Source organism: Sphingomonas sp. G5 (genome assembly GCF_052660795.1).
Window position 1 is genome coordinate 1,476,951 of the sequence record NZ_CP109660.1, and the last position, 115,343, is coordinate 1,592,293.

Genomic DNA, 115,343 nt, shown 5'->3' on the forward strand with positions numbered 1-115,343 from the left:
CAGGTGAACGAACTGAACGGGGCGAGGTTCACGGGCTCCCGCCCGCTCGTCACCCACGCGATCGGGCGAGGCACGACCGATCCGACCAGCAGGCGGTACGTGTCGGCGGGGGAGAGCCCCGCGGCGTCGATGAACATCGAACGTTCCTTCCGGGTCAGGATGCGGTGAGCTCGGCGGACCGCTCGGCGACGAGACGTTCGCGAAGGGCCTTTTTGTCGATCTTGCCGACCTTCGTCAACGGCAGCTCGGTCACCGTCACGAGGTGGTCGGGGCGTTTGAACGCCGCGACGCCACAGGCGTCGAAGTGCGCCCTCACCGCGCCGAGATCGAGGTCGTGTCCGTCGGACAGCACGGCGAACAGGCACACCGTCTCACCCAGGGTGTCGTGCGGCATGGCCACCGCCGCGGCGAGGCGCACCCCCGCCAGGGCGTAAGCGAGGTTCTCGACCTCTTCGGCCGAGATGTTCTCGCCGCCGCGGTTGATCATGTCTTTACTGCGTCCCTCGACGACGAGGTTCCCGTCGGGACGCCGGCGCACGATGTCGCCGGTGATGTAGTAGCCGTCGGGGGTGAAGGAGCGCGCGTTCGTCTCCGGAGCGTCGTAGTACCCGCGCGGCGTGTAGGGGCCTCGGGTGAGCAGCACGCCGGGTGCGCCCGGGGCGACGTCGAGCCCGCTCGTCTCGTCGACCACGCGGAGCTCGTCGCGGGGCGACACGGGACGCCCCTGCGTACCGACGACGACCTCGACCGGATCGTCGAGCCGCGTGACGTTGATGAGCCCCTCGGCCATGCCGAACACCTGCTGCAGCGTGCCCGGCAGCCCCCGCACGACGCGCTCGGCCAGTTCGTCGGCGAGGCGCGCTCCGCCCACCTGCAGCACGCGCAGGCTCCCGAGTGCGTCGAACCCCACGGCGCCGGCGTGATCGAGCCACGAGGCGACCACCGCGGGCACCGCGGCGGTGTGGGTGACCCTGTGCCGCTCGATGGCCGCGAATGCGCGCTCGGGCCGCGGAGAACCCAACGGCACGACAGTGCCGCCGGCGAGCAGGGTGCCCAGGATGCCGGGGCACGCGAGCGGGAAGTTGTGTCCCATGGGCAGCGTCGCGAGGTATACCGTGTCGCGATCGACCGCCGAGGGCGGCGAGGTCAGGACGATGTTGCAGAGGTAGTCGTCGTGCGTGCGGGCGATGAGCTTGGGAAGGCCCGTCGTGCCGCCCGAGAGCAGGAACACGGCGACGTCGGCGGCATCCGGCCTCGGCAGCGCCCGACCGCGGATCGAGTCGTCGGACGGTGTGCACAGGGCCCTGAGGCTGACGGCGTCGGGAGCGTCGTCATCGTCGCTCAGCACGATCAGGTGCCGCACGGTCGGGCTCGACGCCCGCAGAGCGCGGCCGAGCGCCAAGTGATCGAAGTCGCGCAGGATGTCGGGAGTGACGAGCGCGACGGCCTCGGATGCCGAGACCAGGTGTCGCAACTCGTGCTCGCGGTGGGCGGGCAGCGCCATGACCGGCACGATCCCGGCCCGCAGGCACGCGACCGTCAGAACGACGAACGTCCAGTGGTTCGGCAGCTGCACGACGACGCGATCGTCGGGGACGAGGCCCAGATCGATCAGGCGCGCCGCGCACGCCTCGACCCGGTCGTGCAGCTCGGTGTAGGTCAGGGAGACCTCGTCGTCGACGAGAGCGACCCGGTCGGCGTGCACGTGTGCGGCTTCGGCGAACGCGTCACCGAGCGTGCGGCCCTGCCACAGCCCCTCGGCGCGGTACCGCGCGGCGACGTCGGCGGGCCAGGGCGTCGTCCCCTCGCGCGTCTTCATCGCAGCACCGCATCCGCGCGGCCCGAGAGCACAAGGGTCATGGCGCGATCCTCGTCGCATTCGGGCTCGTCGATGATCGCCGCCACGCCGTGTCGCAGGCGAGCGGCCTCGGCGGTGAGCTGGCGATCGAGCGCGCTGCCGCCCGTGACGAGCACGGCCGAGGCGTCGGCGTGACCGGCGAGGGCCTCGCGCACGGCGTCGTCGGGACGGATGCCGTCGCCCGCCGCGACCGTCACGACCGGGGGCAGCTGGTCGCGGTCGAGCACACGTCTGTCGAGGAGCCCCGTCACCGCCGACTCGAGGGGCGGGGCGCCGTGCCTGTTCTGCCACTGTCGCAGGGCACGGTCCACGGCATCCGGGTCGCGGCGCGCGATTTTGGCCGCGGGGAGGGCGCGCGAGAAGAAGTGGAAACCGAACTGCCAGGGCTCGAACGCGTGGAAGTACGTCCCGAAGTTCTCCCACCAGGACAGGCTCGGCCGCGCCGCGCCCTGAATGCGGGCGACCTGCGGCTGCCGCACGCCCTCGTACGCCAGGAACGCGGCCTCGACGTCGTCGGGGTGCGCCGCGAGAGCGTCGGCGAGGGCGATGGCGTCTTCGAGCGACATCTTCGTGCCGCTGCCGACCGAGAAGTGCGCGGTGTGCACGGCGTCACCGAGCAGAGCGACGTTGCCGCGGTGCCAGCTGCGCGCGCGGATGGTGCGGAAGTTGCCCCACCGGGAGTTGTTGCCGATGAGGCGTGCGCCGCCGATGAGGGGGGCGAAGATCTGCTCGAGCCGGTGCTGGCTGTGCTCGTCGCTCGGGCCCGGGGGAGTGGCGGGGGCGAAGGCGTCGAGACCGGCGGCGCGCCAGGTGTCTTCGTCGGTCTCGACGATGAAGGTCGACAGGCCGCCGCCGATCGGATAGGCGTGCGCCGCGAAGACGCCGGCGACGTCGTCGGGAAGACCCTCGGCGTGGGTGTGCAGGAACGTCAGGCCCTCGAAGGGGGCGTCGGTGGCGAACCAGATGAACTTCGCCGCGGCCGTCTCGTACGTCACCCCCAGGGTGTCGTCGCCGATCGCGGCGCGCGTCTGCGAGTTCGCTCCGTCGGCGGCCACGATCACGTCGTAGTCGCCGAGTTCGTCGATGCATCGCGGGGCGGAGAAGTGCAGATGCGCCCCGGCGGCGACGGCCCGCTGCTGGAGGGCGGCGAGCAGATCTTTGCGCAGCACGGCGCCCATGCCGTTGCCGGCGAAGGTCATGGTCTCGCCCTTCGCGGTGACGCGGATGGCGTCCCACCGCACCCCCGACGCGTCGAGGGTCTCGCGCAGCGCCGAGTCGGCGGCATCCACTCCGCTCTGCGTCGCGTTCGAGAAGACGACGCCGAAGCCGAAGGCCTCGTCGGCGCGATTGCGCTCGAACAGGTCGACGTGAGCCCCGGGGATGTTCCGCGCGGCCAGGGCGGCGAAGAGCAGCCCGCCCGGGCCGCCTCCGATGATTGCGATACGCATGTCAGCCTCCTCGCTGAGAATGTCGAACCGTCACGACGCAACGAGTATGCAACATAAAAACGTTCGACGCCAGCACTTCGTTACATAATGGTCGGGTAACGTTCTCGCATGCGCCCCCGCTCTCTCGTCTTCACGCTCTTCGGGGACTACTTCCGTTACTGCGGCGACGGCGAGGCTCCGCTGCGCGGACTCAGCGACGTACTCCAGCTCTTCGAGGTCGAACCGGCCACCACCCGCGTGGTGATGTCGCGCCTGCGGGCCGAGGGGTGGTTCGAGACCCGCCGTGACGGTCGCCTGACCACCTACGTGCTCTCGCCCAAGGCCTGGCAGCTGCTCGACGAGGGACGCGAACGCATCTTCCGGCACGTATCCGGCGAGTGGGACGGCCAATGGACGCTCATCGCGACGCGCGCGAGCGACCGCTCGGCCCGCGACGAGGTGCGCAAACAGCTCACCTGGCTGGGCTTCGGGCAGCTGCAACCCGCGATCTGGGTCGCACCCGGCGACCGCATGGCCGCGGCGCGCGATCTGATGGAGACAAACGGCGTGAGCTCCGACGTGTTCCTCAGCCGCAGCGGCGACCTCGACCACGACCGATCGATCGCCGCACGCGGGTGGGACCTCGACGCGCTCGACGCGCTGTACGGCAGGTTCGTGGCGCAGCACGACAGCCCGGTCGACGGCGGGACCCACGACGATGCCCTGGTGGCTCGCGTGCGCCTCACCGACGACTACCGCCGCTTCCCCTTCACCGATCCCGACCTGCCGGCCGACCTGCTGCCCACGGGGTGGAACGCCCCCCGCGCCCACGAGGTCTTCGTGCGCCGCCACGACGAGCTGCGCCCCGGGGCGACCTCCGCGATCGAGCGTCTCACCGGCATGACCGTGCGCGGGGCGCACCGGGCGTTCCTCGACGGCGGAGCAGTGGGCTTCACGCGGGAGCGGTGACGGCGGTGGGCGCGGCACCGGATGGCGCGGGACGCCTCTCCCGGCGGGCGCGTGCGGCTGCGGTGTCGTCGCGCGATCACAGCGTCGCCGTTCGCCGGGAGGTCGCTGCGCGAGAGGAGCCGAGCCTCAGAGCAGAGCCGGCAGCCGGTCGGCGAGGGCGCGCAGCACGTGCGTCGTGCCGCCGTCGATCTTGACCGCCGCTCGCTGGTCGGCGCGGGTCTCTCCGCGGTTGACGATGACCACCGGGAGGCGCCTGCGCCGCGCCCGCTCGACCAGTCGGATGCCGGAGTTGACCACGAGCGACGAACCGGCGATGACCAGAGCCTCGCTCGCATGGACCAGCTGCTCGGCCTCGCGGAACTTCTCGACCGGGATGAACTCGCCGAAGAACACGACGTCGGGCTTGAGCGTGCCCCCGCACACCGAGCACACCGGGACGACGAACCCGTCGGCCGACGCCGGGGTCACGTCACCGTCGGGGCCCAGCTCGACGTTCTCGGGCAGCGAGATCCACGGGTTATCGGCTTCGACGCGCTTCGCCAGATCGCGGCGGTCGAACACCTGCCCGCACTGCAGGCAGCCGACCCGGCGCATGGTGCCGTGCAGCTCGACCACCCGGCCGCTGCCCGCCCGCACGTGCAGACCGTCGACGTTCTGCGTGATGACGCCGTTCGCGACTCCCGCGGACTCGAGGTCGGCGAGGGCACGGTGGCCGTCGTTCGGCTGCGCGGCCGCGAACACCTTCCAGCCCAGGTGACTGCCCACCCAGTAGCGGCGACGGGCGTCGGCGCTCGAGAGGAACTGCTGCGCCGTCATCGGCGTGCGTGTGGGTGCCCCCTTGCCGCGGTAGTCGGGGATACCCGAGTCGGTCGACACGCCCGCCCCCGTCAGCACGGCGATCTTGCGACCCGCGAGGACGTCGACGGCGCGATCGATGGATGCCGAGAACCCGGCCTCCTCCGTCGTGTCGATCATGCGCACCTCCGTCCGTTCGAGTCTATGGCGGGGCGCCGACACCGGCTCGCGCCGCGAGCCCCCGCGACCGCTGCGCCGAGACGGGCGGCTCCCGTCATCACCCGCGAACGACGTCGCGCACCCGGCGCGGATCCTCGCTACGCCAGCAACCGCGTACCCGACGCGCCCGGCGCCGCACACCCCCGTCGTACGGAGAGCCACGGCGCCGATACTGGGGGGATGAGCTCCTTCCCCCGGCCCGCCATGCTCGACGTCACCTCTCTCCGCCGCGTGCGGCCGTGGGGCGGCGACCTCGTGGACATCGCCATCGACGAGGGACGCATCACCGCGATCACTCCCGCCGCCACCGAGCCGATCGGCATCCGCGAGTTCGACGGGCGCGGTCTGCTCGCCCTGCCGGGCATTGTGAACGCCCACGCGCACGTCGACAAATCCTGGTGGGGACTGCCCTGGCAGCCGTACGGCGGCGAGGGATCGACCGAGGGGCGCATCCGCCACGAGCGGGAACAGCGCGACGCGCTCGGCATCCCCTCCCTCGAGCGGTCCGCGTTCGTGCTGCGCGAGCTCGTGCGCCACGGCACCACGGCGATCCGCACGCACGTCGACGTCGATGACGGCGTGGGGCTGCGCGGGATCGAGGCGGTCGAAGAAGCTGCGGCGGCCTACGGGGGCGCTCTCGACGTGCAGATCGTCGCGTTCCCGCAGGACGGGGTGCTGCGTCGCCCCGGCGTGCTCGAGCTGCTGCGCGAGGCCGCGGGCCGTGAGAGCGTCACCGCGATCGGCGGTCTCGACCCCGCCTCGATCGACCGCGACCCCGTCGGCCAGATCGACGCCCTCACCGCGCTCGCCGCCGACACCGGCGTCGGCCTCGACATCCACCTGCACGACGCGGCCGAGCTCGGCGCGTTCCAGATCGAGCTGCTCGTGGAGCGCACACAGCGCCTCGGCCTGGGCGGCCGGGTGAACATCGCCCACGGGTTCGCCGTCGCCCAGCTCGAACCTGCTCGCCGCCGCGACCTGCTCGCGGCGATGGGCGAGGCCGGGGTCTCGATGACCACCGTCGCGCCTCTGCGCCTCGCTCAGCTGCCCCTCGCCGAACTCGACGCGGCCGGCGTCCGGTTGGGTCTCGGCACCGACGGCATCCGGGATCTGTGGAGTCCCTTCGGAACCGGCGACACGCTCGGTATCGCCTGGCAGTACGCCCGCGCCGGCGGCCTGGTGCACGACCATGACCTGCTCCGCGTCGTGCGGCTCGCGACCAGCGCGGGCGCGTGGGCCGTGGGCCGAGAGGTGCACGACCTCGTCGAGGGGGCGCGCGCCGACATCGTCCTGGTGGATGCCGAGAACCCCCTGGACGCGCTCGTCCGCCAGCCCGAGCGGGCCCTGGTGATCGCCGGAGGGCGCGCGCTGCACGTGGCGTGAGGGCCGGGGTCCGGCATCCCGTCGCGCCCCTGCGTTCCCACGCTCACGCGCCCGCCACCGCTCCCGCGGCCCGCAACCGCTCCGTGCTCTCGTTGAGTGTCCAAGAAACCCGGACGCTTTTTTGAAACGCCCGGGTGTTCTGGACACTCAACGCTCGGGGCGCCGCCGCGCCGGCCGCGTGGTCACGACACTCCGCGCGGGAGGACGGGGGAGCGGTGTGCTCGGACACTCGACCGGGGGACCGGGCCGCACCGGGCCGGAGTGTGCTGGCACGATGGGACGATGCCCGTCATTCCCCTCGAAACCGCCGACGACCCTCGTCTCGCCGACTATCGCGACCTCACCGACGTGTCGCTGCGGCGGGTGTCGGAGCCCGCGGGCGGGCTGTACATCGCCGAGTCGTCGAAGGTGCTCGACCGCGCACTCCGCGCGGGGCACCGACCCCGCTCGGTCCTCGTGCAGGAGAAGTTCCTCGCCGATGCCCTCGCACTGGTCGGGGATGACGCAGACGTCTACGTCGTCCCGGCCGAGATCGCCGAGCGGGTCACGGGATACACCGTGCACCGGGGCCTGCTGGCGTCGATGCATCGTCCGGCCCTGGCATCCGTCGAGGAGGTCGTCCGCGACGCGCGGCTCGTCGTCGTGCTCGAAGACATCGTCGACCACACCAACATCGGTGCGGCGTTCCGTTCGGCGGCGGCTCTCGGAGCGGATGCCGTGCTCGTCACGCCCCGGTGCGCCGACCCGCTCTATCGCCGCAGCGTTCGCGTGAGCATGGGAACGGTGTTCCAGGTGCCGTGGACGCGGCTGCCCGAGTGGTCGGAGGCCGCGCCGCTCTTGCACGAGGCCGGATTTCACCTCGCCGCGCTGGCCCTTTCGGACGACGCGGTGACACTCGATGCCTTCTCTGCTGCCGGGCACGAGCGCGTCGCCCTGCTGCTCGGGGCCGAGGGCGACGGCCTGAGCCGCGGCGCGCTGGCCGCCGCCGACACGGTCGTGACGATCCCGATGGCCGGGGGAGTGGACTCGCTCAACGTCGCCGCCGCGAGCGCGGTGGCGCTGTGGGAACTGGCGCGAGGTCGCCGGGGCTGACGCCCGGCGCACAGACTCACACGGAGTCGTGCGCGTAGATGTCGCGGTACAGCCGCAGAGCCGACGTCTCGAGGTCGTGCGCCGGGGCGTCCTCGAACCGGTCGCAGGCGAGCGCGGCGGGAAGGGCGAGCTCTCCGCACAGAGCGCGAGAGAGCGCGAGAGCGGCGCCGCCCGCATGCGTGACCCAGATCGCCTGCGCGATCCAGGCTCCCTCCGCGCCGGGCACCGGGCCGAGGAAGGGGAGGTTGTCGGGCGTCATGGCGAACACCCCGTTCACCCGTGCCGCCGGGGTGAATCGGGCGTCGGGATGGAGGCGGCTCTGCGCCGACGCGATCGGAGCATCGAACGCGGGGTCCCAGGCCAGGCCGGCGCCGCCGTCGAGAGCCGCGGGGGCCACGGGCACGGGGCGGTGGTCGTAGCTGCCGATACCGAGGGTGTCGCCGTGCGCTCGCGCGTAGACGTGGTGCTCGGGCCACCTCACGAAGGGACCCGGGTCCACGCGGGGTGCTCTTGGTCGTGCGTACACGTACGGATGCGCGACCGGGTAGAGAGGCAGACGTCGTCCGAGCATGCCCGCGAGACCGGGGCCCCAGATTCCCGCCGCGAGAACGACCTGATCGGCGGTGAGGGTTCGTCCGTCGGCCGTGCGCACCGTCCATCCGCCGCCGCGCGGTCGCACATCGACCACCTCGGCGGGAGCGACGAACTGCGCGCCCGAGCTCTCGGCGACAGCTCGCAGCTGGGCTCTCAGCAGATGAGGCGTCGCGACTCCGTCGTCGTCGTACCGCGCGACCGCCACGACCTGCCGGTCGTCGACGAACGAGGGGAGACCTCGCGGCGCGTCGAGAGTCGCGCGGAGTCCCGCGCGCTGGGCGGAGCGGACACGTTCGGCGAGAGTCTCAGCACCTGCGCTGCTCGTCGCCAGCTCGAGGCCGCCGCTGGGGGCGAACGCGGGCAGCTCCCGGTAGACGTCGACCGACGCGCGCGCGAGTTCCGTGAGCACGGGTGCATCGTTGTAGACCCCGACGAAACCGGGGGCGAAGGCCGTCGACCCGCGTTGCTTTCCGCCATCACGGTCCAGCACCGTGACCGCGACACCGCGCCCGGCGAGAGCGCACGCGACCGAGACGCCGACGATGCCGGCCCCGACGATAACGACGTGCATGGGGTTCTCCTTGAGCTCTTTGGGGGAGGGAGGTGCTCGGGCGCTCCGACGTCACTCCGCCGGCTGAGGTCCGCCGAACGCCTGCTCGCGAATCCAGCGTTCCGACTCTGCCGCCGCACGCACGCGCGGGTCCGGATCATTCTCGAGCGCCTCGACCACGTCGGCGGGGAGGTCGCGCTCGCCGGCGAGATACCACCTGTCGACCACGGATCCTTCGCGCAGCACGCGCCGTGCGCGGTCGTCGTCGCGGGGGAGGCCCTCGGACGGGGTATCGACGCGACCGATCGAGAGCTGCAGGTGCGCCGGGAGTGTTCCGGGGCCCGCGGGGGTCTCGCCGGCGGTGAACAGGGTCACGGAGACATCCGTTCCTTCCCACACGAGCCAGTCGATGTCGTCCGAGCCCCAGCGTTCGTCGTCGACGGACCAGGTGGACCAGTCAGGCCCTTCGGAGTCGAAGGTCCACCGGTGCGGCTCGGCCTTCATCGCCGCGGCGACGGCCAGGGCGGCCTCGCGCACCGACCGTTCCGACCCGTCGAGGAATACCGAGACGCTCGGCGCCCATGCGGACGACAGCACATCCCACCCGTCGGCGCCGAAGCGCCCGCTCTCGACCTCGGGGGTCCACCCCGCCTCGCTGAGTCCCGCGGCGAGGTGTTCGGCGTCGCGCAGCAGTGTGACGGCATCGGTGGCGCTCAACAGCGCGGTCACGGGGTCGGGCAGCGGAGTCACGCCCGTCAGACCTGAGTGTCGCGGGAGGCAGCGGCATCCGGCCCCGGGGCGAGGGTGACGACGGGCAGCGGCTCGGGCCGCTTCGCCTGGATGTGATCGCCCGACGACTGGTGCCGCAGGCGCCGCAGCACCCAGGGCACGAGGTACTCGCGCGCCCACACGAAGTCTTTCTCGCGCGCGGCGCGCCAGGTCGTGATCGCCTGGGTTTCGGCCTTCATCGGCTCGAGGTCGTTCGGCACGTTGAGCGCGCGCAGCACCATACGGGCGACCTCGTGGTGGCCGAGGGAGTTGTAGTGCAGCCGGTCGTCGTCGAAGAAGCGCATGTCCTGCACCTCTTTCAGGCCCCATTGGTCGGCGACGACGCAGTCGTAGCGATCGGCGATCGAGCGGATGTTCTCGTTATAGATCGCGACCTTTCCCCGGATGCCGCGGAACACCGGCGTGAACTCGGTGTCGATCGCCGTGAAGACGACGATGGTGGCCCCGCTCGCGCGCAGACGTGCGACGGCGTTCTCGAACTGCCGCGACACGGCATCGGGATCGCTGCCCGGGCGGATGACGTCGTTTCCGCCCGCAGAGATGGTGATGAGGTCGGGCTTGAGTGCGAGCGCCGGCTCGATCTGGTCGGCGACGATCTGCGCGATGAGTTTTCCGCGCACCGCGAGGTTGGCGTAGGCAAAATCGTCGACCTGCGCGCCGAGCACCTCGGCGACCCGGTCGGCCCAACCGCGGTGGCCGCCGTCGGGCAGCGGATCGCCGATCCCCTCGGTGAAGGAGTCGCCGAGGGCGACGTAGCGGCGCCACGGGTGCGGACCGGGGTTGTCGGGCGTGGGCGAGGTGCGGGGCGAGTGCGGATCGAGTGTCATCGAAACCTCCGGCTTCCACGGTACCCCCGGCCACCGACACGGCGAGTGAGCTGGGTGCGAGCGGCCGCGGCATCCGTATTGGGGGCGGCGTAAACGCGATCCGCGCGCAGAAACGCCTGCTGCTCGGGTTTCTGGGCGCGGATCCCGGTTTCGGGTACACCGTCGTCTGCGAAGCTCCGAAGCGCCGCGGCGAATGCCGCACCCGCTCGCACCACGCCGTCACCGCCGCACCCTGAGACGTGTTGGCTTCGACGCTTCACGACGTCGAGCCGCGGGGCGAACGGCCTGCTCAACGATCACCGGGTTGGCGTCTGAGCTCAATGGTTCCCAGCACTCCTCCCACTGCCACGACGCTCCCGGCGGCGACGAGCGCTCCGGATTGACCGGAAAGCGCCAAGCCGGCTGCACCGGCAGCGAATCCGATGCTCTGACCGGCGAAGGCCAGGGTGAGGCCCGTCTTCCGGTGGGCGGCGGCGCCGGAGTCGAACACGTGCGATCGCAGTCCCAGAAGAGCGGCCGTAGGGAGCCCCACGAGCAGCAACCCCGCGAGGGCCGTCAGCCACTGCGGTTCCCACGTGAGCAGGACGGCGCCGGCGAGGAAGAGGGCGACGAGCAGGGGGAGTCGTCGTGCCGGATGCCAGCGCTGGAGCCAGACGATGTCCAGCCACGCTCCGACGGCGCTCGATGCGCCCAGAACCAGGAATGCGAGCCACGCGTCCTGCACCTCGAGGTCCAGTTGGAGCGAAAGGCCCACCGCTCCCGCCTCGACGGCGCCGAGCAGCATGCCGACTCCCACGCTGAAGACGGTCCAGGTGAACCATCGGAACGACGGTCGCGGTGTCGCGCACACCGCGTCCTCGGGGGCATGCGCGTCGGACGGCGTCGACGCTGAGTCCATCGTCTGAAACTGCACACCGATGACTGCCGCGAGCGCGAGTGCCGAGACAGCCACTGGCGCGCCGACAGCTCCCGCGCCGAGGGCGACGGCGACGAATACCGGCGCGAGGAAGACGAGCACGTCCTGTGCCAGAGCGTCGAGTGTCGATGCTCGAGCCTGTTCCCGCGCTGGCACGGCCGCGGACAGGGTGGAGCGGATGAGCCCCGCTGATCCAGCCATGCTCACGCCGGCGACAGCCGAGATCGCCATCCAGACGCCGAAGGGACGGTCCAGGCTGAACGCCAGTGCCAACCAACTCGCAGAGCACAGAAGGAGCTGGATGGTCAGCAGCCTCCGCGTCGAGAGGAGGCGTTGAGCGACGATGCTCACGGGCGTGCCGGCCAGCATCCCGACGACACTCGCCGCCGCGAGGAGTCCGCCCCGGTCCGGGTTCTGGAGCACGAGAGCCGCAATGGCACTGAATGCGACAGCAGACATGAGAACGGGAGACCTCACGAGCGAGGCAACCCCGAGCCACACCCAGAAGGAACGACCCATATTGCCGGGATGATTGCGCATCGCGTTAACGTAACGCATGCGATCGAATCAATGCGTTACATTGTTGAGGTGGATGACGTCACCCTGCAGGGAGCCGATCGCACTCTGTTGCTCGCACTGCTCGACACCCGGCCGGAGCCGGGTTTCTCCGACGAACTGACGACCGTCGGGCAATTGCACGCTCTGTCTCCGAACGGCTGGTCCGCCGACCTGACGACTGTCATCGCCGTCCGTGACGACCTCGTGCGCATCTTGCTCGGTCCACGAGAGGGTGCATCCGAGGCCCTGAGCGACCTTGGCCGCAGGCTGGGGCTGACGCTCGCATTCGGTGCCAACGGTGGAGTGAGCCTGAGATTGATCGAGGCCGGATCGTCTGCTCCGTTGCTCGAACCGGTCGTCGCCGCAGCTATCGAGCTGTGGTCCGCCGGAGACCTCGACAAACTCCGAGTGTGCCGCTCGTCGACGTGCATCGTTCCGTTCGTAGATACCTCTCCGCGAGGACACCGGGAGTTCTGCAGTCCCCGGTGCGCCACGCGAGAGCGCGTGCATCGACACCGCGCCGCGGCTCGTCGGTAGACGCTCGTCTCGGACGGCTGCTCGTGGCCGACCACGACAACAGGTGCGCCGACGACACCGACGAGCGTGGACGACCGGTCTTCTGTCGCCGCGAGTCACGCGTGAAGCTCACACAACACCGCGATCCGCACCCAGAAACACGCTCTTCCCGCGTTGCTCGGCGCGGATCGCGTTTATGGCCGGTGGCGCGCCGTATCGGCCTTCGGTCCGGGCGTGGCGGCCTCCGAGGTCGCCTATCGTGGATGTTCGCGCTCGCGAAGGATGGAGGTTCGATGCTGGAAGAAGAAGCCCGCCCCTCGGCCCTCCCGCACACGAGCCCGGCCGCCGAAGCGGCGACTCCGCGCATCGCCTCTCCCGGCCCGGTCGCGAGCCCCGGCCCGGTCGCGAGCCCCGGCCCGGTCGCAAGCCCCGGCCCGGTCGCGAGCCCCGGTCCGATTGCGAGCCCTGGGCCCGCCGCCCGCACGGCCCTGCCGGTCCCGGCATCCACCCCCGCGGCCCCCGAAACCGCCTCGGAAGGCGGCGCGGAAGCCGTCGCCGACCCGTCCCACGCCACCGCCCCCGTCGCCGACGAGCCCGCGCCCGGGGCGATTCCCGACCCGGCTCTCGACGGGGTCGAGCCGCACTTCGGCTCCTTCGCCGCCGAGCACCTCTCGCCGTCGTTCCCGCAGCGCGCGCCGTGGGGAACGGCCCAGCGCTTGCGCGCCTGGCAGGCCGAGGCGCTCGACCTCTACTTCGGTCTCGACGGACCCGACGGCGAGGGAAAGGGACCGCGTGACTTCCTCGCCGCGGCCACCCCTGGCGCCGGTAAGACCACCTTCGCCCTCCGCCTCGCGTCCGAGCTCATGCGTCGCCGCGTCGTCGACCGCATCGTCGTCGTGGCCCCCACCGAGCACCTCAAGACCCAGTGGGCCGAGGCGGCCGCGCGCGTCGGCATCCGTCTCGATCCGTTCTTCTCCAACCGGCATGCGACGCCCTCGCGGCAGTATCACGGCGTCGCGGTCACCTACGCCCAGGTTGCGGTCAAGGCCGAGGTGCACCAGCGTCTGACGATGGATGCCAGAACACTCGTCATCCTCGACGAAGTGCATCACGGTGGAGACGCGCTCAGCTGGGGCGACGCTCTGCGCGAGGCCTATAACCGCGCGACCCGGCGCCTGCTTCTGTCGGGGACGCCGTTCCGCAGCGACACCGCGCCCATTCCGTTCGTGGAGTACCACCCGAATGCGAAGGGCATCCGCCTCTCGCGCACCGACTACGCCTACGGCTACAAACGCGCCCTCGAGGACGGCGTCGTGCGTCCCGTCTTCTTCCTCGTCTACGCCGGGCAGATGCGCTGGCGCACCAAAGCCGGCGAAGAGATGGAAGCCCAGCTCGGGCAGGACAACACCAAGGACATCACCTCGCAGGCCTGGCGCACCGCGCTCGACCCGAACGGCGACTGGATCCCCGCGGTCCTCCGCTCCGCCGACCGGCGCCTGACCGAGGTGCGCGAGACGGTCCCGGATGCCGGGGGCCTGGTCATCGCGACCGATCAGACCGCGGCGCGCGCGTACGCGGCAATCCTCGAAGACATCAGCGGCGAGAAGGTCACCGTCGTCCTCTCCGACGAGGCGGAGGCGTCGGGGCGCATCGAGACCTTCTCGAAGGGCACGAGCCGCTGGATGGTCGCGGTGCGCATGGTGTCCGAGGGTGTGGACGTTCCGCGCCTCGCCGTCGGCGTCTACGCCACGAGCGCCTCCACTCCGCTGTTCTTCGCCCAGGCCATCGGCCGTTTCGTCCGCGCGCGCCGTCGCGGTGAGACCGCGAGCGTGTTCCTCCCCAACGTTCCGCAGCTGCTCGCCCTCGCGGGCGAGATGGAGGCGCAACGCGAGCACGCCCTCGACCGCGACAGCGACGCGGAAGACCAGTGGAACGCCGAAGAAGACATGATGGATGCCGCCGAGCGCGAGGACAAGGCGTCCGACGCGCTCGAGCAGGAGTTCGAGTACCAGGCCCTCGGTTCGCTCGCGCATTTCGACCGCGTCATGTTCGACGGGCAGGAGTTCGGTCAGCTCGCGGTTCCGGGAACCATCGAGGAGGAGGAGTTCCTCGGCATCCCGGGCCTCCTCGAACCCGAGCAGGTGCACGAGGTGCTCATGTCGCGCGCCACGCGGCAATCGCGTCACCGCTCCACCCGTGAAGCGACCGAGAAGGAGAGCGGTGTCGAGCCGCCGTCCGTCGACGACGGGGGGCTCCCGGCTCCGCTCCACCGCACCCTGAAGGAGCAGCGCCAGCTGCTCAACACCATGGTCGGCCTGTACGCGCGCCAGAGCGGCGAGCCGCACGGCCTCGTGCACGCCGAGCTCCGGCGGATCTGCGGCGGCCCGGCGGTATCGCACGCGACCGTCGCGCAGCTGCAGGCGCGCATCGACGTGCTGCGCAAGCGCGTGCATTCCTGAGGCGCGCAAGCCCCGGCCCCGCGTCGCCCGGCCCCGCCTCGGGGCCTGCGCCCGGCCCCGCGCCGGCCGGCCCGCTCGCAGCCGCTCGAGGCTGCCGCCCCCGCGAGAGGGCATCTCGCTGACATCCCGGTGACAAGCTGCGACCGCGTCGTCAGCGATGTGCTGCGCGAAGCCCGACGAGAAGGCCCGACCGGTGTGCGGGAGCGATGCGCCGACGCGCTCCCACGACCCGCTTTCGCGATGCCGAAATGCTGGCACCGAAGCCTCGGCATCCGCGGGATCACGCTCTTCGGAGGCCCGAAATGCTGTCAGTGTGGGCCGACGCGCCCGAGAGGGCGAACCCGCCTCACTACGGTTGGGGGCGACCCGAAGGAGCCCCCGTGACCCCCGCCACACCGACCGCCCGCGATCGCCACCGCTGGGCGCGCTATCTCGTCGACGAACGCGCGGAGGCGCGCGTGTACCGCGAGCTCGCGTCGCGTCGCACCGGCGAAGAGCGAGAGATCCTCCTCGCTCTCGCCGAGGCCGAGGGGCGCCACGAGCAGCACTGGATCGACCTGCTCGGCGAGCAGCCGCCGCGACTGCCGCAGCCCGGCATCGGGACACGTCTGCTGGCGTGGATGGCCCGCCGGTTCGGATCGATCTTCGTGCTGGCCCTGGCCCAGAACGCCGAGGCCCGCTCGCCCTACGCCGACGAACCCTATGCCACCCCCGCGATGGCGGCCGACGAGCGTGTGCACCACGAGGTCGTGCGCGGCCTCGCCGCCCGCGGGCGCCGTCGCCTCTCGGGGACTTTCCGCGCGGCCGTGTTCGGCGCGAACGACGGCCTCGTGTCGAACCTCGCCCTCGTCATGGGAGTCGGCGCCACCGGCGTCGCCCCGAGCTTCGTGCTGTTCAGCGGTATCGCAGGCCTGCTCGCGGGAGCCCTCTCGATGGGCGCCGGCGAGTTCGTCTCGGTGCGTTCGCAGCGCGAGCTGCTCGAAGCCACCGAAGAGAGCGACTTCGCCGACTCGGCCCTTCCCCATCTCGACCTGGATGCCAACGAGCTCGCGCTCGTCTACCGCACCCGCGGGATGGATGCCGATGCCGCCCTCGAACGGGCCCGCGAGGTCGTCACCGCGGCTCGGGCCGGCACCGCACCGGCAGCAGCAGCCCCGGGCGAGTCGTCTCACGACGTCGTCGGCAGCGCGTGGGGGGCGGCCCTGTCGAGTTTCCTATTCTTCGCCTCGGGCGCGATCATCCCGGTCCTGCCGTGGATCTTCGGGATGTCGGGCTTCGCGGCCGTCGCCCTGGCCCTCGGCCTGGTCGGCATCGCCTTGATCGGCACCGGGGCGATGGTCGGTCTGCTCTCGGGCGCTTCACCCCTCAAGCGCGGTCTGCGTCAGCTCGCGATCGGCTTCGGCGCCGCCGCGGTCACCTATGTGCTGGGTCTGCTGTTCGGGGTGTCGGCGGCCTGATCGGGCCCCGCGGCGCTCGCGTCCGCGGCGCGCAGAAACGCGATCGACGCGCAGAAACGCGGGGAGAGAGCGTTCATGGTCGCGGATCGCGTTTATGCGTGCGGGCGCGAGCCCCGCCCGTCGCCGCGCGCCGACCCGGCTCAGCCCCGTCCGGCAGCCGTGACCCGCGCCGCCTCGCGGCGTGCACCCGTGTTCTTGCGGCCCGCGCGCGACCCCGCGAGCTTCGCCGTGATGTGCTCGCGCACCGTCACCGGGTCGTACAGGGCCGGAGCCTCGTCCGAGACGAAGTGGGGCAGCGGGGCGATGACCGCGTCGGCGTTGCCGTCGTGGAAGAAGGCGGCGGATCGGCGCCGCTCGATCGTCCCGTCGACGACGGGTGGCTTCACCCGGTGCAGCGTCGACATCCAGCGGTCGTTGGTCAGGCGGGCGGCGACGTCGCCGAGATTGACGAGCAGCGCTCCGCGAGCGGGGGAGACGTCGTTCCACGAGCCGTCCTGTGCCAAGACCTGCAGGCCCGCGACCTGATCCGCCCACAGCACCGTCACGAGACCGAAATCGGTGTGCTCGCCCATGCCGGTGAGCTCGGCGCCGAGCTCGATCTCGCCGGGCGGCAGGGCGTAGTTGTTCATGCGCAGCACGTCGATCGAGTGGCCGGTGACGCCGTCGAAGAAGTCGTCGGGCACGCGAAGGGCCGACGCGAAGATCCGGGTCAGGGTATGCGCGACCCGGCGCGCTTCGTCGTAGTACTCGCGTACCGCCGGCTCGAAGATCCGGGTTTCGAGGGGCCAGGTGTTCTCGGCGTAGTCCGCTTCTGTCGCGGTGCTGCCGGGGTACTCGGCGGCGGAGGTGCCGACGTTGAACGCCTCGAAGAAATCGTTCATCCGCGTCACCGGGTCGACGCCGAGGCTGTAGCTGAGCGATTCGCTCTTCGGCGGGCTGTACCCGCGGTTCTCCGCCGCGGGCCGCACGTACGCCTTCTTCACCTCCAGCGGCAGGGCGAAGAACTCGTCGAGCCCCTCGGTCAGCTCCGCGATCACGGCATCGGGGATGCCGTGACCCACCACCTGCATGAAGCCCACCGTGCGGCACGCGTGGTCGACCGCGGCGACCACCGCTGCACGCGCGTCGGAGGACCCGGGGCCGACCCAGGCGGAGATGTCGATCGTCGGGACAGTGAAAGCGGGCATGCCCCGACGCTAAGCGGCGGATGTCACACGGGTGTTTCTGCGGAGTCACGGAAGGCGCGGGGGCGCGCATCGGCTGCACCGCGCGCTGGCGATGTCAGGGTCGCCGCCTCGGCGCCGGGTTCGCATATCCGGATCATCTCAGCCGGCGGTGACGTGACCGCGCCGCGCCGCGAGCGCCCGCGTACAGCAGTGCACCGATCGCCGTGGCGAAGAACCCGATCGGCAGGTCGGTGGTCACGGCGAGCGCGATCGATGCCCACACGGTGACGAGCGTGAGGACGATCGACAGCGACAGGCCCCGACCGGGCGTCCGCGCGAGCACCTGCGCGGCGGCCGGGGGGCCGATGAGCAGCGCGAACATCAGCAGCGCCCCCACCATCGGAACGCTCACCGTCGTCGCGGCGGCGATCACGAGCGCGAACACCAGGTCCACCCCCGTGATCGGTACTCCACGCGCAGCGGCGAGGGCGGGGGAGACGGATGCCAGAAGGAGAGGCCTCGCGATGAGCGCGACCAGCCCGAGGCACCCGAGCCCGAGCAGGCTCATCGTGACGAGCTGACCGGGCGAGACACCGAGGATCTGACCGAACAGCAGGGCGAACACCTGCGCCGAGTACTCGCGCGAGCGGCTGAGGAACAGCGCGCCGAGGGCGAGCATGGTCACGAGGGTCAGGGCCGTGACGACGTCGTGTCGAGCCCGGCGTCCCAGCAACACGATGCCCACCGCCCCGCCCGCGGCGAAGACCCCGAGGCCCACGAGCGGGTTCGCCCCGATCAGCACCGCCCCGGCCGCCCCGGCGAACGCGCCGTGCGGCACGGCGTGGGCGAAGAAGGCGTTGCCGCGCAGCACGACGAAGAAGCCGACGACGCCCGCGACCACCGCCACGATGGTCCCTCCCGCCCATGCGGTCATCAAGTATGCAGCGAACATCACGCCACGGCCGTTCGGTGGACGAGGGGACGGAGGGCGTCGACGGCGCGCGCGCCCATGTAGGTGAGGAACACCGCCGCGACGATCGTGAAGCTCACGGGCCAGCTGTTGCCGCCGAACCAGTCGTAGCTCGCGAACGACACCAGGCAGCCGACCCCGACCTGACCCACAGCGATGACCGCGGCCAGCGCGGCAGCGGTCCCCAGCCGCCGTGTGAACAGCAGGGCGGTCGCCGCCGGGCCGATGAGCAGCGCCGTCGAGAGGATCGCTCCGATCGACAGCGACGACAGTTGCACGGACAGAGCGAGCGCGATCAGGAACAGCGTGCTCGCCCCACGCGTCGGCACCCCGCGCGCGGCGGCGAGATCGCGATCGAGCGTCTCGAGACTCACCCACCGCCAGACCGCGGCGACGATCGCGAGGGTGGCGGCCCCCAGGGCGACGATGACCGGCACGAGCCGTGAGTCGACCGAGAACAGTGAGCCGAACAGCACCGAGATCGCCGCGTTGCTCGAACCGCCGATCAGGGTGTCGAGCGTCAGGAACAGAGCGGTCAGCCCCATCCCCGCGCCGAAGACGACCCCCGTGGCGACATCGCGTCCCTCGAGGCGACGTGTCCCGATCGCCTCCATGGCCACGGCGGACACCACCCCCGCCAGAACGAACCCCCACAGCTGGCTGACCCCGAGAAGGAACGCGCCCGAGCCCCCGACCGCCCCGAGGTCGGCGAGCGCGTGCCCCGCGAACGACTGTCCGCGCGTGATGGTGAACACCCCGACGATGCCCGACACCACCGCGACCACCGTGCCCACCACGAGGGCCGTCTGCACCGTCGGGCTGACGAAGAACGCCGAGAGCACGGCGCTCACGCGTTCGTCACCCCCTCGTCGGCGACGACGAAGGTGCGTCCCGCCGCCTCGATCACCCGCATTGGACGGCGGTACAGCTCACTCAGCACGTCGTCTCGCACCACCTCCGCCGGCGTTCCCACCGCCGCTCGACCGCCCGCGAGGTACGCGACACGGTCGAGCACGGGCAGCAGCAGGGTGAGATCGTGTGCGGTGACCACGATCGCCACGCCGCTCTGCCGGCGCAGCTCGTCGAGCAGCACGACGACGTCGCGCGCGCTCACCGGGTCGAGACTCGCGAGCGGCTCGTCCAGCAGCAGCAGGGCGGGGCGGCTCACGATCGCGTGTGCCAACAGCACGCGCTGCTGCTGCCCGCCCGAGAGCTCGCCCACGCGCGCATCGGCGAACCCCGTCGCCCCCACGCGGGCGAGAGCCTCGTCGACGACGCCGCGCAGCCGCCCCCGCCCGAGCGGAATCCCGAGCCGCGCTCCGTCGAGACCGAGCATCACGACATCTCGGGCGCGCAGCGGCGCGTGCGGGTCGAGGCTGATCTTCTGCGGTACGTATCCGATGCCCGCGCGCCGGTCCGGGCGGTGTACCCGACCGGAGTGCGGACGCAGGATGCCGAGCAGCACCTGCAGCAGCGTGGTCTTGCCCGCGCCGTTCGCCCCGATCAACCCGACGATCGCACCCGGCGGAACGTCGAGATCGACATCTTCGAGCACGGGAGCACCGCCGAGACGCACCGCGATCCCGCGTGCCCGGAGGACGACGTCGGGATCGCGGTGCGGAAAATCCTCGCTCACAGGTGCTCGGTCGAGGTGCCCTGGGTGACAGCCGTCTCGAGCGCCTTCACCTCGGCCAGCATCCAGTCCTGGTAGTGGTAGTTCGCCGGCATCGTCTCGTACACGCCGACCACCGGGATGCCGTTGTCCTTCGCCAGCTGCAGGTACTTGTCGGTCGTGTCGTCGGTGACCTGCTGGTTGTACAGGAACACCTTCACCTGCTTGCCGGTGAACAGGGCGTCCTGCGTCGCGGTGTCCTGGGCCGAGGGGTCTGTGTCGTTCATGATGGCCGCCTGCAGGTTCCACGGCGTCTTGACGTCGGCATCCGCCGCCTGCAGCATGAAGTCCGCGACGGGCTCGGTCACGGCCACCGGTGTCTTCGGGTGGTCTTTCGCGAAGGACGAGAGAGCGTCGGTCCAGTCGCTCAGAGAGGCCGTGAAGGTCGCCAGGTTCGTGCGGAACGCGTCGGCGCTCGCCGGGTCGAGTTCGCTGAGCTTGTCGGCGACGGCGCTCGCGACGGCGGGCATGGTCTTCGGGTCGTACCAGAGGTGCGGGTTGTCGGTGCTGTCGGGAAGGCCCAAGACGTCCTGGGCGACGATGACCGAGCGGTTCGCGTCGGGGGAGGCCTTCTCGAGATCGGTCATGAAGTCGTCGTATCCGAGACCGTTCTGCACCACGAGCTGGGCGCCGGCGATCTCCTTTGCCACGCTCGCACTCGCCTCGAAGGTGTGGGGGTCGGTGTTGGGATCGCTCATGATCGCCGAGACATCGACACGGTCGCCGCCGATCTGCTGCACGACGTCGGCGTACTCGTTCTCTCCGGCGACGACGGTGATCTTCGGGCTGGAGTCGGTGGCCGCGGCGGGAGCGGCGGACGACGCCCCGGTCGAGCATCCGGCGAGGATGAGGGTGAGGAGAGAAACGGAGGCGGTGGCGGCGACGACGGTGCGCGCAGTCTTCATGGAGGTCGGTGTCCCTTCGGCGATCGGCTCTCTGCGAATGAGAACCGTTATCGGCAAGGAAGATAGGGACGCGGCCTATGTCGGCAGACAGTGGGGGCTATCGGTTGGCTGTACGGCTGCCGACGCAGACAACGAAGAAGGCCCCGGACGAATCCGGGGCCTTCTTCATTCTGTGCGCGAGGGGGGACTTGAACCCCCACGCCCGTTAAAGGGCACTAGCACCTCAAGCTAGCGCGTCTACCTATTCCGCCACCCGCGCATCTGGGTGTTTTGCTGCTTTCGCAACGAAGAACGACATTACCACGCTCCAGAGGCCGCCTCGAATCGTCGTCGCCGCCCGGGCGCGTCCCGGGGCGACACGAGGCGGGGGAACGCACTCGCCCCCGGTACCGTAGAGCGCATGCCCGAGCTCGACACCGATATCCCCGAGGTCGCCCGCGTCGCCCGCGACCTCATCCGGTTCGACACCTCGAACTACGGCGGGGGGCGAGCCGAGGGCGAGCGCGAAGCGGCCGAGTACGTCGGTGCATACCTCGAAGCCCTCGGCCTCGAAGTCGAGTACTACGAGCCCATCGAGCGTCGCACGAACGTCTGCGCCCGCATCCCCGGACGCAACCCCGACAAGCCCGCCCTGATCCTGCACGGCCACCTCGACGTGGTGCCGGCCGTCGCCGCCGACTGGAGCGTCGACCCCTTCGCGGGCGAGATCCGCGACGGCGTGCTCTGGGGTCGCGGGGCCGTCGACATGAAGGACATGGATGCCATGATCCTCACCGCCGTCGCCGACGTGCTGCGCGCGGGGGAGCAGCCCGAGCGCGACATCATCGTGACGTTCTTCGCCGACGAGGAGAACGGCGGAGTGGAGGGCTCGGCGCTCGTGGTCGAGAACCGCCCCGAGTGGTTCGCCGGCGCCACCGAGGCCATCAGCGAGGTCGGCGGGTACTCCATTTCCGTGGGCGACCGCCGCGCGTACCTGCTGCAGGTGGGCGAGAAGGCCCTCGTCTGGATCAAGCTCGTCGCGCGCGGTCGCGCGGGCCACGGCAGCGGCCTGCACCCCGACAACGCCGTGACGAGGCTCGCCGAGGCCGTCGCGGCCCTCGGCCGCACCGAGTGGCCGATCCGCCTCACCGACACCACCAGGCAGTTGCTCGAGGGCCTGGCCGAGATCACCGGCGACGACGCGGGCGACCCCGACGCTCTCGCCCTGCGCACCGGCGCGGCATCCAGCTTCATCCGTTCCACCCTGCGCACGACGACGAATCCGACCGGCCTCACCGCCGGCTACAAGCACAACGTCATTCCCGACCGCGCCGAAGCGCTCATCGACGTGCGCGTGCTCCCCGGCACCGAAGACGCGGCTCTCGCCGACATCCGCCGGATCGTCGGACCCGACGTCGAGATCGAGATCGTCCACCAGGACATCGGCCTCGAGGTGCCCTTCTCGGGAGACCTCGTCGACGCGATGATCGCACAGCTCGGTCGGCACGATCCCGGCGTGCCGGTCGTGCCGTATCTCATGGGCGGCGGCACCGACAACAAGGCCCTCGCCGGCCTCGGCATCGCCGGTTACGGATTCGCACCGCTGCGCCTTCCCGCCGATCTCGACTTCACCGGGATGTTCCACGGGGTCGACGAGCGCGTCCCCGTCGACGCGCTCCAGTTCGGTCAGCGAGTCCTCGCCGACCTCATCCGCACGTACTGAAGGACCGCATGCATATCTTCGAGGTCATCGTCCTCGGGCTCGTCCAGGGCCTCACCGAGTTCCTCCCCATCTCCTCGAGTGCCCACCTGCGCATCGTGGGGGAGTTCCTCCCGTCGAAGACCGACCCCGGCGCGACGTTCACCGCCATCACCCAGATCGGCACCGAGCTCGCGGTGCTCATCTACTTCCGCAAGAAGATCGTCCGGGTCATCTCTCGATGGTTCGGCTCGCTCACCGGCAAGGTGCCCCGCACCGACCCCGACGCCCGCATGGGCTGGTTGGTCATCATCGGCACGCTGCCGATCGCGCTGCTCGGCGTGCTGCTGCAGAGTCTCATCCGTGACAACTTCCGGAGCCTGTGGATCACCGCGGTGGTGCTCATCGTCTTCGGCATCCTGCTCGGTCTCGCCGACCACTACGGAAAGCGTCGTCGGGAGCTCGACGACCTGACCTACCCGCACGGTATCGCGTTCGGTGTCGCGCAGGCCCTCGCTCTCGTCCCCGGCGTCTCTCGCTCGGGGGCGACCACGACCCTCGGCCGCGCCCTCGGGTACACGCGCACGGCGGCCGCGGAATACTCGTTCCTCCTCGCCGTCCCCGCGGTCTTCGCGAGCGGGTTCTTCGAGCTGTACAAGAGCTTCGACGAGGGCACCGGCCCGTACAACCTCGGTGAGACGGCGCTGGCGACCCTCATCGCGTTCGTCGTCGGCTACGTCGTGATCGCCTTCCTCATGCAGTACCTCAAGCGCGGCAGCTTCCTGCCGTTCGTGATCTACCGCGTGGCCCTGGGGGTGCTGATCATGGTGCTGCTCACGTTCGGCGTGCTGCCGGCGTACTCCGCCATCACCGGTTGATCCCGGATGCCGCGAAGGCGTCGTCCCGTTCGGGGCGGCGCCTTCGTCGTGCAGACGAGGGTCCCGGCGGTGCGGCCAGACTCCGCCCCGACCCGGGGTGGTGGCGCTCAGGCAGAGAGAGGTACGCGAGCCCGTCGAAGGGACCGGGGGAGGCGTCGGCGAGTCCTCGTCAGCGCCGGGGCGGGTCGTCGCGACCGGGCTTGGTGGGGCCGTCGCCGCCGCGGCGGAGATAGCGCTCGAACTCCTGGGCGATCGCGTCTCCCGAGGCTTCGGGAGAGTCCCACGTGTCGCGGGTCTGCTCGAGCTGGCGGATGTACTCGCTCATCTCGTCGTCGTCGGCCGCGGCCGCATCGATCGAGGCCTCCCACAGGCGCGACTCGTTCTCGAGGTCTCCGCGCGGCACGGCGATCCCCGTGACGGACTCGAGTTTCTCGAGCAGGGCGAGGGTGGCCTTGGGGGAGGGTGTGTGCCCGGCGACGTAGTGCGGCACGCTCGCCCACAGGCTCGCGGTCGGGATCCCCACCGTCTCCGACACATGGCCGATGGCGCTCAGGATGCCGACCGGCCCCTCGTACAGGCTCCGCTCGAGCCCCAGCGACTGGCGTACGGCCTCGTTGTCGCTGCCGGCGAACACCGAGATGGGCCGCGTATGCGGCACGTCGGACATCATCGAGCCCAGCGCCACGAAGCCCGAGACGTCCTCGCGCAGGGCGACGTCGATGAACTCGGCCGCGAACGCCTGCCAGGCGCGCGCGGGCTCGACCCCCACGAGCAGCCAGATCTCGGCCTCGTCGGATCGCTCGACGGGACGCAGCAGCGTGGCTTCGGGCCAGCTGAGGGTGCGGCGCCCCTCGGCATCCAGTCCGACCTGGGGGCGCGTGTACTGGTAGTCGAAGTACAGTTCGGGGTCGACCGTGTGGACGACCTCGTACTCCACGTCGGCCCGCAGCATCGCTGCGGCCGCCGACGCGGCTTCTCCGGCATCGTTCCATCCGTCGAACGCGGCGACGATGATCCGGCGACCCAGTGCGTCCACGCAACCTCCTCTGCCCCGTCGGGGCTGGCTTCCAGAATAGGCGCACCCGCGCGCACCGAGCCGGTCCCGGCCCGCGCGGGCCTCGCGTCGAACGGGGCGGAAGCGGCGCCCTCAATAGGATGGAGCGATGACTTCCCCCGCTCCCGCCGCCGTCCTCTGGGACATGGACGGCACGCTGGTCGACACCGAGCCGTACTGGATGGCCGCGGAGACCCCGCTCGTAGAGCGCTTCGGCGGCTCGTGGTCGCACGAGCAGGCGCTCGGCATGGTCGGGCTCGCCCTGGAGGATTCCGCGCGCTTGTTGCAGAACGCGGGAGTGCCCTGGGGCGTCGACGAGATCATCTCCTACCTCACCGACGAGGTGCAGCGTCAGCTCGCCGTCACGGGCGTGCCGTTCCGCCCGGGTGCCCGTGAGCTGCTCGCCGACCTCCGCGCCCACGGGGTCAAGACCGCCCTCGTGACGATGTCGATGCGCCGCATGGCGCTGTCGGTGGTCGAGCTCATCGACTTCCCGGCCTTCGACCTCGTGGTCGCCGGCGACGACGTCGAGCGCCCGAAGCCTTACCCCGATCCCTACCTGCAGGCCGCCGCCGCACTCGGCGTCGACATCCGCGACACCGTGGCGATCGAGGACTCCCCGAACGGACTGCGCTCGGCGATCGCCAGCGGCGCCGTCGCGCTGGGAGTGCCCCTCATGGTGCCGCTCGAGGGGGTCGGCGCGCACGAGCTCTGGCCGAGCCTCGAGGGTCGCGCGACCTCCGACCTGCGGGCGCTCCACACCGCGCACGCCCCGACACACCCCGAAGAGACACGAGTCACCCGATGAGCGAGACCCCCCACCTGAGCGGCCCCTTCCGGGTCGGCGATCGGGTGCAGCTGACCGGCCCCAAGGGGCGCATGCACACGATCACCCTGCGCGAGGAAGGCGAGCTGCACACCCACAACGGCGTGCTGAAGCACTCGCTCCTCGTCGGCGAGCCCGACGGCAGCGTGGTGACCAACAGCTCCGGCCACGACTACCTCGCCGTCCGCCCCCTGCTGCGCGACTTCGTCATGTCGATGCCCCGCGGTGCGGCGATCGTCTACCCGAAGGATGCCGCGCAGATCCTCGCGCAGGCCGATATCTTCCCCGGCGCCACCGTCGTCGAAGCCGGCGTCGGTTCGGGCGCGCTGTCGCTGTGGCTCCTGCGGGCGATCGGCCCGGCGGGGCGGCTGCTCTCGTTCGAGCGCCGCGAAGAGTTCGCCGAGGTCGCTCGCGCCAACGTCGAGACGTTCCACGGCGAGCTGCCCGCGACCTGGGAGGTCGTCGTCGGCGATCTCGTCGAGAGTCTTCCCGACGCCGTGGCCCCCGCCTCGGTCGACCGCATCGTGCTCGACATGCTCGCGCCGTGGGAGTGCATCGACGCCGCGGCCGACGCCCTGACCCCGGGCGGCGTGGTGCTCTGCTACATCGCCACCGCCACACAGCTCAGCCGTGTGGCCGAGTACATCCGCGCGACGGGACTGTTCACCGAGCCGGATGCCAGTGAGACCATGGTCCGCGGGTGGCACGTCGAGGGCCTCGCGGTGCGCCCCGACCACCGCATGGTGGCGCACACGGGCTTCCTCATCACCGCCCGCCGCCTGGCGCCCGGTGCTATTCCTCCCGAGGTGAAGCGTCGCGCGTCGAAGTCGAGCTACGGCGACGAAGACGTGGAACTGTGGACGCCCGGTGCGGTCGGCGACCGTCAGATCACCGACAAGAATCTCCGCAAGCGCGTGCGCGAGGCGCAGAAGTCGGCCGAGGGTGTTCGGCAGTCCGTCGCGGGCGCCTCGTCGGAGGACCCCGGTTCGACCGCCTAAACTGATCCGGTGCGTAGACTCCCCGCTCTCGTGGCCGTGACCGCCCTGGCCGGATTCGGCCTCGTCGGGTGCTCGGCATCCGCCGCTTCGTCGTGCCCGACGCCCACCGACAGTGCCATCGCCTCGGTGGTCGACGCGAGCGGTGACTTCGGCACCGCGCCCACCGTGTCGGTGCGCTCTCCCTTCGTTCCCGAAACGGCCGGGACGCAGACGCTCATCGAGGGCGACGGCCAGCGCATCACGAGCGATAACCAGCTCTCACTGGTCGATGTGACGGTGTTCGACGCCGCCACCGGCTCGCAACTCGTCGCGACGACCTACGCTTCCGACGTGAAGTCGGCGACGCCTCTGCCGCGCCTGACGCAGGCGATCCCCGCGATCGCGCCGCTGCTGCACTGCGTGGCCGAGGGCTCGCGCGTCGCGGTCGCCATCCCCGGCTCCGAGCTGGGCACCCAGGGTGCGCAGGCCCTCGGCGTCAACGAGGGCGACGGGGCGGTCTTCGTCTTCGACGTGCGCAAGGTCTTCCTCCCCGCCGCCGACGGCGCCGACCAGTACAACGCCGACTCGGGCATGCCCTCGGTCGTCCGCGCCCCCGACGGCACGCCCGGCGTGGTCATCCCCGCCGGCGACGCACCGACGCAGACGCGGTCGCAGACCATCAAGAAGGGCGACGGCGACGTGCTGACCGCCGACTCCTCGGTGGTCATCCACATCCAGGGTGTCGCCTGGGGCGCGACCACCACCTTCGCCTCGACGTGGAAGAACGGCGCGCCCGGACAGGCGACCGTGTCCCAGCTCCCGCCGGCCCTCGCCTCGGCGCTCGAGGGGCAGACCGTCGGGTCGCAGGTGCTCGTCGTCGTGCCCGCCGACCAGACCGCCCAGGACCAGCAGATCCTCAAGGCTCCCGCCAATTCGGCTCTCGTCTACGTCGTCGACGTCCTCGGGACGGTCAGCTGATCGGCATCCGCTGATCCGATCGGCGTCAGCGCGGTCGACGAACGCACCGCTCTGCACCGGCTGGACGCTCGACGCCTAGGATGGGCGGGTGCCCGCCGCCGTCTCCCGCAACGCTCCAGAGGAGCGTCTGGTGAACCTCGTCGTCGCCCTCATGGCGACCGAGCAGGGGCTGACGAAAGACACGATCCTGTCGTCGGTGGCCGGTTACCGGGAGCAGCTCGAAGCGGGCGCGTCGAAGGACGCGCTCGAGAAGATGTTCGAGCGCGACAAAGAGAGCCTGCGCGGTCTCGGCGTTCCGATCGAGACGATCGGCAATCGTGCGGATCCCGACGACCTCCGCGAGGCGCGCTACCGCGTGCCGACCGCCGAGTACGCCCTCCCGGAGGACATCACCTTCAGCCCCGCCGAGGTCGCGCTGCTGAACATCGCGGGCGGCGTGTGGGGGACCGAGTCGCTCTCGGCCGATGCGCGCAGCGGTCTGCGCAAGATCCGTGCCCTCGGCATCGCCGTCGACGAGCCGATCATCGGGTACTCCCCGCGCATCCGCGTGCGCGACGCTTCATTCGCCGCTCTGCAACGGGCGATCGAGCAGAGCCGCGTCGTGACCTTCACCTATCTGCGCCCGGGTGAGGCGCGCCCGCGGGAGCGACGCGTGCAGCCTCTTGCGCTCGTGGAGTACGAGGCGCGGTGGCACGTCTACGGCTACGACCTCAATGTCGACGCCGACCGCACGTTCCTTCTCTCGCGGATCGTCGGCGAGGTGACGATCCTGCGCAAGAGCTTCCCCGCCGCGCTACGCGAGGGCGCGGGCGAACGAGCGCTCGACGGTCTGCGTGCCGTCGCCGCCCGTCAACGCGCTCTGCTCGAGGTGCACCCCGGCACGGAGGCCGCCCTGCGCCTGGACCGCCGCGCCGAACAGGCGCCCCAGGGGATCCGCGTGCCCTACGTGGATCTCCACGTCTTCGCCGACGAGCTCGCCTCGTACGGCCCCGAGGTGCGCGTGGTCGAGCCCGCCGACCTGCGCACCGAGGTGATCCGCCGACTCGAGGCGACGTTGGCCCTGCACGGGGGTGCTCCGTGAGCGACGATCGTCCTGTCGCCGCACTCGACCGCGCGGCGCTTCTGCTGCAACTTGTGCCCTACCTGCTGGGTAAGGGCGAGGTCTCGGTGACCGAGGCCGCCGCCGAGTTCGAGGTCGCTCCCGAACAGATGCGCGCGATGGTCGAGCGTCTGACGGTGATCGGCCTCCCGGGCGAACGGGGGTACTGGCAGCTTCCGCACGACCTCTTCGACATCGACTGGGATCTGCTCGATCGCGACGACGTGATCGCCATCACGAACACCGTGGGGTTGGAGCGGTCCCCGCGCCTGACCGCCCGCGAGGCGGCCGCTCTGCTGGCCGGACTCCAGCTGGCGCGAAGCCTGCCGGGCTTCGGCGACAGCGAACTCGTCACGGGGCTTCTGTCGAAGCTCGCGCGGGGAGCAGCAGCCGCCCCGGCGGCGGTCATCGTCGCCCCCGGCCCCGTCGACGGCGTCCGCGACGTGGTCGACGAGGCTCTTCGCTCCCGCGTCGCGGTGACCTTCACCTATCGCGCCCCCGGCGCCGAGCCCATCACCCGCACGGTCGACCCGATCAAGGTGCACATCGCGAACGGCCAGTGGTACCTGCAGGGCTGGGATCATCTTCGTCAGGCCGTGCGTACTTTCCACCTCGACCGTGTGAGCGAGGCCCGTGTCACCGACATCCCGGCCGTACACGGCGCCGACCCGGTGCCCGAGCTGTTCGCGCCGGCCGACGACGAGGTCGTCGCGCGCTTCCGTTTTCCGCGCGAGGTGGCGCCCCTGCTGTCCGACTACCTCGAGCGCGCCGAGGTCGAGGAGGCCGACGGCGGCCGGGTCGTTGCCTCGCTCCGTCTGGCCGACGAGCAGAGCCTCAAGCGGCTCGCGGCGCGTCGCGGGGGAGAGGTCGAGCTGTTGGAGCCCGCGGGGGCGCGGCGCGCGGCCGCAGCCTGGGCGTCCGCGGGGCTCGCGCAGTACGCGCACGAATCCTGACCGATCCCGCAGGGTTCCCGCGCGTCGGAGCACAGCACCATCGCCCGGGTTAGACTGAAGAACCGCCCGAACGAGACGAGGAGTCGACATGTTCCAGGGTTTGACCGGATGGCACCTGCTGATCGTTCTCGCTGTCATCCTTCTTCTGTTCGGTGCCGCCAAGCTCCCCGCTCTCGCCAAGAGCATGGGTCAGTCGGCACGCGTCTTCAAGAGTGAGATGAAGGAGATGAAGCGCGACGACGAGGTCGCCGCCGCATCCGAAGCCCCGCGCGCCACCGACATCGGCACGACGCCGACCGTCGCCCCCGAGCCGCGCAGGTCGACCGACCCCACCGTCTAACCCGTGGCGACGGCAGGACCGCCGCGGATCGACGTGCCCGAAGGACCGCGGCGCGACAAGCGCATGTCGATCGGCGCGCACCTGGTCGAGCTGCGCAAGCGGCTCATGATCGCGGCGCTCGCGCTCGTGGTCGGCATGGTGGTGGCCTTCATCATCACCGACCCGATCATCCACCTCATCACCGAGCCCATCCGCGTGATCGCGGAGCGGCGCGGCGACGACTTCTCGGCGCTGAACTTCACCTCGGTGACATCGGCGTTCGATCTGCGCATGCGCATCGCGTTCTCGATCGGCATCTTCCTGTCGGCGCCGGTGTGGCTCTGGCAGATCTGGGCGTTCATCATGCCCGGGCTCACGCGCAAAGAGATCCGTTACACGGTCGGGTTCGTGGCATCCGCGGTCCCGCTCTTCTTCGTGGGCTGCTGGGTGGGACTGCTGATCGTCCCGCACGTGATCGAGCTCATGTGGGGCTTCACCCCCGAGGGCGGCGTCAACTTCTACAATGCGGTCGACTACTACGACTTCGTTTTCAAGCTGATGATCGTCGTGGGCGTCGCCTTCGTGCTTCCGGTGTTCCTGGTCGCGCTGAACGTCGCCGGCATCATGAGCGGCAAGGCGATCCTCAAGGGCTGGCGCGTCGCCATCCTCATCGCGACCCTGTTCTCGGCGCTGGCTACCCCCGCGGCCGACATCATTAGCATGCTGATGCTGGCCGGCATCCTGACCGTCCTGTTCTTCGCTGCGGCCGGGGTATCGATGCTCTTCGACCGGCGCAAGGCCCGCCGCCTCGCCGCGGCCGAGATGCCGTCGGGGCCCATCGCGTGAGTTCCCCCAGTCCGGCCGAGCGTTTCGCTCGCGCCGCCGCCCGGTCCACGCACCCGCACACGGCGGACTTCGCCGAGATGCAGCGCTTCGAGCTCGACGACTTCCAGATCGCCGGATGCCACGCCCTCGAGGACGGCCGAAGTGTGCTGGTGGCCGCCCCCACCGGGGCCGGTAAGACGATCGTCGGCGAGTTCGCCATCCATCTCGCGATGCTCGAGCCCGGTGACAAGGCGTTCTATACGACCCCCATCAAAGCGCTGTCCAACCAGAAGTTCCACGAGCTGCAGGAGGTCTACGGCGACGACGAGGTGGGCCTGCTGACCGGAGACACGAACATCAACGCCTCGGCACGCATCGTCGTGATGACGACCGAGGTGCTGCGCAACATGCTCTACGCCGATTCGCCGGCCCTCCGCGGCCTGCGCTTCGTCGTGATGGACGAGGTGCACTACCTGGCCGACCGTTTCCGCGGGGCGGTGTGGGAGGAAGTCATCATCCACCTCCCGCCGTCGGTGAAGCTCGTGTCACTGTCGGCAACCGTCTCGAACGCCGAGGAGTTCGGCGATTGGCTCGACACCGTGCGCGGCGACACCGAGGTGATCGTGTCGGAGACCCGACCCGTGCCGCTCGAGCAGCACGTCCTGGTCCGGGGCGATCTGCTGCCCCTGTTCGACGATCGCGCGGGGGTCGCCACGGCCCAGGTGAATCAGGAGCTCCTGCGCATCCGCGGAGGCAACGCCGGCGGGTACGAGAACAACCGACGCGCCCAGGAGTATCGCTCCCAGCGTCACGCGGGCGGCCCGCGCCACGCGCACCAGCGCCGCGGCGGCCACAAGCCTCTGCGCGCCCAGCAGGGGCCGCGCATCGAGCGCATCGACCGCCCCGAGGTCGTCGAGCTGCTGCAGCGCAACCACCTTCTCCCCGCGATCTTCTTCATCTTCAGCCGTGCCGGATGCGATGCGGCGGTGCAGCAGCTGCGTCGCGCGAACGTGCGCCTGACCTCGGCCGAAGAGCGCGTCGAGATCCGCCAGATCGTCGACGAGCTGACCTTCACGCTCAAAGACGAAGATCTCGCCGTTCTGCACTTCTGGGAGTGGCGCGACAACCTCGAGCGCGGCATGGCGTCTCACCATGCGGGACTGCTCCCGGCATTCAAAGAGGTCGTCGAGGAACTCTTCCGCCGCAAGCTCGTGAAGGTCGTCTTCGCGACCGAGACCCTCGCCCTCGGCATCAACATGCCCGCGCGGACGGTCGTGCTCGAGAAGCTCGAGAAGTTCAACGGCGAGGCCCGCGTCGCTATCACGTCGGGGGAGTACACGCAGCTCACCGGTCGCGCCGGTCGCCGCGGCATCGACGTCGAGGGCCACGCCGTCGTGCAGTTCACCGAGGGACTCGACCCCCAATCGGTCGCCGCCCTCGCATCTCGGCGTACGTATCCGCTCAACTCGAGCTTCCGGCCCACGTACAACATGGCCGTCAACCTCATCGATCAGTTCGGCCGCGCCCGTGCCCGCGAGATCCTCGAGTCGTCGTTCGCGCAGTTCCAGGCCGATCGTTCGGTCGTCGGCCTCGCCCGCCAGGTGAAAGAGGCCGAGGAGTCGCTCGCCGGCTACGAGAAGGCCATGACGTGCGACCGCGGCGACTTCCGCGAATACTCCACGATCCGCCGCGAGCTGAGCGACCTCGAGAAGATCAATCGACGGGATGCCACGGCGCCCCGCCGCCTGCGCGACGAGCGCCAGCAGCAGATCCAGTCGCTGCGCAAGCGGATGCAGCGGCATCCCTGCAATTCGTGCCCCGATCGCGAGTCGCACGCGCGCTGGGCGGAGCGGTACTGGAAGCTCAAGCGCACCACCGACAAGACCCGCCACCAGATCGATCAGCGCACCGGCACGGTCGCGCGCGTGTTCGATCGCGTGGTCGAGGTGCTCACGACCCTCGAGTACGTGGCGATCGAGGACGACGGCGCCACCGTGCTGACGCCCGCCGGGCGCACGATGCGCCGCATCTACGGCGAGCGCGATCTGCTCGTGGCGGAGTCGCTGCGCCAGGGTCTGTGGGAGGGGCTGGACGCTCCCTCGCTCGCGGCCCTCGCGTGCTGTCTCGTGTACGAACCGCGGCGCGACGAGGCCGGCCCCGGGGAGCGCGGTCTGCCGCGCGGTGCCTTCCGGGTGGCCCTGGATGCGACGCAGACGTTGTGGCAAGAGCTCGACGACCTCGAACGCGACCACCGTCTGCCGGGCTCCGAGTCGCCCGCGTCGGGTCTCGCGCCGGCGATGCACGCGTGGGCGAAGGGTCTCCCGCTCGACAGCGTGCTGACGCTCGCCGACATGGCGGCGGGCGACTTCGTCCGCTGGGCGAAGCAGACGATCGACCTGCTCGACCAGATCTCGCTCGTGGCCGAGCCGAAGCTCGCCAAGACCGCTCGCACGGCGCTCGACGCGGTTCGCCGCGGCATCGTGGCGTACACCTCGGCATGAGCCGCTCCTCGGCGACCGCTGACGCGACGGCGACCCCGGCGCCGCTGCTGCGTCTGGCGTTCGCCGCCCCCCTGGCCGTGGTGGCGGGACTGCTACTCGTCACGGCGTTCCCCGCGCTGGCGTGGTGGCCGATGGCGTTCCCCGCCGTCGCTCTGGCGCTCGTGACCCTCATCGGTCGACGGTTCTGGTCGGCCGTGCTGATCGGCTTCCTCTTCGGGGTGGCGTTCTTCTCGGTCAACCTCCTCTTCACCGCCCGCTACCTCGGGCCCGTGCCCTGGGCGGCGTTGTTCGTGCTCGAGGCGCTGCTGACGGCCGTTCTGGCCGTCCCGATCGCGCTGGCGTACCGCTGGCTGCCGCGGGTTGCACCCGGGCGCGTGGGGCGCCTCGTGCTTCTTCCGGCGCTCGTGGCGGCCCTGTGGACCCTCCGGGAGCAGATCGTGGGCTCCTGGCCCTACGGCGGCTTCCCCTGGGGACGCATCGGCGTCTCGCAGGTGAACGGGCCCTTCGCCGAGGTCGCGTCGTGGGTCGGCATGTCGGGATTGTCCTTCCTCGTGGTGCTCTTCTGCGCGATGGTGATCGAGTTCGTCCGCGCTGGGCGGCTGCGCCGCCCGGTCGCCGCTGTTCCGGCGGCGGCGGTGCTCGTGGTGCTCGCGGGGCTTCCGGCGTTCCCGACCACCGATGCGGGCTCGATCCGTGTGGGGGCGGTGCAGGGCAACGGCCCGGCGGGGTACTTCGACCAGCGCACGCGCAACGCCGTGCTGAACGCGCAGCTCGCGGCATCCGCTCCGCTGTTCGGCCAGAAGATGGACGTGCTGCTGTGGCCCGAGGGGGGCGTCGACTCCGATCCCACCTCGAACCCCGCGACGGCGGCCGCGCTCTCCGAACTCTCTCGACGCATGGACGCGCCCCTGCTCGTCTCGGCCGTCACCGAACGCGGCGCGGACCTCTTCAACTCGTCCCTTCTGTGGACGGCTTCCGGTCACGAGGGGGCGACGTACGACAAGCGGCACCCCGTGCCGTTCGGCGAGTACGTTCCCGACCGCTCGTTCTGGGAGCCCTTCGCGCCCGACTTGATCGGGCTCATCGGGCGCGAATACACGCCCGGCACGGCGCCGCCGTTGGTCGACCTGAACGGGGTCGGCGTGGGCCTCGCGATCTGCTTCGACGTGATCTACGACGATGTCGTGTGGGACGGCGCCGACGAGGGAGCCGAGGTCTACATGTTCCAGACCAACAACGCGGACTTCCGGGGCACCGACGAGAACCTTCAGCAACTCGCGTTCGCGCAGATGCGCGCGATCGAGACCGGCCGCGCGGTGGTCAACCTGTCGACCGTCGGCACGAGTCAGGTCATCGCCCCGGACGGGTCGACGCTCGACGCTCTGCCGCCCGACACCGCCGGTCACATGCTGACCGACGTGCCGCTGCGTACCGGGCTCACCCCCGCGGTCGTGATCGGACCGGCCGTGAAGATGGTGCTCGGGTGGGGTGGCCTCGCGGCGCTCCTCGCTGCCGGACTGATCGCCGGTGTGCGGGCGCGACGCACGAAGAAGACGCCGGCCCCCGAAGGGGCCGGCGTCTGAATCAGCGGGTCAGCGTCAGGCGCTGAGCTTCTCGTTCCCCGCGCCGCGACGAGCACGGACGAAGGCGAGGCGCTCTTCGAGGAGTTCCTCGAGTTCGGGGATGGTGCGACGCTCCAGGAGCATGTCCCAGTGCGTGCGGGCCGCCTTGTCGGCGCTGTGGTCGACGGTCGCCGTGCCGTCGCCGATGCGAAGAAGGGCCTCGGCGCCGCAGGTGCGGCACTCCCAGGCGTCGGGAACCTCGGCGTCGGCAGCGAAGGTCAGGACGGTGTCGCGTCCGCAGGTGCTGCAGGAATAGGTGTGTTGTGCACGGTCGTGGAACACGACGCCGTCTTCGCTCTGGAGGCTTTGGGCGCCGAGTCGGATGCCGCGGAGACTGCGGTCTGCCATTTTGTGGTCCTCTCGTCGGTCCCCATGTATAACGTTCGCACCTGTGCGCTTTATTCGAACTGCGCGCGTCCTGACGAGTTTCACAGTGGATGCTCAGACAGATGCTGTTCCCCGTCTGTTCACGAGCGCGAGGGCGACGTCCGCGCGGTCGGTGACCAGACCGTCGACACCGAGGTCGAGCAGGCGCGACATGTCGTCCTCGTCGTTCACCGTCCACACGTGTACTTCGACACCGGCCGCGTGCGCGTCGCGGATCAGTCCTCGAGAGACGACCCGGATCGGTCCCTGGCGCTCGGGGATCTGAAGGGCGTCGATGTCGTCGAGGATGCCGCGGACACGCCCTGTCCGGCGCAGGGCGCGAGCGGCCAGGAGCCGCGCGATCGTCCCGGATCCGGGGGAGGTGGCGGGTCGCGTCGTGGCGCCCGCCGCCCGGGTCGCGGCCAGAGTGTCGAGGCGTCGCTCGTCGGAAAAACTCGTGATGAGAACGCGCTCGGTGTGCGGGGCGACGAGCCGACCGACCTCGGCCGCCGCGGCCGCGGCCTTCACATCGAGGTTGAAGCGCACCTCGGGGAATGCCTCGAGCGCTTGGGCGAGCGTGACGAGACCCCCGCGCTCGGCCATCAGCTCCTCGATCTCGTGCAGGCGCACGTCGGCGATCGCCCGGGGGTCGCCGGCCACCCGCTGCAGGTCGTCGTCATGGAACAGCACGACCTCGCCGTCGGCGGTGAGGTGGCAGTCGGATTCGACGTAGTCGGCCCCGGCCGCGTGGGCCTCGGCGACTGCGGCGAACGAGTTCTCGACGACGCCCTGGGTGGCGGCATCCGGGGTCACCAGTCCGCGATGGGCGAGCACGCGCGGGGTGGAGCGGGACAGGTAGGGATGCCGTGTCATCAGGGGGCCGAGTCGCTCGAGCCGGGCGCGACGATGGGGGAGTCGTCGCCACCGGTCCGCGAGGCGAATGCTCCCGAGATGCCCTTAAGGGCCTCGGTGAACTCGCTCGGGATGATCCACAGCTTGCTGGAGGAGCTGTCGCTGATCTTCGGCAGCGTCTGCAGGTACTGGTAGGCGAGGAGCTTGTCGTCGGGGCGCCCCTCGTGGATGGCGGTGAACACCGAGTGGATCGCTTCGGCTTCGCCCTGCGCGCGCAGAACGGCCGCCTGCTTGTCTCCCTCGGCCTCGAGGATCGCGGCCTGGCGCCGACCCTCGGCCTCGAGGATCTGGGACTGCTTCGAGCCCTCGGCGGTCAGGATCGCGGCACGGCGATCGCGTTCGGCTCTCATCTGCTTCTCCATCGAGTCCTGGATCGAATGGGGAGGGTCGATCGCCTTGAGCTCGACACGTCCGACCCGGATGCCCCATTTTCCCGTGGCTTCGTCGAGGACGACGCGCAACTGGCCGTTGATGTTGTCGCGGCTCGTCAACGCCTGCTCGAGGTTCAGCCCGCCGACCACGTTGCGCAACGTCGTCGTCGTCAACTGCTCGACCGCTCCGAGGTAGTTGGCGATCTCGTAGGTGGCGGCGCGCGCGTCGGTCACCTGGAAGTACACGACGGTGTCGATCGAGACGACGAGGTTGTCTTCGGTGATGACCGGCTGCGGAGGGAACGAGACCACTTGCTCGCGCATGTCGATGAGCGGACGCACCCGGTCGACCAGCGGGACGACGAGGTTCAGGCCGGGCGTGAGGGTCTTGTGGTACCGCCCGAGGCGCTCGACCACGCCCGCCCGCGCTTGCGGGATGATGCGGACGGCGCGGAAGAGGACGACGACCACGAAGACCACCACCGCCGCCGCGAGGATCCATCCGATCGTGACGGGGATGATGTTGTCGGCGTTCATGTCGCGACCTCCTGTTCGTGCGCGCGCGGAACGACGGCGCGGACGACGGCGGTGGCGCCGTCGATGCGGACGACCTCGACGCGCGTCGCGGGGTCGAGTCGGATGCCGGTGTCGCTGCGCGCGGTCCACACGTCGCCGTTGGTGAGTTTGACCTGCCCTGGGACAGAGGGCGACACCCGCGACAGCACGAGACCCTGGAGGCCGAGCAGGGCGTCGACACCGGACGGGCGTTCGTCGGCGCCGCGGTGCAGACGCCGGAGCAGCGGAGGCCGCAGGAAGGTCAGCAGGGCGACGGCGGCCAGTGCGGCCACGATCGCCTGCATCCACAGCGGCGCGCCGAACAGGTCGGAGAGGAGCCCCGCGGCGCTGCCCCCCGAGAGCATGAGGAAGGTCAGTTCGCCCGTCAGCATCTCGATGACGACGAAGACGAGGATCAACACGATCCAGCCGATCCAGGCCCACGTGTCGGGAGTGGAGAGAACGTCCATTTCGTGCCTCCTGGCCCGAACGTAGCACCGGGTCGCGCCGCCGGGGTCGGTTCTCATCCAGCACACAGGCTGCCCGCCCCCGGGAGGTGCCGGGTCGGTCGGTAGGCTGGGGAGTCGATCTTTCGAATCGTCAGGAGAACTTCCGTGTCCCAGACCCTTCCGTCCGGCTCCCTGAGCGGCAAGACCGCTCTCGTCACCGGCTCGTCGCGCGGTATCGGCGCCGACACCGTCCGCTACTTCGCCGAGGCCGGCGCGAACGTCGTCATCAACTTCCGCAACAAGGCGCCGCGCGCCGAGAAGCTTGCCGCGCAGCTGCGCGAGCTCGGCGTCGAGGCTCTCGTCGTCGGTGCCGACCTCACCGATCCCGAATCGGTGAAGGCGATGTTCGACGAGGTCGAGCGCACCTTCGGCGGTCTCGACATCCTCGTGCTCAACGCCTCGGGCGGGATGGAGTCGGGCATGGCCGAGGACTACGCGCTGCTGCTCAACCGAGACGCGCAGGTCAACGTGCTCGAGACGGCCCTGCCCCTGCTCACGGCCGAGGCCCGCGTGGTCTTCGTCACCAGCCACCAGGCGCACTTCATCCGCACCACCCCGACCATGCCCGAGTACGAGCCGGTCGCCCTGTCCAAGCGCGCCGGCGAAGACGCTCTGCGCCAGAAGATCCCCGCCCTCGAGGAGCGCGGCATCGGCTTCACCGTCGTCTCGGGCGACATGATCGAGGGCACCATCACGGCCACCCTGCTCGAGCGCGCGAACCCCGGCGCGATCTCGGCCCGCCGCGAAGACGCCGGCAAGCTCTACAACGTCTCGGAGTTCGCGGCCGAGGTGGCCCGCGCCGCGGTCGACCCGGTGCCCGCCGACAACACCCGCCTCGTCGGAGACACGGGTTCGTTCGGAGGCGAGTGATCATGCGGCCGACCGACATCCAGACACTGATCGGGGTCGGTCGGCCCGCGATCGCTGCTACGGGGGCGTTCGCGGTCTTCGCGACCTCGCGCCCCGATCTCGCCGCCGACCGGGCGGTCGGTCAGCTGTGGCGGGTCGACGTGCCCGACGGCTCCCCGCGCCGCATCACGCGCGGGGTAGCGGACCGCGCGCCGCGGCTGTCGCCCGACGACAGCACCATCGCATTCCTCCGTTCCGATGAGAAGGGCCGCGCCCAGATCTTCGTCGTCGCCGCACAGGGCGGCGAACCCGTGCAGGTCACCGACCAGCCCGGGGGAGTGACAGACCTCGCATGGTCGCCCGACGGCTCGCGCCTCGGCTTCACCGCGCGCGTTCCCGAACCCGGGCGGTACGGCACCGTGGAGGGCCGGGATGCCGCAGCCGAACCGCCGCGCCGGATCACCGGCATCCGCTGGCATGCGAACGGTCTCGGCTATCTCGATCGACCCGCGCACGTGTTCGTCGTGGACGCGCCCGCCACCGATGCGGAACCGTTCTACGAGCCGGCCCCCGGACTCGACGCACCCGAGAAGACGGTCGTCGCCGCTGCGTCCACCGCGCTGACGCACGGGGAGACGAGCTGGAGCGGCGTGGTCTGGACGAACGACGGCGCCGAACTGCTCAGCGTGCCCGACGTGATCGAGACGGCGCGCCGCGACCTGCGCGATCGGATCGTCGCGATCGCGGTCGACAGCGGCGAACAGCGCGAGATCCTGGGCCGCGCAGAGAACCTCTCCGTAGCGAGCGTCGACGTCGCCCCCGACGGCACCGTCTTCCTGCTCGCGAACGACGTGGGCGACGAGGGCACCGACTTCGTCGCTCCCGGCGTCGCGCTCTTCGCGCTCGACGCCGACGGCCCCCGTCTGCTCACCGATCCCGAGTCGATCGACCTCGGCGAGGTCGGCAGCCACCTCTCGTTCGACGGCGACGACGTCCTCGTGCAGGACCGCACCCGCGGGCGCCTGAGGCTGCTGCGGGTGTCGCGCGGCGGGCGGGTCGATCAGGTGCTGGGTGGCGACCTCGAGGTCTCGGGGCACGCGGTCGCGCGGGGGCGGGTCGTGGCATCCGTGGCGTCTCCCGAGTCTTCCGGCGAGCTCGTGACGATCGACGGGCCCGAGGTGCGGGCGCTCACCGCGTTCGGCGGAGCCGCGCGCGAGACGGGCATCGCGGTGCCGGTCGAACACGAGATCGCCGGCCGTGACGGCTATCCGGTGCACGGGTGGGTCGCGGTGCCCGAGGGGGAGGGGCCGTTCCCCGTCATCCTGCAGATCCACGGCGGGCCCTACGCCTCCTACGGCGTGCACCTGTTCGACGAGACGCAGGTCCTCGTCGACGCCGGCTACGCCGTGGTCTACAGCAATCCGCGGGGGAGCGCGGGGTACGGCCGTGCGCACGGGCGGTCGATCCGTCGCCGCATGGGGACGCTCGACTTCTTCGACGTCATGGACTTCTTCGACGGCGTGGTCGGGGCCGACCCGCGGCTCGACGCGCAGCGGGTCGGCGTGATGGGCGGCTCCTACGGCGGCTACATGACCGCCTGGATCATCGCGCACGACCACCGCTTCGCCGGAGCGATCGTCGAGCGCGGATTCCTCGATCCCGCCGCCTTCCCGGGATCGAGCGACATCGGCTCGTTCTTCGGCGACGAGTACGTCGGCACCGACCCGGCGCTCGTGGCCGCCCAGAGCCCCATGGCCGTCGTCGACCGGGTCGCCACGCCCACGCTCGTGCTGCACTCCGAGCTCGACTACCGCTGCCCGCTCGACCAGGCGACCCGGTATTACGCGGCCCTGAAGCGCAACGGCGTCGACGCCGAGATGCTCGTCTTCCCCGGCGAGGATCACGAGCTCACGCGTTCCGGCCGCCCGCAGCACCGCGTGCAACGCTTCGAGGCGGTCCTCGACTGGTGGAGCCGGTACCTGCCCGTGCGGTGACAGAAGAAGGGGCCCGGATGCCGTGGCATCCGGGCCCCTTCTTCTGTCGGCGTCAGACGGCCTTGCCGAACTGGATCGCGCGCACGATCTGGAAGGCGCCGAGGATGACCAGTGAGATGCCGATCAGCAGGAACAGCGTCACCGCGCCCAGCAGCGGCGAGAACAGCAGAACGATTCCGGCGACGATGCTGACGATCGCGAAGAAGACCGTCCACGCGCGCGCCTTCGAGGCGTGACCGGCGGTCGTGAGCGAGACGACGCCCTCGATGATCCACAGGATGCCGACCAGGGTGCCGATGAAGACACCGAACCACGCGGTCGTGGCCGAGAGGTTCGCGAACGAGAAGATGCCCGCGACGATGAAGAGCACGCCGAGGACGAGGTAGCCGATGCGGGCCCAGCCGGAGCGCCAGAACAGGCCGATGCCGATGTTCACCAGGCCCGCGATGATCACGTAGACCGAGATGATGCCGACGGCGACCTCGGCGGTGCGGCCGGGCCAGATGAGGATGAGAAGACCGATGACGAGCGAGAGCGCTCCGCTGACACCGAGCGCGGTGCGCACGGCCCCGACGGCGGGACTGGTCGTGGAGGGCGACATGGCGAGCCTTTCTGTGTAAAAGCTGAGAACAACTCTCACCTTAGACCCGAGGGTTGTCGAGCGCGACGGGTGCTACGCGGGGGAGTGCTCGAGCAGAAGCGCCACCGTGAACAGCACCGGCAGGCAGCCGAGGGTCGAGATGAAGACGACGTCGCGCGACAGGATCTCGCCGACGCCGTAACGCTGCGCGAAGTTGAAGACGTTCTGGGCCGTCGGTAGAGCCGCGAGCACGACGACGATGAAGACCTGATCGGCGGGCAGGGCGAAGAGCGTCGCGACCAGCCACGCCAGCGCCGGCATCGCCACCAGCTTGAGAGTCGAGGCGATGACGACGTCGACGCGGCGTCCCGGCTCGGTCAACACACGCTGGCCGTACAACGACATGCCGTACGACATCAGCAGCACCGGCACGCAGGCTCCCGCGATGAGGTGCAGCGGGTCGAAGACGATGGGCGGCAGGTCGACATCGAGGAGGGCCACGAGGACACCCAGAGCGGAACCGATGAGCATCGGGTTCTTCGCCGTCTGCAAGAGGATGCGCCCGATGTTGCGGGATCCCGAGGTCGCGGCATCCAGGATCGACAGCGCGATGGGCATGAGCACCAGCAACTGGAACAGGATCACCGGAGCCGAGTACGCCGCGTTCCCGAGCATGTACAGCGAGATCGGGATGCCGATGTTGTTGCTGTTCACCTGGCCCGCCGACAGAGCGCCGATCACCGTCTCGCCCACGCGGCGACGCAGGACCAGGGCCGAGAAGAGGGCGTAGACGCCGATGATGACCGCGGCGGTGATCATCGACACCGGGAGCAGTGCCGAGAACAGGGTTGCGACGTCGGCCTTCGCGAGCACCGTGAACAGGAGGAAAGGCGAGAGGACGAAGAACGTCAGGCGGCTGAGAACGTGTCGTGCGTGCGGACCGAGCAGGTCGATGCGGGCGATGATGTAGCCCACGACGACGGCGAGACCGACGACGGCGAACCCGGTGAAGACGCCGCTCATGCGCCGGGCTTCCGATCGAGGGCGCACAGGGGAGTCATCGGTTCGAGCGTAGCGGGGGTCTTGGCCCGGCTCGTGACGGCGTGATGGGATGAGGCGCATGTACTCGGATTTCGCACCCTTCTACGACGTCGTCCAAGGGGGCGCGGCCGAGGCCTTCGCCGGATGGATCGAGCGGCATTCGGGGGAGTCGGGACCCTCGCGCCGTTCGGTGCTCGAGCTCGGCTGTGGCACCGGAGCCGTGCTCGAACGGCTGCCCGCGAACTGGACCAAGGTCGGCGTCGACGTCTCGCCCGAGATGCTCGAGATCGCCCGGATCAAGAAAATGGATGCCGAGTTCCTCACCGCGGACATCCGCTGGCTGTCGCTGGACCGAACCTTCGATGTGGTCGCCTGCGTCTACGACACGATCAACCACCTGCCCGGCAGCGATTGGCCCTCGGTCTTCGCCACGGCCGCGGCGCACCTGGCGGATGGCGGGGTCTTCCTGTTCGACATGAACACCCTCGGCCGCTTGCGGGCGGACGCCGGCGAGGAGCACACCACCGAGGCCGACGGGACGACGGTGTCGATGCGGATCCGTGATGTCGGTGACGATCGTTACGACTGGCATGTGCGGATCGAACGCGAGGGCACCGTCGTCGAGGACACGATCTCGGAGTATGCCATAGCGCTGTCCGAGGTGCGCGCGATGCTGGAGGACTCCGGATTCACGCGAGTCGAGGTGAGCGGCGGGCGCGATCAGCCGGTCGGCGACGACGCGCGGCGGCTGTTCTTCGTCTGTCGGCGCTGAGGCGCAAGGCCCGGCTGCCTCCCGAGTCGAGGGTCTAGTCTCCCCAGCGACACGATTCCTCACCTCCGGGAGCACCGCATGACGACGTATTCCGCAGACCTCACCGGCATCCTCGACCGCGAACCCCTCCCGGCATCCGGGATCGACTCCGGCGAGGTCGAGTACCACGTCGACGGGGTCGACTACCGCGGTTACCTCGCTCGTCCGGCAGGGGAGGGGCGGTACCCGGGAGTCCTCGTCGTGCACGACTGGCTCGGGGTGACCGACTACGTCCGGATGCGCTGCGACATGCTCGCCCGGCTCGGCTACGCGGCCTTCGCCGCGGACGTGTACGGCGCCGACGTGCGGCCCGCGCCGGAAGAGGCCGCGGGCGTCGCCGGTGGCTTCTACCAGGACCGGCCGCTGTGGCGGAAGCGCATGACCGAGGCGTTCAACCACCTGGTCTCGCAGCCGTCGGTCGACTCGCAGCGCACCGCGGCGATCGGCTACTGCTTCGGCGGTTCGTCCGTGCTGGAGCTCGCGCGCACGGGCGCCGCGGTCGATGCGGTGGTGAGTTTCCACGGCGGGTTGCTGACCGGACCGGCGGGCGAGGCGGAACGAATCACCGCCAAGCTGCTCGTCCTCCACGGTGCCGCCGACCCCGTCGTTCCCGACGACGCCCTGCTCGCCTTTGAGAACGACCTGCGCACCGCGCCGTCGGTGGACTGGCAGGTGGTCTCGTACGCCAACGCCCTGCACGCGTTCACGCTTCCGGATGCTGACGCCCCCGAGCACGGAGCGCAGTTCCAGGCCGTCGCGGAGCGCCGGAGCTGGACGGCGATGAAGGCGTTCCTGGCGGAGGTTCTCGGCTGAAGGGCCGGCCGACGCACGCATGAACGCGATCCGCGCACATGAACGCGCTGTGCTCGTGTTTGTGCGCGCGGGAAGCGTTGATGGATGCCGTCGTCGCGCCATGGGGTGGGTGCAGGGTCGAGGTCGATCAGCGGGCTCCGCCGAGGCATGAGCCGCGCCGTCGGGCCCTGATCCCGACGCATAAACGCTCCCAGCGACCGAAAACACGCTGTGCTCGCGTTTCTGGTCGCTCGGAGCGTTTATGCGTCGTCGCGGGACGGCCGGTGGCGCGATGCGTGTGAGCCGATAATGCACATTATGTCAGTTTAACGTCGCGCGCCCGCCTCGAGTGCTCCCGTCGCTGCGGCTGCAGGCGCTGCGACGGACTGTGGCGCGAGCGATACGCTTCTTCCGATTTGGTCTATTTTGTCCCGTTCTGGCCCGATCTGTGAGGAAGGGCGGGCCGCGAATGTGTCGACCCACTGCACGACGAGGCGACGGCCCAGCGGCGGCGAAGCTGCGCAACCGCTCAGCGGACGACTGAAGGAGTTGAAATGCGACCGCCCACCCATCGGCGATTCGGACTGTTCACGGCCCGGAAGCTTCTCGCGACGACGCTGATCGTCGTGGCCGTGGCTGGTGTCATCTCCCCCACCTCCGCCACGGGCGCCTGGTTCACTGACGCGAAGTCGGTGTCGGGCAATTCCCTGACGTCGGCAACGCTCGACGCGCCCCGGAATTTGAAATGGCCATCGAGCACCAGGTTGTAGCGGAGTACGCCGTTGTCGTCGTCGATGTCGTACTCGACGGATCAATCCACCAGCGGATTGAACTTCTGGACCATCTCCAGTTCGGGCAAGCAGTCGGATGCAGGGGTCGTCTGGTCGCCCGTGATTTGTCCGTACATGACACGGAAAGCCTCGGACGGCTCCTGTGTCTGGGATGGGCAGCTGAGCTACTCCGTCGATTATCGGTACGGGCCCTGGCGTTCTGACTACAGCGGTCTCGTCCTATAGGGCAAGCTGCACCGGAGGCAAGCGCCCACGGGCTTCGGCAGGTGAGCGAAGCCGGCTGAGACGCCCTGCGGCGTTGCTGTGCTCGATGCTGGATGTGGGCGAACGGTGTCAGAGGCCGAGAACGGCCAGCGCGACGGTCACCGTGATGTCGTCGGCCGGCGCGTAGGACTCGCTGCCCGAATCATCGTGTCGACCATCGTGCAGCTCGATCGACACACCGGGGACGTACACGTTCGAGTATCCCGGGCTGTCGGCGGCGCCGTCCGTGGTCCACCGGATGCCGAGACCACCGACGCCGTCGAGGCGGGGGTCGTCGATGGGGGTCGCGGTGAGGTGGAGCATCTTGCCCAGCATCGCCAGCGCATCGCGGGTCGGGATGTCGTCGGCGGCGCTCACGGTCACGCTAGCGAAGGGTCCGTCGTCAGGTGCCGACCACTGGCAGAGGACTCCATCATCGGCGATGCTTTCGCCGACGAGCGTCATCCCGCTCACGAAGGACGGGATCACGCCGGTCACCTGCTCGCAGCTCGTGATGTGCGGGAAGGGTCTGGTTGAGTCCGTCGCTGCGTCGTCGGAGGTGCCCGTGTCATCGGTCGACGCGGCGTGATCCGGGGCGAGGCTGTCCCCCGTGTCGTCCACGGCGGTCGCGCACCCGGCGAGGAGGGACGTTGCGATCACACAGGTGACGAGGCCGGCCGTCGCTCGGCCGATCGGGTGATGGCGGAAGGGGGTCAGGTCGAGCGTCATCGCAGTCCTCAGAGCAGGAAGTGGTGTTATCGGTCGATAACACTACGGCAGGCTCTTCGCCATCCGCACGGCGTGTTCATTAAAATTCGATGAGTGATTGCCGCCCCGCACAAAGCCCCCCGCAGCCTTCCGGTCCCCGCGAATACCGGCCATCTTTTGCGTGCCGAAGGCGGCCACGTCGACAGCCCCCGGCCCTGACGGAGATCGACGAGATGCGTCCTTCACGCGTGCACATCCTGGGTGCGAGCGGTAGCGGAACGACAACCCTCGGTCACGCGCTGGCCGCACGATGGGCGGTGCCGCATGCCGACGCGGACGACTACTTCTGGATACCGACCACTCCCCCGTTCCTCCTCAAAAGGGACGAGGCGCACAGGGTGGCGTTGATGCGCGAGATGTTCGTATCCCGTCCCGCGTGGGTGTTGTCAGGGTCGATGCTCGGGTGGGGTGAGTCGGTCGTCGCCGAGTGCGACGCGATCGTCTTCGTCACGTTGGACCCGGCGGAACGCCTGCGCCGGCTGGAAGAGCGCGAGATCGTCCGTCGCGCAGGCCGACCTCACGACGACGACGCGTGGCGCGTCTTCAAGACGTGGGCGGAGGGATACGACGACCCCACCTTCGACGGCCGTAACCGTGTCGAGCACGACAGGTGGCTCGCGGCGATCGGCAAGCCGGTGCTCCATCTCGATAGCCGGTCGACGGTGGAGGAGTTGATGAATGCCGTGTGCGGGTGGGAACCCGCTGGCGCGACGTCCTAGCGTTTCGTCTGGTCGACGTCGACGAGCCACCCTCTGCGCACGCGCACCCGCTGTTCACCGGGCTCGGGCCCGTCGGGGCCGTCAACGGAGACCGGACCATGCGACTCGTGCCGCTCACCCGGAACCGCATCGGTGGGAATCAGCTCGACCGCGTGCGGCACGGGCTTGGACACACGCATCCATCGTGATGGGCGCAACCCGAGGAAGACCGCGCCTCCGCGGTCGCCGAGTGAGGACGGCGGGAGGCCCACGTCCACGGGATTCGCGTCATCTCGCGGTGCACCGTACCCGGGATGACGGGGACTCGAACGGGTCACGGTGTCTTGCAGGACGATCTGGATGCGCGTGGCGCGGCCTTGGACGCGATCGTTCGTGGTGGCCTGGGGATGCCGCCGCTCGAAGGCGCCGACCGTCGCGGCAAGCTCGGCGCCGAGGTCTCGGACGAACTCGTCGGAAGGCGTCCGTCTATGAACCACGAAGTCCACTTCGTCACTCAGGGTGAACGGGTCACCGCAACAGTCCCACTCCGTCGAATCCAGCCAGACGCGCGTCATACCGTCCACGCCCAGGGCGCGGGTGTCGCTCAGTCGCTCCGCACCCACCCTGCCGTCACGCCCAGCACGCGCGAACCGTCCAGGTCGCCCAGCGAGAGACCTGCGAACTGGGTCGCAGCGTCCGAGGTCTGCCAGCGGAAGCGCGGCGCCGACGTGGTGGCCGCCTCGACGACGGTCTTCGCGGCATCTGCCGCCGACTGCGCCGACGCGAATGACGTGGCCGCGCGATCGAGGTACGCCTGCTGCAACTCCGCGTACGGGCCGGGGGCCGCGCGGTGCACCGAGTCGACGAACGACGAGGCGACGGCAGCCGGTTCGACGATCGATACGTCGACACCGAACGGCGCGACGACGGGGGCGAGCGACTGCATGAGCCCCTCGACGGCGAACTTCGCGGCGCAGTACGCGTCCGAGAACGGCTGTCCGACCGCTCCCCCGACGCTCGTCACGGTGACGATGCGGCCGCTCCCCCGCTCGCGCATCCCGGGAAGGACCAGACGGGTGAGACGCGCGACGGAGAGGTAATTCGTCTCGAGCTGCTCCTGCAGCTGGTCGTCGCTCACCTGCTCGAGTGTGCCGACGGCACCGCGTCCGGCGTTGTTCACGAGGATGTCCACGGGTCCGGCGGCATCGATCAGGGCGCGTGAGGCCACGGCATCCGTCACATCCAACGCCCGGATGTCGAGTTCGACGCCCGCTTCGGATGCCGCGGAACGCAGGGCGTCGGCACGCCCGGTGTCGCGGACCGTGGCGATGACCGCCACCCCCTGCTGCGCGAGCTGGATGGCGGTGTGCAGGCCGATGCCGCTGGTGGTGCCGGTGACGAGTGCGAGAGTCATGGTTTCATCATGCGCCTCGGATCCCATGTGTGCGGTGTGCGGGGGTTGTCCGGAGGACGATGCCAGGGTGATCGCGTGGAGGTGACAAAACGACGGGTGCCTCAGATCGTCGTGACAACGGCGTCGTGCGCCTCACGGTGAGCATCGACGGGTAGTTGCCGCTCGGCAGGTGAGGGGAATGAGCGGATGCCAAGACCCGGTGTTCTGGGCACGAGGTGACTCAGCCGCGCGGCATGAGCTCCACCCACCCGCCGCCGAACTTCGCCTGGCGGCCGTCGCCGGAGGAGGTGCCGGTGAGGCGGCGGCGCACCCACGGGGCCACGTGCTCGCGGTAGTACGCCGAGCCCTTCAGCCGCTGCGTCTCGGGAATCTCTTGCAGGTGCCACCACTCCGCGGGCGGGGTGAGGCCGACCGACTCGATCACGCGGGCCGCGACCCGGTGGTGGCCGCGGGCGTTCATATGGAGACGGTCGACCGACCAGAACTCGCCGCCGGCCAGGTCGCGGTCGAACCAGTTGTAGGCCGTGATCACGTCAGGTCGGGCCTCGAGACGCTTCTCGACGGCGTGCGAGAGGCGATCCCCGCGGGCTTCGATGACCTTGCCGAGCGGAAGCCCCGCCGTGGGGTTCGCGCCCGAGAGCACGATGAGCTGCACGCCCTCTTCATCGCAGCGGCGCACGACGTGGTCGAAGAGGTCGACGATCCGGTCGATGCCGGTCCGCGGGCGCAGCATGTCGTTGCCGCCGCCGTTGAACGACAGGTGCGTCGGCTTCAAGGCCAGCGCCGGCTCGAGCTGCTGCGCGACGATCGGCTCGATCAGCTTGCCGCGGATCGCGAGGTTCGCGTACTCGATCGGCTCGCCCGCGGCATCCGCCCATCCCTGCGCGGCCAGGTCGGCCCACCCCCGGACGGTTCCGTCGGGCAATTCGTCGCCGACGCCTTCGGTGAACGAGTCGCCGATCGCGACGTAGCGGACGGATGCCATGGCTCGAGCCTACGCCGGACGCGGTGGGGGCCGGTCGCGGCAGGCCCCCGTTCGGCACGGCGGCGACCCGCCCGGGGTGCGGAGGATCGGACGTGGCCCGTGGACGCCGACATCGCGGGGTTCGGGGCGCTTTCGGTGTCCCGGGGCGACCGTTTTCCGCCCGGGAGGGACGGATGTCGCCCCGACCGGCTTGTTCCGCCCGAGACGGGTCTACGCCAGTGCCCGCCCGCGCTGCTCCCGCAGGAACAGCGCCGCGACCACGGCCACGGTGAAGAATGCCGCGAACACGACGAACAGCAGCGGTGCTCCACCGACTGCGAGCAGCGGCGGCACGGCGAGAGGGGCGACGATCGACGCGATCCGCCCGATCCCCGCGGCCCAGCCGGACCCGGTCGCCCGAAGCGGCGTGGGGTACGTCTCGGGCGTCGCGGCGTACAGAGCTCCCCACGCGCCGAGGTTGAAGAACGACAGCGCCATACCCGCGGCGATCACCGCTGCTTCGCCGGTCGCCGTACCGAAGAGCACCGCGGCCACCGCGGAACCGGCGAGGAAGGCTGCCAGCGTCGCGCGCCGCCCCCAGACTTCGATGAGCCAGGCGGCGACGGCATAGCCGGGCAGCTGCGCCAGCGTGATGACGAGGGTGAAGCCGAACGAACGCACGAGGTCGTACCCCTGGGCGACGAGGATGGTCGGGATCCAGATGAACGCCCCGTAGTACGAGAAGTTCACGCAGAACCACAGCACCCACAGCGCCGCCGTGCGCGCCCGCAGCGCCGGGGACCAGAGGGCCCTCACGCGGGGACGGGGGGCGGGAGCGGATGCCGGGACTCCCTCGGTCGACGCCTCGAGGGCGATCCGACCGGCCGCGGCCTCGAGATCCCGCACGATGACGATCGCCTCGGAATTGCGTCCGCGCGAAGCCAGCCAGCGCGGCGATTCGGGCAGACCCCACCGCACGATGAGCGCGTACACCGCGGGGATCGCACCCAGTGCGAATGCCCAGCGCCAGCCATCGGCGGACGACGGCACGACGAGGTAGCCGATGAGCGCGGCCGCGGTCCACCCGACGGCCCAGAACGCCTCGAGGAAGACGATGAGCCGACCCCGCATACGGGCGGGCGCGAACTCGCTGACGTAGGTCGAGGCCACCGGAAGTTCGGCCCCGAGGCCGAGACCGACCACGAAGCGGAGCACGAGCAGCGCGGCCAGACCGCCCACCAGCGCACTCGCCCCGGTGGCCACGCCGTACACCAGCAGAGTCAGGGCGAAGACGTGACGCCGACCGAACCGGTCGGCCAACAGTCCGCCGACGCTCGCCCCGATCGCCATGCCGGCGAAGCCCGCCGACGCGATCCACGACGCCTGCGTCGGCGCCAGTTGCCACTGCACGCTGAGGGCCGCGATGACGAACGAGATGAGCCCCACGTCCATGGCATCCAGGGCCCAGCCCAGACCCGACCCGCCCAGGATCCGGCCGTGACGACGGGTGAACGGCAGCGCGTCGAGGCGTTCGGACACCCGGATGGTGTCGGTCGTCGTGGTCACCGGATGCCGGGAGCGTCGACCGACGCCGGGGTGTCGGCGAGCATCTCCTCGACGAGGGGACGCACCTTCGTGCCGTACAGCTCGATGCTCGACAGGAGCCGGTCGTGCGAGATCGACCCGCTCGCGATCTTCATCTGGAAGCGGGAGTTGCCGAGCGCGCGGACGGTCGCGGCGATCTTGCGAGCGACGGTCTCGGGCGACCCGACGTACATCGACCCCTCGGGTCCGACGTCGTGCTGGAAGCGCATGCGGTTGTACTCGGGCCAGCCCCGCTCGCGGCCGATGGTGTTGTTGAGTTCGGCGACGCCTTCGAAAGCCTCGTCCCACGCCTGCTCGTCGGTCTCGGCGACGTGGCCGGGAGAGTGCACCGAGATCGGCATCTGCGGCTTGCCGAGCTCGGCCAGCGAACGTCGGTACAGGTCGGCGTAGGGGCGGAATCGGGCCGCCGAGCCGCCGATGATCGCGAGCACGAGACCGTAGCCGTAGCGAGCCGTCCGGACGACCGACTCGGGAGAGCCGCCGACGCCGACCCAGGCGGTCAGGCCCTTCTCGGTCTTCGGGTAGACATCGGCATCCTGCAGCGCGGCGCGCGTGCGGCCCGACCAGGTGACGGGCTTCTCGGTCAGTAGGTGCGAGAACAGCTCGAGCTTCTCCTCGAACAGCTGCTCGTAGTCGGCGAGGTCGTAGCCGAAGAGGGGAAACGACTCGATGAAGGAGCCGCGGCCGAGGATGACCTCGGCACGTCCGTTCGAGATGGCATCCAGCGTCGCGAAACGCTCGTACACCCGCACCGGGTCGTCGCTCGAGAGGACGGTCACCGCGGTTCCGAGGTGGATGTCTTTCGTGCGCGCGGCGGCGGCGGCCAGGACGATCTCGGGGCTGGTGACCGCGAAGTCCTTGCGATGATGCTCGCCCACCCCGAAGAACGACAGGCCGACTTCGTCGGCGAGGACCGCCTGGTCGACGACGTTGCGGATGGTCTGCGCATCGGACAGGAGCGACCCGTCGGGCGCGCGCGAGATGTCTCCGAAGGTGTCGAGGCCGAGCTCGAGGGGACGGGCGTCCATGGGATCTCCTTGCATTCGGATGAATGAACTTTACGCGACGGCGGAGTATTCCCCGCATCGTCGAGGGGCGCCCGTTCAGCGGACGCCCCTCGGGGAGATCAGGCGGATGCCAGGGCTGCGCGAAGGGTGTCGAGACCCACGCCGCCGATGTCGAGCGCACGCGTGTGGAACTGCTTCATCGAGAAGTCGGCACCGCGGCGCTCCTGCTCTTCGTCGCGCACCTGCTCCCAGATGCGCTGACCGACCTTGTACGACGGCGCCTGTCCGGGCCAACCGAGGTAGCGGTTCACCTCGAAGCGCACGAACTCCTCGCTCATGTTGACGTTCTTCAGCATGAACGCCAGCGCGTAGTCGTGGTCCCACACGCCGGTGCCGTCCAGGCGCGGCTTCTGCAGGTGCACGCCGATATCGAGCACCACGCGGGCGGCGCGCATGCGCTGACCGTCGAGCATGCCGAGGCGGTCGGCGGGGTCGTCGAGGTAGCCCAGCTGCTCCATGAGGCGCTCGGCGTACAGCGCCCAGCCCTCGGCGTGGCCGCTCGTGCCCGCGAGCAGACGCCGCCACGAGTTGAGCTGGGCGCGGTTGTACACGGCCTGTGCGATCTGCAGGTGGTGGCCCGGAACGCCCTCGTGGTACACCGTCGTCAGTTCACGCCAGGTGTCGAACGTGTCGACACCCTCGGGCACCGACCACCACATGCGCCCCGGCCGCGAGAAGTCGTCGGTCGGACCGGTGTAGTAGATACCGCCCTCGTTCGTGGGAGCGATCATGCACTCGAGATTTCGGATGGGGGCGGCGATGTCGAAGTGCGTGCGGCCGAGTTCTTCGACGGCCCTGTCGCTCGTGCGCTGCATCCACTCCTGCAGGGCCTTCGTCCCGCGGAGCTTGCGCGACTCGTCCTTCTCGAGGAACGCGACCGCTTCCTCGACGCTCGCGCCCGGAAGGATCTCGTTCGCGATGGCCTCCTGTTCGGCGACCATGCGCGCGAGTTCTTCGACGCCCCACTCGTACGTCTCGTCGAGGTCGATCTCGGCACCGAGGAAATGGCGCGAGTGCAACGCGTACAGCTCGCGGCCGACCGCGTCGGACTCACCGGCAGCGGGAGCGAGCTCCGACGACAGGAACGACGCGAGCGAGTCGTACGCGACCCGCGCGGCGTTGGCGTTGGTGGAGAGGTCACGAGCGAGGGATGCCGGCAGCTGACCCTCGTCGGGAGCAGCCTCGCTCACGAACTCGGCGAAGAACCCCGTGTCCGAGGTGTAGCGGGCGATCTGCGTGACGACCTCCGTCACCTGGCGGCGGGCGGGAACGACGCCCTCGCTGATGCCTCGACGGAGGGTCGAGATATAGCCGTCGATGGCACGGGGCAGGTCCTTCAGTCGCGCCGAGATGGTCGACCAGTCGTCGGCGGTCGCCGTCGGCATGAGGTCGAAGGTCGAGCGGATGTCCTGCGCGGGAGACGCGATGACGTTCAGGTCGCGCAGATGCGTCTTCGCCTCGTGCTGCTCGATCATCAGGTCGAGCTCCCGGACCAGGTCCATCTTGGTGACGGTGTCGATCGCGTCGACCGTGTCGGCGCCGTCGAGAGCCGTCCTCGCCGCGCGGGCGTCGGCGATGAGGGCCTCGGCACCCTCGGGGCTGTAGTCGCCGAAGCGTCCGTTGTGCTCGAAACGCCCGATGTAGGTCGCGAGCGTCGGCTCTCGCTCGGCCAGTGTGTCGACCCACGCGTCCGCGATCGTGTCGATCGGCGTGGGGGTGCGTTGTGCGTCAGTCATCCTCCGAGCCTAGGGAAGCCGCGACCCGCGCGCACGCATCGCTGGCCTGAAGCGGCTCAGAGGGGGCTCACGGGGGGAGATCTCGGCAGCGGAGGAGCCCGAGGCTCGTGCGGGTCTTCACCTTCCGGATCCTCCTCCCTCGGCGCGTGGGGCAGGGTGCGTCGCGCATGGTGCGTGGCGCGTAGCGCGAGGGTGGCGCGTGGGACGTGACGCCCGGCCGCGGGCCCGGGGCGTTGCGCGCGGCACGTTCGCGGCCTCGGGCGACACCACGTCAACCGTGGCGGCGAACGGATCGGCGCTTAGTGTCCCGCCTCGTCCCAGTCGCCTCCGCGCCCGATCTGCACGTCGAGCGGAACCGACAGGTCGGCGGCGTCGGCCATGCGCGCGCGCACGATCTGCTCGACGGCATCCCACTCCCCCGCCGCCACCTCGACGACGAGTTCGTCGTGGATCTGCAGCAGCACGCGCGAACGCAGGCCCGCGGACGCGAGTTCGTTGCGGATGCGGAAAAGCGCGACCTTCATGATGTCGGCGGCGCTGCCCTGGATGGGGGCGTTGAGAGCTGCGCGCTCGGCGTTCTCGCGCAGCACGCGGTTCATGCTCGTGAGGTCGGGGAACGGCCGGCGCCGGCCGAAGATCGTCTCGGTGTAGCCGTCTTGACGAGCCTGCTCGACCGATCCGCGCAGATAGTCGCGCACGGCGCCGAAGCGGGCGAAGTACTCGAGCATGAGCTTCTTGGCCTCGGACTGCTCGATGCGCAGCTGCTTCGAGAGGCCGAACGCCGACAGACCGTAGACCAGTCCGTAGGACATCGCCTTGACCTTCGTGCGCATGGCCGGTGTGACGTCGGCCGGCTCGACGCCGAAGACACGCGCCCCCACGAAGCGGTGCAGGTCTTCGCCCGAGTTGAAGGCCTCGATAAGCCCCGGGTCCCCCGACAGGTGCGCCATGATGCGCATCTCGATCTGCGAGTAGTCGGCGGTGAGCAGCGTCTCGTAGCCCTCGCCGACCTCGAATGCCGCGCGGATGCGACGGCTCTCCTCGGTGCGGATCGGAATGTTCTGCAGGTTCGGGTCGGTACTGGAGAGGCGCCCGGTCTGGCTGCCGGTCTGCACGTATGTCGTGTGAATGCGGCCGTCGGCGCCCGTCGCGGTGTCGAGGGCGTCGATGATCTGCTTCAGCTTCGTCGCCTCGCGGTGGCGCAGCAGGAGATCGAGGAAGGGGTGGGCTGCGCTCTCTTGCAGGTCGGCGAGGGCGGCGGCATCCGTCGTGTACCCGCTCTTGGTCTTGCGCGTCTTCGGGAGCTGCAGCTCGTCGAACAGCACCTCTTGCAGCTGCTTGGGCGAGCCCAGGTTGACCTCGTGGCCGATGGCGGCGTACGCATCGCGTGCGAGCGAGTCGGCGCGCGCCCCGAGCTCGGCCGAGAAGCCCGCGAGCTTCTCGTGCGAGACGGCGACGCCGGCGAGCTCCATATCGGCGAGGGCCGTGAGGGTGGGCAGTTCGATGTCGTCGAGCACGCTCGCGACCGTCTCGGGCATGTCGGCGCGCTGCGCCTCGGCGACGCGGCGGGTGAACCACGACAGCTGGCTCGGGGTCGCGCCCTCGGTCTCGGGTACCAACTGAGTCGGGTCGGCCACCGGCAGCTTCTCGTCGAGCATGCGCTCGACGAGGTCGCCCAGCGTCTTGTCGGGGAAGCTCGGGCGCACGAGCCACCCGGCGAGGATCACGTCGAACGCCACACCGCCCACGGTTACACCCTCGCGCGCGAGAGCCTTGATCTGGGGCTTGGCGTCGGCGAAGACCTTGGGGGCGTCGGATGCCAGCCACGCTGCCAGCGCGTCGCGCACGGCCGGCGTCCACTCGGCCTCGACCGCGGCGTCGGCCGAGGCGAGTCCGACCGCGGTGGGCACGCCACCGGCCAGTGTCACGGTGACCCCGATCTCGCCGGTCGCATCGGCGGCCCACGCCGCGAGAGCTGCTGCGTCGAGCTGCGACGGTGTCGGGGCCGTGGCGGTGGGGCGCTGTTCTTCGACGATGCCCGCATCTGCGCCGAGAGCGTCGAATACGCGAGGCAGCAGGGTGCGGAACTCGAGACGCGCGAAGATGTCGCGCACAGCCTGTGCATCGAGCGGGTGCATCTTGAGGTCGCCGGGGCCGACCGGCAGCTCGACGTCGCGCAGCAAGCGGTTGAGCGCGCGGTTGCGGCGCACACCGTCGATGTGCTCGCGCAGGTTACCGCCCACGACGCCGGTGATCTTGTCGGCGTTCTCGAGAAGGGCGTCGAGCGAGCCCCACTGCGTCAGCCATTTGACGGCGGTCTTCTCTCCCACCTTGGGCACGCCCGGCAGGTTGTCGCTGGTCTCGCCGACGAGGGCCGCGATCTCGGGGTACTGCGCGGGCGGAAGGCCGTACTTCTCGATGACGGCGGCGGTGTCATAGCGCTTGAGCTGCGAGACTCCCTGCACGTTCGGGTAGAGCAGCGTGACGTCGTCGGTGACGAGTTGGATCGTGTCGCGGTCGCCCGAGCACACCAGCACCTCGAAGCCCTGCTGCTCGCCCTGCGTGGCGAGAGTCGCCAGGATGTCGTCGGCCTCGAAATCCTCTTTCGCGAGCACCGGCACGCCCATGGCGCGCAGACAGTCCTGGAGAAGAGGGATCTGGCCCTTGAACTCGGCCGGCGACTCGCTGCGGTTCGCCTTGTACTCGGCGTACTCGCGCGTGCGGAACGACTGTCGCGACGTGTCGAAAGCGACCGCGAGGTGCGTCGGCTTCTCGGCCTTCACGAGGTTCACGAACATCGACAGGAACCCGTAGATACCGTTGGTGTGCTGGCCGTCCTTCGTCGAGAAGTTGTCGACCGGCAGGGCGTAGAACGCCCGGTACGCCAGCGAATGGCCGTCGACGACGAGGAGAGTAGGCTTTTCGGCATCCGTCACCCCTCCAGCGTAACGAGAACCACGGACACTCCCCCGGCCCCGGCCCGATCGAAGGCGATGATGACCTCCACGACTCCCGACACGACCTCCGGCCTCGACTGGGCGAAGGAGCGCGGAATGGGCGCCCTGGCCGAGAAGATGGGCATCGAGTGGGTCGAGTTTTCGGTCGAGCGCAGCGTGGCCACCATGCCGGTAGAGGGCAACACGCAGCCTGTCGGTCTGATGCACGGCGGTGCCTACGTCGTCCTGGGCGAGTCGCTCGGATCGATGGCGGCCAACCTCTACGCCGGGTCGGGCAAGCTCGCCGTGGGCATCGACATCAATGCCACGCACACGCGCTCCGCGACCTCGGGCGTCGTGACGGGCGTCTGCACGCCGATCCACCTCGGCCGTTCGCTGACCGTGCATGAGATCGTCGTGTCCGACGAACAGGGCCGCCGCTGCTCGACGATCCGCATCACCAACATGATCAAGGACGCCTCGCGCTCCTGACACGCCGAGGGACCCGGGCTTCGGCAAACCCGCGGGGCCGCGCGATGGCCCGCGGCCGCCGAGGTGCGGCGCCACCCGATCGCACCGCAACCGGGTGCACAGAGACGAAAAATGGATGCCACCGCAGTGGCATCCATTTCACGAGAAGTCCCGCTCAGCCCTTCTTGGGGGCCAGCTGCTCGATGATCGCCTTCGCGACGTCCTGCATGGTGAGGCGGCGATCCATCGACGCCTTCTGGATCCAGCGGAAGGCCTCGGGCTCGGACAGGCCCATCTTCTCGTTGAGCAGGCCCTTGGCGCGGTCGACGAGCTTGCGGGTCTCGAAGCGCTCGACCATGTCGGCGACCTCGGCCTCGAGCGTGATGATCTGTTCGTAGCGCGCGAGGGCGATCTCGATCGCCGGAAGCAGGTCGTTCGGGGTGAAGGGTTTCACGACATACGCCAGGGCGCCGGCTTCGCTGGCGCGCTCGACGAGCTCTTTCTGGCTGAACGCGGTGAGCAGCACGACGGGAGCGATGTGGTTCTTGCTGAGCTTCTCGGCAGCGCTGATGCCGTCGAGCTGCGGCATCTTGACGTCCATGATCACCAGATCAGGGCGCAGCTCGGTGGCGAGCTGAACGGCAGTCTCGCCGTCACCGGCCTCGCCCACCACGTCGAAACCGTTGTCGCGGAGGATCTCGACGATGTCGAGGCGGATGAGCGACTCGTCTTCCGCGACGACGACACGGCGGGGGGCTGCCGGAGCGTTGGCCGGAACGGCTTCTTGATCAGTCACGGAACCATCCTAGGCCGGGAACGGTTCTGTGTCGGTCCGCATGCTGGATCTCCGGCTCTGACAGTGTGGGTTGGACACAGCAGCCGGTGCTCTGTGGCGTTGCGCCGGGGGAAGCAGGTCTCGTGTCGCGGGTGGTGAAGAACAGAAGTTCCGCCGTTTGGCAGCGACTGGAATTGATCGACGGTCTCGTCCAGCGGTTCGATGTCGAGTCGTCTCCTGTGCTGGCCCCCGGGTCGATCGAGCTTCGACGGTTCACCGCCTTCGCGGGAATGCATGGCGCAGGCAAGAGCTATCTCCTTGCGGCAATCGGGGATGGCCTGCCGGGCTGGCAGACCACGCTCGGCTTACCGATAGAGAACGACGGCAGTGACGCTCGACTCAGCGGCTCGTATCGTCTCCATCTCGAGCATCTCGCAGTTCACGAGATCGCGTACTCGCGCCCGCTCCACTGGGAGCAGCGTCGCAGCGAAGATGAACGCCACGAACCACTTGTCGTGACACGTCTGACGGCATACGTCGCAGAGAGTGAGCGCGCCATGGCCGCTCAGGAAACCGTCTTCTTGCGGCGCTTCAGAATGATCGAGCGGGATGAGCTCACCCGGAGCGAGATCGACATCGTCGGTCTCATCACGGGGCACGTTTACGAACGCGTCGTATACGGAGTACTCGGCGAAGGGCATGACATGTTCCCATTCGTTGAAGCGATGCGTGACGGACGAGTGGTGAACTCCTGGTCGATGAGCGCGTCGGAGTATTGGGTGCACTTCGTTCTCCAGCATCTACGCGGCGCAGACGCGAACGAGCTCGTCTTGATCGACGAGCCTGAGACGTCGCTCGCGCTGCCCGGCCATCGACCGTTCATCGACGAGATCGCTCGGCTCACCCTTTCCACAGGATGCCAAACTCTGATCGCAACGCATTCGGAGACCATGCTGGAACGTGTCCCGCCCGCATTGATCCGTCATGTCGGTGCCTCGGAGGACGGAAGCGTCGTCACTCCCATCACCAACGCTGCATCACTCCTCAGTTCGCTCGGGCGGTCACCGAGGCCGGTTGCATGTCTCCTCTTCGTGGAGGACGACTTGGCAATGCAGATCCTTCACGAAATCCTTCGCATCTTCGCGGCGGACGAGCTCGACAGGTTCGACGTCGTCGGCAGTGCCGGGAAGGACGAGGCTATCCGCGCCGCCAAGTTGGTCGCTCGATCGCGACGGTTGAGTGCGATGGCTGTGCTCGACGGTGATCAACGAGAGTGCGGAGCCGCCGACGACGTTTCGTTCCTGCCCGGCACTCAAGAACCTGAGTTGATGCTTGTGAACGCGCTGAGGAGCGACGTCGATGAGTCCTCGAACGCTCTCCGCGTGGACCCCGTCGATCTGCGCGTGGCGTTCGACGCTGTCCGGTTCTCCACGCACCAGCGAGTGTTCGTCGCGATAGCCGAATCGCTGAATGGCGTCAGCGCTGAAGAGCTACGCTCACACGCGATTCGGCTCTGGCTGTCGGACTCTGCTGTGCTCGCCGAAGCGAGGGCGTTGGCGGAGCAGCTACTCGGGCGCATTTCTCACGCCAGATCGTTCGTCTCTCGCTGACCGGCTCCTTCGCTGCGCGAGGAGCCGACACGAGACTCGGTCAAACAGGAGTACCGGTGGTGGGACTCGAACCCACACGTCTTTCGACAGAGCATTTTGAGTGCCCCGCGTCTGCCATTCCGCCACACCGGCAGGTGTTGCTTTCCAACCTACCGGCGGTGACGCCGGGGTGGGAACGTGAAGACGCGCGCCGGGCGAACCCGGCGCGCGTCACCGAGGGTCAGACCTCTTTGTACACCGGGGCAGCACCGTGCACGGCATCGCCGACACGGTGTACGCGCAGGTCATTCGTCGAGCCGGCGATTCCGGGAGGGGAACCCGAGATCACGACGACCTTGTCCCCCACCTCGGCCAGCTTGTTCGAGAGCAGGTACTCGTCGACCTGCAGGAACATCTTGTCGGTGTGCGACACGTGCTCCACGAGGGTGGAGCGCACGCCCCACGTCAGTGCCAGGCGGCGGCGGATGCCGGGCTCGGGCGTGAACGCGATCATGGGGATGGTCGAGCGCAGGCGCGACATACGACGCGCCGAGTCTCCCGACTCGGTGAAGACGCAGAGGAACTTCGCCTCGACGAAGTCGGCGACCTCGACGGCGGCGAGGGTGATGGCGCCACCCTGCGTGCGGGGCTTGTTGGTCAGGGGTGCGATGCGCTCCAGGCCGTGTTCCTCGGTCGAGGCGACGATCCGGGCCATGGTCTCGACGACCACGACCGGGTAGTCGCCGACGCTCGTCTCGCCCGAGAGCATGACCGCGTCCGCGCCGTCGAGGACGGCGTTGGCGACGTCGGAGGTCTCTGCACGCGTGGGCACCGGGCTGGTGATCATCGACTCGAGCATCTGCGTCGCGACGATGACCGGCTTCGCCATGCGGCGGGCCAGCTCGACGGCGCGCTTCTGCACGATCGGAACAGCCTCGAGGGGCAGCTCGACGCCGAGGTCGCCACGGGCGACCATGATGCCGTCGAATGCGTCGATGATCTCCTCGAGGTTGTCGACCGCCTGCGGCTTCTCGATCTTGGCGATGACGGGGACGTAGCGTCCCTCTTCGGCCATGATCTCGTGCACGCGCTCGATGTCTTTGGCATCGCGGACGAACGAGAGGGCGATGAGGTCGGCGCCGGCGTTGAGACCCCAGCGGAGGTCCGCCTCGTCCTTCTCGCTGAGCGCGGGGACGTTGACGGCCACACCGGGCAGGTTGATGCCCTTGTTGTTGGACACCGGCCCGCCGACGATGACCTTGGTGGTGACGACGGTGCCGTCGGTCTCGACGACCTCGACGCGGACCTTGCCATCGTCGATGAGCAGGAAGTCGCCGGGGCGGACGTCCTGGGGCAGGCCCTTGAACGTGGTGCCGACGATCTCCTTGGTGCCCAGGATGTCTTCGACGGTGATCTTGAAGATGTCGCCGGGAAGCAGGTCGTGAGGGCCGTTCTCGAACTTGCCGAGGCGGATCTTCGGGCCCTGCAGGTCGACGAGGGCCGCGACCGGTCGGCCGGCGTCCTCTGCCGCCTTGCGCACGTTGGCGAAGTTGGCGTCATGCACGGAGTAATCTCCGTGGCTCAAGTTGAGGCGGGCGACGTCCACCCCGGCGTCGATGATGGCGCGAACCATCTCATACGACGACGTGGCGGGCCCGAGTGTTGCGACGATCTTGGCGCGTCTCATCCGTTTTCAAGCTCCGTGAGGATTTCGGGAAGTGGCCGATCGGCCCTTGCCAGCTTAGGCGGGCAGGAGGCCGATGGCGACATCGGTCGGGCGCACCGGCGCGGGCAGCACCGTCTCGCCCATGAGGAACGTGTCGACCTCGGCGGCGGCCGCGCGGCCCTCGGCGATGGCCCACACGATGAGGGACTGTCCGCGACCGGCATCTCCGGCGACGAACACGCCCGGGGTGGTGGTGGCGTAGGTCGCGTCACGTTCCACGTTGCCGCGGTTCGTGAACTGCGTGCCGAGCTGGCTCTCGAGGTGCTCGCGCTCCGGGCCGGTGAAGCCCATCGCGATGAGCACCAGGTCGGCCGGGATCTCGCGCTCGGTGCCGCTCTTGGGGACGCGTCGTCCGTCGACGTACTCGGTCTCGGCGACGCGCAGAGCACGCACCTCGCCCGCGGCATTGCCGAGGAACTCCACGGTGGAAGCGAGGAACGTCCGCTCCCCGCCCTCTTCGTGAGCGGATGCCATCTCGAACAGGTTCGGCATCATCGGCCAGGGCTGCTCGGCCGGCCGTTCGGACGGCGGCTGCTTGCCGATCGCGAGGTTGGTCACGCTCAGCGCGCCCTGACGGTGCGCGGTGCCGATGCAGTCGGCTCCGGTGTCGCCGCCTCCGATGACGACGACGTGCTTGCCCGCGGCGCTGATCTGGTGCGGCACCTGGTCGCCCGCGACGGCCTTGTTGCCCTCGACGAGATACTCCATGGCGTAGTGCACGCCGTCGAGGTCGCGGCCCGGGATCGCGAGGTCGCGCGGAACGGTGGAGCCCGTGGCCACCACGACGGCGTCGTACCGGGCCCGCAGGTCGCTCCACGAGACGTCCTTGCCGATCTCGACGCCGGCGCGGAAGCGCGTGCCCTCCGCCTGCATCTGGCGAAGGCGCAGCTCGAGGTGGCGCTTCTCCATCTTGAAGTCGGGGATGCCGTAGCGCAGCAGGCCGCCGATGCGGTCGTCGCGCTCGAACACCGCGACCGTGTGGCCGGCGCGCGTGAGCTGCTGGGCGGCGGCGAGGCCGGCGGGGCCGGAGCCCACGACGGCGACCGTCTTGCCGGTCAGTCGCTCCGGCGGCTCGGGCTCGACCCAGCCGTTGCCGAACGCCTCGTCGATGATCGAGACCTCGACCTGCTTGATCGTCACGGCCGGCTGGTTGATGCCGAGCACGCACGAGCTCTCGCAGGGGGCGGGGCAGAGGCGCCCGGTGAACTCCGGGAAGTTGTTCGTCGCGTGGAGGCGCTCGATGGCTGCGCGGCCCTCACCTCGCCACGTCAGGTCGTTCCACTCGGGGATGAGGTTCCCGAGCGGACAGCCCTTGTGGCAGAACGGGATGCCGCAGTCCATGCACCGACCGGCCTGGCGCTTGATGACGGCCGAATCCCCCGGCTCGTACACCTCTTTCCAGTCCATGATGCGCACCGGCACCGGCCGGCGCGGCGGGAGCTCGCGCTCCGTCGTCTTGAGAAAGCCCTTCGGGTCAGCCACCCGTCACCTCCAGAATGCGCTTCCAGACGACGTCGCCGTCGGGGTCGAGCCCCTCGGTGACCGCCTCCTGGCGGGTCTGCAGCACAGCGGCGTAGTCGCGCGGCAGCACCCGGACGAAGTTGTCCACCTCGGCCTCGAAGTCGTCGAGCAGACGACGGGCCAGCGTGGAATCGGTCTCTGCGACGTGCTTCTCGAGCAGGTCGCGGACGATCTCGGCATCCCCCGATCCGAGGGAACCGAGTTCGAGCTCACCGGATGCCATGGCCTCGCGGTTCACCAGGTCACGGTCGAGCTTGTAGACGTAGGCCTGACCGCCCGACATTCCGGCGCCGAGGTTACGACCGGTGGCGCCGAGGATCACGGCGAGGCCGCCGGTCATGTACTCGAGCGCGTGGTCGCCCACGCCCTCGACGACCGCGGTGGCACCCGAGTTGCGCACGAGGAAGCGCTCCCCCACCACACCGTTCAGGAACATCTGCCCCTGCGTGGCGCCGTAGCCGATGACGTTCCCGGCGATGACGTTCTGGGACGCCTCGAACGTCGAGCCGCGCGGCGGGCGGACGACGATCGTTCCGCCCGACAGGCCCTTGCCGACGTAGTCGTTCGAGTCGCCCTCGAGCCGCAGCGTGATACCGGCGGGCATGAACGCGCCGAACGATTGTCCGGCCGAACCCGTCAGGCGCACGTCGATCGAGTTCTCCGGCAGACCGTGCTCGCCCCGCGCCTTGGTGACGTGGTGTCCGAGCATGGTCCCCACCGCGCGGGCGGTGTTGCGGATCGGCAGGTCGATCGTGAGCTGACCGCCGCTGGCGATGACGTCCTGCGCGCGCTCGATGAGCTGCACGTCGAAGTGGTCGTCGAGCTCGTGGTCCTGGTTGCGGGCGTGGCGGCGCGGTTCGTCCTCGGCGAAACGGGGCCCCTCGAGGATCGGCGCGAGGTTGAGGCCCCGTGCCTTCCAGTGCTGGATCGCCTCATTGGCATCCAGCAGCTCCGAACGACCCACGATCTCGTCGATCGAGCGGTAGCCCATCGCGGCGAGGTACTCGCGTACCTCCTGGGCGATGAACTCCATGAAGTTGACGATGTACTCCGCTTTGCCGGTGAAGCGTTCGCGCAGCACCGGGTTCTGCGTCGCGACACCCACGGGGCAGGTGTCGAGGTGGCACACGCGCATCATGATGCAGCCCGACACGACGAGCGGGGCGGTGGCGAAGCCGAACTCCTCGGCGCCGAGCAGCGCGCCGATGATGACGTCGCGCCCGGTCTTCATCTGCCCGTCGACCTGCACGACAACGCGGTCGCGCATGCCGTTGAGCATGAGGGTCTGCTGCGTCTCGGCCAGGCCCAGCTCCCACGGGGTGCCCGCGTGCTTGAGCGAGTTCATCGGGCTCGCGCCCGTGCCGCCGTCCTGGCCCGAGACCAGGATGACGTCGCTCAGCGCCTTGGCGACTCCCGCCGCGACCGCACCGATACCCGACTGGCTGACGAGCTTCGTGTGGATGCGAGCCGAGGGGTTGGCGCGCTTGAGGTCGAAGATGAGCTGCTTGAGGTCTTCGATCGAGTAGATGTCGTGGTGCGGCGGCGGCGAGATGAGCCCGACGCCGGCGGTCGCGTGACGCGTGCGCGCCACCCACGGGTACACCTTGGTCGGCGGCAGCTGACCTCCCTCGCCGGGCTTGGCGCCCTGCGCGAGCTTGATCTGGATGTCGTCGGCCTTGGTGAGGTACAGGCTCGTCACTCCGAAGCGACCGGATGCCACCTGCTTGATGGCACTGCGGCGCTCGGGGTCGAGCAGCCGGTCGACGTCTTCTCCGCCCTCGCCGGTGTTCGACTTGCCGCCGATGCGGTTCATCGCGACGGCGAGCACCTCGTGCGCCTCTTTGGAGATCGAGCCGTAGCTCATGGCACCGGTCGAGAAGCGCTTGACGATCGCCGAGACGGGCTCGACCTCGTCGATCGGCACCGCGGGACGCGTGCCGGTGCGCAGGCCGAAGAGGCCGCGGAGCGTCTTGAGCTCGTGTGCCTGGTCGTCGATCAGCTGCGTGTATTCGCGGAAGATGTCGTACCGGCGCTCGCGCGTCGCGTGCTGCAGGCGGAACACCGTGTCGGGGTTGAACAGGTGCGGGGCCCCGTCACGGCGCCACTGGTACTCGCCACCGGTCCACAACCGCTCATGCGCACGCGCCGCCGCGTCCTGCGGGTAGGCGTACTCGTGGCGCGCGGCGTTCTCGGCCGCGATGACGTCGAGGCCCACCCCGCCGAGCTTGGTCTCGGTGCCGGTGAAGTAGGCGTCGATAAAGTCGCGCGACAGGCCGACGGCCTCGAACACCTGGGCGCCCGCGTACGACGACACCGTCGAGATGCCCATCTTCGACATGATCTTCAGCACGCCCTTGCCGAGCGCGTAGATCAGGTTCTTGACGGCCTTCTCGGGCGTGACGTTCGTGATGAAGCCGGCGCGCACGAGATACTCGACGGTCTCCATCGCGAGGTACGGGTTGACCGCCGACGCGCCGTAGCCGATGAGGGTCGCCACGTGGTGCACCTCGCGCACGTCGCCGGCCTCCACGACGAGACCCACCTTCATCCGCGTCTCTTTGCGGATGAGGTGGTGGTGGACGGCTGCCAGCATGAGCAGCGACGGGATCGGCGCCAGGTCTTTGTTCGAGTCGCGGTCGCTGAGCACGATGAACTCGGCGCCGTCCTCGATGGCCTGGTCGACCTCGGTGCACATCTGCGAGAGGCGCTTCTGCAGGCCCTTGTGCCCCGCCTCGACGCGGTAGAGACCGCGGATCGTCACCGAGGAGCGACCCGGCAGAGCCGTGTCGATGTGCTGGATCTTGGCGAGCTCGTCGTTGTCGATCACGGGGAAGTCGAGCGTCACCGTGCGGGTGTGCTCGGGCCCCCAGTCGAGGAGGTTGCGCTCGGGACCGAGACCCAGTGACAGCGAGGTCACGACCTCTTCGCGGATCGAGTCCAGCGGCGGGTTGGTGACCTGCGCGAACTGCTGCGAGAAGTAGTCGAACAGCAGGCGTGGCCGATCGCTGAGCACGGCGACGGGAGCATCGCTGCCCATCGCGCCGAGGGGCTCGGCACCGGCCTGACCCATCGGGGTCAGCAGGATGCGCACCTCTTCTTCGGTGTAGCCGAAGGTGCGCTGACGACGCGTGATCGAGGCGATGGGGTGAACGATGTGCTCGCGCTCGGGCAGCTCGCTGAGCTTGACCCGGCCCTTGTCGACCCACTCGCCCCACGGGTGCAGCGCTGCGAGTTCGGACTTGATCTCTTCGTCCTCGACGATGCGCCGCTGGGCCGTGTCGACGAGGAACATACGACCGGGCTGCAGGCGTCCGCGGCGCTTGATGCGCTCGGGAGCGAAGTCGAGCACGCCGGTCTCGGAACCGATGACGACGAGACCGTCGGTCGTCTCGGTCCATCGACCCGGGCGCAGGCCGTTGCGGTCGAGGGTCGCGCCGACCAGCGTGCCGTCGGTGAAGATGAGCGCGGCGGGTCCGTCCCAGGGCTCCATCTGCATGGAGTGGAAGTCGTAGAAGGCGCGCAGCGCGGGGTCGATCGTCGCCTGCTTCTCGTACGCCTCGGGGACCATCATCATGATCGCGTGGGGCAGGCTGCGGCCGGTGAGGGTCAGCAGCTCGAGGACCTCGTCGAAGGACGCCGAGTCGCTGGCACCCTCGGTGCAGATGGGCAGCAGCGGGCGGACGTCGCCGATCAGCTCGGATTCGAGCTGCGACTGGCGCGCGCGCATCCAGTTGCGGTTGCCCTTGACGGTGTTGATCTCGCCGTTGTGCGCGAGCATGCGCAGCGGCTGCGCGAGCGGCCACGACGGGAACGTGTTCGTCGAGTAGCGCGAGTGGACGACGGCGAGCTCGGACGCGAAGCGCTCGTCCTGCAGGTCGGGGTAGAACGGCTCGAGCTGGAGTGTCGTGACCATGCCCTTGTAGCCGAGCGTGCGACTCGACAGCGACACGAAATACGCCTCGAGCTCGTGGCGCGCGCGCTTGCGCAGGCGGTAGACGCGGCGGTCGAGCTCGATGCCCGAGAGTGCCGGTCGATCGCCCGTCGCGGGACGCGAGACGAACAATTGCTCGAAGGCGGGCCGTGCTTCGTACGCGAGCTTGCCGAGGTTCTCGGGCTCGACCGGCACCTCGCGCCAGCCGAGCACCTCGAGGTTCTCGTGGCGTGCGATCTCTTCGATCCCCGCCTTCATCGCGGCCCGCTCGTCGTGGCCGAGCGGCAGGAACACCATGCCGGCCGCGTACTCCCCCACCGGCGGCAGGTCGAAGTCGACCACCGCGCGCAGGAACGCGTCGGGCATCTGGGTCAGGATGCCGGCACCGTCGCCGGTGCCCGCGTCGGAACCGATGGCTCCGCGGTGCTCGAGGTTGCGCAGCGCCGTCAGCGCCAGATCGATGATGTCGTGACCGGCTTCGCCGCGGAGAGTGGCGACCATGGCGAGGCCACAGGCGTCTTTCTCGAACGACGGGTCGTACATTCCCTGACGGGCGGGGAATGCGCCTCCGACGGTGTCGGAACGCAGGCTGGAAGCCATATCAACCGTCCTCACGTTGATGCTTCGAATGGGACGACGTCGGCCCAGGAAATTAGTTCGTGGCGGGGCTGCTTGTGGCGCTGGTGCCGACGGTGTCGCTCGTCGCGGGCGGCTCGCTCACGTCGACGAAGTCAGAGGGGTCGCCTGAGTCTACAGCCCCCGGAGCCTTCGACTCGCGACCCGGCGCGTACGGCGACGGCTCGTAGCCGTGGTGGCGACGCGACTGGACGACGAAGATGACGATGCCGAGGATCACGCCGAAGATGGCAGCCCACACGTTCGTGCGCAGGCCCAGGATGATGTCGCTCGGGTCGACGCGGATCGATTCCCAGACGATGCGGCCCGCGGAGTACCAGACGAGGTAGATCGCGAACTGCTTCCCCCACTGCAGCGTGAAGCGCTTGCCGACGTACAGGATCACCGCGGCGCCGAGCAGGTTCCAGATGACCTCGTAGAGGAAAGTCGGCTGGAAAAGGGTGCCCGATGGCAGTCCGACCGGGATGGCGGGGTTTCCCGAGGCGATCTCGAGGCCCCACGGAAGGTCGGTGGGCTGACCGAAGAGCTCCTGGTTGAACCAGTTGCCGAAACGCCCCATCGCCTGGGCGATGATGAGGCCCGGAGCCAGGGCGTCGGCGAAGGTCCAGAAGCGGATGCCGGTCCAACGGCATCCGAGGATGGCGCCGATCGCGCCACCGATCAGGGCGCCGTAGATGGCGATGCCGCCCTCCCAGATGGCCCACACGGAGCCCGGCTGGGTGATGTTCCAGGGGTTCGAGCCCGGCCCGAAGTAGAAACCGGCGTGCGTGGCCACGTGGTAGATGCGCGCCACGACGATCGCGAGCGGGACCGCCAGCAGGCAGATGTCGATGACGACCCACTTCTCGGCACCTCGACGCGTCAGGCGCGCGTTCGTCAAAAAGATCGCGACGATGATGCCCGCGACGATGCACAGGGCATAGAAGTGGATACGAAGCGGGCCGAGGTCGACGTACGAGATGGTCGGGCTCGGGATGCTGGCGAGCACGCCGGAGGCGGCGCTCGAGAGGGCGAACGTCATGGGATCGAGTCTAGGCGCGCTGCGCAGTGCCCGCAGACAGCTCGCGCGCGAGGTCCGAGAGGCCCTCGACGCCGCCGTCGCGAAGCGCCTTGACCAGCGCGGTACCCACGATCGCCCCGTCGGCGTACTCGACGACACCGGCGACCTGCTCGGCGTTCGAGATGCCGATGCCGACGCACGCGTGCTCGGCCCCGAACGACCGCAGGCGCTCCACGAGACCCCGAGCCGCGGCATCCAGCTGCGCCCGTTCCCCCGTGATGCCCATGGTCGACACCGTGTACACGAAGCCCGTGGACGCCTGGACGATCATCTGCAGTCGCTCGTCCGACGAGGTCGGGGCGGCGAGGAAGACGCGGTCGAGGCCCGTGCGCTCGCTCGCGGCGATCCAGACGGCGCCGGCGTCGGGAGTGATGTCGGGCGTGATGAGTCCCGCTCCCCCGGCCGCCACGAGCTCGTCGGCGTACCGGTCGACGCCGTACTGCTCGACGAGGTTCCAATACGTCATGACGAGGATCGGCACGTGGGTGCGCGCGGTGACCTCGCGGATGATGGTGAACAGATCGGCCATGCGGAACCCGTTGGACAGCGCGGTCTGCGTTGCCTCCTGGATGACCAGACCGTCCATCACCGGATCGCTGTAGGGCGGCCCGAGTTCGATGACGTCGGCACCGGCTTCGGCCAGCGCGACGGCCGCCTCGATGCTCGTGGCGACGTCGGGGAAGCCCGCGGGCAGGTACCCGACGAAAGCGCCGCGTCCCTCCGCCCGGGCGGCCTCGATGGCCGCGGAGACACGCGAGGTCACAGCTCGACTCCTGCGCCGCTGGCGGCGTCGGCAGCCGGGGCCACGTCGACGGGCGAGCCGGGAGCGGATGCCACGGTCGCTGCCGCACGTGTCTGCGGGGCGCCCTCGGGGCCTTCGGGCGCGTGCTCCGCGTCGTACAGGTCGAAGTAGCGCGCCGCGGTGTCCATGTCCTTGTCGCCGCGACCCGAGAGGTTGATGGCGATCACGGCATCCGGACCCAGCTCGCGACCGATGCGCAGGGCTCCGGCGAGGGCGTGGGCCGACTCGATGGCGGGGATGATGCCCTCGGTTCGGGACAGCAGGCGGAGGGCCTGCATCGCCTCGTCGTCGGTGGCGGGGATGTACTGAGCCCGACCGATGTCGGCGAGCCACGCGTGCTCGGGACCGACACCGGGGTAGTCAAGACCGGCCGAGATCGAATGCGACTCCGTGGTCTGACCGTCTTCGTCTTGCAGCACATACGTGCGGGCGCCGTGGAGGACCCCCGGGCGACCGCGTTCGATCGACGCGGCGTGCTGAGGCGTGTCGACGCCGTCGCCGGCCGCCTCGACGCCGTAGAGCGCGACGCCCTCGTCGTCGAGAAACGCCTCGAACATGCCGATCGCGTTCGAGCCGCCGCCGACGCACGCGAAGACGGCATCGGGAAGGCGACCCAGGCGCTGGAGGAACTCGGCGCGGGTCTCTTCGCCGATGATCTTCTGGAAGTCGCGGACCATCGCCGGGAAGGGGTGGGGGCCTGCGGCCGTGCCGAAGATGTAGTTGGTCGTCTCGACCGAGGCGACCCAGTCGCGATAGGCCTCGTTGATCGCGTCCTTCAGCGTGCGCGAACCGGTGGTCACCGGAATCACCTCGGCGCCGAGAAGGCGCATGCGCGCGACGTTGAGGGCCTGACGTTCGGTGTCGACCTCGCCCATGTAGACGACGCACTCGAGGCCGAACAGGGCCGCGGCGGTCGCGGTGGCGACGCCGTGCTGGCCCGCGCCGGTCTCGGCGATCACGCGCGTCTTGCCGAGGCGCTTGGTGAGCAGCGCCTGACCGAGGACGTTGTTGATCTTGTGCGAGCCGGTGTGATTGAGGTCTTCGCGCTTGAGGAAGACGCGCGCTCCCCCGGCGTGCTCGGCGAAACGCGGCACCTCCGTGAGCACCGAGGGTCGTCCCGCGTAGTCGTGCAGGAGCGCGCTCAGCTCGGCGTGGAACTCCGGGTCGGCCATGGCCGACTCGTAGACCTCGGTGAGCTCGTCGATCGCCGCGATCAGCGACTCGGGCATGTAGCGGCCGCCGAAGTCGCCGAAGAACGGCCCCTTCTGGTCGCGCAGGTCGGGGGTGGGAGCGGTGGTCATGTCGTCTCCTGGAGGAACGCACGGAGCGTGGCGACGGGGTCGCCGGTCACGAGGGCTTCGCCCACGAGGACCACGTCCGCGCCCGCGGCGCGGTAGTGCGCGACGTCGGCGGGCGCGAGCACGGCGGACTCCGCGATCTTGATCGCATCGGCCGGGAACCGCTCGGCGAGAGAGCCGAAGAGATCGCGATCGAGCTCGAAGGTCGAGAGGTTGCGGGCGTTGACACCGATGAGCTTCGCCCCCAGCTGTGAGGCGCGCTCGAGTTCTTCCGCCGAGTGCGTCTCGACGAGGGCGGTCATGCCGAGGTCGGTGACGAGACCGTACAGCTCGGTGAGCGTCTTCTGATCGAGGGCCGCCACGATGAGCAGCACGAGGTCGGCACCGGAGGCGCGGGCTTCGAGCACCTGGTACGGGGTGGCGATGAAGTCCTTGCGCAGCACCGGCACGCTCACCGCCGAGCGGACGGCCTCGAGGTCGGCGAGGCTCCCTTTGAACTTGCGCCGCTCCGTGAGCACCGAGATCGCCGACGCTCCGCCTTCCTCGTACAGGCGGGCCTGACGTGCGGGGTCGGGGATCGCCGCGAGGTCGCCGCGAGACGGGCTCGCGCGCTTGACCTCCGCGATGATCTTCACGCGCTCGGCGGGGGCGAGCATCGCCAGGGCGTCTCGCGCGGGCGTCTGCGCGAGGGCATCGCGCTCCACCGCGGCGAGGGGCCGCGACTGAGCACGTTCCTCGGCGTCTTCTACCGCCCCGGCCGTGAGATCGGCCAGTGCCATCAGTGGGCCTTCGGGTTGGACTTCGCGCCGTTCGCGCCGTAACCGGCCTTGGTCATGGCCCAGCCGACGATCGCGCCGACAAGGAGCAGACCCACCGAGGCCCACACCAGGACGGGCATGTCGAGCCAGAAGAACAGCGTGCCGAGCGTGAACGCGACGAGCATGATGATCACGGCCGTCCAGGCGGCGGGCGAGTGTCCGTGGCCGGGGTCGCCGATGGGGTTGCTCATGGGGCTCCTTACAGTCGCGCGCGAGCGCGGGGGAAAGCGTCGGATCAGTCTACCGAAGCGAGGGTGCGGTCCCGGCGCGGTCGTCTCGATGTCGCGAGTTCTGGAGTGTCGGCCGTGCCGACCGCCGTGATGACCTGCGGTCACCGGTTGCTGCACTCGCGAACGCCCTCGGCGAGCGTGTACCGGGGCAGCGCCCGTTCATCGGGGGATCTTCGCCGGGCGGGCGATGCGCCCACCGCGCTCAGGCGGTGGGGTCGTCGCCGCGCGAGAGATCGTCCCAGGAGTCGATCGCGTCGTGCGGTCGACCGGTGTCGCCTCCCGTCTCGTCCGCGGTCCGGTACTTGCGGCTCGCGCCGGAGGCCCACCGGCGCGCGGTGACGAGGGTGAAGACGGATGCCGAGAGCAGGACGATCTGAGCGACCAACGTCACGGCGGGCCACGGCGTCAGCGCGAGATCGCGCACGAGGGAGGCCACGGCATCCGTTCCCGAGATGCCCGTCGCGTCGGTGACGGTCGCCGCGGTCGCCGAGACCGGGGTCGCGAGGAGGATCTGCGCGGTGCCGATACCGACGAAGGCGGCGATCAGCAGACCGAGAGCGCCGAAGACGTGACGCAGCACCGGCCCGACGATCGAGAGGGCGGCGCCGAGAGCGAGCGCGGCCAGACTCAACGGGGTGAGTACAGGGAGCGCCTCGGCACCCGGTACGGCCAGGGTCTGCTGGGCGCCGTCGTCGAGGGTGACGTCGATCCAGGTCTGCGTCGAGGCGATCACACCGATCGCTCCGGCCAGCAGCATCGCCAGCACCGCCGTCGAACGGGCGCGACGCATCAGCTCTCCCCCACGACCGGATGCAGGTCGTCGGCGTCGAAGCACGTGTGATCGCCCGTGTGGCACGCGGCGCCGATCTGGTCGACCTCGATGAGCAGGGTGTCGCCGTCGCAGTCGAGGCGCGCGCCCTTGACGAGCTGAATGTGGCCCGAGGTGTCGCCCTTGCGCCAGTACTCCCCGCGCGAGCGCGACCAGAATGTCACCCGGCCGGTCGTGAGCGTGCGGTTCAGGGCCTCGGCATCCATCCACCCGACCATCAGCACCTCGCGCGAGTCGAACTGCTGGATCACCGCGGGCACAAGGCCGTCGGCGTCGTACTTCACGCGGTCGACGCTCATCGGCGTACCTCGATCCCTTCGGCCGCCATGGCGTCCTTCACCTGTCCGACGCTCAGCTGGCCGGAGTGGAACACGGATGCCGCCAGCACGGCGTCCGCGCCGGCCTGGATCGCCGGGGCGAAGTGCTCGAGCGCGCCCGCACCCCCCGAGGCGATGACCGGCACGGCGGCGACCTGGCGCATGAGACGGACCAGCTCGAGATCGAAGCCCTGCTTCGTGCCGTCGGCGTCGATGGAGTTGACCAGCAGTTCCCCCGCTCCGCGCTCGACGGCCTCGCGCGCCCATTCGAGGGCGTCGAGGGTCGTCTCGGTGCGGCCGCCGTGGGTGGTCACCACGAAACCGGAGGGAGTGGATGCCGAACGCTTCACGTCGAGCGAGAGCACGATGACCTGTGCGCCGAAGCGGTCGGCGATCTCGCCGATGAGGTCGGGGCGCGCGATCGCGGCCGAGTTCACGCCGATCTTGTCGGCGCCGACCGCGAGCAGGCGGGCGACATCGTCGTCGGAGCGCACTCCCCCGCCGACCGTCAGCGGGATGAAGACCTGCTCGGCCGTGCGGCGGACGACGTCGTACGTCGTCGAGCGCTCGTCGACCGTGGCGGTGACATCGAGGAACGTGACCTCGTCGGCGCCCTGGTCGAAGTAGAGCTTCGCGAGCTCGACCGGGTCGCCCATGTCGCGGAGGTCGAGGAAGTTGACGCCCTTCACGACGCGGCCGCCCGCGACGTCGAGGCACGGGATCACGCGACGCGCGAGGGTCATCAGAGCCTCGCGGCGAGGATCTCGGTGACGAGGATCGCGCGTGCGCCGATCGCGTAGAGCTCGTCCATGACGCGGTTGACGTCGCGGCGCGGGCTCATGACGCGCACGGCGACCCATTCGGGGTCGCGCAGCGGCGAGATCGTCGGCGACTCCAGGCCCGGGGCCACGGCGATCGCCTGGTCGACGAGGTCCGCGGGCAGGTCGTAGTCGACCAGCACGTACTTGCGCGCCGCCAGGACACCGCGCAGGCGCCGCAGGAGCGTCTCGGTTCCCTCGACCTCGTTCGGGCCCGAGATCAGGACGGCGTCGCTCTCGAGCAGCACCGGCCCGAAGATCTCGAGCCCCGCCTGACGCAGCGTCGTGCCGGTCGAGACGACGTCGGCCACGGCATCCGCCACTCCGAGCTGGACGGCGGACTCGACGGCTCCATCGAGCGGGACGATGTCGACGGCGATGCCGCGCTCGTCGAGGAACGCATCGACCAGACCCGGATAGGCGGTCGCTACGCGCAGGCCCTGGAGGTCCTGCACGTCGGTGAAGCGGCCGGGGCGGCCGGCGAAGCGGAACGTGGAGCCGGCGAAGCCGAGCGACTCGACCTCTCGGGCGCCGGGCATGCGGGCGTCGAGCAGCAGGTCGCGGCCGGTGATGCCGACATCGAGCGCGCCCGAGCCGACGTAGGTCGCGATGTCCCGCGGACGGAGGTAGAAGAACTCGACCTCGTTGACGGGGTCGACGGTGTACAGGTCTTTCGAGTCGCGTCGTCCGGTGTATCCGGCCTCCGAGAGCATCTCGGCGGCGGTCTCGGCGAGCGACCCCTTGTTCGGCACGGCGATGCGCAGCATGTCGGGGGCTTTCGTTTCGAAGGGAGCTGGGGGTCGAGAGCGCGGCTCAGAGATGTCGGTAGACGTCCTCGAGCGACAGGCCCTTCGCGAGCATGAGCGTCTGCAGGTGGTAGAGCAGCTGCGAGATCTCTTCGGCCGCGGCGGCGTCGGACTCGTACTCGGCGGCCATCCACACTTCGGCTGCCTCTTCGACGATCTTCTTGCCGATCGCGTGCACGCCGGCGTCGAGCTGCGCGACGGTGCCGGATCCCTCGGGTCGCTCGACGGCCTTGGCGCTGAGTTCCGCGAACAGGTCGTCGAAGGTCTTCACCTGTCCAGGGTATCGGGTCGGCGGGGGTGGGGCTGCCCGCGGAGCGCCCGGGTCCCGGCATCCGGCGCTCTCACGCATAAACGCTATTCGCGCGCGTAAACGCGGGGAGAGCGCGTTTATGCGCGTGGATCGCGTTTATGCGGGGGGTGCAGCCGCGGCCGGAGACGGCGGGGCGACCGAGCGGCCCCGACCGTCAGTGGCGGTGGCGGGCGGCCGAGGCGCGCAGGGACTGGATCGCGCGGTCGGGGTCGTCGGCGCCGAAGACCGCGGAGCCGGCGACGAAGGTGTCCGCCCCGGCTTCGGCGGCCTGCGCGATCGTCGACTCGCCGATACCGCCGTCGACCTGCAGCCAGACGCTCGAGCCTCGCCGTTTCGCCTCGTCGGCGAGCGTGCGGAGCTTGGGCATGGTCTCGGGCATGAAGGACTGGCCCCCGAATCCGGGCTCGACCGTCATGACGAGGATCTGGTCGAACTCGTTGAGCGAGTCGAAGAGATTCTCGACGGGCGTCCCGGGCTTGACCGCCACTCCGGCTCGGGCGCCGATCGAGCGCAGCTGCCGGGCGAGGGCGACGGGCGACGCCGCGGCCTCGAGATGGAAGGTGACGGATGCCGCACCCAGCTCGGCGTACGCCGGAGCCCAGCGGTCGGGGTCGTCGATCATCAGGTGCACATCCAGCGGCACGGGACTCGTCTCTTGAATGCGTCCGACCATCTGCGGGCCGAAGGTCAGATTCGGCACGAAATGGTTGTCCATCACGTCGACGTGCACGAAGTCGGCGCCCGCGATGCGTGCGAGCTCGGCTTCCATATTCACGAAGTCGGCGGCGAGGATACTCGGGTTGATGCGCGGGGCGTCGGTAGGCACCCGACCATTATGGGCGTGCGGATCGTCGCCCTCGCGTCGCGCGTCGGAGAGGTCTGCCCCTTCCGGCGGTGGCGCGAAGAATCGCGGCGACCGCGCGGGCGGAGACGCGGCCTCAGCGCTTGCGGAGCAGAGCGATCGACATCGCGTCGGTCCCGTGCCGGTGGGGCCACAGCTGCGCACGCAACGATCCGTCGGCCTGATCGGGCAGATCGATCTCGTCGCGCGCGATCTCGCGGACGACGGCGCGGGCGTCGAGCTCTTCGGCGGCGTCGCCCAACGCACGCTTGACTTCGGCCAGAACGCCCGACGTCTCGGCCAGGTGCGGGGAGCAGGTGACATAGGCGACCACTCCGCCGGGCTTCAGCGCCTCGAACGCGGCGAGCACGAGTTCCTGCTGCAGGGCGGTGAGGTCGGGCACGTCGGCCGGGGTCTTCCGCCACCGGGCCTCGGGGCGGCGACGCAGCGCGCCGATCCCCGTGCACGGGGCGTCGACGAGGACGCGGTCGTACCTCCCCGGCATTCGGGCCGCGCGCTCGCGCCCGTCCTCTTCGCTGACGTCGACGTCGAGGGGAACGGATGCCACGGCCTGGCGCACTAACCCCGCCCGGGCCGGGGAGATCTCGTTGGCGTCGAGGTGCGCGCCGTGCGCGAGGGCTTCGGCCGCGAGCAGCGCGGTCTTGCCCCCCGGGCCCGCGCACAGGTCGAGCCAGCGCTCGTCCTCTCGCACCGGCAGGGCGCGGCTGAGGGCGAGGGCCGCGAGCTGAGAGCCCTCGTCCTGCACACGGATACGACCCTGCGACGAACGGATGAGACCCTCGGGGTCTCCCCCGCGCGTGGTGAAAGCGGTCGGAGCGAATCTCGCCGCTGTGGCGTCTTCGGGTACCTCGGCGAGGCCCGGGAGGGCGATCATCGCGACGCGCGGGGCGACGTTGTCGGCCTCGAGCAGCCCCTCGAGTTCGTCGGCGCGGCCCTCGGCGGTCAGGGCACGACGCAGCGCCCGCACGATCCACACGGGGTGCGAGGTGGTCAGCCCGATGCGCTCGTCGTCGCTGCGGGCGCCGGTGGCGATGCGCTGCATCCACTCGCCGGGGTTGTCGCGCGAGACGCGACGCAGCACCGCGTTCGCGAAGCCCGCAGCACCCTTCCCGCCGCCGTGGCGACGAGCGAGCTCGACGGACTCGTTCACGGCGGCGTGGGACGCCACGCGGGTCGACAGCAACTGGTGCACGCCGAGGCGCACGGCGTCGAGCACGGCGGGATCGATCCGGTCGATCGAGCGGTCGGCCGCGGTCGCGATGATCGCGTCGTATGTGCCGCGGCGACGAAGAGTGCCGTACGTCAACTCGGTCGCGAGCCCCGCGTCCTTGGCATCCAGCCGCTGTCGCGCGATGGCGTGCGGCAGGAGGAGATTGGCGTAGGCCTCGTCCTCCGACACCGCCCGCAACACGTCGAAGGCGACGGCACGTGCTCCCTGCACGTTCATGCGCCCAGCACCGGCTCGCTCGACCGCAGGCCGCGGAACCAGTCGCCGGCCGGCATCGCGCCCTTGCCGGCCGGCTGGACCGTCTCGAGCCGCAGGGGCGTGGTTCCCGTGCCCACGAGCACGTCTTTTGCGGACGCCGTGACTCGGCCGGGCGGGAGCGGCGGAGCGTCCGCGGGGGCGGCGCGCAGCACCTTCAACCGGGCGCCGTCGAGCGTGGTGTGCGCGCCGGGCTCGGGGGTGACCCCGGCGATCTGGTGCAGGAGGCTCTCGGCATCCCGGGTCAGATCGAGGGCGCCGTCGTCGAGCGTGAGCTTGGGGGCGAGGGTGGGTTCGCCCTGCTGCGGAGCGGCGACTGCGGTGCCGTCGGCGATGCCGTCGACGACGCGCGCGAGAAGCGGAGCGCCGATCTCGGCGAGGGCGTCGAGCAGATCGGCCGAGGTCGCCCCGGCGGGGATGTCGTAGCGCTCCTCGGCGAACACGTCTCCGGCGTCGAGCGCGGCGACCAGCTGAAAGACGCTCGCTCCCGTGACCGCGTCGCCGGCCATGAGTGCGCGCTGCACGGGGGCAGCGCCGCGCCAGCGCGGGAGCAGGGAGAAATGCAGGTTGATCCACCCGTGCGCGGGCGTCGAGAGCAGCGGCTCACGGACGAGACCGCCGTAGGCCACGATCACACCGAGCTCCGGCTCGAGGGCCGCGATCCGGGAGGTGACCTCGGCGTCGAGCCGGTCGGCCTTGATGAGCGGGATGTCGAGTTCTTCGGCGGCCCGCGCGACCGGCGAGGGGGTGAGAACGCGCTTGCGTCCGAGCGGAGCGTCGCTGCGGGTGACGACGGCCGCGATCTCGTGTGTGCCGGATGCCAGGGCACGCAGAGAGGGGACGGCGACGGCGGGGGTGCCGGCGAAGACGAGGCGCATGGGTCTCCTCAGACTCTCGGGAGCGGACGGACGGGGTGGCACGGCGCTCAGAGGTCGGGCTCGGGGATGTCGAGGCGGACTCTGAGCGTACTGCGCGGTTGGGGGCCGCGATCTTTGCGCGACTTACGAGCGCGAAGGGCATCGGTGATGACACCTGCCCGCAGTGCCTCTGCCACCGCCCGGCCGTGTGCGTAGTCGAAGCGCACCAGGGCGCGCGACGAGGAGGAATGGGGGTCGGTGGACGTGTCGACCGGACCCAGGACCGCGAGGGCGTCGAGGTCGGGGACGCTCTCCCGCAGGGATTCCAGCAGCACGTCGACGCTCCGGGCGTGTCCGTCGACGCTCGCGACCCGCACCGCCGGGGGCATGCGCAGCGGCGCGCGATCGATGAGTTCGGCGCGAGCATAGGCGGACTGCGTCCAGGTGGCGAGGGCTCGTGCGACGGGGCCGGCGACTCCGACGAGGTGCACGGGGGCTCCCGGAGCGGCCAGAGCGGCGGCGTTCGACCACCACCGGAGGCAGTGCTCGCCGATGCGCAGGGCCTCGTTCTGCAGCATGCGGTCGCCGTCGAGCAGGATCACGGCACGATAGCCGCCCCGGGCGAGGGGTTCGGCGCCGCGCGTGGCGATGACGAGGGCGGGGGCGGCGTCGACCTCGGTGACGGGGTGGGCGCCGTCGGCGACGATCACCCGGGTGTTCGGGAAGGCGCGGCCGAGCTCGTCGGCGGTGCGCTCGCTGCCCGACGACGCCATGCGCAGTTTCGTCGAGCCGCAGTGTCCGCACGCCCAGGCGTGGGCGCTGCGGCCGCACCAGGCGCAAACCGGCGTCGCTCCGGGACGAGCCGCGCGCAGGGGGCCGGCGCAGTGCGGGCAGCGCGCGGGGCGGCGGCAGTCAGCGCAGACGAGGGAGGGGGCATAGCCGGGACGGGCGACCTGCACGAGCACCGGACCGTGCTGCAGAGCCTCTCGTGCGGCGGCGAATGCCGACGACGGCACCCTCGACTGCCGCTGCTCGCCTTCGCGCGTGGCGCTGAGGACCACGCGCGGGCTCGGGCGCCGCGTCTGGGGGATCTCCCGGACGTAGCCGACCTCGACGAGGCGCTGCACGTCGGTGGTCCGGGTGTGGCCGGCGAAGAGCAGCGCCGAACCCTCGATCTCCTGACGCACCAGGGCCGCGTCGCGCGCGTGCACTCCGGGGGCGAGGGGTTCGGACAGGAGCGTGTCCCCGTCGTCCCAGACCGCGACGAGACCGGTGTCGTGAGCGGGGGCGTAGACCGCTGAGCGACGGCCGACGACGATGCAGGGCACGGGCGCGAGGGTACGGAGGTACTGCGCGTAACGCGCGGGCCCGGACTGGTCGGAGTCGTCGCGCACGATGGCATCCGCACTCACGATCTCGCCCAGCGCCGCCAGGAGCTGAGCTTGATCACGATAGTCGGGGACGACGAGCACGGCACTGCGCCCCCGGGCGAGCGTCTGCACGGCGGCGGCGGCGAGGAGATCCGCCCACGCCCCGCGCGGCAGCTCCGCGTGCGGGTGCGGAGGGGCGTCGATCGCGATCCTCTCGCCGGCGTCGAGGGCGGCGGCGAGCCCCGCGTAGGGGGCGAGGAGCGCGACGGCGCGTTCGTGTGCGGCGGGAACGACCTCGGGGGCGGTGGGCGCGGGGGCTGCGGCCCAGGCCTTCTCGGCGCGGACCATGCGTTTGGGCACCGCGAGACGCAGGATGTCGCTGATCGATCCTGCTGCGCGATCGGCTACACGCCGCGCCAGTGTGTACAGGCGCTCGGGCAGGACGGGCATCGGCGACACGACCGCCTCGACCGACGAGAGCGGTCGCTCCGAGCCGTCGTCGGCGACGACCTCGATGACGAAGGCGTCCATCATGCGACCGGCCGAGCGAAGGGGCACCTTCACCCGGACCCCCGGGGCGATATCGGCGACCAGCGGGTGCGGGACGGCGTAGTCGAACAGCCGGTCGAGCTGCGGGACGGGCGATTCGAGTTGCACGCGCGCCACGCGACGCTCGCTCATGAGCTCACTTCCCGGGTGCGGCGGCGGTCGTCGGTGCCGGGGCGTACTCCCCCACGCACTCTCAGAGTCCGGCGGCGGTACGCAGCTCGTCGACGCGGTCGGTGCGCTCCCACGTGAAGTCGGGCAGCTCACGGCCGAAGTGGCCGTACGTCGCGGTCTGGGCGTAGATCGGGCGCAGCAGGTCGAGCTGGTCGACGATCGCGGCGGGACGCAGATCGAAGACCTTGCGGATCGCGCGCACGATGGCCTCGTCGGCCACGTGAGCGGTGCCGAACGACTCCACGTACAGCCCCACGGGGTTGGCCTTGCCGATCGCGTAGGCGATCTGCACCTCGAGACGGTCGGCGAGGCCCGCGGCGACCGCGTTCTTCGCGACCCAGCGCATGGCGTACGCGGCCGAACGGTCGACCTTCGACGGGTCCTTGCCGCTGAAGGCGCCGCCGCCGTGACGTGAGGCGCCGCCGTAGGTGTCGATGATGATCTTGCGACCCGTGAGACCCGCGTCTCCCTTCGGCCCGCCGATGACGAACGGACCGGCGGGGTTGATGTAGTACTTCACGTCGGGCAGCTCGAGGCCCGTCTCGGCCAGCACCGGGTCGATGACGGCGGCCTGCACCTCGGCGCGCAGATCTTCTTGAGAGATGTCGGGGTGGTGCTGCGTCGACAGCACGACGGAGTCCACCGTGCGCGGCACGAGGCCGTCGTAGCCGAGGGTCACCTGCGTCTTGCCGTCGGGGCGGAGGAACGGCAGCGACCCGTCTTTGCGCACGGATGCCAGACGCTCCGCGATCCGGTGGGCGGTCCAGGCGGCCATGGGCATGAGCTGGGGCGTCTCGTTGGTGGCGAACCCGAACATGATGCCCTGGTCGCCGGCCCCCTGGAGGTCGCGCGGATCGACGGAGCCGCGCTCACGCTGCTCGAACGCCTTGTTGACGCCCGCGGCGATATCGGAGGACTGCGCCCCGATCGACACCGAGACGCCGCACGATTCACCGTCGAAGCCGGTGTCGCTCGAGGTGTACCCGATGCGGTTGACCACATCGCGCACGATCGCGGGGATCTCGACGTAGGCGCTGGTCGACACCTCGCCCGCGACGTGCACGAGCCCCGTGGTGACGAGGGTCTCGACGGCCACGCGACCGGTGGGGTCCTCGGTGAGGATGGCGTCGAGGATGCTGTCGGAGATCTGGTCGCAGATCTTGTCGGGGTGACCCTCGGTGACGGACTCGGACGTGAACAGGCGCAGGTCGGTCAAAACGACTCCGGAGAAGTGTGGGGCGGGGATGGGCACAAGTATGCCCCGGGTGGCGCAGAGCCGCCCGGGGCATCGTCACATCTGTGAACAGATCACGAGAGTGTGCAGGCTGTGGATTACTCCGCTGCGCGCAGACGCAGCTTGTCTTCGTGGATCTCGTGCAGCGCGATCGTGAGGGGCTTGTCTTCGACGGTGGAGTCGACCAGCGGTCCCACGTTGTCGAAGAGGTTTCCCTCGTGCAGGTCGGAGTAGTAGTCGTTGATCTGACGCGCGCGCTTGGACGCGTAGATGACGAGCTGATACTTCGAGTCGACCTTGTCGAGCAGAGCGTCGATGGGCGGGTCGATGATGCCCTTGTCACGTCCGGCCATGGGGAACCTCCTGGTTCGGCGGGATGGGGTGGATGCGGCGCTCGGGGCGCCGAAGCATCTGATCATTCTAGCCGACGCCGGCCCGGCCTGTGCCGAGGGGTGTCGGGTGGGTCTCGTCGTCTCGGTTAGAGGCGTATTCGGCGCATCGGGGCGTACGTGTCACGCCCCGAGCGCCAGAACCCGCCCCCGACGACGGGACGCGGAGCTCACTGCTGCGCCGCGGCGAGAGCGACGACCTCGGCGGCGGCCGAGGCGACGTCCTCGTTCACGACGCGGTAGTCGAACTCGTTCTGCGCCGCGAGCTCGACGCGCGCGGTGCGCAGGCGTCGGGCGCGCTCCTCGGCATCCTCGGTGCCCCGCCCGACCAGGCGCTGCACGAGCTCGTCCCAGCTCGGCGGGAGCAGGAAGACGAGGGTCGCCGAAGGATCGGCCGCGCGCACCTGGCGGGCACCCTGCAGGTCGATCTCGAGAAGCGCTGTGCCGCCCTCGGCGAGGACACGCTCGATGGGCGCGCGCGGAGTGCCGTAGCGGTTCTTGTTGTGAACCACGGCCCACTCCAACAGCTCCCCCTCGGCGATCAGACGGTCGAACTCGGCGTCGTCGACGAAGTAGTAGTGCTCCCCCTCGACCTCGCCCGGGCGGGGAGCGCGGGTGGTGGCAGAGACCGAGAGGTGGATCTGGGGGTAGTTCGCCTTGACATGCGCGGCGACCGTGCCCTTGCCCACCGCGGTCGGGCCGGCGAGCACGACGAGGCGACTGCGGCCCTCGCGCGGGGCGGGCTCGGGCCAACGCGTGTCGAGGTACTCCCGCAGGGCATTCCGTTGCCGCGTGCCGAGCCCGCCGAGGCGCTTGACCGGCGAGATCGAGAGCGACGCGAGGATGCGATCGCGTTTGCTCTCGCCGATCGCGGGGATCGCCGTCAGGAACTCGGTCACGCGCATCGCGCCGGCCGCGGAGAGCGGGTCGGCGAGCCCCCGGCGCAGCAGCTCCTGCGGCGAGATGACGCGGGTCGACACGTCGCGCTTGAGCGCGGCGCGCTCGCGACGGGCCTCGACCGCGCGGCGCGAGGCGGCGGCGCGATCGACCTCGGGTGGACGACGGGTTTCAGCCATGCAGGGACTCCCGGTAGAGCGCGGCGCGCTCATCGATGCGGGCGGCGAGACGGTCGGGTCCGACCGCGAGGATGCTCCGGCTCTCGTTGGCCACGACGGCCTTGGCGACGTAGCCGAAGAGGCGGCGCAGATCGGCCGGGGCCGCTCCCTGCGCCCCGAAACCGGGGGCGAGGATGGGCATCCCCGCCAGGGCCACGTCTCCGAGACCGAAGGCGGAACGATCCACAGTGGCTCCGACGACGACGCCCACGGGGCCGAGGGCCCCGGGCGCGCCGATGTTGGCCTGGTTGACATCGTGCGCGACGCGGGCGGCGACGTGCTCGTGGTCGCCCACGGCCTGCGCGTCGTCGACGATCGCGCTCTGCAGGGCGCGGGCTTCGGGATTGCTCGTCGCGGTCAGCACGAACGCGCCCTTGCCGTGGTGCACCGCGAGCGACAGCGTGTCGCGCAGCGAGTCGGCGCCCATGTAGGGCGACAGGGTCACGGCATCCGCTTCGAGGGGAGCGCCGGGCTCGAGCCACGCGTGGGCATAGCCTTCCATGGTCGTACCGATGTCACCCCGCTTCGCGTCTGCGATCACGAGGAGTCCCGCGTCGCGGGCCGCCGCCATCACGTCCTCCAGGGCGGCGAAACCGCGCGAACCGTAGCGCTCGTAGAACGCCACCTGGGGCTTGACCACGCCGACCCGGCCGCGGGCGGCCTCGACCACCCGCAGCCCGAAGGCGCGCGCGCCCTCGGCGGTGGCATCCAGCCCCCACGCCGACAGCAGCGCGGCGTGGGGGTCGATGCCGACGCACAGGGCGCCGTGCAGGTCGAGGGCGGCGCTGAGGCGCTGTCCGAACGTGTCGCTCACAGACGCCCCGCGCGATCCACGGCGTACTGCTGGAGGCTGCGCACTCCGAAGCCGTCCTTCATCGCGCCGAGGGCGCTCACGGCGGCGCCGAGCACGGCCATCGTCGTGAACAGGGCCTTGTCGGCCGCCACGGCGGCCGCGCGGATCTCGTAACCGTCGGCTCGGGCGGTGCCGCCGGAAGGAGTATTGACGATCATGTCGATCTCGCCGGCGTTGATCAGGTCGACCACGTTGCGCTGACCGGAGCCCTGCGTTTCGGAGTACTTCTCGACGACCTTCACGCGGATGCCGTTGCGGGCCAGGATCTCCGCCGTTCCCTCGGTCGCCACGAGCTCGAAGCCGAGCTCCTGCAGCCGGTGGGCGGGCAGGATGACCGCGCGCTTGTCGGCGTCGGCGACCGAGATGAAGACGGTGCCGGAGGTCGGCATCCCGCCGTAGGCGGCCTCCTGCGACTTCGCGAACGCCGTCGGGAAGTCGCGGTCGATGCCCATGACCTCACCGGTCGAGCGCATCTCGGGCCCGAGCACCGAGTCGACGGTGTGACCGTCGGCGGTGCGGAACCGCTTGAACGGCAGCACGGCCTCTTTGACCGCGACGGGAGCGTCGAGCGGCACGCGCGAGCCGTCCTGCTCGGGCAGCAGACCCTCGGCGATGAGCTCGGCGACGGTGTTGCCGGCCATGATGCGGCTGGCGGCCTTCGCGAGCGGGATGCCGAGAGCCTTCGACACGAACGGCACGGTGCGACTCGCGCGCGGGTTCGCCTCGATGACGTAGAGGACCCCCGCCGAGATCGCGAACTGCACGTTCAGCAGACCGCGGACGCCGACGCCCTTCGCGATCGCGAGGGTCGCTTCGCGGACGCGGTCGACCTCTGTGCGACCGAGCGAGACCGGCGGCAGCGTGCACGAGGAGTCGCCGGAGTGGATGCCGGCTTCCTCGAGGTGCTCCATGACACCGCCGATATACAGGTCGGTGCCGTCGAACAGCGCGTCGACGTCGAGCTCGATCGCGTCGTCGAGGAAGCGGTCGACGAGGAGCGGGAGACCCGGGCCGATGATCGCCTGATCGGCGACCCGGACGAAGTAGTCGCGCAGGGCCTCCGTCGAGTAGACGATCTCCATGCCGCGACCGCCGAGCACGAAGCTCGGGCGCACCAGCACGGGGTAGCCGATCTCCTCGGCCACGGTCACGGCGCCCTCGACGTCGATCGCGGTGCCGTTGCGCGGGGCCACGAGACCGGCGTCGTCGAGCAGGCGCGAGAACAGTTCGCGCTCCTCGGCGAGGTCGATCGCCTCGGGGCTGGTGCCGAGGATGGTGTAGCCCGCAGCCTCGATGCCCTTGGCCAGGCCCAGCGGCGTCTGACCGCCGAGCTGGCACACGACGCCGAGGATGGTCCCCGACTGCGATTCGGCGTGCAGCACCTCGAGCACGTCCTCGAGCGTCAGCGGCTCGAAGTACAGACGGTCGGAGGTGTCGTAGTCGGTCGACACGGTCTCGGGGTTGCAGTTGACCATGACCGTCTCGTACCCGGCGTCCGACAGCGCGAACGAGGCGTGAACGCACGAGTAGTCGAACTCGACGCCCTGACCGATGCGGTTGGGGCCCGAACCGATGATGACGACCTTGGTGCGCTCGGAGGGCGTGACCTCGGTCTCGGCGTCGTACGAGGAGTAGTGGTACGGCGTGAGAGCCGGGAACTCCCCCGCGCACGTGTCGACGGTCTTGTAGACCGGGCGCACGTCGAGTGCGTAACGGATCTCGCGCACCTCGGCTTCGTCGAGCCCGCGGATCTGCGCGATCTGGGCGTCGCTGAAACCGTGCTCTTTCGCGACGCGGAGGGTGTCGGCATCCAGTTCCGAAGCCTCGCCGATGAAGGCGGCGACCTCGTTGATGAGCACCATCTGGTCGATGAACCACGGGTCGATGGCCGTGGCGTCGAAGGCCTGCTCGGCCGTCGCGCCCTTGCGCAGCGCCTGCTGCAGCACGACGATGCGCCCGTCGGTCGGGGTCTTCGCGATCTCGAGGAGTTGCTCCACCGAGCGCGACTCCTCGCCCCAGTGGAAGCTCGAGCCGCGCTTCTCGAGCGAACGGAGGGCCTTCTGCAAGGCGGTGGTGTAGTTGCGGCCGATCGCCATGGCCTCGCCCACCGACTTCATGGTGGTGGTGAGGGTGGTGTCGGCGGCGGGGAACTTCTCGAAGTTGAAGCGCGGCACCTTCACCACGACGTAGTCGAGCGTGGGCTCGAAGCTGGCCGGGGTCACCTTGGTGATGTCGTTGGGGATCTCGTCGAGGCGGTAGCCGATCGCGAGCTTCGCGGCGATCTTGGCGATCGGGAAGCCCGTGGCCTTCGATGCCAGCGCCGACGAGCGCGACACGCGGGGGTTCATCTCGATGACGATGATGCGGCCGCTCGCCGGGTCGACCGCGAACTGGATGTTGCAGCCACCGGTGTCGACGCCGACCGCGCGGATGATGTCGATGCCGATGTCGCGCAGTCGCTGGTACTCGCGGTCGGTCAGCGTGAGGGCGGGAGCCACGGTGATCGAGTCGCCGGTGTGCACGCCGACCGGGTCGACGTTCTCGATCGAGCAGACGACCACCGTGTTGTCGGCGGTGTCGCGCATGAGCTCGAGCTCGTATTCCTTCCATCCGAGGATCGACTCCTCGAGCAGCACCTCGCTCGTAGGTGAGTCGTGCAGGCCCGCGCCGCCGATGCGGCGGAGGTCGGCCTCGTCGTACGCGAAGCCCGAGCCGAGACCGCCCATGGTGAAGGAGGGACGCACCACCAGGGGGTAGCCGAGCTTCTCGGCACCCGCGAGCAGCTCGTCCATGGAGTGGCAGATGACGGATGCCGCGACATCGGCGCCCGCCTCGATGACGAGCTCCTTGAAGATCTGGCGGTCCTCGCCTCTGTTGATCGCGTCGAAGTCCGCGCCGATGAGCTCGACGTCGTACTTCTCGAGGATTCCGCGCTTGTGCAGCTGGATCGCCGCGTTCAACGCGGTCTGACCGCCGAGCGTGGGGAGCACGGCATCCGGTTTCTCTTTGGCGATGATCGATTCGATGACCTCGGGGGTGATCGGCTCGATGTAGGTCGCGTCGGCGAAGTCGGGGTCGGTCATGATCGTCGCCGGGTTGGAGTTGACGAGGATGACGCGCACCCCCTCTTCGCGGAGCACTCGGCACGCCTGGGTGCCGGAGTAGTCGAACTCGCAGGCCTGACCGATGACGATCGGGCCGGAGCCGATGACGAGGACGGAGTTGATGTCGTCGCGCTTAGGCATTGGTCTTGGTCTCCTGGTTCGCGATCACCATGTCGCGGAAGCGGTCGAACAGGTAGTTGGCGTCGTGCGGGCCGGAGGCGGCCTCGGGGTGGTACTGGACGCTGAAGGCGGGGATGTCGAGGGCGCGCAGACCCTCCACGACGTTGTCGTTGAGGCCGATGTGGCTCACCTCGACGCGGCCGAAGCCGTTCGGGCTGTCGATGACCTGGTCGAGCGGGGCGTCGACGGCGAAGCCGTGGTTCTGCGAGGTGATCTCGACGCGGCCGGTGGTCTTGTCGAGCACGGGCTGGTTGATGCCGCGGTGTCCGAACGGCAGCTTGTAGGTGCCGAAGCCGAGGGCGCGGCCGAGCAGCTGGTTGCCGAAGCAGATGCCGAAGAACGGTAGTCCGTCGCTCAGCACATCGCGCAGCAGCTCGACGTGCCGGTCGGATGCCGCGGGGTCACCGGGGCCGTTCGAGTAGAACGCCGCGACCGGCTCGATCGCGCGGATCTGCTCGATCGTGGCGGACTGCGGGAACACGTGCACGTCGAACCCGCGGGCGGCCAGGTTCACGACCGTGGAGCGCTTCACTCCGAGATCGAGTACGGCGAGGTTACCGAGGCGCTCGGTCGTGGCCGGGGTGACCTCGACCTCGCTCACCGAGACCTCGGCGGAGAGGTTGCGGCCCGCCATGCTCGGGGCCTCGCGCACACGTCGCAGCTGCTCCTCGGCATCCAGGCTCGCCGCCTCGCCCGAGAAGACGCCGCCGCGCATGCTGCCCGAGGAGCGGATGCGGCGGGTGACGGCGCGGGTGTCGATGCCCGAGATGCCGACGATCCCGTCCTCGACGAGCGCGTCGTCGAGCGAGCGGTCGGCACGCCAGTTCGACACCATGCGCGAGGGATCGCGCACGACGTAGCCGGCGACCCAGATGCGCCGCGACTCGGGGTCTTCGTCGTTCACCCCGGTGTTGCCGATGTGGGGGGCGGTCTGCAGCACGATCTGGCCCGCGTACGAGGGGTCGGTGATCGTCTCCTGGTAGCCGGTCATGCCGGTGGCGAAGACGACCTCGCCGAGGGTCTCGCCGCGTGCGCCGTAGGCACGGCCGGTGTAGCGGGTGCCGTCTTCGAGCACGAGGACGGCGGGGTCTCGCGTGAGGCGCGAGGAAGGGATCAGGGCGGTCATGCGTCGCTTCCTGTCGTGGGGATGAGGGGACGAATGGCGTCGGCGAGGGCTTTCGCCGAGGCATCCTGGGGTCGGAGGTAGGTGTCGACGATCGTGTCGTCGTCGATGCGCCAGCTGACGCGCGTCAGGCCGTCACGCTCGACCACGCGGTCGATGGCGACCGTGGCTTGAGCTGCGTCGATGAGGCGGTCGCGGGTGAGCGCGATGCGGGGCTGGCCCTGCAGGTCGAGGGCGACGCCGGCGGTCGTGACGGTGACGTCGACGCGGGAGCGGAAGCCGAGGCCCCTGATCGCGAGGCGCTCGAGCGGCTCGTCGTGTCGGGTCGTGGCGACGTAGAGCCCCGAGAACACCGCCGTCTCGACGGCGTTGGCGGGCAGCTCCCCCACCGGGGCGGAGTAGCGCGCATCGCGCCGCGTTCGTCGCACCCAGGCCCACGCGAGCAGGGCCAGCAGCACGACGGCCACGCCGATCATGACGAGGAGGGCGCCCTCACGGCTCACGAGAGCGCTCCGGGGGCGTCGAGCACGGCACCGTCGACGACGGTCGGGATGCCGCCCCGCACGGTCCAGCGCACGTCTCCGGGCAGATCCCGGCCCAGGTAGGGCGAGTTGGTGCTGCGACCCGCGAGGTCGCCGACACCGAAGGGGCGGGAGGGCCGCGGGTCGTACAGTGTGAAAGTGGCGGGCTGTCCCGCGGCCACCGGGGTGCCGTGGCCGTCGAGGCGACCGATGCGCGCGGGGGTCGCCGACATCACGCGGGCCACGTCGGCCCAGCTCATCAGACCCGTCTCGACCATGGCGTGGTGGACGACCCGCAGAGCGCTCTCGAGGCCGACCATGCCGTTGGCCGCCGCCGCCCACTCGCAGGCCTTCGCCTCGGTGGGGTGCGGAGCGTGGTCGGTGGCCACGATGTCGATCGTGCCGTCGGCCAGGCCCTCGCGCACGGCGAGGACGTCTTCTTCTCGGCGCAGTGGCGGGTTGACCTTGAAACGGGCGTCGTAGTCGCGCACGAGCTCGTCGGTCAGCAGCAGGTGGTGCGGGGTGACCTCTGCGGTCACGTTGACGCCGCGCTTCTTGGCCCAGCGGATGATGTCGACCGAACCCGCGGTGCTGAGGTGGCAGACGTGCAGCCGCGAACCGACGTGCTCGGCCAGCAGGACGTCGCGAGCGATGATCGATTCCTCGGCGACGGCGGGCCAGCCGGCGAGACCGAGCTCGGCCGAGACGGCACCCTCGTTCATCTGGGCGCCCTCGGTCAGACGCGGATCCTGTGCGTGCTGCGCGATGACGCCGTCGAAGGCCTTCACGTATTCCAGCGCTCGCCGCATGATCAGCGGGTCGAAGACGCAGAAGCCGTCGTCGCTGAAGACGCGGACGCGGGCGCGCGAGTCGGCCATCGCGCCCAGCTCGGCGAGCCGCTCGCCCTTCTGCCCCACGGTCACGGCGCCGATCGGCTGCACGTGCACGTAGCCGGCGGCCTCGCCGAGGGCGAGTTCCTGCTCGACCACGCCCGCCGTGTCGGCGACGGGCGACGTGTTGGGCATGGCGAAGACGGTGGTGAAGCCACCGGCCGCGGCGGCACGGGACCCGGTGAGGATCGTCTCGGATGCCTCGTACCCGGGCTCGCGCAGGTGCACGTGCAGGTCGACCAGGCCGGGGAGGGCGACGAGCCCGTCGGCGTCGACGACCGTGGCGCCCGCGTGCGACAGAGCGGAACCGGTCTCGGCGATGACCCCGTCGAGGACGAGGAGGTCGGTGGCATCCTGACCCTCGATGCGCGCGCCGCGCACCAGAAGCGTCTGGGGGGTGGCGTGGCTCATCGGAGGTCCTCTTTCTCGGTGTGGGGCCGCTCGCCTGCCAGCAGCAGGTACAGAACGGCCATCCGCACGGAGACACCGTTCGTGACCTGCTCGAGCACCGTCGAGCGAGGTGAATCGGCGGCTTCGGCGGAGATCTCCAGACCCCGGTTCATGGGACCGGGATGCAGCACAATGCTACCGTCCGGCAGAGCCGCCAAGCGCCGGGCGTCGAGACCGTAGCGGCGGGAATACTCCCGTTCAGTCGGGAAATACGCAGCAGACATGCGCTCGAGCTGGATGCGGAGCATCATGAGCGCGTCCGGCCCCGCCGCGATCGCGTGATCGAGGTCGTAGTCGATCTCGACGGGCCACCCGCTGACGTCCTGCGGAACCAGCGTCGGCGGCGCGACCAGCGTGATGTGGGCGCCCAGGGTGTGCAGCAGCCAGACGTTCGAGCGAGCGACGCGCGAGTGCAGCACGTCGCCGACGACCGTCACCCGGATGCCGCTGAGGTCGCGGCCGCGGCTGTCGTCGCCGAACAGGCGCTTGCGGATCGTGAAGGCGTCGAGCAGGGCCTGGGTCGGGTGCTCGTGCGTTCCGTCGCCCGCGTTGACGACGCCCGCGCTGATCCAGCCGGAGGTCGCGAGGGTCCGCGGGGCACCGGACGCCCCGTGCCGGATGACCACGGCATCCGCCCCCATCGCCTGGAGGGTCTGCGCGGTGTCTTGGAGCGATTCGCCCTTGCTGACGCTCGAACCCTTCGCCGAGAAGTTGATCACGTCGGCGGAGAGCCGCTTGGCGGCGGCCTCGAACGAGATGCGTGTGCGCGTGGAGTCCTCGAAGAAGAGGTTGACCACGGTCTTGCCGCGCAGGGTCGGGAGCTTCTTGACCTCGCGGCGCTGCGTGTCGGCCATGTCTTCGGCGACGTCGAGGATCTCGAGGGCGTCCGCCCGCGAGAGGTGCTGGGTGTCGAGGAGATGCCTCATGACTCGATCGTCACCTCCTCGATGCCGTCGATCTCGGCGAGACGCACGTTGACGCGCTCGTCGCGGGCGCTGGGGAGGTTCTTCCCGACGAAGTCGGGGCGGATCGGCAGCTCGCGGTGACCGCGGTCGATGAGCGTCGCCAGGCGCACGGCGGCCGGTCGGCCGATGTCCTGCAGGGCGTCGAGGGCGGCGCGGATGCTGCGACCCGAGAACAGGACGTCGTCGATCAAGACGACGGTCTTGCCGTCGATGCCCCCGGCGGGGATCTCGGTCTTGCGCGGAGCACGCGTCGGGTTGCGGTGCAGATCGTCGCGGTACATCGTCACGTCGAGAGAGCCGACGGGGACGGCAGTACCACCGAACTCGCTGACGAGAGGGCCGATGCGATTCGCGAGGGTGACGCCGCGGGTCGGGATCCCGAGGAGGACGAGTCCTTCCGGTCCTTTGTTGGACTCCAGGATCTCGTGCGATATGCGCGTCAAAGCGCGGGCGATATCGGCATCGTGCATGACGGTGCGCGTATTCATCCGCCGCTCCCTTCTCCGCCTCACGGGACGGGGTTAAAGGTTGCTGTGGTTCTTCGTCGAGTCTAGCGGGTCGGGTGGGACGACCGTCGAGTCGATCCGGGCGGGCGGTCACGGCCGTGTGGTGCGTGCGGCCCCGGCAGCGCCCCGGGGCGGGAGGAGATTCAGCGGGGAGAGGACGGATGCCGCGTGTGCGGTCCTCCCCTCCCGGAGTCTCCTCCCGCGGGCGACATCGCGAGCGGCAGCCTCAGCCCGCGGCGACCTCGGCGGCGGCCCGCTCGGCCGCGGCGCGCTCGCCGCTGGGCGTAGAGCGGATCGGGTGACCGGTCGTCGTCAGGCAGCGACCCGAGGCCAGGTCCCACTTCCAGTCGTGCAGCGAGCACGTCAGCACGCCGTCCTCGATCCTGCCGGTCTTCGTCAGGTCGGCACGCAGGTGCGGGCAGCGACGCTGGACGGTCCAGCCGTCGATCTCGGCATCCTCGGTCTGATCCGACTGCTCGGCGTACCAGTTCTCGACGTACTCGATGCGGTCCCGCGACAGGCACTTCAGGAACGTCGTGAGGAACTCGTTGAACTTGCCCGAACGACCCACCTCGAACTGCATCGACAGGAAGATCGAGTTCGACCAGTCGATCTCGCGGTCGCGGATGTTCGTCGACACGAGGTCGGCGGGGATCGTGTACCAGTAGATGCACTCCTCGCCCGCGTACTCGCGGACCTTCGCCTTGGGGAAATCCACGACCATGTCGAGCTCGCCGATGCGGAAGCGCACCATGCCGCCCACGCCGTTGCGGATGGTGCGCGCGCGGCGCAGCAGCGGCTCCCACCACTCCTTGATCGCCGCGAGCATCTCGGCCGGCGGCAGGACCTCCGCGCGGGTGGCCTCTTCGGCCTGTACCTCGGCCTGGCGGCTGTCGCGCTGCTCGGCCAGGTAGTTCCACTTGTCACCGAAGACACGCTCGATCTCGGCATCCGTGTACAGCGTCTGGGTGACGGTGACGTCCGACCCCTGCACCTCGACCTCGGTCCCCGGGAGGAACAGGTAGCCCTTCTGGTCGGGGCGCTGCTCCTTCATGTGCGCGAGGAACTCCCGTTGGTCGGTGAAGATCGAGTCGTTCTCGAGGCCCGTGCCGTTGTAGCGGAACAGCTCTTCGCGCAGGAACATCGGCGGACCGGCCATCGGGAAAACGTGCTCGGCGTCCACCTTGTCGATGTAGTACATCGCGCGCTTGTTCTGCGCGTCGCGCTTGAGCTGCGCGAAGTTCTGCTTCGCGTCCTGGGGCAGGTCGTAGACCATGGGCCACCAGATCGCGCCCGAGACCTGGGTGAAGTACGCGTCGGGCTTGCCGAAGGCGAACAGCTTGTCGAGGTCGAGCGGGTGCGAATCGTTCTGGTTGAGGATCGACGCGGTTCCGTCGTCGAGCGACAACGACGAGTCGCCGATCGGCCCGTCCGAGGGGGCGCGCAGGGGCGTGACCATGAGCCTCAGGTCACCGAACTGCAGGGGCACGCCGGCCTCGGTGCGCACGAGGTTCGTGTAGCCGAGTGCGACGAGGTCCTGCTCGAGATCATCGGTCGGGTACTCGGGGAGCAGAACCGTGATGTCTTTCGACACGTAGCGCTCGAGCAGGGCCGGATCGAAGTGATCGCGGTGACGGTGCGAGATGTACAGGAAGTCCGCTTTGCCGAAACGCTCCCAGTCCAGGGCGCGGTTGTCGGGGAACGGGAACCACGAGCCGAAGAAGCTCGGACCGAGGACAGGATCGCAGATGATGCTGCCGCCCCGCGTCTCGATGAACATTCCCGCGTGGCCGAGGCCGGTGATCTTCATGTCGCTCCTGTGTCGTTGGCGGAACTTCACGAGTCTACGCGGGGACGGCTGCGAGAGCCCGGGGAGCACGGGGTGTCGGGAGAGCTCCGTCAAGCCGCCCCCGCGCACACCGCCCGCGAGTACCGTGCCCCCCGGACCGACGAAAGGACCCCCATGCCCCTGTTGATGATCGACACGATCCGTGGCCAGTACGACGAGACCGAACTGCGACGCCTGATGGATGCCGTGCAGGACGCTGTCGTCGACGCGTTCGGTGTTCCCGACACCGACCGGTATCAGATCCTCACCCAGCACGAGCCGTTCGAACTCGTGGCCCTCGACACGGGGCTCGGGATCCAGCGCAGCGCCCGTCTCGTGATCGTGCGCGTGACGTCGAAGGAGCGCCCGCAGGATGCCAAGGTCGCCCTGTACCGCGCACTCGCGCGCACGTTGCATGAGCGCCTCGGCATCCAGGGGAACGACCTCGTCGTGAGCATCACCGAGAACGGCGACGCCGACTGGTCTTTCGGTCAGGGGGAGGCGCAGTTCCTCACGGGAGCACTCTGACGACACCGCGGGCCGGCCTCGTCGCTCGGGCGGACCCCTCTTCACCCCCTACGGCCCGAGCAGCCCCCGGATGTCGTCCGCGTCGAGAGACGCGGCGAACGCGTCCTCGTCGTCGATCACCGCGTCGAACAACGCCGCCTTCCGGTGCTGCAGAGCCCGGACCTTCTCTTCGACCGTGCCGGCGGCGATGAGGCGGTACACGAACACGCTCTGGGTCTGCCCGATACGGTGCGCGCGATCGATCGCCTGATTCTCGGCCGCGGGGTTCCACCACGGGTCGAGGACGAACACGTACTCGGCCTCGGTGAGGGTCAGACCGAAACCGCCGGCCTTGAGGCTGATGAGGAACACCGGAGCGTCTCCCCCGCGGAATCCCTCGACGACCTCGCCCCGTCGGGCGGTCGACCCGTCGAGGTGCGCGTAGTCGAGCCCGGCCGCGCGGAGCCGCTCGGCGGCGAGATCGAGGAACGACGTGAACTGACTGAACACGAGGGCCCGGTGCCCCTCGGCCGCCACCTCGACCAGACGCTCGAGCAGCACATCGAGCTTGGCCGACCCGAGGTGCGCATCGCGCTCGTCGACGAGCCCGGGGGCGAGGGCGAGCATGCGCAGCAGCGTCAGCGAGCGGAACACGATGAACCGCTGCCGGTCGAGGTCGTCGAGCAGACCCAGCACCTTCTGCCGCTCGCGCTGCAGCACGCGATCGTAGAGCTCCTGGTGGGCGGGCCCGAGGGGCACGGCGATCTCCTGCTCCTGCTTGGGAGGGAGATCGGATGCCACGATGTCTTTCGTGCGTCGGAGCAGGAACGGTCGTACCCGTCGACGCAGGCGTTCCAGGGTCTTCTCGCGATGCGCGCTCGCCGCGGCCGCCGACAGCGCGGTCGGTGCGTCGGAGGGGAGCTGCTCGATTGCGCGCGTGTAGTCCTCGCGGAACTGCCGGATCGAGGGGAACAGCCCCGGAGCCGTGAGCGCCAGCAGAGCCCACAGATCGTCGAGGCCGTTCTCGATCGGCGTCCCGGTCGCCGCGAACACCGCGTCGGTGGTCAGCGCCGCGATCGCGCGATGGATCCGCGTCGCGGGGTTCTTCACGAACTGCGCCTCGTCGAGAACGACGCCCGCCCAGTGCGGAGCGCCGAACTCCTCGGCATCCGCCCGCACGACCCCGTACGGGGCGACCACGATGTCGACGCCCGCAGCGATCCTGCCGATCGGATGCGCGCGGCGCACCGAGGTGGACTCGACGACGGCGACTCGCAGATCGGGGGCGAAGCGCGCGGCCTCGTCGCGCCAGGTGGGGAGCACCGATGTCGGGGCGACCACGAGCCAGGGGCGGGTCTCGCCGAGAGCGCGGGTGTGGGCGATGAGCGCGAGCAACTGCAGGGTCTTTCCCAGCCCCATGTCATCGGCCAGGATGCCCCCCAGTCGGTGCGCGTGCAGCAGCGCGAGCCATGACAGGCCCTCGCGCTGGTACGGGCGAAGGTCGGCCAGGAATCCGGCGGGCGGGGTCACCGGGGGCACCTCCGCGACATCGAGCAGGGCCCGGGCCAACCCCCGCCACTCGACCGCCGCCTCGGACTGATCGGCGAGGTCCTCGAACTCCGCCCACAGCGCGAGATGGGTCCGCGGGAGGCGGGGACCGGTCTCCCACTCGTCGAGGGTCGCGGCTTCGTCCAGCAACTCGCGCAGACGCTGCAGCGCCGGGTGAGCCAGCGAGAACCAGGCGCCGTCCGAGAGCTTGACGCGTGTGCGTCCGCGCGACAGAGCCGAGAACAGCATCCCGAACGGGATCATGCGGCCCTCGATGGTCACGACGATCCCCAGGTCGAACCAATCGCGGTCGAGGGACTCCACCGCCGTGATCCGCAGGGACGGGTCGCCCCGCAGCTCGCGGAAGGGCGGTGCGGTGCCGGTCGTGCGCACCCGCACCTCGTCGAGCACGTCGACGGCGGGAAGCACCCGCGACACGAAGACCGCCGCATCGGCGTCGCGCAGGGTCGCGCTCGCCGCGATCGGCAGATCGGATGCCGTCATCCACGCCGTCTCGAACCGCTCGCCGATCTGCGCCTCGGCGCGCACGTCGCGATCGGCGTGGACGTCGTCCGAGCCGTAGGCGACCCGGACGCCGCCCGGGTAGACCCAGTCCAGGCGGAACGCCACGTCGTCGTCGGCGTAGGTAACGCCCACCTCGAGCGTGGGACGGGCGGGAGGGGGCGCGGGAACCCCCGCACCCACCGACAGGGGCGCGCGACGCGCGAGACGCGGATACACCTCGGCGACGAATTCCGCGGCGTCGCCCGACGGCACCTCCACCGGAGGGGCACCGATGAGCGAGGGCAGCGGAGCGGGCAGGTCGACCGCCGCGAGCACGATCGGCACCGGATCGACGTCGATCGCGAACGCGAACAGCCCCGAGCCGCCGATGGCGCGGGCGTTCGCGGCATCCCTCGCCTGTCCGTCGATCTCGAGGGCCGCCGACACCCGCAGCGCTCCCCCGCCGACGGCGTCGAGGGCGACCCGCGCCGACGCCTCGCGCGCGAGGCTCACCTGCTGCTGCGCGGTCAGGGGAACGAGAGGGATGCCGAGTCCCTCGGCCGCCGCGAGGTGCGGCCAGAGCAAGGGAGAGTCGACGGCATCGAGCGCGACGGTGTCGCCCGAGGGTGCGAAAGGTCCCACCGTGCGCAGGGCCTGCGCGAGGGCGTGGAGCTCGGCGAACCACCGGACCTGCACGGGGTCGAAGCGCCCCGAGGACCGACGCACGGCGTCCCACGAGGCGTCTCCGCGGATCCAGGCGTCGCGAGCGCCGCGCACGAGAGGGCGCGCGACCAGTTGCAGGTCGTCCTGCCGCTTCGCCAGCGACCGCGCCGTGACCGGCACCACCGCGCGCGCCTCCCACCGTGACGGGTCGTACGCCTCGCGCTGGCGCAGCTCGACGCCGAGGGCGAGGGGCTCGAACACGGCCGTCTCACCCGCGGGGGCGAGGTCGCGCCACGAGGTCACGACACCATCCTGGCCGGGGGCTCCGACATCGCGGCATCCGCGAAACGACGCGACGCGGCCACCGACGAGAGGTCGGGGCCGCGTCGGAACACGTCGCACGAGGTCAGGACGAACGCGCGATCCGCGCCAGCACGCCGTGCACGAACGATCCCGAGTCATCGGTCGAGAACTCCTTGGCGAGCTCCACGGCCTCATCGATCGCGACGGCCGTGGGCACCTCGTCGTTGTAGAGGATCTCCCACGTGCCCATGCGCAACAGCGCGCGGTCCACGGCGGGCATGCGCTGAAGCGACCAGTCCTTCGCGAACGTGGTGATCTGTTCGTCGATCGCGTCGCGGTTGTCGATCACGCCGTCGACGATGTCGCGGGCGTACAGCCACGAGGCCTCGCGAGCAGGCTCGTTCGCCGCGCGCTTGGCTTCGGTGGCCAGCATGATCGCCAGCTCTTCGCCGCGGACGTCCGCCTGGAAGAGGATGTCGAGGGCGCGCTTGCGCGCTTTCGTACGGGCGCTCACCGTCAGCTGATGCGGCCGAGGTACTCGCCGGTGCGAGTGTCGACCTTGATCTTGGTGCCGGTCTCGAGGAACAGGGGAACCTGCATCTCGTAGCCGGTCTCGACCGTGGCGGGCTTGGTGCCGGCCGACGAGCGGTCGCCCTGCAGGCCGGGCTCGGTGTACGTCACCTCGAGGATGACGGACGGCGGCATCTCGACGTAGAGCGGGTTGCCGTTGTTGAGGGCGATCTGCACCTGCTGGTTCTCGAGCAGGAAGTTGGCGGCGTCGCCGACGGTGGCGGCACCGACCGTGATCTGGTCGTAGTCGGCGACGTCCATGAAGACGAAACCGTCGCCGTCGTTGTACAGGTACGTGAAGTCGCGGCGGTCGACGTTCTCGGTCTCGATCTTGGCGCCGGCGTTGAAGGTCTTGTCGACGACCTTGCCGCTCATGACGTTCTTCAGCTTCGTGCGGACGAACGCGCCGCCCTTTCCGGGCTTGACGTGCTGGAACTCCACGACGCTCCAGAGCTGACCGTCGATGTTCAGGACGACGCCGTTCTTGATGTCTGCAGTGGATGCCATGAGTGCCGATATTCCGTTTCGTGAGTCGAAGTGGGCGAGAGCCCGACGTCAGAGTCTACGTGATCCCTGCCGTCAGCCGTCGGCCCGACCCACGACCACGTCGATGAGCAGGTCGACGGCGCGCGCGTAGCCGGGCACCCCTTCGCCGATGACGTGCACGACGGCGACGTCTTCGATGTAGGAGAAGTGACGGAAGCTCTCGCGCTCCGTGATGTTCGAGATGTGCACCTCGGCGACGGGGAGGGAGACGGATGCCAGCGCATCCCGCAGCGCGACCGAGGTGTGCGTCAGCCCTCCGGCGTTGATGACGATCCCGGCGCAGTCGAGTCGTGCGGCGTGGATCGCGTCGATCAGCACGCCCTCGTGGTTGCTCTGGATCGCGCGAACCTCGTGCCCGTGCCTCTCGGCGGCCTCGGTCGTCACGCGTTCGACGTCGGCGAGGGTGTCGCGGCCGTAGATCTCGGGCTGGCGGGTCCCGAGCAGGTTGAGGTTCGGGCCGTTGACGAGCAGCAGTCGGCGGGGGGTGGTCATGCCAGGCACGCTATCAGCGCCGCCCCTGGGCGCTGAGTCGCACGGGGGCCGTGCCCGCGCCGTAGCCCGCGTAGTCGTCCACGCGCTCGACGAACTCGAGGAAGACCTCGCCGATCGTGCGCGTGTAGAAGTGCAGGTACTCCCCCGCGTGGTCGCGGTCGTACCCCAGGTGCAGCTCGCGTAACTCGTCGACAGCGGCATCCGTCATCTCGAAACGCGCCGCGAGGTCGTCGTAGTAGTTACGGGGCATCGCCAGCGGGACGAAGCCCCGCTCACGGGCGGATCGGGCGAGGGCCCGTACATCGCTGCACGCGAACGCGACGTGCTGGGGCAGAGCGGCGCCGGCGCGCTCCCCGGCCAGGATCGGAGGGGCGACGTTGAGGGGAAGGCGGACGCCGCCGCCGGGGGCGCCGAGAACGCGGCTGGCGACGAGACCCTGCGGCCCCGGCACCTCTGTACTGCTGTCCACCCGCAGGGCGAAGCCGGCGGTGTAGAACAGCGTCGCTTCCTCGATGGCCTGCCAGGGCTGCGACAGACTCACGTGGTCGACGCCCACCACGGCACTGGCGCGCTCGGGCTCGCCATGCTCGAACTCGGCGACCCAGGCGGGTTCGCCCTCGTCGGCGGCCTGCGCCCAGTAGACCTCGGTGCCGTCCGGGGCGACGGCGCCGTCGAGGCGTTCCTCGCTCGCGTAGGTGCGGCGGTAGGCGCGAGGGACGTGCAGCTCGTCCATGCGCAGGTCCACGGCCTCGGCGTCGTCGACCTCGAGGCCCACCGCAGCCAGCCGCGGCTCCCAGCCGCGCGCGTGCTGCTCGTTGAGCACGAGGCGGGCGTTGCCGGCGGTCCACAGCGTCACCGGCTTCGTGCGGTGGCGTCCGCGCGAGGTGAACCCGAGCTGACCGAGCAGCTCCTCGACGGCCGAGGTGTCCTCCGCCTTGATCTCGACGAAGTCGACTCCCGAGGGAGCCGCGGAGTCGGGGAGCATCGTCAGATCGTCGCGGTCCACGGCATCCGGGAGCACCCTCGACACCGCGTCTTCGAGCCAGCGCAACGAACGGCGCGCGTGGCGGGCCGTCCGGTGCGCGTCGGTCTGTCGGAACGTGTCGTTGAACACCTCGAGCGACCACGGACCGGTGTACCCGGCCGAGACGATTCGCGCGGTGAAATCGACGAGGTCGAAGTCGCCCTCGCCCGGGAACAGGCGGTGGTGCCGACTCCACGAGAGCACGTCCATGCTGAGCCGCGGGGCATCGGCGAGCTGGACGAAGAAGATCTTCTCCGAGGGGATGTCGGCGACCGCGGAGGTGTCGTGCCCGCGCGAGAGGATGTGGAAGGAGTCCAGACACACCCCCACCGCGGGGTGGTCGGCGAGCTCGACGATGCGCCACGCGCGGCGGTAGTCGTCGACGAAGCGCCCCCAGGCCAACGCCTCGAAGGCGATCCGGATGCCGTAGTCCCGGGCGAGATCGCCGAGTCGCCGCAACTGCGCGGCCGAGACGGCGTCGTCGTCGATCGTCGCGGTCGCGACGTTGCTGCAGCACAGCACGAGGTCGATTCCGAGGCGGTTCATGAGGCGGAACTTCGCCTCCGCGCGGCGCAGGACCGCGGCGAAGGCCGGCTCGTCGACGCCTTCGACGTCGCGCATCGGCTGGTACAGGTCGAGAGCGAGCCCCAGCCTGCCGGCGAGGGCGGCGATCTCCTCGGGGCTCTCGGGCGCGGCGAGCAGGTCGGGCTCGAAGATCTCGACGCCGTCGAAGCCGGCGTCGGCGCACGCGTGGAGCTTGTCGGCCAGGGTGCCGCTGATGCAGACGGTCGCCATCGAGGTCCTCATGGCGGCCGAATGTACCAGTTAGTACAAACGGGGTCCACTCCCCTCTCCAGTAGGTTGGGGTCATGGCCGAGGCACGTCGAGACGCCGAACGCACCCGCTCCGAGCTGCTGGCCGTGGCGACCGAGGTGTTCGCCGAAGACGGCTACTCGGGTGCCCGCGTCGATGAGATCGCGGCCCGCACGCGCACCACCAAGCGCATGATCTACTACTACTTCGGCAGCAAGGACGGTCTGTATCGGGCCGTGCTCGAACAGGCCTACCGCGGCATCCGCGAGGCTGAGCGCGCGATCGACGTCGACCACGCCGACCCGGTGGATGCCATCCGCGCCCTCGCCGAGCTCACCTACGACCACCACGTCGGCCACGATGCCTTCATCCGCCTCGTCGCTATCGAGAACATCCACCGCGGGGCCTTCATTCGCCAGATCGAGGGGCTGCGGACCCTGTCGCAGCCCGCGAAGGGGCTGCTCGACGACATCCTCGAGCGCGGGCGCGCGGCGGGGATCTTCCGGACCGACGTCGACGCGATCGACGTGCACCTCGTCATCAGCTCGTACTGCGTGTTCCAGGTCGCTAATCAGTACACCTTCGGGCACCTCTTCGATGTCGACCTCTCCTCGCCCCACCGGCGGACGCACCTGCGCGCGGTCATCGGCGACGTCGTGGTCGGGTGGCTGACGGCGCCGTCGCGCTGAGGCGGTCCGGGTCTCTCGCCCCGCGCGCCGACCGCGGTCGGCAGCTACGGCGCCGGAATCGATCGTTGACACCGTCGGCGAGGCATGATTTCCTCTGAACGTACCGGTTAGTACATAACCGCCTCGCGGACACGAAGGAGTCCCGTGAACGACGCGCACCCGTATCTCGTCGGCCTCATCGGCACGGGGGTCCTGCCCTCGCTGACGCCGCCGATGCACATGGCTGAGGCTCGCGCCCTCGGAATCACGTACGTGTATCGCCCCCTCGACCTCACCGCCCTGGGGATCGCCCCCGACCGCATCGGCGACCTCCTCGCCTGGGCCGAGCGACTCGGGTACGACGCCGTCAACGTCACGCACCCCTGTAAGCAGAGCGTGCTCGCCCACCTCGACCGCGTCGATCCTGTCGCGGCCGCTCTCGGCGCCGTCAACACGGTCTTGTTCACACCCGCCGGTCGTGTGGGCTACAACACCGACACGACGGGCTTCGCCGCGGCCTTCGGTGACGGACTCCCCGGTGCCGGTACCCGACACGTCGTCCAGCTCGGCGCCGGAGGGGCTGGCTCGGCAGTCGCCGACGCCCTGTTGCGTCTCGGAACCACTCGCTTGAGCATCGTCGACCTCGACCCGGTTCGCGCGACGGCTCTCGCGGACGACCTGGGCCGGCGTCATCCGCTCGCCGCCGTCGATACGGCCTCTGCGGCCGATCTGCCCGCGGTACTCGCCGACGCGGACGGGCTCGTGCACTGCACCCCGGTCGGCATGGCCGAACACCCGGGCCTCCCCCTCGACGCCGACCTGTTGCGCCCCGAGCTGTGGGTCGCCGACATCGTGTACCGCCCGCTCGACACCGAACTTCTCGTCACCGCACGCGAGCGCGGGTGCCGCACCCTGAGCGGCGGACGCATGGCGGTCCACCAGGCCGTCGCCGCCTTCGCCCTCATCACCGGGACGCGACCCGATCCCGACCGTATGACCGCTCACTTCCTCGACCTCGTCGCCGCCGACTCCCCCGTCGATCCGGCCCTCGCCCGCTAAGGAGCACTCGTCCATGACCACCACCGCAACGACGCGGAAGACTCCCGTGAGGGCGGCCACGGCCAGCTTCATGGGAAGCGCCGTGGAGTACTACGACTTCTTCCTGTTCGGCTCCGCCGCCGCCCTCATCTTCCCGACGGTGTTCTTCCCCTCGGGCGACCAGGCGGCGCTGGTGATGTCGTTCGCGACCTTCGGGTTCGCCTACATCGCCCGCCCGTTCGGCGCGATCATCCTCGGCCACTTCGGCGACCGCATCGGACGCCAGAAGGTGCTGATGTTCACCCTGCTGCTGATGGGGCTGTCGACCTTCGTCATCGGCTGTCTCCCCGGGTTCGCGCAGATCGGCTGGTTCGCCCCCGTGCTGCTGGTGCTCTGCCGTCTCGCCCAGGGTCTCTCTGCTGCCGGCGAGCAAGCGGGAGCGTCGTCTCTCACCCTCGAGCACGCTCCGGATTCGCGGCGTTCGTTCTTCACCTCGTGGACGCTGACCGGCACCCAGGGCGGCCAGATCCTCGCGGCGTTGATCTTCATCCCGGTGGTCGCCCTGCCCGATGACATCAAGTTCTCGTGGGGCTGGCGCGTGCCGTTCTGGCTGAGCGCCGTCGTCGTGATCGTGGCGTTCTTCATCCGACGGAGCCTGCACGAGACGCCCGAGTTCGAGCAGGCCAAGGCCGACGGTCAGATCGCCCGCATGCCGCTGGTGCCGCTGCTGAAGAATCACTGGCGCGACGTGCTGCGAGTGATCTGCTGCGCGTTCATCGCCGCGGTGTCGACCGTCTTCGGCACCCTCGCGATCGCCTACGGCAAGGAGGAGGGTCTCGACGCGAGCGTCACGCTGTGGCTCGTCGTCGTGGCCAACGTGGTCGCACTGTTCACGCAGCCGCTGTTCGGCACCCTCGCCGACCGCATCGGCCGCAAGCCCGTCTTCATCTACGGGGCGCTGTCGTCGGCAGCCTTCATGCCGTTCTACATGCTGTCGATGGGCGCCGGGAACAACCTGGTCACCTTCGGTCTCGCGATCCTCACGTTCTCGTGCGGATACGCCGCGGCCAACGCCGTGTGGCCCTCGTTCTACGGCGAGATGTTCAGCGTCCGGGTCCGCTTCTCGGGCATGGCGATCGGCACCCAGCTCGGCTTCCTCATGGCCGGCTTCGCTCCGAGCATCGTCGCCGCCCTCGGCGGCGGATCAGCCGGCGGCTGGGTCGTCATCAGCCTCTTCACCGCCGTCATCGCCGTGATCGCCTCGGTGAGTGCCCTCACCGCCCGCGAGACGAAGGACGTCCCGACCGATCAGCTCGGGCTCGCCGCTGAGCGCCGCGTCGCCTCGACGGTCTGACCGACACGCGCACGCCCCGTCTTCTCCGGAGGGCGGGGCGTGCGCGGGTGATCTCGAAAGGCCGCGCTCGACGTCGGATTCGAGACGGAATCAGGACCGGATGCCACCGCCTCGGCAGTCGCGCGCCTCATCGATCCGGAGATTCGCAAGGGGTTCGAAGACGAGGGCGGGGTGGCCCGATCACAGCGCGGTAATCCGACGTGCGTGCGGCCGTCCGCGCAGCGGAATGCGCGTCAGAGCGTGCGAAGCGACCGACTCATGGCGAGTTCGGCGCCGATGGGACCGGTGAAGGTCTCGCCCGTCGGAGCGAAGCCCGCGCGCCGGTACACGGCCTGGGCACGGGCATTGTCGACGTGCACGTCGAGAGACAGGGTCTCGAAGCCCTGGACGGCGCTCCAGTGCGCGGCGGCGTCGAGGAGAGCGTCGATCGCCCCGCTCCCCCGCGCCTCGGGGGCGACGTAGACGCCGACGACGTCGGCGCGCCCCGCACCCAGCCGCCGCCCCGTGTGGTCGACATCTCCCACACGGCGCACCAGCACGGTCACCGATCCGACCCACGCGTCGCCGTCCTCGGCCACGAACATCGCCGCGGCCGATCCCGTGGCGCCGCCCGCCGCACGCTCGTCCCAGAAGGCCGGATCGCGATCCTGCTCCTCCTCGTAACTGGTGAGGAAGGCGATGGATGCCACCGGGTCGCTGACCGCACGCAGTCGCAGTTCGCGCACGCGGCCGCCCTCATCCGCGCGCACGCGGCGCACGGCGATGCTCACGCACCGACCTCCTGGTATGCCGCGAACAGCAGCGATTCATCGGGCGCCTGCAGCACGGTGGGACGCGCGAGATCGTCAAGCACGATGAAGCGCAGCATGCTGCCGCGGCTCTTCTTGTCGCGCTGCATCGTCGCCTTGAGGGTCTGGAACGCCCCGGCCCGGTACGTCGTCGGAAGCCCGAGCGACTCCAGCACCGTGCGGTGGCGCTGAGCGACGTCATCCGAGAGCCGACCGGCGAGGCGCGACAGCTCGGCCGCGAACACCATGCCGACCGAGATCGCCGCGCCGTGACGCCAGCGGTACCGCTCGGCGTGCTCGATCGCGTGTCCGAGGGTGTGCCCGTAGTTCAGCACTTCCCTCAACCCCGCCTCGCGCAGGTCTTCGCCGACCACGCGCGCCTTCATGTCGATCGCGAGTTCGACGCAGCGACGGAAGCCGTCCCCGCGGGGGTTCACGATCCCCTCGGGATCGGCCTCGATCAGATCGAGGATCTCCGGGTGCCAGATGAAGCCCGCCTTGACCACCTCGGCGAAGCCGGCGGTCGCTTCGTTCTTCGACAGCGTATCGAGCAGGTCGAGATCGCACACCACGGCGACCGGCGGCCAGAATGCACCGACGAGGTTCTTGCCCTCGGCGGTGTTGATGCCGGTCTTGCCGCCCACCGCGGCGTCCACCATTCCCAGCACGGTTGTCGGAACCTGCACGAGAGCGACGCCGCGGAGCCACGTCGCGGCGACGAAACCGGCCAGATCGGTCACCGCTCCCCCGCCGAAGCCGACGACGACGTCGGTGCGGGTGAAGTCCGCCTGCCCCATGACCTGCCAGCAGAACGCCGCCACCTCGACGCGCTTTCCGGCCTCGGCGTCCGGGATCTCGGCCAGCAGCACCTGACGATCGCCCATGAGCTGGGCGCGAAGCTCCTCGGCCTGCTTCGCGAGCGTCGGCGGGTGGACCACCAGCACCTTCTGCGCGCCCGCGGGCAGCGTCTCGCCGAGCGAGGACAGAAGGTCCCGTCCGATCGTGATGTCGTAGCCGGGCTCGCCGGCGACGCTGATGGTGGTGGTGTCGGTCATGCCGTCTCTCCGGCCGGCACACGGCGTGCCCAGGCCACGATGTCGTCGACGACTCGCGCGAGCGGGCCCGACGAGGTGTCGAATGCGATGTCGGCGGTCTGCTCGTAGACGGGCCGCCGTTCTTCGAAGATGCGCTGCCACCGTGCGGCGGGGTCTTCTCCGCCGAGCAACGGCCGTTCATCGCCGTGGATCCGGGATGCCACGACGTGCGGCGCCACGGTCAGCAGCACGACGCGGTGCGCGCGCAGACGTTCGCGCGTCAGCGGGTCGAGGACCGCTCCCCCGCCGAGCGCGACCACGCCGCCGCGACCCAGGGCCTCGACGACCGCCTCGCGCTCGAGGGCGCGGAAGTGCGGCTCTCCGTGGGCGACGAACAGCGCCGGGATCGGGCCGTGGTCGCGGACGACGAGCTTGTCGGTATCGGTGAAGGGCGTGCCCAGCGCTCGCGCCACGCGGCGCCCGACGCTGGTCTTGCCCGCGCCCATCGGACCGATGAGCACGACGGCAGGGCCGGCGGGGGGCTGCTCAGGCGAGGTCATGCGCGAGGAGCGCCGCGTCGGACGCGTCGGTCGTGCGCAGCGTCTCGGGCAGGTTCGCGAGATAGGTCTCGACGTTGCGGCGGGTCTCGACGATGTTGTCGCCGCCGAACTTCTCGAGCACGGCGTCGGCGAGGGTGATCGCGACCATGGCCTCGGCCACGACACCGGCTGCCGGAACCGCACAGACATCGGAGCGCTGGTGGTGTGCCGCCGCGGTGTCGCCGGTCGCCACATCGACCGTACGGAGGGCCTTGGGGATCGTCGCGATCGGCTTCATGCCGGCGCGCACGCGGAGCACGGTCCCCGTGGACATGCCGCCCTCGGTGCCGCCCGCCCGGTCGGACGACCGTGTGATCCCGTCGCCCGTGGCGAACAGCTCGTCGTGGGCCTGCGATCCACGGCGGGTGGTGGTGAGGAAGCCGTCGCCGACCTCGACGCCCTTGATGGCCTGGATGCTCATGAGTGCCTGAGCGAGCCTGGCATCCAGGCGACGATCCCACTGAACGTGGGAGCCCAGCCCCGGCGGAAGGCCGTAGGCGAGGACCTCGACGACGCCGCCGAGGGTGTCACCGGACTTCTTCGCATCGTCGACCTCGTCCACCATGGCGGCGCTCGTCTCGGCGTGGAAGCAGCGCAGCGGATCGGCGTCGAGACGGTCGACGTCGTCGGGCGTGGGGAATTCCGCGTCGTCGGGGACGCGGACGGGACCGATCGAGAGGGTGTGGCTGACGAGCCGGATGCCGAGCTCGTTCAGGAACGAACGGGCGACGGCACCCAGGGCCACGCGCGCGGCCGTCTCGCGGGCCGAGGCGCGCTCGAGGATCGGGCGCGCCTCGTCGAAGCCGTACTTCTGCATGCCGACGAGGTCGGCGTGGCCGGGGCGCGGCCGCGTCAGGGCGGCGCCGCGCCCGCGCGAACGGTCGGAGAGCTCGACGGGCTCAGGGCTCATGACCTCGGTCCACTTCGGCCACTCGGTGTTGCCGATGCGCAGCGCGATGGGGCTGCCGATCGTGAAGCCGTGCACGATGCCCGTGGACAGCGACAGTTCGTCCTCTTCGAACTTCATGCGCGAACCGCGGCCGTATCCCAGGCGACGGCGCGCCAGTTCGGCGCGGATCTGCGCCGAAGAGATGGGGACACCGGCCGGCATCCCTTCCATGAGGGCGATCAGCTCGGGGCCGTGGGACTCGCCGGCGGTGAGAACGCGAAGCATGGTCCTAGTCTCCCATGAGCGCGGTGCGCATTGCGGCCAGCACCTCGGTCTCGTGCTCCAGGGCGATCGCGGGGTCCCCTCCGACGAAGACGCGCACCTGCAGCAGAGCCTGGTGCAGCAGCATCGAGAGACCGTCGTGCGCCTCGCCGCCCGCGCGTTCCCAGGCCTGAGCGAGCGGGGTCGGCCAGCCCCCGTAGACGACGTCGACGAGCGGGCCGGAGACGGATGCCAGCTGGTCGGCGACGCGGCCGAGGTCGGTGCCTCCCGGTAGCGCTGCGATCGTCGCGTCCACCGGTGCGAACTCGGGATCGTCGAGGGCGACGACGCGAACGACGCCTCCCAGAGCATCGGCGAGGGCGACGAGGGGTGCGGCGGCCTCGGGCCGCCGCGCGCGTACCTCGATGAGTCCGGCTCCCGCACGGGCGGCGGCGACCACCGCGGAGGTCGCCGTCGCCCCGGCGCCGAGCACGCGGACCGCCCCGGGCTCGCGCACGCCGATCTCGTCGAGGGCGCGCGCCAAGCCGCCCACGTCGGTGTTGAAGCCTCGGGGCCCGCGTTCGGTCAGCAGGAAGGTGTTGACGGCGCCCGCGAGGCGCGCATCGTCATCGAGCAAGACGGCGGAGCGGGCGGCGGCATGCTTCAACGGCATGGTGAGCGAAAGACCGCGCCAGTCGGCATCCAGCCCCTCCACCGCGTCGGCGAAGCGCGCCTCGTCGACCTGCCGACGCCCGTACTCCCAGTCGAGGCCGAGCACGCCATAGGCCGCCGCGTGCAGTCGGGGTGATCGCGAGTGCGCGATCGGGTCGCCCCAGACGGCGAGGCGGCGGCCGGTCAGCATCCGCCGTTCGGATTCTCGCGGCACCACTGCTGGAACTGCGCGACAGCCTTCTCTTGATCGGCGTAGGTGGTCGAGAACACGGTTTCGCCGGTCGACAGATTCACCGTCGTGAAGTAGTACCAGGGGCCGTCGACGGGGTGCATCGCGGCGTCGATCGCGAGGTCTCCGGCGTTGGCGATCGGCCCGACCGGAAGTCCCGGGTACTTGTAGGTGTTGTACGGGTTGTCGCTGTTCAAGGCGTTCGCGCTCGACGACGAGGCTCCAGCATCGAGTTCGTTCGCTCCGTACTGCGCGGTGGAATCCATCTGCAGCAGTCCGTGCGTCTCGGTGTTGTCGGGCTGCAGACGGTTCTCGATGACACGCGAGACCTTGTAGAAGTCTTCGCTGCTGCGGGCCTCGCGCTCGATGATCGAGGCGATCGTGAGGATTCGCTCCCGATCGTTCGGGGCGACGCCGGCTTTGTCCAGCGACTCGATCGTGCGCTTGACCATACGATCGATCACCTGCGAGGCGGTGACGCCGTCGTCGAAGTCATAGGTCGCGGGGAAGATCCAGCCCTCGAGGGTCGGGGCCGACACCCCGTAGGTCGCGGGGGTCGCGACCGCGGCGTCGAGGTCGGCTCGCGCGATGCCGGTCTGCTCCGAGATGATGTCGAGCGACTGCTTCAGGGTCAGTCCCTCGCGCAGCTGCACGGAGTTGTCGAGACGGTTGGCGGGGTCCCGGAGCGCGGCGATCACGGCCTCGGAGGTCATCTGCTGCTGGAGCTTGTAGACGCCGGGCTGGAACGTGAACCCCACGGCGTTGTCGACCATGTACTTGTAGAGCGAGTTGGACGCTTTCGTGACGCCCGCCTCGAAGAGCTTCGGCGAGACGGACTGGCCCGTGTCGCCCGACACGATCGTGACGCGTGCCTCACCGGTCGCCTGGCCGGCCTGGTAGTCGAGGGACTCGCCATTGCCGAGGAATGCCTGAATCCGTTCGCCGTAGGTGTTCCACAGGGCGAACCCGCCGCCGGCGACACCGCCGACGAGGATCAGCACGATCGCGAGGGCGATCCAACGACCGACATGACGCCGCCGTTTCGGGGGCTTCTGCGGTGCCCAGCCGATCTGCTGCGTGGTGGTCTCGCCGGTGAAGAGCTCTTCGAGGGATCCGGATGCCGCGGCTCCCGGCGCGGCGGAGGCGGCAGCCGCCGCGCCGGGACCGACGAGGGCGGGTTCGCGGTCGCGAGCCGGCTCGGTGCGGCGCGACGAGGAGGGAGCGTGAGGCGTCTCGGCGGAGCGGGGAGCGTCCGCGCGGCGGGCGGCGGCCTGCCAGGCGGCGGACTGCGTGTCGCGGGCGGGCTGCGCGGCGGCGCCGGAGGGCGTGTTCTGCGCGGATGTCGTGCGAGGCGCCTGATCTCGCACAGCGCGCGAGGCACGGCCCGCGACTGCCGGCTCCGTTGCCGCCGTGGAGGCCGCGGCAGAAGCACCGTTGCGGCGCGGCCCCGGCGCCGCCTCGTCGCGGCCGCCCGCGGCAGCGGTGTCGCGTGTCGTCTGCGATGACGGGTGATCAGCGCGTCGCGCGGGTGCGTGCTCTTCCGCTCGAGCTGCCGACTGCTCGGCTGCGGAACGAGGGGCGGGCGTCGAACCGCTGCGCGGGGCGTCCGTCGGCTCGGCGGGGAAGGCTCGCGGCCGCTCGGAGGAAGCGGCCGGGTCGAGAGGCGGCTGCGCGTCCGCGACTCGGGGTGCCGGCGCGGGTTCGGCTCCGCGCTCGGCAGGCACGGATGGCGCGACTTCGGCGGCCTGCTCCGGCGAGATCGTCGGCGTGGCCTCGGTCGCCGCTCGCCGGGCTTCACGAGCCGCGCGGCGCGACGGCGGGGCGTTCTCTCCCGAGGCGGCGGCGCGGCGGGAGGAGCGTGCTCCGGTGCGCGGGTCGGGCAGGCGACCGTAGAGATCCGCGAACGGATCGTTCTCGGGAGGCTGGTTCTCGGGCATGTCAGGCGGGCTCCTGTCCCGGTGTTACGGCGGGTCCGGCCGGCTCACCGGACTGTCGCTCCACGTCGAGTGCCTGCTGCAGAAGCACCACAGCGGCGACTTGGTCCACAATGCTACGAGAATCACGCTGGGAACGTCCTGCTTCGCGCAGAACACTCTGCGCCGAGACGGTGCTCAGGCGCTCGTCGACCAGACGGACGGTCATCGGGAGAGCCGCCGCCAATGCCGCGGCGAAGGCCCGGGCGTCGGTGGTCGACGGCGTGTCTTCGCCACGCAGGTTCAGCGGGAGCCCCACCAGCACTTCGAACGCCTCGTACTCTGACGCCAGGGTCGCGATACGGCGAATCGGCTCTCCCTTGCGGGGTACCGTCTCGACGGGGACGGCGAGCACCCCGTCAGGATCCGACCGGGCGACGCCCACGCGGGCGCGCCCGACATCGATACCGAACCGGATACCACGCCGGAACGCCGTCACGCGATCGTCGTCCGCACGTCCGAGACGATGCCCTCGAGCGCCTGGGGCAGGGCTGCGGCATCCGTTCCTCCGCCCTGGGCGACGTCGGGACGACCGCCACCGCCACCTCCGAGGACGCCCGCCGCGGCCTTGGCGAGGGCGCCCGCGGCAAGCCCTCGTTCGCGTGCCGCGTCGTTCGTGACGACGACCACTGTCGCGCGGCCCCCGGTGACGCTCGCGAGAGCGACGACCGCGGGGTCGCTGCCCAGGCGGTCACGCACCTGCAGCGCGAGCGAGCGCACGTCGTCGGCTGAGGCGCCCTCCCCCAGGCTCTGCGCGACCACGCGCACGGTGCCGAAGGAGACAGCTGAATCGACCAGCTGCGGGAGGCGACCCGTCAGAGCCTGCGCTTCGAAGGCGGCGATCTTCTTCTCGGCGGCCTTGAGGTTCGCCGCCAGCTCGGCGATGCGCGTGGGCAATTGCTCGCGCGGCGTCTTCAGGCTCGAGCTGAGCTGGGAGACGATCGCACGCTCGGCGGCGAGGTCGCGGAAGGCGTCGAGGCCGACGAGGGCTTCCACGCGGCGATTGGACGCGCCGACCGACTGCTCGCCCACGAGGTTGACCAGGCCGATCTCTGCGCTGCGCGACACGTGCGTGCCACCGCACAGCTCGCGCGACCAGGGGCCGCCGATGTCAACCATACGGACGGTATCGCCGTACTTCTCACCGAACAGTGCCATGGCGCCGGCGGCTTTCGCCTCGTCGAGCGACATGACGCGCGTGGTGACCTCGAGGTTGTCGCGCACCGCGTTGTTGGCGATGTCTTCGATCTCGGTACGCGTCTCGGGAGAGAGCGCCGAGCCCCAGCTGAAGTCGAAACGCATGTAGCCGGCGCGGTTGAGCGAACCGGTCTGCGTCGCCGTCTTGCCGAGCGTGTCGCGGATCGCCGCATGAACGAGGTGAGTGGCGGTGTGGGCCTGCTGGGCGGCGTGGCGGTTGAGCGCGTCCACCACGGTGGTCGCGGGGGCACCGACCGACACCTCGCCGGCCGTCACCTCGACGGTGTGGCTCACGAGTCCCGGGACCGGGCGCTGCACGTCGAGCACCTCGAGCTCGTACCCGGGGCCGACGATGACGCCCTTGTCGGCGACCTGTCCTCCCGACTCGGCGTACAGGGCGGTCTCGGCGAGGATCACCTCGGCGATCTGGCCCTCGGCGGCGCGGTCCGTCCCCGCGCCCTGGATCAGGATGCCGAGCACCCTCGATTCCGTCTGCATCTCGGTGTAGCCGGTGAAGACGGTCTCGCCGTGGGCGCGGAACTCGCGGTAGGCGCTCTGGTCGGCGATCGTGCCCTTGCGGGCGCGTGCGTCGGCCTTGGCGCGCGTGCGCTGCTCGAGCATGAGCTGGTCGAAGGCACCGCGGTCGACGGTCAGCCCGGCTTCTTCGGCGATCTCGAGCGTCAGGTCGATCGGGAAACCGTAGGTGTCGTGCAGGAGGAAGGCCTCGGAGCCCGACAGCGTCGTGCCCCCGCCGTTCTTGGCCTCCACGACCGACTGGTCGAGGATGGCGGAACCGGCCGCGAGCGTGCGGAGGAACGTCTGCTCCTCGGCGATCGCGTACGCCGAAAGGCGGGCGTAGTCGGTCTCGACCTCGGGGTAGGACTCCTTCATGGCGTCGCGCGAGGCGGCGAAGAGCTCGGGGAAGGTGGCGCCTTCGACGCCGAGCAGGCGCATCGAGCGGATCGCGCGACGCATGATGCGGCGCAGGATGTAGCCCCGGCCCTCGTTCGAGGGCGTCACGCCGTCGGCGAGCAGCATGAGCGAGGAGCGCACGTGATCGGCGACGATGCGCAGGCGCACGTCGTCGTCGTGCGACTCCTGTCCGTACGCCTTGCCGGCCAGCTGTGCGGCCAGGTCGAGCACGGGGCGCACCTGGTCGGTCTCGTACATGTTGTCGACGCCCTGCTTGATGAACGCGATGCGCTCCAGGCCCATGCCGGTGTCGATGTTCTTCGCGGGCAGTTCGCCGACGATGTCGAAGTCGTACTTCGAGCGCACGTTCGTGATCTCGTACTGCATGAACACGAGATTCCAGATCTCGACGTAGCGGTCGTCGTCGGTGGCGGGGCCGCCGTCGACACCGTATTCGGGGCCGCGGTCGAAGAAGATCTCCGAGCACGGGCCGGCGGGGCCGGGCAGACCGGTCGACCAGTAGTTCGTGTCTTTGCCCAGGCGCTGGATGCGCTCGTCGGGCAGAGAGCTCAGCTTCAGCCAGAGCTCGCGCGCTTCGTCGTCTTCTTCGTAGACCGTGACCCAGAGGTCCTTCGGATTGAACGCGAGGCCGCCCTCCGCCTCGGGCGCTGTCAGCAGCTCCCAGGCGAAACGGATCGCGTCTTCTTTGAAGTAGTCGCCGAACGACCAGTTGCCGAGCATCTGGAAGAAGGTGCCGTGACGCGGGGTCTTGCCGACCTCTTCGATGTCGTTCGTGCGAATGCACTTCTGCACGTCGGCCGCACGCGGGTACGGCGGCGGAACGACCCCGCTGAGGTACGGGATGAAGGGCACCATGCCCGCCACGGTGAACAGCAGAGCCGGGTCGTCTGTGACGAGCGAGGCCGAGGGGACGATCGTGTGGTTCTTCTTCTCGAAGAAGTCGAGGAAGCGCTGGGCGATCTCGGCGGTTTTCATGGCGGGTCTTTCCGTACGCATGCGGATCCGCCCCACGGGTGGGGCGAGTGGCCGGTGGGGGTCAGTCGGAGGAGGAAACGGCCTTTTTGGCGGCGCTGGCGGCGTCGTCGACGACGTCGGTGGTCTTCTCGGCCGCGGAGGACGCGACGCTCTTCGCATCGTCGATGATCTCGGAGAGGCGGGTCTCCTGCGCGTGGTAGGCGTCGCTCATGCGGTCGGTGAACTCGCCGATGCGGGAGTCGAGCTGCGCGAGCACCTCCTGCCCGCGGGGGTCCTTGTTGACGAGGTGGGCGGCGACGAAACCGCCGACGATGCCCAACGCGAACCAGACGAGGCTTCTCACGATCACCACTTCTTCCTCGATACGACGCCGCGGTCGCGGCATCCCCCCATCGTAGGCGAGGGGCCCCGTGGAGCGCGCGTCCGCCGACGTGGCGCCCCGGTCACGTCGCATCGCTGCCGCACCTCGGCCGGTCCCTTCCGGTGCGGGGCGTGCCGAGTCCATCCGCGCGGAAGCGCTCCGCGAGTACCAGAAAGGGCGCCGGGAGAACCCGACGCCCTTCTGTGCTCGCTGAGGTCAGCGGGCGGCGTAGTACTCGACGACGAGCTGCACGTCACACGTGACGGGCACCTCGGCGCGCTTCGGGCGACGGACGAGCTTCGCCTGCAGCGTCGAGAGGTCGACCTCGAGGTAGCCCGGAACGGGGGGCAGCACTTCGGCGTGCCCACCGGCGGCGGCGACCTGGAAGGGCTCGAGACCCTCGCTCTTGGTCTTGACGTGGATCAGCTGACCCGGCTTCACGCGGAACGACGGGCGGTCCACGAGCTGGCCGTCGACCATGATGTGGCGGTGCACGACGAGCTGGCGAGCCTGCGCGGTGGTGCGGGCGAAGCCCGAACGAACGACGAGGGCGTCCAGACGCATCTCGAGCAGCTCGACCAGGTTCTCACCGGTCAGGCCGTCGGTGCGGCGGGCCTCGTTGAACGCGATGCGCAGCTGCTTCTCGCGGATGCCGTACTGCTCGCGCAGACGCTGCTTCTCGCGGAGGCGAACGGCGTAGTCGCTGTCGGCCTTGCGCTTGGTGCGACCGTGCTCACCCGGAGCGTAGGGACGCTTCTCGAGGTAGCGGGCGGCCTTGGGGGTGAGCGCGACGCCGAGGGCGCGCGACAGACGCACCTTGCGGCGGTCCTGAGACTTCGTGGTCACGAAGTTCTCCTTCCGATGACGCGGCCGCGCCTTTCGCGGCTCGCGGGCGTATCGCCCCCTTCCGCCCGATCCGGAGCGCACGCCGGGGCGCACCGGAAGGTGATCACAGGAAGGAGGGGATGCCCGAAAACCCTGTTTCGAGCCGGTTCATGCTATCAGAGCCGCCCGCACGGTCGTCGAGCGCCTACGCCCCGTCGAGGATGCGACGGATTTTCTCCAGGCGCGCGGAGACGTCGCGTTCGGTGCCGTGGTTCGTGGGCTCGTAGTAACGTCTGCCCGCGAGTTCGTCGGGAAGGTACTGCTGCGTCACGATCCCGATCTCGCTGTCGTGGGCGTACTTGTATCCCTTACCGTGCCCCAGCCGCTTGGCGCCCGGGTAGTGCGCGTCGCGGAGGTGCATCGGCACACGCCCGAAACCGCCGGCGCGCACGTCGGCGATCGCGGCGTTGATGGCGTTGTAGGCGGCATTCGACTTGGCGGTGGTGGCGAGGTAGATCGTGGCCTCGGCGAGGGGGATGCGTCCCTCGGGCATGCCGATGAACGCGACGGCGTCGGCCGCGGCGACAGCGATCTGCAGGGCCTGGGGGTCGGCCATCCCGATGTCCTCGGCGGCGGAGATCACCAGGCGTCGAGCGATGAAACGGGGGTCCTCCCCCGCCTCGATCATGCGCGCGAGGTAGTGGATCGCGGCATCCGGATCCGAACCCCGCACCGACTTGATGAAGGCGCTGATCACGTCGTAGTGCTCGTCGCCCTGGCGGTCGTAGCGCAGCAGCGCACGATCGACGGCCTGGGCGATGTGGTCGGCGGTGATCACGGGGAGCTCTCCCCCGTCGCCGGCGAACGGGCCCGGGTCCTGCTCGTCGTCGTCGTCCGGGTCGGGCGACGTGGCACCGTCGTCCCCCGCCACCGATGCCGCCGCCTCGAGAGCGGTCAGAGCTCGACGGGCGTCGCCGGACGCCAGGCGCACCAGGGCAGCGCGCGCTTCGTCTTCGAGCACGACCCGGCCGGCCAGACCGCGCGGATCGGTCACGGCACGATCCACCAGGGCCCCGAGGTCGTCGTCGCCGAGCGGGCGAAGGGTGAGCAGGAGCGAGCGCGACAGCAGCGGCGAGATGACCGAGAACGAGGGATTCTCGGTGGTCGCGGCGATCAGGACGACCCACCCGTTCTCGACGCCCGGCAGCAGGGCGTCCTGCTGGGCCTTGGTGAAGCGGTGAATCTCGTCGAGGAAGAGGATGGTCGACTGCCCGTAGAGGTCGCGCTGGGTGAGCGCTTCTTGCATGACCTCGCGCACGTCTTTCACGCCCGCGGTGATCGCCGACAGCTCGACGAAACGGCGCCCCGACGACCGCGCGATCGCCTGGGCGAGCGTCGTCTTCCCGGTACCCGGCGGGCCCCACAGAATGACCGAGGCCGCGGTGACGGATGCCGAGGAGTCGGTGGTGGCGAGGGTGACCAGTGGTGACCCCGGTCGCAGCAGATGCCCTTGACCGGCGACCTCGTCGAGGCTCACCGGGCGCATGCGCACGGCGAGCGGCGTCTGGCCCTGGAAGAGGGCGGAGGAAGAGGTCACCCCTCCAGGCTAACCGCGGCCTCCGACACCGCGTCCGCGAGAGCGAAACCAGCGCAGGGGGCGGCCTTTTGTAGGATCGACGTGCCCGGACGGGCGGAGGAGGTCGATGTGGCGACGCGCGGGAAAGACCGGCAGACGCGGGAGCAGCGCGCGCGTGCTCGCGCGTATCAGGCACGGCTCGAGCTCCACGCCCGTCAGGGGCGGCGTCGCACGCGCGACAATCTGATCGGCGTCATCGTCGGTCTCCTCGTGATCGCCGGAGCGGTGGGGGCGCAGACCGCCTACTTCGTCGCGGGCCCCGGTGCGCCGACGCCGGCCCCCTCTCCGACGGAGAATCCCACGACACCGGTCCCCACGGAGATCCCCGCGCCCCTTCCGTCGCCCTCGTCCACTCCCTGACCGCCCACACGGGGCCGTCGTCGCGACCGGGCGGTGATGCGCGCGCCTCGATCCTGTGTCGGAGGGGCCGCGCGTACTAGGCTCGGAGAGTCCTTCTCCCCCAGGCGGTTCTGCCGCGATGAGGTGCTACCCGTGACTTCCGTCCCCACTCCCGAGACCTCCGACCCGCGCGACGACGCGAGCGCCGTCGAGGTCGATCCCGCCGCCACGACCCCGGTCGAGGCGGAGACCGACGCTCCCGCGGCCGAGGGCGCGTTCCCCGACGAGGCCGCCGCTCCCGCCGAGGAGCACGAGGCTCCCGCCGCCGCTGCCCTCGCCGATGAGGCGCCGCGTCCAGACGAGTCGGCGGATGCCGCTGAG

The 115,343-nt window shown here is 70.0% G+C and carries 103 protein-coding genes and 2 tRNA genes (2 of these 105 cut by a window edge); 30 read left to right on the forward strand and 75 right to left on the reverse strand.

Features of this window, described 5'->3' with window-relative positions; genetic code table 11:
- The 3 genes in view from NE358_RS07130 to NE358_RS07140 are tightly spaced (at most 17 nt apart) and all read right to left on the reverse strand, a layout consistent with a single transcriptional unit that may run on beyond the window.
- Positions 1–137 carry the 5' end (the start) of a flavin reductase family protein gene (locus NE358_RS07130; protein WP_103209728.1) on the reverse strand. The gene continues 475 nt to the left of window position 1, outside the view, so 137 of the gene's 612 nt are visible here — the first part of the coding sequence; its start codon is at positions 135–137; its stop codon lies beyond the left edge, outside the window.
- A 17-nt stretch (positions 138–154) separates the two neighbouring features.
- Positions 155–1,819 carry a (2,3-dihydroxybenzoyl)adenylate synthase gene (locus NE358_RS07135; protein ID WP_289942467.1) on the reverse strand — a complete coding sequence of 555 codons (1,665 nt, stop codon included), beginning with the start codon at positions 1,817–1,819 and terminating at the stop codon, positions 155–157.
- Positions 1,816–3,306, reverse strand: a complete 1,491-nt coding sequence (locus tag NE358_RS07140) for an FAD-dependent monooxygenase (RefSeq protein WP_289942468.1) — start codon at positions 3,304–3,306, stop codon at positions 1,816–1,818. Before NE358_RS07140 ends, NE358_RS07135 begins: the two co-directional genes overlap by 4 nt.
- 108 nt (positions 3,307–3,414) lie before the next feature.
- Between NE358_RS07140 and NE358_RS07145 the strand changes: the two genes are divergently transcribed.
- Positions 3,415–4,254: a PaaX family transcriptional regulator gene (locus NE358_RS07145; protein ID WP_289942469.1), complete on the forward strand. Its 840-nt coding sequence runs from the start codon at positions 3,415–3,417 to the stop codon at positions 4,252–4,254.
- A gap of 126 nt (positions 4,255–4,380) precedes the next feature.
- Here the strand turns inward: NE358_RS07145 and NE358_RS07150 are convergent, their stop codons facing one another.
- Positions 4,381–5,229 carry a Sir2 family NAD-dependent protein deacetylase gene (locus tag NE358_RS07150; protein WP_289942470.1) on the reverse strand — a complete coding sequence of 283 codons (849 nt, stop codon included), beginning with the start codon at positions 5,227–5,229 and terminating at the stop codon, positions 4,381–4,383.
- Positions 5,230–5,448: 219 nt separating this feature from the next.
- Here NE358_RS07150 and NE358_RS07155 point away from each other — a divergent pair, with 219 nt between their 5' ends.
- Together NE358_RS07155 and NE358_RS07160 are read left to right on the forward strand one after the other, a co-directional pair.
- A complete protein-coding gene (locus tag NE358_RS07155) occupies positions 5,449–6,651 on the forward strand; it encodes an amidohydrolase family protein (protein WP_289942471.1) in 1,203 nt (400 codons plus the stop codon).
- A gap of 282 nt (positions 6,652–6,933) precedes the next feature.
- Positions 6,934–7,743, forward strand: a complete 810-nt coding sequence (locus NE358_RS07160; RefSeq protein ID WP_103209715.1) for a TrmH family RNA methyltransferase — start codon at positions 6,934–6,936, stop codon at positions 7,741–7,743.
- 16 nt (positions 7,744–7,759) lie between these two features.
- Here the strand turns inward: NE358_RS07160 and NE358_RS07165 are convergent, their stop codons facing one another.
- The 4 genes from NE358_RS07165 to NE358_RS07180 form a co-directional block, all read right to left on the reverse strand.
- On the reverse strand, positions 7,760–8,908 hold the full coding sequence (locus NE358_RS07165) for an NAD(P)/FAD-dependent oxidoreductase (protein WP_289942472.1): 1,149 nt from the start codon (positions 8,906–8,908) through the stop codon (positions 7,760–7,762).
- A 51-nt stretch (positions 8,909–8,959) separates the two neighbouring features.
- Positions 8,960–9,637, reverse strand: a complete 678-nt coding sequence (locus NE358_RS07170) for a hypothetical protein (protein WP_141376834.1) — start codon at positions 9,635–9,637, stop codon at positions 8,960–8,962.
- Between the two features lie 5 nt (positions 9,638–9,642).
- The gene (locus NE358_RS07175) at positions 9,643–10,503 is read right to left on the reverse strand and encodes an SGNH/GDSL hydrolase family protein (RefSeq protein ID WP_103209707.1); all 861 of its coding nucleotides are present in this window, start codon (positions 10,501–10,503) and stop codon (positions 9,643–9,645) included.
- 289 nt (positions 10,504–10,792) lie between these two features.
- Positions 10,793–11,878 (reverse strand): MFS transporter, encoded by a 1,086-nt coding sequence (locus NE358_RS07180; RefSeq protein ID WP_141376832.1) that lies wholly within the window; start codon positions 11,876–11,878, stop codon positions 10,793–10,795.
- Between the two features lie 129 nt (positions 11,879–12,007).
- On the opposite strand from NE358_RS07180, the gene NE358_RS07185 reads away from it, so the two are divergent.
- The 3 genes from NE358_RS07185 (at position 12,008) to NE358_RS07195 (ending at position 16,409) form a co-directional block, all read left to right on the forward strand.
- The gene (locus NE358_RS07185) at positions 12,008–12,514 is read left to right on the forward strand and encodes a CGNR zinc finger domain-containing protein (protein WP_289942473.1); all 507 of its coding nucleotides are present in this window, start codon (positions 12,008–12,010) and stop codon (positions 12,512–12,514) included.
- Between the two features lie 272 nt (positions 12,515–12,786).
- A complete protein-coding gene (locus NE358_RS07190) occupies positions 12,787–14,952 on the forward strand; it encodes a DEAD/DEAH box helicase family protein (RefSeq protein WP_289942474.1) in 2,166 nt (721 codons plus the stop codon).
- A 380-nt stretch (positions 14,953–15,332) separates the two neighbouring features.
- Positions 15,333–16,409, forward strand: coding sequence for a VIT1/CCC1 transporter family protein (locus NE358_RS07195; protein WP_103209695.1), 1,077 nt, complete (start codon positions 15,333–15,335; stop codon positions 16,407–16,409).
- A 140-nt stretch (positions 16,410–16,549) separates the two neighbouring features.
- Here NE358_RS07195 and NE358_RS07200 read toward each other — a convergent pair whose 3' ends face one another.
- The 6 genes from NE358_RS07200 to NE358_RS07225 all read right to left on the reverse strand — a co-directional run bounded on the left by NE358_RS07200 (position 16,550) and on the right by NE358_RS07225 (position 21,381).
- Positions 16,550–17,596 carry an isopenicillin N synthase family dioxygenase gene (locus NE358_RS07200; RefSeq protein WP_289942475.1) on the reverse strand — a complete coding sequence of 349 codons (1,047 nt, stop codon included), beginning with the start codon at positions 17,594–17,596 and terminating at the stop codon, positions 16,550–16,552.
- A 133-nt stretch (positions 17,597–17,729) separates the two neighbouring features.
- Positions 17,730–18,509, reverse strand: coding sequence for a metal ABC transporter permease (locus NE358_RS07205; protein ID WP_289942603.1), 780 nt, complete (start codon positions 18,507–18,509; stop codon positions 17,730–17,732).
- A gap of 17 nt (positions 18,510–18,526) precedes the next feature.
- Positions 18,527–19,396, reverse strand: a complete 870-nt coding sequence (locus tag NE358_RS07210) for a metal ABC transporter permease (protein ID WP_103209687.1) — start codon at positions 19,394–19,396, stop codon at positions 18,527–18,529.
- A complete protein-coding gene (locus tag NE358_RS07215; RefSeq protein ID WP_289942477.1) occupies positions 19,393–20,181 on the reverse strand; it encodes a metal ABC transporter ATP-binding protein in 789 nt (262 codons plus the stop codon). The genes NE358_RS07210 and NE358_RS07215 overlap by 4 nt, the downstream gene beginning before the upstream one ends.
- Positions 20,178–21,122: a metal ABC transporter solute-binding protein, Zn/Mn family gene (locus NE358_RS07220; RefSeq protein WP_289942478.1), complete on the reverse strand. Its 945-nt coding sequence runs from the start codon at positions 21,120–21,122 to the stop codon at positions 20,178–20,180. The genes NE358_RS07215 and NE358_RS07220 overlap by 4 nt, the downstream gene beginning before the upstream one ends.
- A gap of 173 nt (positions 21,123–21,295) precedes the next feature.
- Positions 21,296–21,381: transfer RNA gene (locus tag NE358_RS07225), tRNA-Leu, on the reverse strand.
- 141 nt (positions 21,382–21,522) lie between these two features.
- Between NE358_RS07225 and NE358_RS07230 the strand changes: the two genes are divergently transcribed.
- Entirely contained in the window at positions 21,523–22,824 is a 1,302-nt protein-coding gene (locus tag NE358_RS07230; protein WP_116240155.1) for a M20/M25/M40 family metallo-hydrolase, read from the forward strand.
- An 8-nt stretch (positions 22,825–22,832) separates the two neighbouring features.
- Positions 22,833–23,678: an undecaprenyl-diphosphate phosphatase gene (locus tag NE358_RS07235; RefSeq protein ID WP_103209677.1), complete on the forward strand. Its 846-nt coding sequence runs from the start codon at positions 22,833–22,835 to the stop codon at positions 23,676–23,678.
- 169 nt (positions 23,679–23,847) lie between these two features.
- Here the strand turns inward: NE358_RS07235 and NE358_RS07240 are convergent, their stop codons facing one another.
- Positions 23,848–24,714, reverse strand: a complete 867-nt coding sequence (locus NE358_RS07240) for a PAC2 family protein (RefSeq protein ID WP_103209675.1) — start codon at positions 24,712–24,714, stop codon at positions 23,848–23,850.
- Positions 24,715–24,841: 127 nt separating this feature from the next.
- Here NE358_RS07240 and NE358_RS07245 point away from each other — a divergent pair, with 127 nt between their 5' ends.
- The 9 genes from NE358_RS07245 (at position 24,842) to lnt (ending at position 34,793) form a co-directional block, all read left to right on the forward strand.
- The gene (locus NE358_RS07245; protein ID WP_103209672.1) at positions 24,842–25,540 is read left to right on the forward strand and encodes an HAD family hydrolase; all 699 of its coding nucleotides are present in this window, start codon (positions 24,842–24,844) and stop codon (positions 25,538–25,540) included.
- Positions 25,537–26,556, forward strand: a complete 1,020-nt coding sequence (locus NE358_RS07250; RefSeq protein ID WP_103209670.1) for a tRNA (adenine-N1)-methyltransferase — start codon at positions 25,537–25,539, stop codon at positions 26,554–26,556. Before NE358_RS07245 ends, NE358_RS07250 begins: the two co-directional genes overlap by 4 nt.
- Positions 26,557–26,565: 9 nt before the next feature.
- Positions 26,566–27,513, forward strand: coding sequence for an FKBP-type peptidyl-prolyl cis-trans isomerase (locus tag NE358_RS07255; protein ID WP_289942479.1), 948 nt, complete (start codon positions 26,566–26,568; stop codon positions 27,511–27,513).
- A gap of 88 nt (positions 27,514–27,601) precedes the next feature.
- On the forward strand, positions 27,602–28,594 hold the full coding sequence (locus tag NE358_RS07260) for a helix-turn-helix transcriptional regulator (protein WP_289942480.1): 993 nt from the start codon (positions 27,602–27,604) through the stop codon (positions 28,592–28,594).
- Positions 28,591–29,565, forward strand: coding sequence for a helix-turn-helix transcriptional regulator (locus tag NE358_RS07265; RefSeq protein ID WP_103209663.1), 975 nt, complete (start codon positions 28,591–28,593; stop codon positions 29,563–29,565). The genes NE358_RS07260 and NE358_RS07265 overlap by 4 nt, the downstream gene beginning before the upstream one ends.
- 88 nt (positions 29,566–29,653) lie before the next feature.
- The gene (gene tatA, locus NE358_RS07270) at positions 29,654–29,905 is read left to right on the forward strand and encodes a Sec-independent protein translocase subunit TatA (RefSeq protein ID WP_056231943.1); all 252 of its coding nucleotides are present in this window, start codon (positions 29,654–29,656) and stop codon (positions 29,903–29,905) included.
- Positions 29,906–29,938: 33 nt separating this feature from the next.
- Positions 29,939–30,730: a twin-arginine translocase subunit TatC gene (gene tatC / locus NE358_RS07275; protein ID WP_499318463.1), complete on the forward strand. Its 792-nt coding sequence runs from the start codon at positions 29,939–29,941 to the stop codon at positions 30,728–30,730.
- Positions 30,727–33,210, forward strand: a complete 2,484-nt coding sequence (locus NE358_RS07280; RefSeq protein WP_289942481.1) for a DEAD/DEAH box helicase — start codon at positions 30,727–30,729, stop codon at positions 33,208–33,210. Before tatC ends, NE358_RS07280 begins: the two co-directional genes overlap by 4 nt.
- Positions 33,207–34,793: an apolipoprotein N-acyltransferase gene (lnt, locus tag NE358_RS07285; RefSeq protein WP_289942482.1), complete on the forward strand. Its 1,587-nt coding sequence runs from the start codon at positions 33,207–33,209 to the stop codon at positions 34,791–34,793. The genes NE358_RS07280 and lnt overlap by 4 nt, the downstream gene beginning before the upstream one ends.
- A gap of 15 nt (positions 34,794–34,808) precedes the next feature.
- Here the strand turns inward: lnt and NE358_RS07290 are convergent, their stop codons facing one another.
- The 4 genes from NE358_RS07290 to NE358_RS07305 all read right to left on the reverse strand — a co-directional run bounded on the left by NE358_RS07290 (position 34,809) and on the right by NE358_RS07305 (position 37,506).
- Positions 34,809–35,180: an RNA polymerase-binding protein RbpA gene (locus tag NE358_RS07290; RefSeq protein WP_056231926.1), complete on the reverse strand. Its 372-nt coding sequence runs from the start codon at positions 35,178–35,180 to the stop codon at positions 34,809–34,811.
- Positions 35,181–35,273: 93 nt separating this feature from the next.
- Positions 35,274–36,071 carry a glycerophosphodiester phosphodiesterase family protein gene (locus NE358_RS07295; protein WP_103209656.1) on the reverse strand — a complete coding sequence of 266 codons (798 nt, stop codon included), beginning with the start codon at positions 36,069–36,071 and terminating at the stop codon, positions 35,274–35,276.
- Complete coding sequence (locus NE358_RS07300; RefSeq protein WP_103209654.1) at positions 36,071–37,018, reverse strand: SPFH domain-containing protein; 948 nt, start codon at positions 37,016–37,018, stop codon at positions 36,071–36,073. Before NE358_RS07300 ends, NE358_RS07295 begins: the two co-directional genes overlap by 1 nt.
- Positions 37,015–37,506 carry an NfeD family protein gene (locus tag NE358_RS07305; RefSeq protein WP_103209652.1) on the reverse strand — a complete coding sequence of 164 codons (492 nt, stop codon included), beginning with the start codon at positions 37,504–37,506 and terminating at the stop codon, positions 37,015–37,017. The genes NE358_RS07300 and NE358_RS07305 overlap by 4 nt, the downstream gene beginning before the upstream one ends.
- A 144-nt stretch (positions 37,507–37,650) precedes the next feature.
- On the opposite strand from NE358_RS07305, the gene NE358_RS07310 reads away from it, so the two are divergent.
- Together NE358_RS07310 and NE358_RS07315 are read left to right on the forward strand one after the other, a co-directional pair.
- Positions 37,651–38,415 carry an SDR family oxidoreductase gene (locus NE358_RS07310; protein WP_103209650.1) on the forward strand — a complete coding sequence of 255 codons (765 nt, stop codon included), beginning with the start codon at positions 37,651–37,653 and terminating at the stop codon, positions 38,413–38,415.
- A gap of 2 nt (positions 38,416–38,417) precedes the next feature.
- On the forward strand, positions 38,418–40,388 hold the full coding sequence (locus tag NE358_RS07315; protein ID WP_267787389.1) for a S9 family peptidase: 1,971 nt from the start codon (positions 38,418–38,420) through the stop codon (positions 40,386–40,388).
- A 52-nt stretch (positions 40,389–40,440) separates the two neighbouring features.
- Here the strand turns inward: NE358_RS07315 and NE358_RS07320 are convergent, their stop codons facing one another.
- Both NE358_RS07320 and NE358_RS07325 read right to left on the reverse strand, forming a co-directional pair.
- Positions 40,441–40,989, reverse strand: a complete 549-nt coding sequence (locus tag NE358_RS07320; RefSeq protein WP_103209648.1) for an HdeD family acid-resistance protein — start codon at positions 40,987–40,989, stop codon at positions 40,441–40,443.
- A 72-nt stretch (positions 40,990–41,061) separates the two neighbouring features.
- Entirely contained in the window at positions 41,062–41,991 is a 930-nt protein-coding gene (locus NE358_RS07325; RefSeq protein WP_116240162.1) for an AEC family transporter, read from the reverse strand.
- 97 nt (positions 41,992–42,088) lie between these two features.
- On the opposite strand from NE358_RS07325, the gene NE358_RS07330 reads away from it, so the two are divergent.
- A complete protein-coding gene (locus NE358_RS07330; protein WP_289942484.1) occupies positions 42,089–42,781 on the forward strand; it encodes a class I SAM-dependent DNA methyltransferase in 693 nt (230 codons plus the stop codon).
- 78 nt (positions 42,782–42,859) lie between these two features.
- Positions 42,860–43,633 (forward strand): dienelactone hydrolase family protein, encoded by a 774-nt coding sequence (locus tag NE358_RS07335; RefSeq protein ID WP_289942485.1) that lies wholly within the window; start codon positions 42,860–42,862, stop codon positions 43,631–43,633.
- Positions 43,634–44,736: 1,103 nt separating this feature from the next.
- Here the strand turns inward: NE358_RS07335 and NE358_RS07340 are convergent.
- Positions 44,737–45,375 (reverse strand): hypothetical protein, encoded by a 639-nt coding sequence (locus NE358_RS07340; protein WP_289942486.1) that lies wholly within the window; start codon positions 45,373–45,375, stop codon positions 44,737–44,739.
- Between the two features lie 296 nt (positions 45,376–45,671).
- Between NE358_RS07340 and NE358_RS07345 the strand changes: the two genes are divergently transcribed.
- The gene (locus tag NE358_RS07345) at positions 45,672–46,133 is read left to right on the forward strand and encodes a P-loop NTPase family protein (protein WP_499318468.1); all 462 of its coding nucleotides are present in this window, start codon (positions 45,672–45,674) and stop codon (positions 46,131–46,133) included.
- Here NE358_RS07345 and NE358_RS07350 read toward each other — a convergent pair.
- The 7 genes from NE358_RS07350 to polA all read right to left on the reverse strand — a co-directional run bounded on the left by NE358_RS07350 (position 46,130) and on the right by polA (position 55,834).
- Positions 46,130–46,687, reverse strand: a complete 558-nt coding sequence (locus NE358_RS07350) for a DUF6578 domain-containing protein (RefSeq protein WP_146035569.1) — start codon at positions 46,685–46,687, stop codon at positions 46,130–46,132. The genes NE358_RS07345 and NE358_RS07350 overlap by 4 nt on opposite strands.
- A 29-nt stretch (positions 46,688–46,716) precedes the next feature.
- Positions 46,717–47,526: an SDR family NAD(P)-dependent oxidoreductase gene (locus tag NE358_RS07355; protein WP_116239741.1), complete on the reverse strand. Its 810-nt coding sequence runs from the start codon at positions 47,524–47,526 to the stop codon at positions 46,717–46,719.
- A 220-nt stretch (positions 47,527–47,746) separates the two neighbouring features.
- Complete coding sequence (locus NE358_RS07360; RefSeq protein WP_289942489.1) at positions 47,747–48,511, reverse strand: SGNH/GDSL hydrolase family protein; 765 nt, start codon at positions 48,509–48,511, stop codon at positions 47,747–47,749.
- 210 nt (positions 48,512–48,721) lie between these two features.
- On the reverse strand, positions 48,722–50,056 hold the full coding sequence (locus tag NE358_RS07365) for an MFS transporter (protein WP_289942490.1): 1,335 nt from the start codon (positions 50,054–50,056) through the stop codon (positions 48,722–48,724).
- Positions 50,053–51,123 carry an LLM class flavin-dependent oxidoreductase gene (locus tag NE358_RS07370; RefSeq protein ID WP_103209618.1) on the reverse strand — a complete coding sequence of 357 codons (1,071 nt, stop codon included), beginning with the start codon at positions 51,121–51,123 and terminating at the stop codon, positions 50,053–50,055. Before NE358_RS07370 ends, NE358_RS07365 begins: the two co-directional genes overlap by 4 nt.
- A 98-nt stretch (positions 51,124–51,221) precedes the next feature.
- Positions 51,222–52,898 carry a DUF885 domain-containing protein gene (locus NE358_RS07375; protein WP_103209616.1) on the reverse strand — a complete coding sequence of 559 codons (1,677 nt, stop codon included), beginning with the start codon at positions 52,896–52,898 and terminating at the stop codon, positions 51,222–51,224.
- A 299-nt stretch (positions 52,899–53,197) separates the two neighbouring features.
- Positions 53,198–55,834: a DNA polymerase I gene (gene polA / locus NE358_RS07380; RefSeq protein WP_289942491.1), complete on the reverse strand. Its 2,637-nt coding sequence runs from the start codon at positions 55,832–55,834 to the stop codon at positions 53,198–53,200.
- A 60-nt stretch (positions 55,835–55,894) separates the two neighbouring features.
- Between polA and NE358_RS07385 the strand changes: the two genes are divergently transcribed.
- Entirely contained in the window at positions 55,895–56,326 is a 432-nt protein-coding gene (locus NE358_RS07385; protein ID WP_103209985.1) for a hotdog fold thioesterase, read from the forward strand.
- 154 nt (positions 56,327–56,480) lie between these two features.
- On the opposite strand, the gene NE358_RS07390 is transcribed toward NE358_RS07385, so the two are convergent.
- On the reverse strand, positions 56,481–57,101 hold the full coding sequence (locus NE358_RS07390) for an ANTAR domain-containing response regulator (protein WP_103209612.1): 621 nt from the start codon (positions 57,099–57,101) through the stop codon (positions 56,481–56,483).
- A 173-nt stretch (positions 57,102–57,274) separates the two neighbouring features.
- On the opposite strand from NE358_RS07390, the gene NE358_RS07395 reads away from it, so the two are divergent.
- Entirely contained in the window at positions 57,275–58,690 is a 1,416-nt protein-coding gene (locus NE358_RS07395) for an AAA family ATPase (protein WP_499318473.1), read from the forward strand.
- Between the two features lie 51 nt (positions 58,691–58,741).
- Here NE358_RS07395 and NE358_RS07400 read toward each other — a convergent pair.
- The 29 genes from NE358_RS07400 to NE358_RS07540 form a co-directional block, all read right to left on the reverse strand.
- Positions 58,742–58,822 (reverse strand) — tRNA-Leu (locus NE358_RS07400).
- A gap of 88 nt (positions 58,823–58,910) precedes the next feature.
- Complete coding sequence (pyk, locus tag NE358_RS07405; RefSeq protein WP_116239746.1) at positions 58,911–60,356, reverse strand: pyruvate kinase; 1,446 nt, start codon at positions 60,354–60,356, stop codon at positions 58,911–58,913.
- A gap of 54 nt (positions 60,357–60,410) precedes the next feature.
- A complete protein-coding gene (locus tag NE358_RS07410) occupies positions 60,411–61,877 on the reverse strand; it encodes a glutamate synthase subunit beta (protein WP_116239747.1) in 1,467 nt (488 codons plus the stop codon).
- Complete coding sequence (gene gltB, locus NE358_RS07415) at positions 61,870–66,447, reverse strand: glutamate synthase large subunit (RefSeq protein ID WP_289942493.1); 4,578 nt, start codon at positions 66,445–66,447, stop codon at positions 61,870–61,872. Before gltB ends, NE358_RS07410 begins: the two co-directional genes overlap by 8 nt.
- Positions 66,448–66,499: 52 nt before the next feature.
- Positions 66,500–67,504, reverse strand: coding sequence for a prolipoprotein diacylglyceryl transferase (lgt, locus tag NE358_RS07420; RefSeq protein ID WP_103209599.1), 1,005 nt, complete (start codon positions 67,502–67,504; stop codon positions 66,500–66,502).
- A 10-nt stretch (positions 67,505–67,514) separates the two neighbouring features.
- Positions 67,515–68,306, reverse strand: coding sequence for a tryptophan synthase subunit alpha (trpA, locus tag NE358_RS07425; RefSeq protein WP_141376742.1), 792 nt, complete (start codon positions 68,304–68,306; stop codon positions 67,515–67,517).
- Entirely contained in the window at positions 68,303–69,646 is a 1,344-nt protein-coding gene (gene trpB / locus NE358_RS07430; protein ID WP_141376740.1) for a tryptophan synthase subunit beta, read from the reverse strand. The genes trpA and trpB overlap by 4 nt, the downstream gene beginning before the upstream one ends.
- The gene (trpC, locus tag NE358_RS07435; RefSeq protein WP_141376739.1) at positions 69,643–70,422 is read right to left on the reverse strand and encodes an indole-3-glycerol phosphate synthase TrpC; all 780 of its coding nucleotides are present in this window, start codon (positions 70,420–70,422) and stop codon (positions 69,643–69,645) included. Before trpC ends, trpB begins: the two co-directional genes overlap by 4 nt.
- Positions 70,422–70,652 carry a DUF6704 family protein gene (locus NE358_RS07440; RefSeq protein WP_103209588.1) on the reverse strand — a complete coding sequence of 77 codons (231 nt, stop codon included), beginning with the start codon at positions 70,650–70,652 and terminating at the stop codon, positions 70,422–70,424. The genes trpC and NE358_RS07440 overlap by 1 nt, the downstream gene beginning before the upstream one ends.
- Positions 70,653–70,893: 241 nt before the next feature.
- Entirely contained in the window at positions 70,894–71,481 is a 588-nt protein-coding gene (locus NE358_RS07445) for a Trp biosynthesis-associated membrane protein (RefSeq protein WP_141376737.1), read from the reverse strand.
- Positions 71,481–71,819: a phosphoribosyl-AMP cyclohydrolase gene (gene hisI, locus NE358_RS07450; protein ID WP_289942494.1), complete on the reverse strand. Its 339-nt coding sequence runs from the start codon at positions 71,817–71,819 to the stop codon at positions 71,481–71,483. The genes NE358_RS07445 and hisI overlap by 1 nt, the downstream gene beginning before the upstream one ends.
- Positions 71,816–72,580, reverse strand: coding sequence for an imidazole glycerol phosphate synthase subunit HisF (gene hisF / locus NE358_RS07455; protein ID WP_103209580.1), 765 nt, complete (start codon positions 72,578–72,580; stop codon positions 71,816–71,818). The genes hisI and hisF overlap by 4 nt, the downstream gene beginning before the upstream one ends.
- Positions 72,580–73,422, reverse strand: coding sequence for an ATP phosphoribosyltransferase (hisG, locus tag NE358_RS07460; RefSeq protein WP_103209578.1), 843 nt, complete (start codon positions 73,420–73,422; stop codon positions 72,580–72,582). The genes hisF and hisG overlap by 1 nt, the downstream gene beginning before the upstream one ends.
- 46 nt (positions 73,423–73,468) lie before the next feature.
- Positions 73,469–73,732 carry a phosphoribosyl-ATP diphosphatase gene (locus NE358_RS07465; protein WP_055837422.1) on the reverse strand — a complete coding sequence of 88 codons (264 nt, stop codon included), beginning with the start codon at positions 73,730–73,732 and terminating at the stop codon, positions 73,469–73,471.
- 193 nt (positions 73,733–73,925) lie between these two features.
- Positions 73,926–74,597 (reverse strand): ribulose-phosphate 3-epimerase, encoded by a 672-nt coding sequence (gene rpe / locus NE358_RS07470; protein ID WP_141376735.1) that lies wholly within the window; start codon positions 74,595–74,597, stop codon positions 73,926–73,928.
- Positions 74,598–74,709: 112 nt separating this feature from the next.
- Positions 74,710–76,080, reverse strand: coding sequence for an RsmB/NOP family class I SAM-dependent RNA methyltransferase (locus tag NE358_RS07475; protein WP_174799666.1), 1,371 nt, complete (start codon positions 76,078–76,080; stop codon positions 74,710–74,712).
- A complete protein-coding gene (gene fmt / locus NE358_RS07480) occupies positions 76,077–76,994 on the reverse strand; it encodes a methionyl-tRNA formyltransferase (protein ID WP_141376733.1) in 918 nt (305 codons plus the stop codon). Before fmt ends, NE358_RS07475 begins: the two co-directional genes overlap by 4 nt.
- Before the next feature lie 47 nt (positions 76,995–77,041).
- On the reverse strand, positions 77,042–79,024 hold the full coding sequence (locus tag NE358_RS07485) for a primosomal protein N' family DNA-binding protein (RefSeq protein ID WP_103209573.1): 1,983 nt from the start codon (positions 79,022–79,024) through the stop codon (positions 77,042–77,044).
- Between the two features lie 61 nt (positions 79,025–79,085).
- The gene (gene metK / locus NE358_RS07490; RefSeq protein ID WP_289942498.1) at positions 79,086–80,279 is read right to left on the reverse strand and encodes a methionine adenosyltransferase; all 1,194 of its coding nucleotides are present in this window, start codon (positions 80,277–80,279) and stop codon (positions 79,086–79,088) included.
- Between the two features lie 116 nt (positions 80,280–80,395).
- The gene (gene rpoZ / locus NE358_RS07495) at positions 80,396–80,650 is read right to left on the reverse strand and encodes a DNA-directed RNA polymerase subunit omega (protein ID WP_055837405.1); all 255 of its coding nucleotides are present in this window, start codon (positions 80,648–80,650) and stop codon (positions 80,396–80,398) included.
- A gap of 206 nt (positions 80,651–80,856) precedes the next feature.
- Positions 80,857–81,762, reverse strand: coding sequence for a guanylate kinase (gmk, locus tag NE358_RS07500; RefSeq protein WP_116239754.1), 906 nt, complete (start codon positions 81,760–81,762; stop codon positions 80,857–80,859).
- Positions 81,755–82,615 carry an orotidine-5'-phosphate decarboxylase gene (gene pyrF / locus NE358_RS07505; protein ID WP_289942499.1) on the reverse strand — a complete coding sequence of 287 codons (861 nt, stop codon included), beginning with the start codon at positions 82,613–82,615 and terminating at the stop codon, positions 81,755–81,757. The genes gmk and pyrF overlap by 8 nt, the downstream gene beginning before the upstream one ends.
- Entirely contained in the window at positions 82,612–85,899 is a 3,288-nt protein-coding gene (gene carB / locus NE358_RS07510; protein ID WP_289942500.1) for a carbamoyl-phosphate synthase large subunit, read from the reverse strand. Before carB ends, pyrF begins: the two co-directional genes overlap by 4 nt.
- Positions 85,892–87,064 carry a glutamine-hydrolyzing carbamoyl-phosphate synthase small subunit gene (gene carA, locus NE358_RS07515; RefSeq protein ID WP_289942501.1) on the reverse strand — a complete coding sequence of 391 codons (1,173 nt, stop codon included), beginning with the start codon at positions 87,062–87,064 and terminating at the stop codon, positions 85,892–85,894. Before carA ends, carB begins: the two co-directional genes overlap by 8 nt.
- A complete protein-coding gene (locus tag NE358_RS07520; protein ID WP_103209557.1) occupies positions 87,061–87,564 on the reverse strand; it encodes a PH-like domain-containing protein in 504 nt (167 codons plus the stop codon). Before NE358_RS07520 ends, carA begins: the two co-directional genes overlap by 4 nt.
- A complete protein-coding gene (locus NE358_RS07525; RefSeq protein ID WP_289942502.1) occupies positions 87,561–88,883 on the reverse strand; it encodes a dihydroorotase in 1,323 nt (440 codons plus the stop codon). The genes NE358_RS07520 and NE358_RS07525 overlap by 4 nt, the downstream gene beginning before the upstream one ends.
- Positions 88,880–89,848, reverse strand: coding sequence for an aspartate carbamoyltransferase catalytic subunit (locus tag NE358_RS07530; RefSeq protein WP_116239759.1), 969 nt, complete (start codon positions 89,846–89,848; stop codon positions 88,880–88,882). The genes NE358_RS07525 and NE358_RS07530 overlap by 4 nt, the downstream gene beginning before the upstream one ends.
- Positions 89,845–90,375 (reverse strand): bifunctional pyr operon transcriptional regulator/uracil phosphoribosyltransferase PyrR, encoded by a 531-nt coding sequence (gene pyrR, locus NE358_RS07535; RefSeq protein ID WP_103209551.1) that lies wholly within the window; start codon positions 90,373–90,375, stop codon positions 89,845–89,847. Before pyrR ends, NE358_RS07530 begins: the two co-directional genes overlap by 4 nt.
- 244 nt (positions 90,376–90,619) lie before the next feature.
- Positions 90,620–92,203: a Rieske 2Fe-2S domain-containing protein gene (locus tag NE358_RS07540; protein ID WP_289942503.1), complete on the reverse strand. Its 1,584-nt coding sequence runs from the start codon at positions 92,201–92,203 to the stop codon at positions 90,620–90,622.
- 153 nt (positions 92,204–92,356) lie between these two features.
- On the opposite strand from NE358_RS07540, the gene NE358_RS07545 reads away from it, so the two are divergent.
- A complete protein-coding gene (locus NE358_RS07545; protein WP_141376714.1) occupies positions 92,357–92,749 on the forward strand; it encodes a tautomerase family protein in 393 nt (130 codons plus the stop codon).
- Positions 92,750–92,797: 48 nt separating this feature from the next.
- On the opposite strand, the gene NE358_RS07550 is transcribed toward NE358_RS07545, so the two are convergent.
- The 5 genes from NE358_RS07550 to NE358_RS07570 form a co-directional block, all read right to left on the reverse strand.
- The gene (locus NE358_RS07550; RefSeq protein WP_289942504.1) at positions 92,798–95,746 is read right to left on the reverse strand and encodes a DEAD/DEAH box helicase; all 2,949 of its coding nucleotides are present in this window, start codon (positions 95,744–95,746) and stop codon (positions 92,798–92,800) included.
- A gap of 103 nt (positions 95,747–95,849) precedes the next feature.
- The gene (gene nusB / locus NE358_RS07555; protein WP_103209542.1) at positions 95,850–96,260 is read right to left on the reverse strand and encodes a transcription antitermination factor NusB; all 411 of its coding nucleotides are present in this window, start codon (positions 96,258–96,260) and stop codon (positions 95,850–95,852) included.
- 2 nt (positions 96,261–96,262) lie between these two features.
- Positions 96,263–96,823: an elongation factor P gene (gene efp / locus NE358_RS07560; RefSeq protein ID WP_056231743.1), complete on the reverse strand. Its 561-nt coding sequence runs from the start codon at positions 96,821–96,823 to the stop codon at positions 96,263–96,265.
- A gap of 72 nt (positions 96,824–96,895) precedes the next feature.
- Positions 96,896–97,354: a type II 3-dehydroquinate dehydratase gene (locus NE358_RS07565; RefSeq protein ID WP_103209540.1), complete on the reverse strand. Its 459-nt coding sequence runs from the start codon at positions 97,352–97,354 to the stop codon at positions 96,896–96,898.
- A 13-nt stretch (positions 97,355–97,367) separates the two neighbouring features.
- Positions 97,368–99,185: a sugar phosphate isomerase/epimerase and 4-hydroxyphenylpyruvate domain-containing protein gene (locus tag NE358_RS07570; protein WP_289942506.1), complete on the reverse strand. Its 1,818-nt coding sequence runs from the start codon at positions 99,183–99,185 to the stop codon at positions 97,368–97,370.
- 62 nt (positions 99,186–99,247) lie between these two features.
- Between NE358_RS07570 and NE358_RS07575 the strand changes: the two genes are divergently transcribed.
- From NE358_RS07575 to NE358_RS07585, 3 genes are all read left to right on the forward strand, one after another.
- Positions 99,248–99,880: a TetR/AcrR family transcriptional regulator gene (locus tag NE358_RS07575; RefSeq protein ID WP_289942507.1), complete on the forward strand. Its 633-nt coding sequence runs from the start codon at positions 99,248–99,250 to the stop codon at positions 99,878–99,880.
- 144 nt (positions 99,881–100,024) lie between these two features.
- The gene (locus NE358_RS07580; RefSeq protein WP_116239763.1) at positions 100,025–100,918 is read left to right on the forward strand and encodes a shikimate dehydrogenase; all 894 of its coding nucleotides are present in this window, start codon (positions 100,025–100,027) and stop codon (positions 100,916–100,918) included.
- A 13-nt stretch (positions 100,919–100,931) separates the two neighbouring features.
- Entirely contained in the window at positions 100,932–102,251 is a 1,320-nt protein-coding gene (locus NE358_RS07585) for an MFS transporter (protein WP_103209530.1), read from the forward strand.
- A 233-nt stretch (positions 102,252–102,484) separates the two neighbouring features.
- Here NE358_RS07585 and NE358_RS07590 read toward each other — a convergent pair whose 3' ends face one another.
- The 11 genes from NE358_RS07590 to NE358_RS07640 form a co-directional block, all read right to left on the reverse strand.
- Positions 102,485–103,021, reverse strand: coding sequence for a GNAT family N-acetyltransferase (locus tag NE358_RS07590; RefSeq protein ID WP_289942508.1), 537 nt, complete (start codon positions 103,019–103,021; stop codon positions 102,485–102,487).
- A complete protein-coding gene (gene aroB / locus NE358_RS07595; protein WP_289942509.1) occupies positions 103,018–104,094 on the reverse strand; it encodes a 3-dehydroquinate synthase in 1,077 nt (358 codons plus the stop codon). Before aroB ends, NE358_RS07590 begins: the two co-directional genes overlap by 4 nt.
- Positions 104,091–104,633 (reverse strand): shikimate kinase, encoded by a 543-nt coding sequence (locus tag NE358_RS07600; protein WP_103209522.1) that lies wholly within the window; start codon positions 104,631–104,633, stop codon positions 104,091–104,093. The genes aroB and NE358_RS07600 overlap by 4 nt, the downstream gene beginning before the upstream one ends.
- Positions 104,620–105,846 carry a chorismate synthase gene (gene aroC / locus NE358_RS07605; protein WP_116239765.1) on the reverse strand — a complete coding sequence of 409 codons (1,227 nt, stop codon included), beginning with the start codon at positions 105,844–105,846 and terminating at the stop codon, positions 104,620–104,622. Before aroC ends, NE358_RS07600 begins: the two co-directional genes overlap by 14 nt.
- Positions 105,847–105,850: 4 nt before the next feature.
- On the reverse strand, positions 105,851–106,684 hold the full coding sequence (locus NE358_RS07610) for a shikimate dehydrogenase (protein ID WP_289942510.1): 834 nt from the start codon (positions 106,682–106,684) through the stop codon (positions 105,851–105,853).
- The gene (mltG, locus tag NE358_RS07615) at positions 106,678–108,660 is read right to left on the reverse strand and encodes an endolytic transglycosylase MltG (RefSeq protein WP_289942511.1); all 1,983 of its coding nucleotides are present in this window, start codon (positions 108,658–108,660) and stop codon (positions 106,678–106,680) included. Before mltG ends, NE358_RS07610 begins: the two co-directional genes overlap by 7 nt.
- 1 nt (position 108,661) lies before the next feature.
- On the reverse strand, positions 108,662–109,135 hold the full coding sequence (ruvX, locus tag NE358_RS07620) for a Holliday junction resolvase RuvX (RefSeq protein ID WP_103209511.1): 474 nt from the start codon (positions 109,133–109,135) through the stop codon (positions 108,662–108,664).
- Positions 109,132–111,801: an alanine--tRNA ligase gene (gene alaS, locus NE358_RS07625; protein WP_289942512.1), complete on the reverse strand. Its 2,670-nt coding sequence runs from the start codon at positions 111,799–111,801 to the stop codon at positions 109,132–109,134. Before alaS ends, ruvX begins: the two co-directional genes overlap by 4 nt.
- 61 nt (positions 111,802–111,862) lie before the next feature.
- On the reverse strand, positions 111,863–112,186 hold the full coding sequence (locus tag NE358_RS07630; protein WP_103209507.1) for an ATPase: 324 nt from the start codon (positions 112,184–112,186) through the stop codon (positions 111,863–111,865).
- A gap of 192 nt (positions 112,187–112,378) precedes the next feature.
- Complete coding sequence (gene rpsD / locus NE358_RS07635; RefSeq protein ID WP_056231683.1) at positions 112,379–113,008, reverse strand: 30S ribosomal protein S4; 630 nt, start codon at positions 113,006–113,008, stop codon at positions 112,379–112,381.
- 184 nt (positions 113,009–113,192) lie between these two features.
- Positions 113,193–114,584, reverse strand: coding sequence for a replication-associated recombination protein A (locus NE358_RS07640; RefSeq protein WP_103209505.1), 1,392 nt, complete (start codon positions 114,582–114,584; stop codon positions 113,193–113,195).
- Between the two features lie 81 nt (positions 114,585–114,665).
- On the opposite strand from NE358_RS07640, the gene NE358_RS07645 reads away from it, so the two are divergent.
- Both NE358_RS07645 and NE358_RS07650 read left to right on the forward strand, forming a co-directional pair.
- The gene (locus tag NE358_RS07645) at positions 114,666–114,983 is read left to right on the forward strand and encodes a dioxygenase (RefSeq protein WP_246078124.1); all 318 of its coding nucleotides are present in this window, start codon (positions 114,666–114,668) and stop codon (positions 114,981–114,983) included.
- A 132-nt stretch (positions 114,984–115,115) separates the two neighbouring features.
- Positions 115,116–115,343 carry the 5' portion of a DUF349 domain-containing protein gene (locus NE358_RS07650; protein WP_435302735.1) on the forward strand. It continues 1,425 nt past the right edge of the window, so the window shows 228 of its 1,653 coding nt (coding positions 1–228); it begins with the start codon at positions 115,116–115,118; the stop codon falls past the right edge of the window.

Coding starts and splice junctions, on each gene's coding strand:
- NE358_RS07475 (WP_174799666.1), bottom strand. CDS start 76,080: ATGAACGTGCAGGGAGCACGTGCCGTCGCCTTCGACGTGTTGCGGGCG.
- NE358_RS07630 (WP_103209507.1), bottom strand. CDS start 112,186: ATGCCGCGACCGCGGCGTCGTATCGAGGAAGAAGTGGTGATCGTGAGA.
- NE358_RS07295 (WP_103209656.1), bottom strand. CDS start 36,071: ATGACACGGCATCCCTACCTGTCCCGCTCCACCCCGCGCGTGCTCGCC.
- NE358_RS07230 (WP_116240155.1), top strand. CDS start 21,523: ATGCCCGAGCTCGACACCGATATCCCCGAGGTCGCCCGCGTCGCCCGC.
- fmt (WP_141376733.1), bottom strand. CDS start 76,994: ATGCGCCTCGTCTTCGCCGGCACCCCCGCCGTCGCCGTCCCCTCTCTG.
- efp (WP_056231743.1), bottom strand. CDS start 96,823: ATGGCATCCACTGCAGACATCAAGAACGGCGTCGTCCTGAACATCGAC.
- lnt (WP_289942482.1), top strand. CDS start 33,207: ATGAGCCGCTCCTCGGCGACCGCTGACGCGACGGCGACCCCGGCGCCG.
- NE358_RS07235 (WP_103209677.1), top strand. CDS start 22,833: ATGCATATCTTCGAGGTCATCGTCCTCGGGCTCGTCCAGGGCCTCACC.
- NE358_RS07530 (WP_116239759.1), bottom strand. CDS start 89,848: ATGAGGCATCTCCTCGACACCCAGCACCTCTCGCGGGCGGACGCCCTC.
- NE358_RS07440 (WP_103209588.1), bottom strand. CDS start 70,652: ATGAGCAACCCCATCGGCGACCCCGGCCACGGACACTCGCCCGCCGCC.
- aroC (WP_116239765.1), bottom strand. CDS start 105,846: ATGCTTCGCGTTCTCACCGCCGGCGAGTCCCACGGCCCCGAGCTGATC.
- alaS (WP_289942512.1), bottom strand. CDS start 111,801: ATGAAAACCGCCGAGATCGCCCAGCGCTTCCTCGACTTCTTCGAGAAG.
- NE358_RS07145 (WP_289942469.1), top strand. CDS start 3,415: ATGCGCCCCCGCTCTCTCGTCTTCACGCTCTTCGGGGACTACTTCCGT.
- NE358_RS07315 (WP_267787389.1), top strand. CDS start 38,418: ATGCGGCCGACCGACATCCAGACACTGATCGGGGTCGGTCGGCCCGCG.
- rpoZ (WP_055837405.1), bottom strand. CDS start 80,650: ATGGCCGGACGTGACAAGGGCATCATCGACCCGCCCATCGACGCTCTG.
- NE358_RS07360 (WP_289942489.1), bottom strand. CDS start 48,511: ATGGCATCCGTCCGCTACGTCGCGATCGGCGACTCGTTCACCGAAGGC.
- gltB (WP_289942493.1), bottom strand. CDS start 66,447: ATGGCTTCCAGCCTGCGTTCCGACACCGTCGGAGGCGCATTCCCCGCC.
- NE358_RS07305 (WP_103209652.1), bottom strand. CDS start 37,506: ATGGACGTTCTCTCCACTCCCGACACGTGGGCCTGGATCGGCTGGATC.
- NE358_RS07545 (WP_141376714.1), top strand. CDS start 92,357: ATGCCCCTGTTGATGATCGACACGATCCGTGGCCAGTACGACGAGACC.
- mltG (WP_289942511.1), bottom strand. CDS start 108,660: ATGCCCGAGAACCAGCCTCCCGAGAACGATCCGTTCGCGGATCTCTAC.
- NE358_RS07375 (WP_103209616.1), bottom strand. CDS start 52,898: ATGACTGACGCACAACGCACCCCCACGCCGATCGACACGATCGCGGAC.
- NE358_RS07135 (WP_289942467.1), bottom strand. CDS start 1,819: ATGAAGACGCGCGAGGGGACGACGCCCTGGCCCGCCGACGTCGCCGCG.
- NE358_RS07385 (WP_103209985.1), top strand. CDS start 55,895: ATGACCTCCACGACTCCCGACACGACCTCCGGCCTCGACTGGGCGAAG.
- NE358_RS07340 (WP_289942486.1), bottom strand. CDS start 45,375: ATGACGCTCGACCTGACCCCCTTCCGCCATCACCCGATCGGCCGAGCG.
- aroB (WP_289942509.1), bottom strand. CDS start 104,094: ATGACCGACACCACCACCATCAGCGTCGCCGGCGAGCCCGGCTACGAC.
- trpB (WP_141376740.1), bottom strand. CDS start 69,646: ATGACCACCGCTCCCACCCCCGACCTGCGCGACCAGAAGGGGCCGTTC.
- NE358_RS07445 (WP_141376737.1), bottom strand. CDS start 71,481: ATGCGTCGCGCCCGTTCGACGGCGGTGCTGGCGATGCTGCTGGCCGGA.
- lgt (WP_103209599.1), bottom strand. CDS start 67,504: ATGACGTTCGCCCTCTCGAGCGCCGCCTCCGGCGTGCTCGCCAGCATC.
- hisG (WP_103209578.1), bottom strand. CDS start 73,422: ATGCTGCGCATCGCCGTGCCGAACAAGGGGTCGCTCGCCGAGACCGCC.
- NE358_RS07180 (WP_141376832.1), bottom strand. CDS start 11,878: ATGTCTGCTGTCGCATTCAGTGCCATTGCGGCTCTCGTGCTCCAGAAC.
- NE358_RS07330 (WP_289942484.1), top strand. CDS start 42,089: ATGTACTCGGATTTCGCACCCTTCTACGACGTCGTCCAAGGGGGCGCG.
- NE358_RS07160 (WP_103209715.1), top strand. CDS start 6,934: ATGCCCGTCATTCCCCTCGAAACCGCCGACGACCCTCGTCTCGCCGAC.
- NE358_RS07175 (WP_103209707.1), bottom strand. CDS start 10,503: ATGACACTCGATCCGCACTCGCCCCGCACCTCGCCCACGCCCGACAAC.
- hisF (WP_103209580.1), bottom strand. CDS start 72,580: ATGACCCTCGCGCGTCGCGTGATCCCGTGCCTCGACGTCGCGGGCGGC.
- NE358_RS07290 (WP_056231926.1), bottom strand. CDS start 35,180: ATGGCAGACCGCAGTCTCCGCGGCATCCGACTCGGCGCCCAAAGCCTC.
- NE358_RS07155 (WP_289942471.1), top strand. CDS start 5,449: ATGAGCTCCTTCCCCCGGCCCGCCATGCTCGACGTCACCTCTCTCCGC.
- NE358_RS07355 (WP_116239741.1), bottom strand. CDS start 47,526: ATGACTCTCGCACTCGTCACCGGCACCACCAGCGGCATCGGCCTGCAC.
- hisI (WP_289942494.1), bottom strand. CDS start 71,819: ATGAGCGTCGACCGCGTGAAGTACGACGCCGACGGCCTTGTGCCCGCG.
- tatA (WP_056231943.1), top strand. CDS start 29,654: ATGTTCCAGGGTTTGACCGGATGGCACCTGCTGATCGTTCTCGCTGTC.
- pyk (WP_116239746.1), bottom strand. CDS start 60,356: ATGAGACGCGCCAAGATCGTCGCAACACTCGGGCCCGCCACGTCGTCG.
- carB (WP_289942500.1), bottom strand. CDS start 85,899: ATGCCTAAGCGCGACGACATCAACTCCGTCCTCGTCATCGGCTCCGGC.
- NE358_RS07245 (WP_103209672.1), top strand. CDS start 24,842: ATGACTTCCCCCGCTCCCGCCGCCGTCCTCTGGGACATGGACGGCACG.
- carA (WP_289942501.1), bottom strand. CDS start 87,064: ATGACCGCCCTGATCCCTTCCTCGCGCCTCACGCGAGACCCCGCCGTC.
- gmk (WP_116239754.1), bottom strand. CDS start 81,762: ATGGCTGAAACCCGTCGTCCACCCGAGGTCGATCGCGCCGCCGCCTCG.
- NE358_RS07570 (WP_289942506.1), bottom strand. CDS start 99,185: ATGAGGACCTCGATGGCGACCGTCTGCATCAGCGGCACCCTGGCCGAC.
- NE358_RS07565 (WP_103209540.1), bottom strand. CDS start 97,354: ATGACCACCCCCCGCCGACTGCTGCTCGTCAACGGCCCGAACCTCAAC.
- NE358_RS07205 (WP_289942603.1), bottom strand. CDS start 18,509: ATGACCGCATGGGCGGGAGGGACCATCGTGGCGGTGGTCGCGGGCGTC.
- NE358_RS07250 (WP_103209670.1), top strand. CDS start 25,537: ATGAGCGAGACCCCCCACCTGAGCGGCCCCTTCCGGGTCGGCGATCGG.
- NE358_RS07150 (WP_289942470.1), bottom strand. CDS start 5,229: ATGATCGACACGACGGAGGAGGCCGGGTTCTCGGCATCCATCGATCGC.
- NE358_RS07350 (WP_146035569.1), bottom strand. CDS start 46,687: ATGACGCGCGTCTGGCTGGATTCGACGGAGTGGGACTGTTGCGGTGAC.
- NE358_RS07140 (WP_289942468.1), bottom strand. CDS start 3,306: ATGCGTATCGCAATCATCGGAGGCGGCCCGGGCGGGCTGCTCTTCGCC.
- NE358_RS07220 (WP_289942478.1), bottom strand. CDS start 21,122: ATGAAGACTGCGCGCACCGTCGTCGCCGCCACCGCCTCCGTTTCTCTC.
- NE358_RS07165 (WP_289942472.1), bottom strand. CDS start 8,908: ATGCACGTCGTTATCGTCGGGGCCGGCATCGTCGGCGTCTCGGTCGCG.
- NE358_RS07190 (WP_289942474.1), top strand. CDS start 12,787: ATGCTGGAAGAAGAAGCCCGCCCCTCGGCCCTCCCGCACACGAGCCCG.
- NE358_RS07320 (WP_103209648.1), bottom strand. CDS start 40,989: ATGTCGCCCTCCACGACCAGTCCCGCCGTCGGGGCCGTGCGCACCGCG.
- pyrR (WP_103209551.1), bottom strand. CDS start 90,375: ATGAATACGCGCACCGTCATGCACGATGCCGATATCGCCCGCGCTTTG.
- trpC (WP_141376739.1), bottom strand. CDS start 70,422: ATGGCACTGGCCGATCTCACGGCCGGGGCGGTAGAAGACGCCGAGGAA.
- NE358_RS07335 (WP_289942485.1), top strand. CDS start 42,860: ATGACGACGTATTCCGCAGACCTCACCGGCATCCTCGACCGCGAACCC.
- NE358_RS07600 (WP_103209522.1), bottom strand. CDS start 104,633: ATGACCTCGCCTGAGCAGCCCCCCGCCGGCCCTGCCGTCGTGCTCATC.
- NE358_RS07485 (WP_103209573.1), bottom strand. CDS start 79,024: ATGAGCGAGCGTCGCGTGGCGCGCGTGCAACTCGAATCGCCCGTCCCG.
- NE358_RS07610 (WP_289942510.1), bottom strand. CDS start 106,684: ATGCTGACCGGCCGCCGCCTCGCCGTCTGGGGCGACCCGATCGCGCAC.
- NE358_RS07540 (WP_289942503.1), bottom strand. CDS start 92,203: ATGAAGATCACCGGCCTCGGCCACGCGGGAATGTTCATCGAGACGCGG.
- NE358_RS07585 (WP_103209530.1), top strand. CDS start 100,932: ATGACCACCACCGCAACGACGCGGAAGACTCCCGTGAGGGCGGCCACG.
- NE358_RS07525 (WP_289942502.1), bottom strand. CDS start 88,883: ATGAGCCACGCCACCCCCCAGACGCTTCTGGTGCGCGGCGCGCGCATC.
- NE358_RS07575 (WP_289942507.1), top strand. CDS start 99,248: ATGGCCGAGGCACGTCGAGACGCCGAACGCACCCGCTCCGAGCTGCTG.
- NE358_RS07370 (WP_103209618.1), bottom strand. CDS start 51,123: ATGGACGCCCGTCCCCTCGAGCTCGGCCTCGACACCTTCGGAGACATC.
- NE358_RS07300 (WP_103209654.1), bottom strand. CDS start 37,018: ATGAACGCCGACAACATCATCCCCGTCACGATCGGATGGATCCTCGCG.
- NE358_RS07200 (WP_289942475.1), bottom strand. CDS start 17,596: ATGCCCGCTTTCACTGTCCCGACGATCGACATCTCCGCCTGGGTCGGC.
- NE358_RS07325 (WP_116240162.1), bottom strand. CDS start 41,991: ATGAGCGGCGTCTTCACCGGGTTCGCCGTCGTCGGTCTCGCCGTCGTC.